Origin of the sequence: Vibrio crassostreae (genome assembly GCF_041439375.1) — a bacterium.
Lineage (GTDB): Bacteria > Pseudomonadota > Gammaproteobacteria > Enterobacterales > Vibrionaceae > Vibrio > Vibrio crassostreae_D.
Genome location: NZ_JBGONY010000001.1, coordinates 192,743 through 286,935 on the forward strand (window position 1 = coordinate 192,743; position 94,193 = coordinate 286,935).

A 94,193-nucleotide genomic window follows, 5' to 3' on the forward strand; every position below is an offset into this window, starting at 1 on the left:
CCAGATATGGACTTTGATGATACACCTCGTTGGTCTCCAGATTTCGGTGAAGACCGCCCCGAGATGGAAGAGCGTGACCTGACAGTTAAGATCATTAACGGCGAAATCCACATTATCGACGAAAACACCAGCGAGTGGGTAGGTACTGTCCAACGCAAAGATGGCGAGCTCGTATTTATTGGCAACGGAGACTTTGAAAAAACACTACTTCGTGTGGAAGGCGATGTTACTTCTGACCAATTCTCTTTAGTCAAAGGCAACGGTCAATGGGTTGCGACTGTTTCAAAAATAGATGACGGTGTACGTATTCAAACAAAGAATCACGATCATGTGTTTGATGGTTCAAACATCGACCGTAGCAAGCTTCAATCTATCGACCCAACTAAACTACAGAAAGCTAAATCCGCTATTCAACAACGTTTACGCGGCTAAAATTCAACCTGAGTTGAACCCGCTCACCCGATAATAGTGAACGCTATTATCGGGTGTTTTTACTCACTAGCTAAGGAAAGCGATTCGGAATTTGAATATGAAACGCCTTCTATTAATACTTGCTTCCACCTTCCCTTTTCATTCATCAGCAAATGACACTCTGGTTGAATCTATTGAGCGTTTTACGGATATTTTTTCCGTCAGCTTATCTCAAAACCCAGACAACGAAAAAACGGTTGCCACTCTTGATATCAACTATCAAATCAATGATAAATTGCGTGTTTTTGGAGAGGTTGATACTCAAGACTATTGGCAAGCAGGGTTGGGATATTCATTCTGGCAAGGGGACACGTACTACACTGAAAACACCGTAAAAGTCAGCGAACATGAGATCACAACAGGCATTTTTGTTGCTAAGTTGATTCATAAAAATTGGACACTGCTTGGCGATATCAACTACAACTATATGGACAGAGATTTCGATGCTTGTCTTCCAAACTTATGCATGGAATATAGAGCCTCTGACACATTCGATTATAGTGCAGGCGCTCTGTGGAGCCCGATTCAATATGCTGACTTTCTTTACAAATTCAACCAAGAAATCGGATTCAAAAAAGATACCCAAGACTTTTATATTAAAGATGATACTACTACGAGATCTAGACATATCAGAAATGAAACTAGGACCAACATTCATTATCACGAAGTAGCTGTATTCTTTAACTTGAAGTACGTAAAACCGTCCGTTACCTACACCATATACCCTGAAAACAAAAACTATGTGGAATTCGGTTTAGCCTTCGATTTCTAGCTATTTAATAACTGTTTAAGCTTCTCTCGCAACTCTTGATGTTGCCCATTAGTTTGATACTTCTTGTGATAGAAAAATTCAAACTCCACAGGACGCATTGAGAATGGAGGCTCATGAATCCGTAAGCCAATGGTTTTTGCTAATTGGATCATGCTAACCGGAACCGCAGCAATGTAGTCAGTCCCTTTTACCGCCAATATCAAGTTAGTGATGTTTCTTACTTCAATAGCAACATCACGTGTGAAGCTCTTTTCGGAAAGAAAGTCGACTATTTGAGTATCTTTGCGAAGTAACTTCAAGGTTACATGACGAGCTGCAAGAAATTCATCCATCGAAATCTGCTCACTAAATTTACTGACCTCGGGATCGCTCATCAATAACAGTCTATCGGTTGTCGCAAATTCAGAAGCTAAGCTCGTTTGTTTTGGTAAACCAGTATCGACTACTAAATCTACTCGGTTGAGTCGGATATCCTCGACAACGTTATCAACAGAGATTGGTGATTCAACCAGCTGAACACCATTGAGCATGGGCATTTTGTGGAGCAGATTCGCTGGCATATAAACAGTAAAATCACGCTTTCTTGATACTGCACCTTCCATCAGCTCTAAAGCATCAGATAATTGACCTGCCAATTTGTGAGCCATTGACGTTGGTTCTATTGAACGCCCTACTCTTACGAACAACGCATAGCCTACCACCGCTTCAAACCTCTTGATTGCAGCACTGACCGCAGGTTGAGTTAGCTCTAACGATTCAGCCGCTTTGGTTATCGATCTTTGTTGATATACAGAGAGGAATGGCTTTACTAAATTGAGATCAAACACGCTTTACTCCATCAAAACGGTGTACTCTTAGTGTAACAAAAAAGCCGAATGCTAGAAGCAATTCGGCTTTAATATTATCCAACAGTGTTATGTAGAACTGTCGCTATTAGTGCTCGCGCGTCGCTCGGAATTGAACTTCAGGGAAACGTTCAGAAGCTAGGTTCAAGTTCACCATAGTTGGTGCGATGTAAGACAGGTTATCACCGCCATCTAGCGCTAGGTTAGATTGGTTCTTACGTTTGAATTCTTCAAGTTTCTTAGCGTCATCACATTCAACCCAACGAGCTGTTGCAACGTTAACACCTTCGTAGATAGCTTCTACGTTGTATTCCGCTTTCAAGCGCGCTACAACCACGTCGAACTGAAGTACACCAACCGCACCAACGATCAGATCGTTGTTCTGCATAGGACGGAATACTTGTACTGCGCCCTCTTCTGAAAGCTGAACTAAGCCTTTTAGAAGTTGCTTCTGCTTAAGTGGATCGCGTAGGCGAATACGACGGAATAGCTCAGGTGCGAAGTTAGGAATACCAGCGAACTTAAGGCTCTCACCTTGAGTAAAGGTATCGCCAATCTGGATTGTGCCATGGTTATGCAGACCAATAATGTCACCAGCGTATGCTTTTTCAGCACGCGCACGGTCGCCCGCCATGAAGGTTACCGCATCCGAAATACTTACGTTCTTACCAGTACGAACATGGTTCATCTTCATGCCTTGGTCGTAAGTACCTGATACGATACGCATGAATGCGATACGGTCACGGTGTTTTGGATCCATGTTTGCTTGGATCTTAAACACGAAACCAGAGAATTTCTCTTCTGTCGCTTCTACATCACGCTCATTCGCTTGGCGCGTTTGAGGTGCAGGAGCCCACTTCGTTAGACCATCAAGCATGTGGTCCACACCAAAGTTACCCAATGCAGTACCGAAGTAAACCGGCGTTAGCTCACCAGCAAGGAACAGTTCGTGATCAAACTCCGGACAAGCACCAATAACAAGCTCTAGTTCTTCACGTACGCTTTCCGCAAGATCAGCACCTACCGCTTCATCTAGCTCAGGGTTGTCCAAACCTTTAATGATGCGAACTTCTTGAATCTCATGACCGTGGCCAGATTCGTACAAGATCGTTTCGTCACGGTGAATATGGTAAACACCTTTAAACTCTTTACCACAACCGATTGGCCATGAGATTGGAGCACAGGCCATACCTAGCTCGCTTTCCACTTCATCAAGCACTTCCATCGGGTCACGAACATCACGGTCAAGTTTGTTCATAAACGTTACGATTGGAGTATCACGAAGACGTGTTACTTCCATCAGCTTACGAGTACGGTCTTCGACACCTTTAGCAGCATCGATAACCATCAAACAAGAATCAACCGCTGTTAGCGTACGGTACGTATCTTCCGAGAAATCTTCGTGTCCTGGAGTATCGAGTAGGTTTACTAGGCAATCATTGTATGGGAATTGCATTACCGACGTAGTTACCGAGATACCACGTTCTTTTTCCATCTCCATCCAGTCAGATTTAGCGTGCTGGTTAGAGCCACGGCCTTTTACGGTACCCGCTTTTTGAATCGCGTTTCCGAATAAAAGAACTTTTTCAGTAATCGTGGTTTTACCCGCATCCGGGTGAGAGATAATCGCAAACGTTCTACGTTTGCTCACTTCTTGTTGGAAAGACATAGTCGCCCTTTGCTGATCTAAAGCGTAAAAAGGGCAAGTAGATAATACTTGCCCTTGAATTCTGTGTGCGGATTATACAGAAAGCGTATCACTTTCTAAAGGGTCAGTTTACACCCTATTTTTCGCGTACCCTCTGCTTAGCTAAAAGCTACAGTATGACTAGCTAAAAGACATAAAAAGATAGCTCATAATGATGGCGTCTTCGTTGCCTTGCTTAGTTGGATAATAGTTACGACGGCGATCAACTTCATTGAAGCCGGCCTTTTCATAAAGATTAAACGCATTCACATTACTTTCGCGAACTTCTAGCCAAGCGCTTTCCGCACCAGCTTGTTCGCACATATCAAGGAAATGTTCCGTTAACGCTTTTCCATACCCTTTACCCTGCAGGCTTGGGTCTACCGCGATATTAAGCAATGTGACTTCGCCAACGATGTTTTGCGCGAAGAAGTACCCAACCACTTGCCCATCGACTTCAAGCACATGATGACAAGCGCCTCGGCTATCAAGATCTCGGATCATATTTTCAGACCAAGGGTGAGAATACGCGGCCTGCTCTATCTTCCAAATGGCGTCTAGGTGTTGTTGTGAAGTCGGTAAAAATTGATTAGTCATAAGCACAAATTTGTTGCCATAAGTCGCGGCGGTGTTGGTTGTTACCGTTAATGTCAGACAGTAATGGCGATTGAAGTGTTTTAGCCTTCAGCTCTTGAGCCGACTCACAACCAGCAAACCATATCCACTCAACCGAACCTAAATCCACAGAAGATAGGTACTGAGGCTGAATGTGTAATGCCTGAAATAATTCGAGCTTGATACTTTTGAGTACTCGTTCAAACATCACGGCGAGATCTTCCTGAGGCTTTTCAGGCGAAACCAACAGTAGCTTGCAGTCATTTGAGAGTGGCATCAATTCAGATTCATAACCCGCTAAACGCTCTGGGTGGCTAAGCTCCCATTGGCTAATGCCCATCTCTTGCAGGTATTGTGCGTGTGTTTGTGACATATCTAGCGGTGTAACCTTAGGTTTATAGTGGGCGATTTATTAGAGCGAAGTTAAAAACGAGCTCATCAGAGTTGGGCTGATACTAACAAAAAATAAAGGAGCATCAAGCTCCTTTATTTAGACTAAATCAGTTTGCATCATATTGCGTGGGAAATGTGCTTATAAGTCATTGAACTCAGGACTGTAAGCAATCTCACCAGAATGCCCTGCAAGCGCACCTTCAACTAACTCGATAGCTTGAAAGGCTCCCTCTGGCACATTCCAAGTGCAGCTCAAACCAAACTCACTCGCAGCCTTGAAACCAAAGCGGCCGTAATAGGCAGGATCACCAAGCACAACACAGGCTGGGTAACCAAAATCAACCAAAGTAGAGAAAGCATCTTCAACCAGTGATTTAGCAATGCCTTGGTTGCGAAACTCTTCTTTCACAGCAAGCGGTGCAAGCCCCTGCCAATTGTGATCGTCACCTTTAAGCGTGATAGGGCTAAACATCAGGTGACCAACCACCTCGCCTTCGTCAGAACAAGCCACCAGCGATAGCGTTAAATGACTATTCTCACGCAGGCTCATAACCAAATTAGCTTCTGCATCTGTTTCAAAAACAGATTTCAATAAACGATCAATGACAAGTATATCTGCCGGTGCTTCAGTTCGAATAAGCATTCATTACCTCACTTTGTGTATCTGGGGATTGTACTCCCTTCTGCACAAAATCAGCTAATTGATTTAACAAAGTTTTCATAGGAGTCGGCAATAAGTCCAAATCTACGCTATCCATCAAGTTTTTGACTTCTAAACCAAGCTCGGTATCGCCTTCAATAGACAGTCTACGTTGGAAGAAAAGCGTATCTGGATCTTCTTTACGCCCCGCAATCAACACAAGGTCATTAAGATTCCCGCTAAAGCTTACATCTTCAGCCACCTCTTTATCAGCTACAACTAGTTGCTCATTTTTGTAACTAATACACCAACTTAACCCCATATCTTTTATTGAGACTTTAAGCCACTTATCTTCTAAGAACTCAAAGTCACCGTCCTCTAAAGCTTCCTTAAAGACATTCTTAAGCGCCTCCAACAAGGCTCTTTTTTGTACTGTTTTAGGCAATAACTGGACTGGAGATCGCAAAATTGATGCGGCATTTTGAACTAGTTGAGTGCGAATCTTGTTTATCACGTGACTTATCCGTAACTTTGTCAATAATATGGAATGCATCATAGATGATGTTAAGATCTCAGTTACTGTTATGTATCAAATTAACTTCTGTTTGATGCTCGACCTTTAATATCCTGAAAATCACAGTTATAGTAACTCAGGTAATGAGAATTACAGCGGATCGCTGCACTCACAGGTAAATATCGATAGCCACACAAAAAGTAATAAATATTTATCGATAGTGAATATTCAAGCTCTTGGAGAATTGGTAGTACTTTGATGCCTCCCCAGCAACTACAACATTGGTTTACCCAGCTAACTGCAAATAGTCCGTTCTTTTTTGCAGTACTTGATGCTCAACATAACTATTTTATGGTGAATGAGCGTTACTGCGATATTGCTGGTTTGAGTCAAACAGAGCTTGCAGGCATGAATGACCGCCAAACATTGGGCGAACAATTTTACCAACATCTTAAGCCTTACTATGAGCGTGCATTCAGTGGCGAAACGATTGAGGCCGAAGTCACCCTTAACGAAACTGACCTCGATACCAGCCTTCATTTCAGCCTATCTCCGCTTACCAATGGCAACAAAACCGACTACATCGTCTTTCACGCCTTCGACACATCAGAAAACCAAGTACTTGTCCGTTCTTTAGAAGAATCCGAAGCTAAATTCCACAAGCTATCTCAACTACTCCCAGACGGATTACTGCTCGTTGAAAGTGACTACATCTTGTCATCCAACCCAGCAGCAGCTCGCTTGCTTGGCTTTAACTCAACCACAGAGTTAATTGGCGAAGAATTGGGACGCCTATTTGTCGATGAACAAACCAAAACAGTTTTCAATAATAACCTCACTTCTATTATTTCTGAGTCTGGTTTGGTTTGCTTAACGGGTGCCCGATGCGGCTTTGAACGTAAGGTTCAGCTCAACATCGACTCCACCACTGTTCTTGGAAGTAATACTCAGTTGGTGCTTATCCAAGACGCACAAGAAACCGCAAAACAATATACACAGGCAAACAGTGAAGATGCCTACATCGACGCACTGACTAAGCTCTATAACCGAGTTGGGTTTACAAAGCGTCTTGAGCAGTTCATTCACAACGATACGCCAGTGGTGATGCTCTACTTAGACATTGATAACTTTAAGAATATCAATGATTCACTTGGTCATCACATCGGTGACAAGGTGATTAAAGAGGTCGCTTCACGCCTTAAACGCTTACTGCCCCGTAAGGCTGTGATTGGGCATTTAGGCGGGGATGAGTTTGGTATTATCCTGCCAGAACCTGAACATCAGCGAACACCTGAAATGCTCGCTGAAAAGATCATCTCCCTGATCAATCAACCCTTCGATCTTCACCACTTCAGTAAACGCTTGGCCTGCTCGATTGGTAGCGTGAACTTCCCTCAAGATGGTACTGATGCTCGTATCTTGTTGCAAAATGCAGACACAGCAATGTATGAAGCGAAAGATCGTGGTCGCAACCGCTTGATCAAGTTCAACGAACAGATGAACAAAGAAGCGCGTATGCGACTGTGGCTGGAGATTGAGCTTCAGAAAGCGCTGCAACAAAATGGACTCGAGGTTTGGTACCAACCAAAAGTAAATGCCCGTGATTTCACCATCAACGGAGCAGAAGCTCTAGTTCGTTGGAAACACCCTGTCGAAGGCTACATCAGCCCTGCTGCTTTCATCCCAGTTGCAGAACGTGCAGGTCTTATCGAGCAGCTTGGTCGTGTGGTGATGCGTGAAGTATTCGCAACAGTTAAACGCTGGAAGATGCAGGGGATCCTACCTGGCCGTGTGGCAATCAACCTTTCTCCTGAACAGTTTGGGAACCCGAAACTGATTGATTACATGGAAAAACTGCTGCGTTCGACAGAACTAGACCCAAGTGCGATTACATTTGAGCTAACGGAAAGCGCGGTGATGAGTGATAGTGAACACACACTTCAAATGCTTAACGCCATCAAGAAACTTGGCTTTGCTCTCTCCATCGATGATTTTGGTACTGGTTACTCTTCACTGTCTTACCTTGCTCGCTTCCCAATTGATGAGCTAAAGATAGACCGTGCTTTCATCTCCGATATCGATACCCTACCAAAGCAAATCACCGTAATTGAAAACATCATCAACCTGGGTAAGTCTCTCGATTTAACTGTGGTTGCTGAAGGTGTCGAAACTAGTGAGCAAGCGACTCTGCTGTCTAATCTCAACTGTAGTTCGATTCAAGGCTTCCACTTCTACCGTCCGCAACCAAAACAAGATGTCGAAGAGTTGTTTGCCCAAAACCGCCGCCATAAGAATTAAGTACCTCATATTTAAACCAAGCCAACATGTAAAACGGTCACTCGTCAGTACCTCAAACGGAGTAAAAGCAGATTTATCCATCTAAACCTGCCTTACATCAATTCCGTCATTCACAATTCTTCATAAAATGCTCGCTTCAACTCAATTCTACTGGTAGTGAGCAAATGGAACTCTTATGCCCAGCGGGTAACTTACCTGCTTTGAAAACCGCTATTGATTGTGGTGCGGATGCTGTCTATATCGGATTCAAAGACGATACCAATGCCCGACACTTTGCAGGCCTAAACTTTGCGGGTAAAAAGCTCGATCGTGCTGTGCAGTATGTGCATGACCACAACAAGAAAATTCATGTTGCCCTAAACACGTTTGCTCACCCAAATGGCTTCGACCGTTGGACCAATGCCGTAGACAACGCTGCTGCGCTAGGTGTCGATGCACTAATCATCGCAGACATCGCGGTGCTTGAGTACGCAGCAAACAAATATCCAGATCTAGAACTGCATCTATCGGTACAAGCATCAGCGACCAATGCCGCTGCTATCGACTTCTACCATAAGAACTTCAATGTTAAGCGTGTGGTACTGCCGCGTGTATTATCGATCCATCAGGTCAAACAGCTTTCTCGTAATATCACTTCTGACGTTGACCTTGAAGTATTCGCTTTCGGTAGTTTGTGCATCATGGCAGAAGGTCGTTGCTACCTCTCTTCATACATGACTGGCGAATCACCAAATACGGTTGGCGCTTGCTCTCCTGCGAAATACGTTCGCTGGCAAGAAACAGAAACAGGCCTCGAATCTCGCTTGAACGAAATCCTTATCGATAAATATGAAGCAGGTGAGAACGCAGGTTACCCAACGCTGTGTAAAGGCCGCTTTGAAGCAGAGATCAATGGTGAACGTAAGCGCTATCACGCACTTGAAGAACCAACCAGCCTAAACACGCTATCAATGCTGCCAGATCTTTTCGCTGCCAATGTTGCTTCAGTGAAAATTGAAGGTCGTCAGCGTAGCCCTGCTTATGTTGAACAAGTCACTCGCACTTGGCGCGCAGCCATCGACCGCTACTTAGCAAATCCTGAACAATACCAAGTAGAACAAGCTTGGAATGCGACACTGGCGAATGTATCGGAAGGTACACAAACCACGCTTGGCGCTTATCACCGCAAATGGCAATAGAGCCAAATGGAGAACTCAATGAAATACGCATTAGGCCCTCTTCTTTATTTTTGGCCAAAACAAGACGTTGGAAGCTTCTATGAACAAGCGAAATCAAGCTCTGCTGATATCATCTATCTAGGTGAAGCCGTGTGTTCAAAGCGTCGTGAGATGAAAGCAAAACACTGGATGGATATTGCCAAAGAGCTGTCGGCTTCAGGTAAGCAAGTCGTACTTTCCACCATGGCATTGCTAGAAGCACCAAGCGAAGTCAACATCATGAAGAAGTACATTGATAACGGTGACTTTGCGATTGAAGCCAACGACGTCTCTGCGATTCAATTAGCAAGCGAAAGCAAAGTGCCTTTTGTGGTTGGCCCGGCGGTTAACACCTACAACGCACGTACTCTGAATCTGTTCTTGAAACAAGGTATGACGCGTTGGTGTATGCCTGTTGAGCTTTCTCGCGAATGGCTAAGCAACGTAATGACACAGTGCGAAGAGCTTAATATCCGTAATAAGTTCGAAGTAGAAGTATTTAGCCACGGCTACCTACCGCTTGCTTACTCAGCACGATGCTTTACCGCTCGCGCAGAAAACAAAGCCAAAGACGATTGCGAAACCTGCTGCATCAAATACCCTACTGGCCTACAAGTCGATAGCCAAGAAGGCCAATCTGTCTTTAACCTTAACGGTATTCAAACTCAATCCGGTTACTGCTACAACCTAGTCAATGATCTACCGAGCATGCATGACTTGGTTGATGTGGTTCGTTTAAGCCCATTGGGCATCGATACCTTCTCTGAAATCAATAACTTCAGAGCGAACGAACAAGGTAAAAATCCAAAGACCATTGAAAGCCGCCAATGCAACGGTTATTGGCACCAACTTGCGGGTTTAGACGTTAAGAACATCTAGTTATTCGAATTGAACTAGCCAGCAACAGATACAAAAAAGGTCTAGCATTCGCTAGACCTTTTTTTATTTAGCTCAAGAAAAGCGACCTATGCTGTCACTGTTTCTAGCGGCGCATCGTCGAGCTTCTTTACGTCTTTATAGAGCGTAATCATAACCACTACGCTTAGCGCGATGTTAGACAGTGGATAGGCAATCCAGATCCCCGGCACACCGTACAATTTAGGCATGATGTACAAGAAAGGTAACTGGATAAGCATATTGCCTATCGTTACAAACATCGCCTTACTGCCCTTGTTTACCGCTTGGTAATAAGCGCCCGCTACCACTAAGAAACCATCAAGCGCCAATGCAAACATGTGTAGTCGAATACCTAATACTGTGTACTCAACTAACTGAGGTTCGTCCGAGTTAAAGACTGATACAAACTCACGTGGGAATGCGTTCAGAAGCAGCACGAACGCCACACCAATCAATACCGAACTCAGCATCGCAATCTTAAGTAACTTACGAATGTTCGCTTGGTTACGCGCACCATGGTTGTAGCTCACCAAAGGTTGCATGCCATTGGCGATACCTTCAGCCGTGAGATAATAAACCGTCACGATGTAGCCCAAAATCGCGTAAGCACCAATCATCAACTGGTCGCCATATTGGGAGAACAACGCATTGTGCAGCGCCACCATCATCGAACCATAAGCGTACATAAAGAAGCTTGATGTACCAATGGCGAAGATCTGTGGGATAACCGATAGCTTCAGTCGTAACTCATTCCAACGTAAGCGTAAATTTGCTCGACGTGAAAAGAAGTAAGCCAGACCTAAGCCCGTTACCACAAATTGTGCGATAGCTGTTGCTAGTGCCGCGCCCATCAACTCCCAACCATACAGAGCGATAAACAGGTAATCGAGTACGATATTAATCACAGCACCAACGATCATCAATATCGTCGCTAAATTAGGGCTGTCATCGTTACGCAGTAGAAACGGCATCGCGATCGAACCTAGCGTGAAGACACTAGCACCAATCAGAATGTGTAAGTACTGCAAGCCAAGTTCATACACTCGCCCTTCAGCGCCCTGCCAAAGCAAGAAGTTATCAGCAAACAAAAACAGCAATGCGGAGACAATAGGCGTTATCGCTAACAACAAGGTTAAGCCCGTTGCTAAGATCTGCTTAGCGCCTTGAGTATCTTTTTCACCTTGGCGAATCGAGACCAGTGCACCTGTACCCACGCCCACCAACATACCAATACCGAGAATCGAACCAATCACAGGCCACGCAACATTGATACCTGCAAGTCCATCAGCCCCCACATAGCGGCCAATGAAAATGCCATCCACCACTTGGTACAGGCCATTAACCAACATGGCTGCCACGGTAGGGATTGTGTATCGCCAAAACTGACGACTAATTGAGTTACTCATTTCTTACTCTACTTTCATTTGTGAGTCGCATATCAACAAGATATGACTCGAAAAATTAGTTAACAAGGCTAACTAAATATCTAAATTATTTACTTCAAAGCTTTATTTAATAATAGGTTTAGCTGCTGAGATTCTTGCTCAGACAAACGACTTTCCAGTATTTGTGCCATGACCTGATAGATCTTACTTTCTTCTTCTAAGCCGACTTCAGCTTTGCTGGTCAGTACAACCAACTTAGACCTCGCATCTTCGAGCGAAGCTTTACGCTCAACAAGCCCCTTTCTCTCTAGTCTCTGAACCATAGTGGTTGCTGAAGGCTTGGTCACCTGCATCTCAATCGCAAGATCAGTCAATCGGATCGGTTCAGGAGAGGATTGAATGACCTTCAAATAGTCATACTCGTTAAAGCTCAATTGGCAAATAGGATCTTCATTTACCTGAGTTCGCCATATCTTTGAAGCAAAACGCTCAATCTTTTCTAAATTCTGGTTTAGCATACTCACCCAATCAAAGAATAGCATTTAGTTAGCAAGACTAACTATTTTAGTGTTGTTTAAATAAAAAGCAATCAAAACGAGATGAAGATCATAAAAAAGGAGCATAAAAAAACCGCTGACAGGCAGCGGCTTCTCGGAGTCAAAATGTATTGCTTACTTAGCGCTGGCTTCTTCTTCAGCCTCAGCTAACTTAACTTGTGCTAAGTGCTCGGCTTTAAGCGTGGTGAAGATACGGCTTAGCTCTAAGAAAGAGTAGCGGTGCTCTACATATTCATACACGTTGAAAGAGACTGACAACTTGTACAAAGAGATCGCATTCGCGTAGTCACCATTCATATGGTAACGCTTAGCAAGGTAGAAGTACGTCTCTGTTAGACGCTGCGCTAGTAACGTGTTGTCACGAGTACCGGTTAAGATCGCCTTAAAAGCCTGCTCTTCAGTAATGTCATCAAGCATAATCGCGACTAATACCCAGCCCCACTGCTCATCGCGACTCTCGTAACGTTTTTGTAAATCAAGCTTAGCTTGCTCTGGCGTTAGCTCATGCTGAATAATATACAACCAAAGAGCGCGAAACGGATCGCTAGGATCATCGGCGTAGTGCTTCATCATCTCTTCATTGGCTAAGTCGTAACGTTCGCCATAATAAAGCGCGATAGAACGGTTTCTTTCTGCGTAAGAGTTTGCAGGATCAAGCTCTAACGTAGAATCAAAAGATTCATAAGCCGCATCAAACTCCCCTACCTGCGTAAAGTAAACACCCAAAAGATTGAAGATATCAGGTTGAGCTGGGTTCAATGAAAGAGATTGGTTGAAGTCGAGACGCGCGAGATCACGCAGGCCAACACTGTCGTAGTAGTTACCACGTTCAAACAGCATCTTAGCTCGAACTTCATCGTTCAAATCTGGGCGCTGTAATAACTGACTAAGACGTGCAATTTGAACTTCTTGCTGAACGCTTGGTTGCAGTGGCACAGCCATCGGTGGATAAACCCAACGTGAGGCGTTATCTGATGTTGTCGCACAACCTGTTAGTACAAGCAGTAAACACATACTCGCGGTTTGAAACCATTTCACAAATAATTACTCCTGTTATGACCGCAATAAAAAAGGGGAGCGATATGCTCCCCTTTATAACATGCTTTGTTGACGATAGGTTAGAAATCACTAAAAAGCGATATCACCATCGACACACTGAGAATTACTCAGCAGCAGGTGCTTCGCCTTCAGCTGGCGTTTCAACTGCTTCTTTCATGCTTAGACGTACACGGCCTTGACGGTCAATTTCAAGAACCTTAACAGGAACTTCTTGACCTTCAGTTAGGTAGTCAGACACTTTCTCAACGCGCTTGTCAGCGATTTGAGAGATGTGTACTAGACCATCTTTACCTGGAAGGATAGTAACGAATGCACCGAAGTCAGCTAGACGAGCAACTTTACCTTGGTAAATGCGGCCAACTTCAACTTCAGCTGTGATCTCTTCGATACGACGGATAGCTTCTTTAGCAGCTGCGCCTTCAGTAGCAGCAATCTTGATTGTGCCATCGTCTTCGATTTCGATTGTAGTACCAGTTTCTTCACAAAGAGCACGGATAACTGCGCCGCCTTTACCGATAACATCTTTGATCTTATCAGAGCTGATTTTCATTGTGTGGATACGTGGAGCGAATTCAGAGATATCTTCACGAGCACCAGAGATAGCTTCATCCATTACAGAAAGGATGTGCTTACGTGCACCTTGCGCTTGGTTAAGTGCAATTTGCATAATCTCTTTAGTGATACCTTCGATCTTGATGTCCATTTGAAGTGCAGTGATACCAGCGTTAGTACCTGCTACTTTAAAGTCCATGTCACCTAGGTGATCTTCGTCGCCAAGGATGTCAGAAAGAACAACGAAATCGTCGCCTTCTTTAACAAGACCCATTGCGATACCCGCAACAGAAGCTTTGATTGGAACACCAGCATCCATAAGCGCTAGAGATGTACCACATACAGAAGCCATTGAAGAAGAACCGTTAGATTCTGTGATTTCCGATACAACACGAACTGTGTATGGGAATTCTTCAACAGAAGGCATTACTGCTTGGATACCACGTTTAGCAAGCTTACCGTGACCAATTTCACGACGCTTAGGAGAACCAACGAAACCAGTTTCACCTACACAGTATGGAGGGAAGTTGTAGTGTAGAAGGAAGTTGTCTTTCTTCTCACCCATTAGGCTATCGATGATTTGAGCATCACGTTGTGTGCCAAGCGTTGCAGTAACAAGTGCTTGAGTTTCACCACGAGTGAATAGAGAAGAACCGTGTGTACGTGGAAGAACACCAGTACGTACGTCTAGCGCACGAACCATGTCTTTTTCACGGCCATCGATACGTGGGTTGCCAGCGATGATGCGGCTACGTACTACGTTTTTCTCTAGAGAACCAAGCATGCCGCGGATTTCGCGCTCATCTAGGTTTTCGTCTTGTGCGATTAGAGCTTCAACAACGTCGTTCTTGATTGCGCCAACTTGCTCGTAACGAGCCATTTTTTCAGTGATCTGGTACGCGTCAGATAGACGTGTTTCAGCAAGTTCAGCAACTTGAGCTTTAAGCTCTGTGTTAACTGCTGGTGCCTCCCAGTTCCAAGATGGAGTTGCAACTTCAGCAGCAAACTCGTTGATTGCTTTGATTACAACTTGTTGTTGGTCGTGACCGTAAACAACAGCTGAAAGCATTTCTTCTTCAGATAGGTTATCTGCTTCAGATTCAACCATAAGTACTGCGCCTTCTGTACCAGACACAACTAGGTCTAGTTTAGAGTTTTCAAGCTCAGTATTTGATGGGTTAAGAACAAGTTCGCCGTCGATGTGACCAACACGTGCAGCACCGATAGGACCATTGAATGGAGCACCAGAGATAGCAAGTGCAGCAGACGTTGCGATCATAGTGATCATGTCTGGGTTTACGTCAGGGTTGATAGAAACAACCGTAGCGATAACTTGAACTTCGTTTTTAAACGCACTTGGGAAAAGTGGACGAATTGGACGGTCAATCAGACGAGCTGTTAGTGTTTCGCCTTCAGATGGACGACCTTCACGCTTGAAGAAACCACCAGGGATTTTACCCGCAGCGTATGTACGCTCTTGGTAGTTAACTGTTAGAGGGAAGAAGTCTTGACCTGCAACAGCTTCTTTCTTAGCAACAACAGAAACGAATACTGATGTATCATCCATAGTCGCCATTACAGCAGCGGTAGCTTGACGTGCAATTACGCCCGTTTCTAGAGTAACGGTGTGGTTACCGTACTGGAACGATTTTACAACTGGTTTTTCAAACATTGTATATCCTTAGCTCTAAAGTCAAACTTTAGATTAAGTGAATAATGACTCAAGATATTACCAATCGCGACTAGTGAAAAGGGACTTAGGATGGTGACTCTTTGTATGAGTTCATACGCCGAATTAAGACCAAATCCGCCTTTGAATAGTCGCGACCTATTGGCCGACATCTGTGACTGTAATCTCTTGAGAGGTTGATTGCCAAACGCTGAAAACGCTATAGGCGGGCGTAGTATAAACTATTTTTATTAGGAGATATATTTCCTATCAGAAAAAGCCAGATGATATTCTGAGCATCCGGCCTAGCATTTTCTTACAGGCACAAAAAAAGGAGCATAAATGCTCCTTTTCTTCAAACTGTCTTTGCAGACATCGCTATTAGCGACGTAGGCCTAGACGCTTGATTAGGTCTTGGTAACGAGCAAGGTTTTTGCCTTTCAAGTAATCAAGAAGCTTACGACGGCTAGAAACCATACGTAGTAGACCACGACGGCTGTGGTGATCGTGTTTGTGCGCTTTGAAGTGACCTTGTAGGTGGTTGATAGAAGCAGTAAGTAGTGCTACTTGTACTTCTGGTGAACCTGTGTCGCCTTCAGATTGTGCGTATTCTGCAACGATTGCTGCTTTAGTTTCTGCATTCAGAGACATAATTCTCTCCTGATAAGAGTAAGTTTATATTTGTAGCAGCCAATCTCTGATTCAGCCGCTACGCGAGCCGAGGATTATAGGGAAGTTTGTCAGTTGGTGCAATAACAATCGAACCCATTAAAAACGAAAAAAGCGAACCACCTAAATTAGGTGTTCGCTTTCTGTCTTATTTGCTCGAATTTCAAGACGAACCGCTAAGATCTAACTCGATTTAAGCGTTACGCTTGTGGCTCTTCATCTCTGAAAACAACCAAACGCTTCGGTGCAACTCGGCCATCTTCAGCAATCTGAGCAACGCCGACAAACAGCTTCTCTTCGCCACTTGTCATACGAACCGTGCCTTCAGTTGGCGCACCAGCAACCTGGACGGGCATACCGTGCTGAACAAGGTCAGTCAGTTCCGCGTTCAGGTTTACTTCTGGTAAATCTTCAACGGCAGTGTCCATTGGCATCAGCAGTGGGTCAAGCAGCTCTTTCGGTGCAATTTCTTGCGCCTGTGCTTGCTCTAAGATCTCGTTTAACTGCTCCAAAGTCACCATACGCTCGTATGGGTACTTCGCGACACCTGTACGACGAAGCATGGTCACGTGAGCACCACAACCGAGCATTTCACCAAGATCGTCGGTAATTGTACGGATGTATGTGCCTTTCGAACAATGCACTTCCATTTCAACTTCATCACCTTCAAAGCGAAGCAATTCAATAGAGTACACAGTGATTTTACGAGACTCACGAGGAACCTCGATACCTGCACGCGCGTATTCGTACAAAGGCTTACCTTGATACTTCAATGCCGAAAACATTGATGGTATCTGATCGGTTTCACCCTTGAAGCTCGCAATGCAACGCTCAAGCTGTTCTTGAGTCACGTTGACATCACGTGTCTCTACCACTTCACCATCAGAGTCAGAGGTATTGGTACGCTCACCAAGCTTAGCGATAACAACGTAGCGCTTATCAGAATCTAGAAGAAACTGAGAGAACTTCGTTGCTTCACCAAGACAAATTGGCAGCATGCCAGTCGCAAGAGGATCCAGAGCACCGGTGTGCCCTGCCTTCTCTGCAAAGTAAATACGCTTTACTTTTTGCAGTGCATCATTAGACGAAATGCCAGTCGGCTTATCTAATAGAATTACCCCGTTGATAGGGCGACCTTTACGACGGCGAGCCATTACTCTTCGCCCTTAGACTGAGTTTCATCAGTGCGGCCAGCTTCTTCTTGCTTGCGCTTGTCGTCGTTCAGAACTTCACTTACTAGGTTAGACATACGCATGCCTTCGACTAGTGTGTTGTCGTAAGTAAAACGAACTTCAGGCGTTAAACGGTGGCGAATACGCTTACCAAGAGCCATACGAACTGGCACTTCATGCTCTTTAAGAGCTTTAAGACATGATTCAGGTGTTTGCTCACCAACACATAGGAAAGTCACGAACACTTTTGCGTAAGCAAGGTCACGAGACACTTCTACATCTGAGATAGTTACCATACCAATACGTGAGTCACGAACTTCACGTTGGAGGATAAGAGCAAGTTCTTTTTGAAGCTGCTGAGACACACGTTGTGTGCGGCTAAATTCTTTTGACATTTTCTTTTCTCACTTAGAAAGATGGGGGGCTTGGTAATTACCAGCCCCCCATGGTGTATTCAACAACCGATTACTTATTACCTTTATTAGTAATGTTAGTAACCTTAGTCAATATGTCGAGTCGTACAGACTGATTAGTCTAGAGTACGTTTAACCTCAACGATTTCGAAGACTTCGATCTGGTCACCAACGCGAACGTCGTTGTAGTTCTTAACGCCGACACCACATTCGTAACCGTTCTTAACTTCTTGAACGTCATCTTTAAAGCGACGAAGTGACTCTAGTTCACCTTCGTAGATAACAACGTTTTCACGAAGTACACGGATTGGGTTGCTACGCTTAATCGTACCTTCAGTAACGATACAACCAGCGATTGCACCAAGTTTAGGCGACTTAAATACGTCACGAACTTGTGCAAGACCAATGATCTCTTGACGGAATTCAGGAGCAAGCATACCGCCCATCGCCTGTTTAACTTCGTCAATCAGTTGGTAAATGATTGAGTAGTAACGTAGATCTAGGTTTTCGTTCTGAACCGTGTTACGTGCAGTTGCGTCAGCACGAACGTTGAAACCAAGGATGATAGCGTTAGAAGCTGCTGCAAGCGTTGCATCAGTTTCAGTAATACCACCAACACCAGAACCTACGATGTTCACTTTAACTTCGTCAGTTGATAGTTTCAGTAGAGAGTCAGCAATCGCTTCTACAGAACCTTGAACGTCAGCTTTAAGTACAACGTTAAGTTCAGCAACTTCACCCGCCGTCATGTTCGCGAACATGTTCTCTAGTTTCGCTTTTTGTTGGCGAGCTAGTTTAACATCACGGAATTTACCTTGACGGTAGTTAGCAACTTCACGTGCTTTACGCTCATCACGTACAACAGTCGCTTCGTCACCTGACGCAGGTACGCCAGAAAGACCTAGAATTTCTACAGGGATAGATGGACCTGCAGTTTCGATGTCTCTGCCGTTCTCATCGCGCATTGCACGAACACGGCCGTACTCTTGACCACAAAGAACGATGTCGCCTTTGTTTAGAGTACCAGACTGTACTAGTACTGTTGCAACTGGACCGCGACCTTTATCAAGACGAGATTCAACAACAACACCAGACGCCATGCCTTCTTTAACCGCTGTAAGCTCAAGAACTTCAGACTGAAGAAGGATTGCTTCTAGAAGACCATCGATGTTTGTACCCTGTTTTGCAGAGATGTGAACGAAGATGTTCTCACCGCCCCACTCTTCAGGGATAACGTCGTATTGAGCTAGCTCATTCTTAACGTTGTCTGGGTTTGCACCTTCTTTATCGATCTTGTTCACAGCAACAATCAGAGGAACGCCTGCCGCTTTCGCGTGCTGGATTGCTTCGATTGTTTGTGGCATTACGCCATCGTCTGCTGCAACTACAAGTACAACGATATCTGTCGCTTGAGCACCACGAGCACGCATAGCGGTAAACGCCGCGTGTCCAGGAGTATCAAGGAAAGTGATCATGCCGTTGTCAGTATCTACGTGGTAAGCACCAATGTGCTGCGTGATACCGCCAGCTTCGCCAGAAGCAACGTGTGCTTTACGAATGTAATCAAGTGTTGAAGTTTTACCGTGGTCAACGTGACCCATGATAGTAACAACAGGAGCACGACCTTCAGCGATAGCATCGCTATCACGGTCAGCTAGTACTGCTTCTTCAAGTTCGTTTTCTTTACGCAGGATTACCTTGTGACCCATTTCTTCAGCAACAAGTTGTGCTGTTTCTTGGTCGATCACTTGGTTGATAGTCGCCATAGCGCCCATCTTCATCATTACTTTGATAACTTCAGTTGCTTTAACTGACATTTTGCTCGCCAGTTCAGAAACAACGATAGTTTCGCCGATAGCAACGTCAGATTTAGCAACAGTCGCTGACTTATCGAAGCCTTGCTGCATTGAAGTTGGTTTAGCAAGCTTACCTTTACCGCCACGACCACGTTGGTTACGACCACCACGGTTGTTTGCAGGTTGGTTAGCAGGAGCTGCTTTCTTCTTGCGACGACGAGGTGCTTTCTCATCTTTCTTATCTGCCGCATCTTCAGCTTCACGAGCGTAAGTAGAAGTAGTCACATGGTAATCCGCAGATTTCTCTTGCTCTTTCTTCTTCTTCTCTTCTTCAGACCAACGTTCTTGGTTCTCTTCTGCTAACTTACGAGCTTCTTCAACAAGCTTAGCTGCTTCAGCTTCTGCTTTACGAGTTGCTTCTAGCTCTTGACGAGCTTTAAGTTCATCCGCTTCTTTTTTCGCTTGTGCGTTAGCGTCTGCATTTTTTGAATTCATGTCTTTTTTAGCCTTTTCAGCTTGTGCGCGTTGAGCCTTCTCTTCAGCTTCACGTTTTGCATCCGCTTCACGTGTTACTTTTTCTTCGGCTTCGCGCTGTGCTTTCTCTGCAGCATCACGTTTCGCTTGCTCTTCAGCATCGCGTTGTGCTTTCTCTTCCGCTTCACGATTAGCCGCTTCCTCAGCTTCACGTTTCGCTTCATCTTCAATAGTGCTGCGCTTCACGTAAGTACGTTTTTTACGTACCTCTACTTGAACATCCTTACTCTTACCGCCTCCAGCGGCAACACTTAGCGTGCTGCGGGTCTTGCGTTGAAGAGTTAAACGAGTCGGTTCTGTTTCACCAGAAGTATCGCCGTGCTCCTTTTTAAGGTGCGTTAGCAATGTTTGCTTCTCTGAATCAGTCACTTGATCCGACCCTGATTTCTTCATGCCTGCATCAGCAAGTTGTTCAATTAAGCGGTCAACTGGCGTACCAATCTCTTCACTCAGTGCTTTAACTGTTAATTGTGTCATACCGCTTTCTCTCCTTGCTGAATTATTCTTCGTCGCCGAACCAACAGATGTTACGCGCAGCCATAATTAGCTCGCCTGCACGCTCTGCAGTTAGGTCTTCGATGCCTTCTAGTTCATCAACGCCTTGGTCAGCTAGGTCTTCCAATGTCGCAACGCCTTTTGCTGCTAGCTTGTAAGCCATTTCACGCTCAAGACCTTCAAGTGCAAGTAAGTCTTCAGCAGGCTCAACACCATCGAAAGTTTCTTCTTTCGCTAGCGCTAGAGTAGTCAGTGCGTCTTTCGCGCGGTTACGTAGTTCTTCAACGATACCTTCATCTAGACCATCTACTTCAAGAAGCTCGTTCACAGGAACGTATGCTACTTCTTCAAGCGTAGAGAAGCCTTCTTCAACAAGCATTTGAGCGAAGTCTTCTTCAATGTCTAGGTGCTTCATGAAGTTTTCAATAGAAGCAACTGCTTCTTCTTGGTGCTTCTTCTCAAGGTCAGCAACAGTCATTACGTTCAGTTCCCAACCAGTCAGTTGAGAAGCTAGACGTACGTTTTGACCGCTACGACCGATAGCTTGTGCTAGGTTATCCGCTTCAACAGCGATATCCATAGAGTGTGCGTCTTCATCAACGATGATTGAAGCAACATCAGCAGGAGCCATTGCGTTGATTACGAATTGAGCCGGGTTATCATCCCAAAGAACGATATCAATACGCTCACCGCCAAGATCGTTAGAAACAGCTTGTACACGTGCACCACGCATACCAACACACGCACCAACTGGGTCAATACGTTTGTCGTTTGTTTTCACAGCGATTTTAGCACGAGAACCCGCGTCACGTGCAGCACCTTTAAGTTCAATTAGCTCTTCACCAATCTCAGGCACTTCAACACGGAATAGTTCAGCTAGCATTTCTGGCTTCGAACGAGTAACGAAAAGCTGGAAACCGCGAGCTTCTGGTTTAACTGCGTAAAGAAGACCACGAACACGGTCACCTGGACGGAAGTTTTCACGAGGAAGTTGGTCATCACGAAGGATTACCGCTTCAGCGTTGTTACCTAGGTCTAGGATAATAGTGTCACGGTTAACTTTCTTAACTGCACCAGTTACTAGCTCGCCTTCGTTATCAATAAACTGTTCAACGATTTGAGCGCGTTCAGCTTCACGTACTTTCTGTACGATAACTTGCTTAGCCGTTTGAGTGGTAATACGGTCAAACGTTACTGATTCGATGTCATCTTCAATGAAACCGCCAAGTTCGATCTCTGGGTCATCGTACTTTGCAGCTTCAATAGAGATTTCTTTTGTTGGGAATTCAACTTCCTCAACAGCTTCCCAACGACGGAAAGTTTCGAAATCACCCGTTTTACGGTCGATTTCAACACGAACTTCAATTTCTAGTTCGCTTTTCTTTTTTGTTGCCGTTGCAAGCGCGATTTCAAGCGCTTCAAAAATACGCTCACGAGGAACTGCTTTCTCATTAGAAACAGCTTCTACTACCGCCAAAATTTCTTTGTTCATTAATCTAGCCTCTTAAGCTCTTCTCTCTAGGAGAACTAAAATTTAGGGATCAGGTTAGCTTTCGCAATATTGCTCAGGACGAATTCTTCTTCTTGTCCTTCAACCAATACTTTCACTGTCTCGCCTTCGATAGATTGGATATCACCTTTCCATTTACGACGGTTGCCGACAGCCATTTTCAAAACGATGCTTACCTCGTGACCAATAAATTGTTGGTAATGCTCTGCTTTGAACAGTGGTCTCTCTAAACCTGGTGAAGACACTTCAAGGTTATAAGCCACTGAAATTGGATCTTCAACGTCCATTACGGCACTTACTTGGTGACTAACTTCAGCGCAATCATCTACATTGATACCGTTTGGTGAATCGATGTAAATACGTAGCGTTGAGTGCTCACCAGCACGAATAAATTCTAATCCAACTAACTCATAACCTGATGCTGCTACTGGAGCGTCAAGCATTTCAGTAAGTTGTCTTTCTAAACCAGTCATTTAACCACTCCAGAAACAAAAAAAGGGCTCAAAGCCCAATTTAAATTCCAAGCAAACATTATCTAAGCGCATTTATAAATGCTTAGATAACAAAAAACCCCGTATAAGCCGGGGTTTTTGTTGCTGGACCCTTATATGTTAAGTGCCATCACATTCGATATCACACTTAACTCACAGTGAGGTTCACACTGTGCAAACTTGCTACCAATACAAGCTATATAATAGCATTGAAATTGGTTGCGGGAGCCGGATTTGAACCGACGACCTTCGGGTTATGAGCCCGACGAGCTACCAAACTGCTCCATCCCGCGTCCGACTTGCGAGCATTATACGCCCAACAAGATGTTTTACAAGTTTGTAAACATGGTGCCGAGAGAGGGACTCGAACCCTCACACCCTAAGGCACTAGCACCTCATGCTAGCGTGTCTACCAATTTCACCATCTCGGCATCAAATCTTTACAGATTATTGTGGAATTTCGTCGCCTTGCGCCGGAACTTCACTCACTGCATCATCAGCTTGTTGAATTACCTGACCTTGAGTCGGGTCAATCCATTGTGACTCAGTTTTATGTGTAGACATATTACCAAGCACTAAGCTAAGGATAAAAAATGTAGTTGCAAAAATTGCAGTCATTCGGGTAAGGAAATTTCCTGAGCCACCAGCACCAAACACAGTGTTTGAAGCGCCAGCACCGAAAGAGGCTCCCATATCTGCGCCTTTACCTTGTTGAATCAACACTAGGCCAATTACACCAAGCGCTGCCAACAGGTAAATCACAAGTAGAACTGTAAACATTTTTCCACCTATGTTCCTAATTGTTGAGCCAGCGCCGTTCAAAAAACTATTTTTAAGAACAAGGCTAGCGACCTCCTAACTGAAGGCCGAGCAATACTAGCGAATGCGACGATGGCTGACAAGGAGAATTTGCTAAAAAATAAGCCTTTACCAAGTGAATGGTCAAAAAAAGGTCAAAAGCGACACAAAACTCATTTACGTCTCTTTTGACCGTTATATCTTGACCGTTATATAAGTCAATCACTTCTAATCACAGGCGCTATTCATTGCGCCTGTTTAGTAAAAGGTTAAATTAGCAGTTTGCTTTTACTGCATCGGCAATCTTAAGCGCGGATGCTTGAACAAGCTCAGCATCTTCGCCTTCAACCATCACACGCAATAGTGGCTCTGTACCAGACTTACGTAATAGCACACGACCTTTCTCGCCAAGTTCAGCTTCAACTTCAACAACAGCTGCTTTTACTGCTTCTGCTTCTAGTGGGTTTGAGTCTCCACTGAAACGAACGTTTTCTAGAACTTGCGGGTACAACGTCATGCCCTGAGACAGCTCGTTCAGAGTCATTTCGCTATCAACAACTGAAGCTAATACTTGCAGCGCAGCAACGATAGCATCACCCGTCGTTACTTTATCTAATAGGATAACGTGACCAGAGTTCTCTGCTCCAATCTTCCAGCCTTTAGCAAGAAGTTGCTCCATTACGTAACGGTCACCAACTGCAGCACGAACAAACGGAATACCTAACTGCTTAAGGCCATTTTCCATACCAAGGTTGGTCATTAGTGTACCAACAACACCACCTTTCAACTCACCACGACGCAGTGCATCACGAGCAATGATGTAAGCGATTTGGTCACCATCAACTTTGTTGCCTAGCTCGTCAACCATGATGATACGGTCGCCGTCACCATCAAAGCCCAGACCTAATGCCGCTTTTTCTTCAAGCACTTTAGCTTGCAGAGCACGTACATCCGTCGCGCCTACTTCGTGGTTGATGTTCGTACCATTTGGCTCAACACCAATAGCCACAACCTCAGCACCCAGCTCTTTAAATACAGCAGGCGCAATGTGGTAAGTGGCACCATGGGCACAATCGATAACGATCTTCATGCCAGCTAATGTCATTTTATGTGGGAACGTACTTTTACAGAACTCGATGTAACGGCCAGCGGCATCGTTCAAACGTACGGCTTTGCCTAGCTCCGAAGAATCAACGCATTCAATGTCTTTGTCCAGTTCAGCTTCAATCGCCAACTCGATATCGTCCGGTAGTTTTGTTCCCTCAGAAGAGAAGAACTTAATACCGTTATCGTAGTAAGGGTTGTGTGATGCTGAGATAACAATACCAGCTTCAGCGCGGAACGTTTGTGTTAGGTAAGCCACGGCTGGTGTTGGCATTGGGCCAGTAAAAGTAGCCTGAAGACCCGCAGCAGCGAGACCAGCTTCTAGAGCAGACTCCAGCATGTAGCCAGAGATACGAGTATCTTTACCAATAATGACTTTCTTAGTGCCCTGTTTCGCAAGAACACGACCCGCAGCCCAGCCAAGCTTCAGAACAAAATCAGGTGTAATCGGGTATTGGCCAACTTTGCCACGTACACCATCTGTGCCGAAGTAACGTCTCTTATCAGACATATTGATTTTCCTTAATTATGATTAGTGATTGTTATTCATCACTTCGATTATCTTCATCGCTTCCAATGTATCTTCAACATCGTGAACGCGAATAATTTGTGCACCTTTGATTGCAGCGATGGTAGCGCAAGTGACGCTAGCAACCATGCAATCTGCTGGAGCTTTGTCTAGTAGCTTAAAGATCATCGACTTTCTCGAAATCCCCGCTAAGACTGGCAACCCAAGCGTGTGAAATTTTTCAAGGTGCGCTAATAGGTGGTAATTATGCTCAATGGTTTTACCAAAACCAAAACCAGGATCCAAAATCAGCTGATCTTTTGATATGCCAACAGCCTCACACGCTTCTACCCTTTCTTTTAAGAACGCTTCAACATCCGTTAGGACATCATCGTAATTTGGGTTGGCTTGCATGGTTCTTGGCTGACCTTTCATGTGCATCAGGCAAACTGGCACATTAGCATCGGCGGCTGCCTCTAGAGCTCCGGGCTCTTGCAATGCGCGCACATCATTGATCAAATCAGCCCCTGCTTCAACGGCTTGGCGCATCACTTCAGCTTTACTGGTATCAATAGAGATCCACACATCGAACTTGGCGCGAATTGCTTTAATGGCAGGTATAACGCGAGCGAGCTCTTCTTCTAAAGATACGTCAGGTGCTCCCGGGCGAGTTGACTCACCACCAATGTCAATAATGCTAACACCTGCTTGAATCATTCGCTCTGCTTGCAGTAAAGCATTATCTAATGAATTGAATTTCCCGCCATCAGAGAAAGAGTCAGGCGTAACATTGAGGATACCCATCACATGTGGGCGGTCTAAAACGAGCGTTTTATTATGTGCTTTTAATATCATGGAAGGTGGGTCTTAAAGGTAAAAACATCTTGGGCTAGAAACAGAAAAACCCTGAGCGTACTCAGGGTTTTAATTTAAAGCTTAGCAATTAAGAATCTTTGTTTTGAGCATCATCTGTTTCAGATTTAACTTCTTCAGCTTTTGGTTCGGCTGTTGCTTCTTCTGATTTCGCTTCAGGTTTAGCTTCTTCCTTTGCAGGTTCTGCTTTCGCCTGATCACCCCAACCAGCTGGCTCACGAATGTCGTCTTTACGTTCCATCAAGTCATCAATCTGACCTGCATCAATCGTTTCAAACTTCATTAGCGCGTCTTTCATCGAGTGCATGATATCCATGTTCTCTTCAAGAATTTGCTTCGCACGAGCATAGTTACGGTCGATTAGAATACGAATTTCTTCATCGATCAGCTTAGTCGTATCGTCAGAAACATGTTTCGCTTGGCTCATGCCGCGACCTAGGAAAACTTCACCTTCTTCTTCTGCATATAGAAGAGGACCCAGTTTTTCTGAGAAGCCCCACTGCGTTACCATCTTACGAGCAATATCAGTTGCACGTTCGATATCGTTAGACGCACCAGTCGAAACTTTGTCTTTACCGTAGATAAGCTCTTCAGCAAGACGACCACCGTACAAACTAGAGATCATTGATTCTAGATGTTGGCGAGACATACTTACGCGGTCTTGCTCAGGTAGGTACATAGTTACACCAAGCGCACGACCACGTGGAATGATTGAAACCTTGTACACTGGATCGTGTTCAGGCACCAAGCGACCAACAATTGCGTGACCCGCTTCGTGGTAAGCCGTTGACTCTTTCACTTCTTCAGACATCACCATTGAACGGCGCTCTGCACCCATCATGATTTTGTCTTTAGCTAGTTCGAACTCAACCATAGATACATTGCGCTTGTTACCACGAGCAGCAAACAGCGCCGCTTCGTTCACAAGGTTCGCAAGATCTGCACCAGAGAAACCTGGAGTACCACGAGCAATCAGAGATGGTTCAACATCACCCGATAGTGGCACTTTACGCATGTGTACTTTAAGAATCTGTTCACGACCACGTACATCTGGCAGACCAACCACAACTTGACGGTCAAAACGACCAGGACGAAGTAATGCAGGGTCCAGTACGTCTGGACGGTTAGTCGCAGCAATAACGATAATACCTTCGTTACCTTCGAAGCCATCCATCTCAACCAGCATTTGGTTTAGTGTTTGTTCACGCTCATCGTGACCACCACCAACACCAGCGCCACGTTGACGACCGACAGCATCAATTTCATCGATAAAGATGATACAAGGTGCCGCTTTCTTCGCTTGTTCGAACATGTCACGCACACGAGATGCACCAACACCAACAAACATTTCAACGAAGTCAGAACCAGAGATAGTAAAGAACGGTACTTTCGCTTCACCGGCAATCGCTTTTGCAAGCAATGTTTTACCCGTACCAGGAGGACCAACCAACAAGATACCTGTCGGGATCTTACCACCTAGCTTTTGGAAGCGGCTTGGGTCACGAAGGTAATCCACAAGCTCTTTCACGTCTTCTTTTGCTTCGTCACAACCAGCAACATCAGCAAACATCGTTTTAATTTGTTCTTCGCTCATCATTCGAGCTTTACTCTTACCGAAAGACATCGCGCCTTTACCGCCGCCACCGCCTTGCATTTGACGCATGAAGAAAATCCATACACCAATCAGTAAGATCATTGGGAACCATGAGATGAAGATAGTGCCAAGCAGGCTCTGTTCTTCAGGTGGTGTACCCTGAACTTTTACGTTTTGATTAATTAAGTCATCAAGTAGCTTTTGATCATAAACAGGCATGTAAGTTACATACTTAGAACCACCACCACGACGTGTGAAAGTGATTTCGCTGTTATTGAACTGTGCGTCTTGAATCTGGCCTTGGCCAACTTCCTGTACAAACGTGGTGTAATCTACTGCTCTGCCGTTACTTTCTCCAGGGCCAAAGCTCTGGAATACCGACATCAACACTACCGCGATAACAAGCCACAGAATTAAATTTTTTGCCATGTCACTCAAGGTGTAAGCCTCTCGATAACTAATTGTAATTAAAGGTAGGGTACTACAGTTTGTAACCTGTAGCCATGTTGTTAACTCTCACTATTGGAAGAGAATCGTTAACCTTTGTAACCAGTGGCTACGATAAACACTTCACGAGATCGAGCTCGAGAAGAGTCGGGTTTTCTGACTTTTACTGTTTTAAACATCTCTCGGACGTCCTTAACGTATTGGTCAAACCCTTCGCCTTGGAATACTTTTACAACAAAACTACCATTGGTAGCTAGAACTTGTCGACACATATCCAAAGCTAATTCAACTAAATACATAGCTCTTGGCTGATCCACAGAATTGTTGCCTGCTATATTCGGTGCCATATCTGACATCACGACATCAACCATGTTTGGTTGTATACGCTCCAACAAGGCATCTAGCACTGCTTCTTCGCGGAAATCGCCTTGTAAAAAGCTAACACCAGCAATCGGGTCCATTGGTAACAAATCACACGCAATGATTTGTCCGTTGTCTCCAACAATCTTAGCAGCATATTGAGACCAACCGCCAGGCGCTGCACCCAAATCCACAATGGTCATCCCAGGAGACAGCAATTTATCTTTCGTTTGAATCTCTTCCATTTTGAAATAAGCACGTGAACGATAGCCTTTCTTTCTAGCTTCATTTGCGTACTTGTCGTCGAAGTGTTCCTTCAACCAACGGCCTGAACTGGCCGAGTGTTTCTGTTTGCTCATTGGATACCTAAATTGGAGGAAAGTACTAATTGCTGAATAAATTATAGTCTTCAGCTTTAGATGGCGTTAAAATAGGTTTTTTCAACCCTAATAGTAAAGAAAATTGGCCGCGTAATGAACCTAAGTACCAAACAAAAGCAGCATCTAAAGGGCCTAGCTCACAGTTTAAAACCTGTTGTGCTAATGGGCGCAAATGGACTTACTGAAGCTGTTCTAGCGGAAATCGAATTAGCTCTAGACCACCACGAACTGATCAAGATTAAAGTTGCATCAGAAGACCGTGAGACTAAGCAACTGATTATCGATGCAATTGTACGTGAAACTAAAGCTGAAAAAGTACAGACTATCGGTAAAGTTCTAGTACTATTCCGTCAGTCAGAAGCACGTAAAATCGAGATTCCACGTAAATAAGCGAGCTTAATATAAGCTAACTTCCACTAAGAGAAAGCCATAGCGCTTATCTTTTAGTGTAGCGTGAGAAACGAAAAAGGTCGCATTAAGCGACCTTTTTACTTATCAGAAACAAAGAAAATTCAATTAGATATATTCTACTTTGTCGATTTCGAAATCTTTATCGCCACCAGGTGTAGAGATAATAACCTCATCGCCTTCCATCTTACCAATAAGACCACGTGCAATTGGTGATTTCACAGAAATACGACCAGTTTTGATGTCAGCTTCATCTTCAGAAACGATCTGGTAACGGAATTCTTCATCCGTATCGACATCGATCAAAGTTACTGTCGTACCAAAGATAATCTTACCCGTATTATCCATCTGAGTTACATCGATGATCTGAGCTAGCGATAGCTTATATTCTATATCTCGAATTTGAGCTTCACAGATACCCTGCTCTTCACGAGCGGCGTGGTACTCTGCATTCTCTTTCAAATCACCGAGTTCACGTGCTTCACCAATAGCTGCTGAAATAATAGGACGTAGCTTAAGTAGGCGATCTAATTCGTCACGTAGCTGCTGAGCGCCACGTACTGTCATTGGAACCTTTTCCATTTTTTACCTCTATGCCAAAGCTTTCTTTGGCCAACATAAATCCACCCAACATACTTATTGGGTGGTAGAAACAAAACGATTTGGCTTAGTGTAAACAAACTTGATGGCTAAATCACCTTTATTCCACTTTGTCTTATAAAAGCTTTATCTAGCTCTAAATTACAGACATCACAAAAATGAATAATAACCTCCCCATCAATAAGCCAGCAATAAAATACCTAAAAAAAAACAAAAACAAACCAAACAAACGCAGATCACACTTCTAAAAAAAAACCATTAAAACAATAATTTAAACATAAACAAATACAATAAAACAGTGTTCAGTTTTTCAATTTATATCATTTTACTAACTAGCAAAGGAACTTTAGGGGTAAAAAGTAACTCATGGATTGCACTGGCATTTTTTAGCGTTCTGACCTAATCATGGTTATGAAGCCTGATTAATACAGGCAAGACACTAAAAGGATTCAAATCCTTAATAAATACCTTTATGGACAGTAATTAGGAATTAATAACATGAATAACAAGACTCTGATCGCTCTAGCAGTAGCAGCAACAGTATCAGCTGGCGCAAATGCAGCTAACGTATACAGCCAAGATGGCACAGAACTAAACGTTGGTGGTCGCGCGGAATTCCGTGGTGATTTCATTGGTAACGGTGGTGAAGAAATTGAAGGCACAATGGCTAACAACAGTCGTTTCCGTCTAAACGTTGGTGGTACTACAGAAATCAACGAATCACTAAGCGGTTTTGGTTTCTACGAAGCTGAACAAACAGTGAACTCTTCTAGCAGCAATGACGCGAACGACACTTTCAAACAACGTTACATGTTTGCTGGTCTTCAAGGTGACTTCGGCGCAGTATCATTCGGTCGTCAAGATACAGCAGCAGTACAAATCTCTCAAATGTCTGACGTAACGACATTTACTGGTGCTCAAAAAGAATTCATCTCTGCTGGTAACGAGCAAATCAACAACACAATCCTTTACACTGGTAACTTTGTTGATGCTCTAACAGTAAAAGCAAGTTTAGTTGCTGGTGAAGACAAAGACACAGATGCTTACGGCGTATCTGCAATCTACACTCTTCCTATGGGCCTAGGCTTTGGTCTTGGTTACTCAGCAGGTGACAATGGCGAAAACGCAGGTACTGGTAACGCTATCATCGCTGGTGTTAACTACACACTAGACTCTCTATACCTAGCTGGTACATACACTACTGGTGAAGCAGACGACAAATACAACTCTGACTTCAGCGGTATGGAATTCGCAGCTACTTACGGCTTTGGTAACGGCTTCACTCTAATGGGTGCATACCAAAAAACTGAAGAAGATAACCTACTAGGTAAATCTCAAGATAAAAGTGATTTCTTCGAAATCACTGGTGACTATGCATTCAACAATAACCTAAATGCTTATGTTGCTTACCAACTAAACAACCTTGATAGCGTATCAAACGCTCAAGGTGTTAAAATTGAAGGCGAAGATACTATGCGTCTTGGTCTAAAATACGCATTCTAATCTGTTAACAAGCACTCTGCTTGTTCTATGGAATCAAAACGCCCGCTATCTAGCGGGCGTTTTTTATATCTGTATACTAAAAATATCAACCATCCAAGAAATCTTCTATGCGCCTTCTACCCACCCAACTTCTATGTAGTTTTTCCATTAGCCTTTTCTCAATTAACGCTTTCGCATATGTCCCTCTTGATAAACTGCCCGATGGCAGTAGCACAAGCTTAATATTGGAATCACTGAATGGTAATTCAAATGAAATGAATACCGACACTGATGGCTTTTACCCACCAGCCAGTACCTTAAAATTGGTCACGGCTTTGGCAGCCAAATTAGAGTTAGGAGATGACTTTCACTACACGACCAGTATTGTTCGTTCTGGGAGTGACTCAATCATTTCATTTAGTGGCGACCCAACACTACAACGAGAACAGCTAAAAAGTCTTTTAGCTCAATACGCTAAGTCGCAATCTAAAACCATCGAAGGTAGCTTGTATCTCGATAGTTCAGCTTTTACTGGCTATCAGCGAGCCGTTGGTTGGCCTTGGGACATTCTAGGCGTTTGTTACAGCGCGCCTTCGAGTGCAATGACATTAGACAGCAATTGCGCACAAGCCTCTATTTATACAAAAGATAACGGCAGCACTCGGGTCTATATTCCGGCTCACTACCCGATAGATGTGACAACCTCTGCAGCCACGGTAACTCGCTCTGGACAGAAGGCAACACAATGCGACTTAGAGCTAATCACCACGCCAGATAACGCTTATAAGCTCTCTGGCTGCTTAGTTGAGCGTAAAAAGCCACTCCCTCTCAAGTTTGCGATTCAAAATCCAGAACTTTACACCTATCAAGTCGTTACATCGCTTCTCAAAGAACTGAAAATAGAAGTAAAAGGTGATGTGATTATTGGTAAAAAAACTAAACCTGGCAAGACCACGTTAGTCGCTAGTCACAACTCAGAGAAACTTCCTGAACTGCTCGATATCATGCTCAAGAAGTCGGATAACCTTATCGCAGATAATCTAACTAAAACTCTGGGTGCGACATTTTATGTTCAACCAGGTAGCTTCAATAACGGCACTGAAGCGATAAAGCAGATATTGCTGACCAAGGCTAATATTGACCTCAGTAAAGCGCAGCTCGTCGATGGTTCAGGGCTATCTAGAAATAACCGAATGAGGTCGCAGACGATGGCACAGGTGCTTCGTTATATCTGGGAAAACGACCAACATCTCAACCTGATTGAGGCTATGCCTACATCTGGCACTGATGGAACGCTCAAATACCGTCAAAGCATGAGAAAAGCACCGATCCAAGGCAACATTGTTGCAAAGAGCGGTTCTTTATATGGCAGTTACAACATGGCGGGATACGGATTAGATAAAACAGGGAATCCAAACTCTCTGTTTGTGCAGTTTGTCCGTGATTACTTCCCAGAAGAACAAGATCCAGACAAGCCAGTAGAAGCGCCAATCACTCAGTTTGAACGTGCTTTCTACAAAGATGTGGTCGAATTCAGTCAAACACAAAATGAATCTCAGTAGTGGTTAACGTGTGTAAACGGTTAATTACACGATAAAAAATGGCGCTGAAGATCTTCAGCGCCATTTTCATTTCTAAGATGTATTTTAGCTATTTTTAGAAGCTTTTAAGCAATTCCTAGGAATGAGTTCACGACAGTAAAGTAGATCCACATTCCTGAGATATCCACTATCGAAGCGAGTACAGGACTCACTAACACCGCAGGATCAAGCTTAAATAGCCTAGCGACTATCGGTAACCCACCGCCAAGCACGGTTGATATTGTCACTTGAATAAACAGAGCGACAGCAATCGCGTAAGCAATCATATTAATGTCGTAGCCACCCGTTGATTGGTTGTCACTGAACAGTAAGATGCGGCCTATCATCACCAAGGCAATCGCAAGCGCCAAGCAGATGGCAACTCTAAGTTCTTTCCATAAAACGTTCGCCCATTGGCGCTTCTTCAACTCGCCCGTGGCTAAAGCCCTGATGACCAAAGTCGCCGCTTGTGTGCCTGTATTACCACCCGCAGCAGCAATTACAGGCATGTAAATTGCCAAAAGTACCAACTGACTGAGAATGTCTTCATACTGAGCAATGATAAGCCCAGAGACAATCCCCAACAGCGCTAAGGCAATAATCCAACCGATACGCTGCCTAACGTGGCTAAGCACTCCAGTTGAAAGGTAACCTTGTTGAGGCTCAACCTCTGAGTAGATCAGCCCTAGTTGGTGAGCTAGATGTCGAGAGCGCTTCTCAAAGCCCTGCTCTTCTAGCTCACTAAGTAAAGTCTGAATAATACTGAGAGAGCATTGCCCAAGTACTAACACCGCATCTTCAAGTGGCATTCGATTTAAAAGGTTAATTTGTTGCTCACGCCCATACTGTTGAAAGGCATTCGATACAGCTTGGATGTCTTGCTCTGTGTACAAAGCTTCGATAGATAAAAAAGTGTTGTTCATTACCGTCATGGCGAATCTCCCGATTGGCAAAGGTAACGACCATCAAAACAAATAGCATAAGTTTATAGATTTATAGATTTATAGATTTATAGATTTATGCGCACCAAGAACTGAAAGCTACTGGTGTGTCTACTTGTTAGAATCTAGTGTGTGGAAAAGAATGAGGGGGAAAAACAAAGATACCCTACCCGAACGGCAGGACAATAGATCAATACCGAGACGGGTTATTCTTCTCCATTCAAACTAGGAGGATGGTCGGTATTGTTCATAAAAATCTCCAGAATTACTGTCAATATGACAGCGCGCATAGTGTAGCAATAGCCGTTCAAAAACTTCGTCAAATTCCTGTCAATAAATAGGGGCAATAAAAAAAGGCATCCGTAGATGCCTTTTCGTTAAATCATTGAGATTTAATATTACTTGATAGTAATACGAGCAAACTTACGCTTACCTACTTGGTAAACTGCAGTACCAGCTTCAGGTACGAATTTGCTGTCTTCAATCTTCTCGCCTTCAAGCTTAGCAGCGCCTTGCTTGATCATACGCATCGCATCAGAAGTAGAGTTTACAAGACCCGCTTCTTTTAGAACGTTCGCAATCGGTAGGCCGGCTTCGAATTCAAATTCAGGCATTTCATCAGGAACTTGGTTCTTAGCAAAACGGTTAACGAACTCTTGCTCAGCCGCTTCTGCATCCGCTTCACTGTGGAAACGAGCAATGATCTCTTTCGCTAGAAGTACTTTAACGTCACGAGGGTTTTTGCCCGCCTGAACGCCAGCTTTCAGTTCCGCAACTTCTTCAAGTGGACGGAAAGACAGTAGCTCGTAGTAGCTCCACATTAGATCGTCAGAGATAGACATGATCTTACCAAACATCTCGCTTGGTGCTTCGCTAATACCGATGTAGTTGTGCGCAGACTTAGACATCTTCTTAACGCCGTCTAGACCTACAAGTAATGGCATCATCAGTACCGCTTGTGGTTTTTGACCTGCTGCTTTTTGCAGTTCACGACCCATTAGAAGGTTAAACTTCTGGTCAGTACCGCCAAGCTCAACGTCGCTCTCTAATGCAACAGAGTCGTGACCTTGTAGAAGTGGGTACATGAATTCGTGGATAGCGATCGGTTGACCACCAGCATAACGCTTTTTAAAGTCATCACGCTCAAGCATACGAGCAACAGTTTGGTTAGAAGCAAGACGAATCATGCCTTCAGCACCAAGCTCAGATAGCCACTCAGAGTTGAAACGAATTTGCGTTTTCGCAGGGTCTAGAATCTTGAATACTTGCTCTTTGTAAGTTTCAGCATTCTTCAATACGTCTTCACGGCTTAGCGGTGGACGCGTTGAGTTCTTACCTGATGGATCACCAACCATTGCAGTGAAATCACCAATAAGGAATGTCACTTCATGACCAAGCTCTTGGAAAGCACGAAGCTTGTTAAAGATAACCGTATGGCCTAGGTGGATATCTGGAGCAGTTGGATCGGCACCCAGCTTAATGCGTAAAGGACGACCTTCTTTTAATTTAGCAATCAGTTCGTCTTCTGGAATCAGTTCTTCTACGCCACGTTTGATCTCGGCTAATGCAGCTTCAATACTCGCCATTCTTGTTCACTCCCACAGATTTGGCAAAAATATAATAATTAGACATCTTACTTGAATAGCGATGTATTTTGAAACCAGTTACACTATTCCGTCGTCGATTTTCATAATATTTACAGAACGAACCGGAACATGTTGTCTATTTTTGCACGCCTTCCTATTTTGCACCGGGCTTTTATCGCATTTTTTAGTGCCGTAATTTTCGTCGCGATTTTCTTACTCCCCGACGTCAACAGTTTGCGTGACGATTCGGGCGCTTTAGTTGTGGGAAAACATTACCCACTGACAATCAATGCCTCTGCGCTTATTAACTCAAGTGACGCTCCACCGACGGCTGTGCTCAATTGGGAGAAATACACCGTTCGCTCTGGCGAAAGCACCTCTGTTTTATTTGAACGTATTGGCCTTTCATACCGCCTGCTGATCACGCTACTCAATACCAATAATGATATTAAGAAGCAGCTGTCTAACCTAAGACCTGGCGATGTATTGCAGTTCGGCTTCGATGAAAACAACGACCTTATTCAGCTAAAACGACAACTTAGCGCGTTTGAAAGCTTCAAGATCACTAAGTCTGGCGATTCATTCTCTTCTAGCTTCGACAAAAAAGAAGTAGCCTACCAATACAATTATGCCGAAGCCAACATCACCTCTAATTTCTGGAATGCAGGTGTCAGCGCAGGTTTAACCGCAAACCAAATTATGGAACTGGCGGGCATCTTTGGTTGGGATATCGACTTTGCGTTAGATATTCGTAAGAACGACAGCTTCAAAATCTTATACCAAGAGAAAGTGGTTGAAGGTGAAGTGGTTGGTCGTGGTAAGATCATGGCAGCCGTATTCAAAAACCAAGGCGATTCATTTACCGCGGTATTAGATGATAAGAGCGGCAACTACTTCGATGAAAATGGTCGAGCCATGAAGAAGGCGTTCTTGCGCTCACCGATTGATTTTCGTCGCGTAACATCGAACTTTAACCCTACTAGGAAACACCCAGTAACCGGTAAGGTTCGCGCTCACCGAGGTACTGACTACGCAGCTCCTGTTGGCACGCCTATCTGGGCAGCCGGTGAGGGTATTGTTCAGAAGTCGGGTTACAACCAATTCAATGGTAACTACGTGTTTATCCGCCACAGCAACACCTACATCACCAAGTATCTGCACATGAAGCGACGTATGGTGAAAACAGGTCAGCGCGTAAAACAAGGCCAAACCATTGGTACTTTGGGTGGCACAGGTCGTGTAACTGGCCCGCACTTACACTATGAATTCTTGGTTAATGGCGTACATAAGAATGCGCGTACCGTGAAATTGCCTCAATCTAAGTCGTTAACGGGTAAAGCAAAAGCAACATTTATTGCGAACTCAGAGATTCGATTGAATAACCTTGAGCGATACGGTCAGTTACTCGCGACTAATTAAGTTACTAGCGAATAATTAGGTCAAGAACCATATAAACTAACGAAAAGAGCGCCCACCAAGGCGCTCTTTTTTATGTTCATAGAACCACTGCATCTACTATTTTTCAGGCTTCTTGTCTCGCCCTAGCATTAATAGACAAGGCGTCAGTACTAAGGTCAATACTGTCGCGAATGCCAAACCTCCTGCAATTGCCGTAGCGAGTTGCGACCACCACTGCGTGCTCGGTGCGCCAAATTCTATCTTTTGATTAATCAAGTCGATGTTCATCTCTAATACCATCGGCATTAAACCTAAGATAGTCGTGACCGTAGTCAGCATTACAGGTCTTAAACGTTGAACACCGGTTCTTAGAATCGCATCTCGCTTATCCAAGCCTCTTTTGATTAGCTGGTTATAGGTGTCGATCAGCACGATATTGTTGTTCACCACTATACCTGCCAGTGCAATCACTCCAATACCAGACATCACGATGCCAAACGGGCGCTGGAAGATAAGCAAACCAACAAATACACCTACCGTCGAAAACAACACCGCACTAAGAATCAAAAACGCTTGATAGAAGCTATTGAACTGGGTGATAAGAATCAAAGCCATGACCGCTAGTGCTACTAAGAATGCACTTTGCAAAAAGGCTGACGAGTTCTCCTGCTCTTCATTTTGACCACGAATACGAAAGTCAACGCTATCCGGAAGCCCTAATTCACCTAGCGCCTGCTCGATCTTTGGTAGCTCGAGAGCAAGGTTATACCCTTCTTCCATATCTGCCATGATGTTGACGACTCGCTTACCATCAAGGCGTTTGATGGTGTCTTGCTTGTGGTCTGGAACGATCTGAGCAAAATTAGTTATCGGAACTAGGCCTGCTGGCGTTTTCACCCTAAGCTGGTCGAAGCGTCCGATATCCCTTTTATCATTCGGATAACGCACCAAGATATCGACTTCTTCTGCTGAGTCATCAGGAAGATAATCACCAATCTTTAATCCATTCGTTACAAATTGAACGGTATTACCTACCAAGGTGGCATCAGCTGCAAAACGCGCGGCATCGTCACGGCGGATATCCACTTTCCAATCGATGCCATCTTTACTAGCAGTGTCGCTGATATTGGTCAGTGCTTGATTGCCATCAGCCCAGTTTCTCACAATTTTTGCGGCCTGATTAAGTTGCTCAGGTGTTTTAGCAGAAAGCTCGATGACCAAGTCATTTTCAACCGGAGGTCCTGCATCAGGGAACTTGTATTCAATCTCGACACCAGCGTATTGATCGGTTTGCACCTTTAATTCATCAATGATCGCTTTAACACTGCGGCGGTATTGCCAATCGACGGGCGTTATCGAAATCAAACCAATCTGGTCGTCACCACCGGTTCGCGTATAAACGGTATCGAACTCATCATGATTCAGCATCATCTGTTCAATATCGCGCATGATGTCATCTTTTTCTTGAATAGAAAGATCGCCATGAGAGCGAACTTTGACATTAAAGAATGGCGGATCAACTTCAGGGAAGAACTCAGCACCGAGCCCCGCTTTTGAATACGTGAAACCAACCGCAACCGCGAGCAGTATCGCACTACAAAGAATCTTAAAGGGATGCTTAATCGCAATAGAAAGTGTGTGGTAATACGCCTTGGTTAAGCCTGTCGCCTGTGAGAAATCCCCATTATGCAAAGCCACCATTCGAGCTTGGCTCTGAGACGAGACGTATTGCGGTTTGCCAATCAAACCACCTAACACGGGCACAAACAACAGCGCCATAATCAATGAGGCAGTTAACGTAGCGATCAGAGTTAATGGAAGGAACTTCATGAATTCGCCTGTTACATCAGGCCAAAACAGGAGTGGAGCAAACGCCGCCAAGGTTGTAGCCGTTGATGCGGTTATTGGCCATGCCATTCGCTTAGCCGCATCTCGATAGGCTGCTTTACGCCCTTCCCCTTCTTGCATCCGCCTATCGGCAAATTCAGTCACCACAATCGCGCCGTCGACCAACATCCCCACCGCCATAATCAAAGAGAACAGCACTACAATGTTAACGGTTAACCCAAATACTGAGAGAACCAATAATCCGGTGAGGAATGAGCCAGGAATTGAGATGCCGACTAACAAAGCAGTACGCACGCCAAGAATCGCGATGATTACGATCACCACCAGAATGATGGCGGATAAGATGTTGTTTTGCAGATCATTGAGCATGATCTTCACATCTTTCGATTCATCCCAAGTGTATTTAACCAACAGATTGTTTGGCCACTCAGCTTGCTGCTGAGCCCCAGCCATTACCGCTTTCACCAGCTCTACGGTTTCAATGATGTTCTCACCCGCTCGCTTCTTGATATCCAAGACCACCGCAGATTTCCCATCTAAACGCGCAAAGCTCTCCGGATCTCGAAACGCTCGACGAACTGTGGCTACATCACCAAAAGTAACGACCTGTTTGCCATCCACTTTGATAGGTAACTCAAGCACATCCTTTAAGGAGTTAAACACCGAAGGGACTTTGACCGAGAAACGACCGTAGCCCGTATCGACAAAACCCGCAGCAACCACTCGATTATTCAATGCAATCAAATTATAGATATCGGCTTGATCTAGGCTGTAGCTCTCCATCAATAGAGGATCAACAATAATTTCAACGATATCTTCTCTGTCACCGGCAATATCGACCTCTAATATTTGGCGATAGCTCTCTAATTTATCTCCTAGCTCTCGGGCAATTTGTACAATAGTACGTTCAGGAACGGTGCCGAATAACACCACAGACAGAACAGGTTGCTCAGAGGCGAGCGTCACCTCATTAACCGTCGGCTCATCACTGTCTTCTGGCAGTTTTGGCTTAGCAAGATCAACGGCGTCACGCACATCAGCCATCGCTTTGGTAAGATCGACGCCAACATTAAACTCCAACACAACAGAAGCGTGGCCTTCTGCAGCGGTTGCCGTCATCTCTTTTACGCCTTCAATCGACCTAAGCTCTTGTTCTATTGGGCGTACCACTAAACGCTCCGCATCGGTTGGCGAGATCCCTTGGTGCCCTACTGAAACGTAGATAATTGGAATGGTGATATCGGGGCTCGACTCCTTAGGTATCGTGATATAAGTAATAACACCTGCGACCAAGATCAGCGCCAACAGAGAAAGCATGGTGCGAGCACGAGACAAGGCTGCATCAATAATTGAATACATCAGTTATCTCCTGCTCAGCTACTGTATTTGAGAGTTCAGCACCTTGCTCAACCGCAATCACCGAATCACCATCACGTACAAACCCTTGTCCGACGGTGATGATATCGACCCGTTGACCTAAACCTGTGAGCCACACACCATCTTGCTCTGCCTTCACTAGTTGAATACCGACAAATTTCACAACTGGTGAGTCATCGACTGAAACCAACGTTTTGACCCCAAGGTTACCCGCCTCATCCAAAGCCAACATCGCAGGTGTGACTTTGATAGCATCCCTTGTTTCGAGGTTGAGCTTCACTTCAGCGCTGACACCTGCAGGCAGTAAGCCATCAGAGTTATCGATTTCAATTTCGATTGGGAAGGTATTAGTAGAAGCTGAAGAGATTCGAGACACATAACGCAATCGCCCTTCCACTTCATCTCTGCCAAGTAGACGAACCAATGCCTCTTGATTGACTAACAGATGCTGAATATGACGCTCACTGACATCCGCTTCAATCACCAGAGGGTCGAGGTCAATCACACTAGCAACGGGATCGCCAACACCAACAAAATCACCGAGCTCGACCATTAAATCTTGAACCACACCCGAGAAAGGTGAAGTAATCACAGTATTCTTTAACGCCAATTCCGCATTGCGCATCATAGCCTTCGCTTCAGTTAAAGAGGCCTCAGCGGTAGTGTAAGCAATTTCCCCTTGCAGCCCTCTTTTTTTCAGTGACTGCGCCGCTTTAAATTCTTTCTGCTTTAGGCGATACAGAGCCGATGCCCGCTCTAACTGTATTTCCAAGTCGCCTTTATCGATCTGAGCAATGGCTTGCCCTGCTTTAACGCTATCCCCCTTGGCAACATTCAGCCTGACGATCTTTCCCGCAACTTCTGCGCCTAGGCGTGCATGTCGATCTGGCGCTGTTCGACCGTATAAATCAATGGTTCTAAAGGTGGGTGATGAGATAAATGTTTGGTAGGAAACCTTGGCCAATGGAATATCGGTCGCTTTTTTCTCAGGCGACTCTTCAGCTTGTCCCACACCTAAACCAAGCCAGATAGAAAGCAGTATGACCAAAGTCAGAGAGACCAACCACGGCTGCTTAAGTTTCTGAAAAAATGGCGAATTAGAAAATAGAGTGGGCATAGCAAATCCTTTTCTGGCGCATTAGGCGCGTAAATTAGCTCAATCGCGTCGTGTGCAACTTCCTGATGCACATGAGTAACCTTAACAGACCAAAGACAAATGAAGTTGGACACTATCGACAGTTTGAAAAATATGCCGTGTACTAAAAATGAAGGAAATACTTTGAAAAATAATAGGTTAAATATCGAGGTAAGTACTGATTTCGATGAAAAAGCCAAGCGGTCGACAGTCAGGTTTAACTTACTACGGCTTTTTGAGGAGTCTATAACACAAAAACGCCGAACATAGGTTCGGCGTTTGCAGTGTTTCTAATGTAGCTTTCAACTTTTTCTGTTCAAGCTATACGCTAAATGAAGCACCACAGCCACATGTTGTTGTAGCGTTCGGGTTGTTCACAAAGAAACGTGCGCCTTCTAGGCCTTCTGTGTAATCAACCATGCCGCCCATTAGATATTGTAGGCTCATTGGATCAACAACTAGCGTTACACCGCTGTTTACAATCGTAGTGTCGCCATCATTTACTTTTTCATCAAATGTGAAGCCGTATTGGAAACCACTACAACCACCACCTGTAATGTATACACGCAGTTTTAGTTCTGGGTTTTCTTCTTCAGCGATTAGCGTTTGTACGCGGGTAGCTGCTGCATCAGAAAAAGACAATGGGATATTTACTTCGCTCACGACAACCTCTCTTACCTGTGTCAAAAACAACATGATACAAATCTAATTCGAGACCATAGTTGTTGAGTATTTTCTTATATTCTACTGATTATCTAATACCTGACTGAAACGTTCAAGTATTCACCACCGGATCGCCTCTTTTAGTGCAGTAAAGTAGTCAATATCGAGCAATTAAAACGTGTAACCACACAAAACAACCAGATTCGGGCGATTATATCAGCGAAAGCATTCCTAGTTGGATTATGGATAGGTACAATGCGTGCCAATTGGTCCGACAGTCAAAAGAGGATATATCAATGACCAAATCAGCAGAGCTGTACGAAAAAGCACAGCAAACTATTCCTGGTGGCGTAAACTCTCCAGTTCGTGCATTCAATGGCGTAGGTGGTTCTCCAATCTTCGTTGAACGCGCTGATGGCCCACTTATTTTTGATGCTGATGGTAAAGCGTATATCGATTACGTTGGCTCTTGGGGGCCAATGATCCTTGGTCACAACCACGTTGTCATCCGTGATGCTGTTATTGCAGCAGCTCAACGTGGCCTTAGCTTCGGCGCTCCAACCGAAACTGAAATCAAAATGGCTGAACTTGTCTCTGAGATGGTTCCATCAATGGAACAGCTACGTATGGTGAGCTCAGGCACAGAAGCAACAATGAGTGCAATTCGTCTAGCTCGTGGCTTCACTGGTCGTGACAAAATTCTTAAGTTTGAAGGCTGCTACCACGGTCACGCAGACAGCCTACTTGTAAAAGCAGGTTCTGGCGCACTGACTTTAGGTCAGCCAAGCTCACCAGGCGTACCGGCTGATTTTGCGAAACTAACGCTAACAGCAACCTTCAACAATCTAGATTCAGTACGTGAAATCTTCGCAGCAAATAAAGGCGAGATCGCTTGTATCATCGTTGAGCCAGTCGCGGGCAACATGAACTGTATCCCTCCTGTAGAAGGCTTCCACGAAGGTCTACGTGAAATCTGTGACCAAGAAGGTGCATTGCTAATCTTTGATGAAGTAATGACAGGTTTCCGCGTTGCTGAAGGTTGTGCGCAGGCTTACTACAACATCAAGCCAGATCTAACGTGTCTTGGTAAAGTAATCGGCGGCGGCATGCCAGTGGGTGCTTTCGGTGGTCGCAAAGAAGTGATGCAATACATCGCACCTACAGGCCCAGTTTACCAAGCGGGTACTCTTTCAGGTAACCCTGTTGCAATGGCTGCTGGCTACGCGTGTTTGAACCTTCTAAGAGAAGAAGGCAACGAAAAGCGTCTAGCTTCAAAAACTAAGCAATTAGCAAATGGCTTCAAGCAACTTGCTGACAAACACGGCATCCCAATGCTAGTTCACCAAGTTGGTGGTATGTTTGGTTTCTTCTTTACAGATCAAGAAACTGTGACGTGCTACGAAGATGTAACTAAGTGTGATGTAGAACGCTTCAAGCGCTTCTTCCACCTAATGTTAGATCACGGTGTTTACCTTGCACCTTCAGCATTCGAAGCAAGCTTTACTTCTCTTGCTCACGGTTCAAAAGAACTTGATGCAACACTAGAAGCCGCAGACCGCTCTCTTGCGATCATTGCAGCTGAAAGCAAATAATCGAAAGCACTTTATAAGTCGCTAACTGATTGAATTTAGGGCTGCATTAGGTGCGGCCCTTTTTTGTACGCCACGTTCATCAACTGTGAATATGGCAGCTTGCCTATCAGCCAACTAAGACCAAAATTGAACTAAAAACACCTAACGTTCCCAAAAAAGAAAAACCAACAGCATCAAGGTACCTAGGAACATTCTGAACCAAGGGATCTCTTTTTTTGTTTGCTGTTGTTCATCTTGGCATTTCTTATCTTTATTACAGCATCCCATTATCAAAACTCCTCATTGCTAACTCTCTGTTTTGCAGCCATTATAAACTTAGAACGCAAATATAGAGACCATTACCGTGTCAGAAAAAATTAAAATCAATTCCAGTCACTGGGTGATCATCATAGCCTTACTTGCGGCTGCTTATGCTTGTTACCTGCTTATCGAGCCGTACGTTAATTCAATTGTGATGGCTTTCATCATTTCACTGTTGATGTTCCCGATCCACGAGTGGCTTGAAAAGAAGATTCCGAATAAAGAAAACATCGTCTCGTTGCTGTCTTGTATCATCCTGACTTTCATTATTGTTATCCCTTTATTGACAGTATTCGCAGCAATTGTTCAGCAAGGTTCCCTGTTCTCTCAAAACACCTACCAATGGGTAACACACGGCGGCATTCAAACTCTGTTCGCACACCCATTGGTGGTCAAAGCGCTGTCATTCGTGAACAACTACCTGCCTTTCGACAATATCGAACCACAAGCCATCGCACAAAAAGTCGGTGAGTTTGCGACCAGCTTTGGTTCTAAGCTAGTTGGTATCAGTGCGAAAATCTTAGGTGACGCGACCAATTTCTTAATGGACTTCTTCTTGATGTTGTTTGTTCTGTTCTTCTTATTAAGAGATCACGACAAAATCATAAGTGTGGTTCGTCATATTCTTCCGCTATCTCGTAGCCAAGAAGACAAGCTTCTAACAGAGATAGAACAAGTATCGAAATCAGCAGTAATGGGCTCATTCTTAACAGCAATCGCGCAAGGTTTTGCCGGCGGTTTAGGTATGTGGATTGCAGGTTTCCCAGGCCTATTCTGGGGCACTATGATGGGCTTTGCCTCATTCATCCCTGTTGTGGGAACAGCACTAATCTGGATCCCCGCGGCGACCTACTTGTTCCTAACTGGTGATACCACATGGGCAATTTTCCTAACGGTTTACTGCGTGGCAATTGTTGGATCAATTGACAACCTTCTGCGTCCGCTTCTAATGCAAGGCAGCGCAGGCATGAACACCCTAATGATTTTCTTCTCACTGCTGGGGGGTATTCAACTGTTTGGCCTAATTGGTCTTATCTACGGCCCGCTGATTTTTGCGATTACTATCGTCCTATTCAACATCTACGATGAAGAGTTTAAGGACTTTTTAAATCAGCAAGACAAGAGTTAAAGTGCTCTTCAATCACTTACTTGCCGAACGAGTATTAAACACTTCAAGCTTTGGGCGGATTATGCGAAAATCCGCCCTCATTTTTTGCTAACGATTCAATAGAGTGTCCTATGTCAGCTTATATTGCCCCAAGCCAGATTGCTGAGCGCCAACTTGCCTACTTTGAAGGCAAACATGTTTTAGTTGCCGGTGAGGCTGAAGACTTATTCCCTGTTGAATTAGCCAAGCATTGTGAATCTGTCTCTGTGTTCACCTCTAATTACAGCTACTACCGTCAGCTTGAAGGTTATAGCAGCATCCAACGTTTTTACGGTGCTGAGTTTACCGAAGAGACCAAAGCTGACTTAGTGATGCTCTACTGGCCGAAAGCCAAAGCGGAAGCGGAATTTCTGTTGGCGATGTTATTTGCTAAGCTAGGCAAAGATACCGAAATCGTCGTGGTTGGTGAGAACCGCTCAGGCGTGAAAAGCATCGAGAAGATGTTTGCGCCTTACGGCAAAGTCGTTAAATACGATTCAGCACGTCGCTGCTCTTTCTACTGGGGTCAATGCTTCGAGCAACCACAAGCGTTCAACCTGCAAGACTGGTTTAAGACCTACACGGTTAACATTGATGAACAACCTCTGACGGTAAAAAGCCTTCCTGGCGTCTTCAGTCACGGTCAATTCGATGTCGGTAGCCAACTTCTGTTGGATACTCTGCCAAAACTAAAAGGCAAGGTACTGGATTTTGGTTGTGGTGCAGGCGTGTTAGGTGCGGTTATGGCATCTCGTAACCCAGATATTGAGCTAGAAATGTGCGACATCAGTGCATTTGCCGTAGCATCAAGCCAAGCCACACTGGAAGCGAATGGTTTAACTGGTAAAGTCTTCGCGTCAGATGTCTATTCTGATACAGCACAAGACTACCAATTCATCATCAGTAACCCACCATTCCATTCAGGTTTAGACACTAGCTATAGCGCGACTGAGACCTTACTAGCTCAGGCCCCTACGCATTTGAAGCGCTCTGGTGAGATGATTATTGTCGCAAACAGTTTCTTAAAATACATCCCAATTATTGAGCAAGCGTTTGGAAAATGCGCGACTCTAAATAAGACCACCAAATTCGCGATCTACCACGCAAGTAAGTAGCATCTCTAGCACAGCGCAGTGTCATTATCTGCGCTGTCTGTTCATATTTTTATCAAAACTCTATAAAAGTGAGCTTTTGCACACGCTTTAAATACCACTTACTTGTCAAAGTAAAAAAACTCGTTAATTTCGTTAAATTGGAAACCATTAATTCTATTCTCTGTACTTGTTTTCGCCCCTTTTAGCAGTACATCAAAGGAAAGTAGTACCCAATTTATGTTTAGATTTTATCGTAAGCAGAAGTTTAAGCGCCTTCAAAATACCCTAATGCTGGCATTTCTTGTCCTCAGTATTACCCCAGTGACACTTATCGCGATCTTTTTCCTTCAATCGCACAGTCAGGACCTTCAGGAACAAAGCACCTCACACCTTGTTTCAGTCCGTGATACTAAGCAGCAACAGATTGTCGACTACCTACAAGCTCAAGAATCCCAAGTGATGGGCTTTGTTCGCTCTGAACTAGCCAATGCCAGTGGCGGCCGATTCTATGGTTTGATCAATGCATTCCAACGTCTAGGGTTAGATATTGACGAAGCACGCAGTAATGCGCAGCAACGCTACATTCAAGGATCGGGCGATCAAATCAAAACATCGATTCTTCCTGAATCCAGTAGCTTCATTGGCAGTGAGCGTTACCGCCTACTGCACAAGCGCTACCATAACGCTTACCTAGAGTTGCTTAAACGCTCCGATTTTGACGATATTCTATTGGTTGATATTAACGGTAACGTTGCTTACTCCGTCTTTAAAAATGACGATTACGGCACTAACTTGCTGACAGGTAAATACAAAGATTCAAACCTAGGCGTTACCTTTCAACGGCTCGCTAAAGATGTCACCGATCGCCGTAAGTCTAATGAGGATTACACGCCTGTTATTGTCTCGGACTTTAAAGACGAGAACGGTAAACAGACCGCATGGCTAGGTGCACCTATCGTTCAACAGGGCTACCTACACAGTTACGCGATGTTTAGATTACCTATCAACGGCATTACTAAGCTGATTGCGGATCTCAACAAGAGTTCGAATATTCAAACGCTGCTTGTAGGTGATGATCACCTGCCGCGTAGCCTTGCTCATTCACAAGAATCTATCAACTTGAGCTTAGATGTTGTCGATAAAGCATTGGCTGGCGAAACAGCGGTTGGCACCTTCGACAACACCCTAGATCAAGCGATCATCGCAGCATATACACCAATTGAGCTGAAATACGCAACATGGGCTCTTGTCGTAGAGCTGCCAGAAAAAGAGGCGTTTGCTCGTATTCATCAGTTAGAAAAGATCTTCGTGATCGTGATGCTAACGGCGATCATTCTGGTAGTCGTTGCATCGCACTATCTGTCTAACTTCATCACATCCCCACTACTCAAACTGACGTGGGCTGCCGAGAAAGTATCTGCGGGTGATCTCGATGAAACCATGATCAATACCGAACGCAAAGATGAAATAGGCCGGCTCGCGGTGAGCTTCGAGAGAATGCAGCGCTCGATTCGTGAAAAAATGCAGCTCATCAAAAACCAAAACGATGAACTTGAAGACAACCTTAAGACAATTCAAAAGCAAAACGAAGAGTTGCAACTGGCGAACAAACTTAAAGATGAGTTCCTAGCTACTACTTCACACGAATTGAGAACACCACTGCATGGCATGGTGGGTATTGCTGAAGCGCTGATATCCGGTGCGAATGGCCCCATCCCTGCTAACCAGAAGTATCAGTTGGATATCATCATCAATAGCGGTCAGCGATTAGCAACCTTGGTTGATGATCTGCTTGATTATCACAAGATGCGCTATGGCAGCTTAGACATTAAGAAATCAGCTGTTGATTTATCTGCAGCCACCAGCTTGGTCCTAGAGTTATCTCATCATCTATTGGGCAATAAACCAATCCGCATCATTAACCAAGTCCCAAGTGATTTAGGGCTGGTTTCATCGGATCCTCAACGACTTGAGCAAGTGATGTATAACTTGGTCGGTAACGCTATCAAGTACACTTCAGAAGGTAAGATTGTTATCTCTGCCAGCGTTATCGATGACAACATTCGTGTACAAGTTGTAGATACTGGCCAAGGTATACCGGCCGAGTACCTTGAGCACATCTTTGAGCCATTGATTCAAGCTGGCCAAGATGCGAGTAACTATCGCCAAGGTGCAGGGCTTGGATTATCGATCAGTCGTCAGTTAATTGAGTTAATGGGCGGTTCACTGTACGTAAGTAGCCAACCAATGCTTGGCACTACGTTTAGCTTTACCCTGCCCCTAGCGACTCAAGATGAGCTGGACAGTTACAACGAATCCGGTCACTACTCGCACTTCCAAGCGCCGGATTTAATTGATAACAGCCAACAAGAAAACAGTGTTATCAGTGAGAACCCAGATGGCCAGTTACTGGTTATCGCCGATGATGAGCCGGTGAACCTGCGAGTATTAGACAGCTTCTTGAAATTAGAAGGTTATCGAGTACGTACTGCATGTGATGGTCCGGAAACCATTGAACTGATTGAAAAAGAGAAGCCAGAGCTGCTTCTGCTCGATATCATGATGCCAGGTATGAGCGGCTATCAGGTTTGTGAAGCTCTGAGAAAGCAATATGACCATGCTCAATTGCCAATCATCATGCTAACGGCACTCAACCAGGCAGAAGACCGTGTTCGAGGTTTCGAAGCAGGTGCCAATGACTACTTGTCTAAACCGTTCAACAAACAAGAACTGGCGGCTCGAATTACAGCGCATCTATCAGCAAGTAAAGCCGAACAGAGACGCCTTGAAAATGACCAACTGCAACTCGAGCTCAAACACAGAGCTATGGTTGAAGCTAACTTGTTAGAAACTCAAGGGCGCTTATTAGAGCAACTAGAATCGGCACCTGAAGCCATCATCTGTATTCGTGATGACCAACGTATTCGCTTTGCCAACGAAGCGGCGGCAAAACTATTCAGACGCGGACAGGAACAACTTAAGCGCTCTATGGCCGACGAGATCATTGCGCCTAAATACCTCAAGGTAGAACAAGCCCACTACTGCGGTGACATTGATATCTATATAGATGACACACGTCAGCGCATACCAAGTGACATCCTTAAGCTGCCTGAAGGTTCAGGGCTCGACACCATGTATATCTTCAATGTAGGTGGTGGTGTTAACTCCAACCGAATCAATAACCTTGAAACAGCGGTTGAGGCTCTCTCTAGTTATGCCTTTGAAGGCGACAAAGATAAGTTGCAGCAACTGAAAGAGCTTGGCGGAGAATTTACTCGTCTTGCTGACAAGGCAACCGGTGAAGGTAAAAACAAGCAAGAGTTGATGCGCGAGGTGCTGGTCGATGCGATGACGAATGCCATCATCTACTGGGAATCGGTGACTGGTGAAACCAAGTTTGCTTTCGCAGAGAAAAGTGGTTTGTGGCGGGTCTACTTAGACCGCAGTACGCTACAAACGCGAACGCTAGACAAATATCTACGCGTAGAAACGCTACCGAAAACGCCTCGCTGGCGAACGGTACTGAGCTCAATCGAATTCATACTGGAACACTGTAAAGAACAGACGCCAGAAAGGACGCATATTGAGATGCTAAGAGATAAGCTTCAGAAACTACTGACCAGTTAATCCCTGAACCAACATCACGATACTTAGAGTAATGGAGCCCACCTAGCGTGGGCTTTTTTTGTACGTACTTTTCTCACTCAAAGCACAATATCGTCAATCCAAATACACTTTTTTCACTGCTTTAAACAAGCAAAATGACACGTTACTCAAGCTTAAACAATCACCAATCCAATCGCTATTTTGAGTCCTATTCTTGGCTGAATTTCACATTCCTCCGACTCTTTGTTGCAGTTTGAGAAGCGAGTCACAACAGAACGGCAGATTTAATTTTCTAGGGAAATTTAACGTAAAACTGGTAAGTGACCGAGATCTACAATTATACCAACGCATGGTAAAGCATTATAATAAAAAGCCTTTAAAGTTAGTGACCACTTACAATCAACAATTACCACAAAACCAAATGCGAGTCACATCACCTTAACAATTACGCACAAAAAACCACCAAAGCAACCCATTTTGACGTTAATGACGTGGGATTATCTAATTTTAACGTTTTTGACGGGAAACGAGTTTGATTAATTCATCGATAAGGTGTTTTCTTACTCCTGCCAAAGGCCTACAGGCCACTCTTACCACTTCTCAGAATCAACGATGAATCTGGAGCAACGAAGAAGAGGTAGGCCTTTAACCAGAGTGTGTATCTACTAAACAATTTAGCGACAGATAACATTCAATCCATTAGTGAAATGAAAGCAAATAGTAAGGAACAGCTATGCTTGCCAATATAAAAAAAACAGCAATAGCAACAGCAATTATTGCAACTGCTACAACAGGTTTTGCATCAGTAGCAACAGCTGCAGAACGCAGTGAACTGACCGTTCACCCGAAAGAGTACACTACATTCGTACGTAACTTTAACCCGTACCTTGGTGCTACTAACCTACATACTACAACTGACTTCATGTATGAGCCGCTAGTAGTATTTAACGAAATGCACGGTAACACTCCAGTGTTCCGTCTAGCTGAAAACTTCAAGATGTCAGATGATCTGATGAGCGTTGTTTTCGACATTCGTAAGGGTGTTAAATGGTCTGACGGAGAAACTTTCTCTGCTGATGATGTTGTTTTTTCTTTCAACCTTGTAAAAGAGAAGCCAGAGCTTGACCAATCTGGTATCAACTCTTGGGTAACTTCTGTAGAAAAACTGAACGACAACCAAGTTAAGTTCACCCTAACAGAAGCAAACTCAAACGTACCTTATGAGATTGCTAAAGTACCTGTAGTACCTAAGCACATCTGGAAAGACGTTAAAGATCCATCAACGTTTACCAATGAGAATCCGGTAGGTTCTGGTCCATTTACAGAAATCGATACGTTTACAGCGCAACTATACATCCAGTGTGCAAACCCAAACTACTGGGATGCAGACAACCTAGATGTTGACTGTCTACGTGTTCCACAAATTGCGAACAACGACCAATTCCTAGGTAAAGTTGTAAACAGTGAAATGGACTGGACGTCTTCTTTCGTTCCTGATATCGACCGTACATACGCAGCAGCTAGCCCTAAACACCACTACTGGTACCCGCCAGCAGGCACACAAGCATTCATCGTTAACTTCAAGCACCCTGATGCTGCGAAGCATGAAGCATTGAGCAACGTTGATTTCCGTCGTGCTTTCTCTATGGCTCTTGATCGTCAAACTATCATCGACATCGCATTCTACGGCGGCGGTACTGTGAACGATTTCGCATCGGGTCTTGGCTACGCGTTTGAAGCTTGGTCTGATGAAAAAACTCACGATAAGTACAAAGGCTTCAACACATACAACGCTGAAGGCGCGAAGAAGCTTCTTGCTGACGCTGGCTTCAAAGATGTAAACAAAGATGGTTTTGTTGACACTCCATCAGGCAAGTCTTTTGAACTAATGATTCAATCGCCAAACGGCTGGACTGACTTCAACAACACAGTTCAACTAGCGGTAGAACAGCTGAACGAAATCGGTATTAAAGCGAAAGCTCGTACACCTGACTTCTCTGTTTACAACCAAGCAATGCTTGAAGGTACATACGACGTAGCATACACAAACTACTTCCACGGTGCGGATCCATACACGTACTGGAATAGTGCTTACAACTCATCACTACAATCTGGTGATGGTATGCCTCGTTTCGCTATGCACTTCTACAAAAACGACAAGCTAGATGGTCTTCTAAACAGCTTCTACAAAACAGCTGATAAGAACGAACAGCTAGACATTGCACACGGTATCCAGCAAATCATCGCTGCAGACCAAGTGACAATCCCTGTGATGTCTGGTGCTTACATGTACCAATACAACACAACTCGCTTCACTGGTTGGTGGAACGAAGAAAATCCAAAAGGCCGTCCAAACATTTGGGCTGGTATTCCAGAGCGTCTACTTCATGTACTGGACCTAAAACCAGTTAAATAAGTAATCGTTCAATCCTTGCGGCGTAACCTCTTACGCCGCTTATAAAAATCCCCACACTCTCAATTGAAAGTATGGCGCTAGTCGTCAGGGGATTTTTCGTTCCAAATTTCGCTAGGAGCGACCTGAATCCAGAAACAGGGAAACAATCTGGGTGAGTAAGGTGTGAGTTATGGGTTATTTTTTAAGACGTTTGTCATTTTATTTTGTCGCGCTATTAGTTGCTGCGACGTTAAACTTTATTATTCCAAGAGCAATGCCTGGTGACCCCGTTACCATGATGTTTGCGAACGCTTCTGTACAAGTTACTCCAGAGCGTATTGCTGCAATGAAAGAACTATTAGGCTTTGTTGATGGTGGCCTACTGGTTCAATACGTAGCGTACATGAAGAACATTCTTAGCTGGGAACTTGGTACATCAATTCAATTCTACCCACTTTCTGTAAACACACTGTTGGGTGGAGCATTCGGTTGGTCGCTTTTCTTAGCCGGCACCGCAGTTATTCTTTCTTTCTCGATTGGTTCGATCCTAGGTATTTTCGCAGCGTGGAAACGCGGCAGTAAATACGATGCCTTCGTAACGCCAGGGATGCTGATTCTACAAGCTGTTCCTCAAGTTGTTATCGCGATGATTGCACTATTTACCTTTGCAATTGGCTTGAAGTGGTTCCCAACCGGTTATGCCTACACCGCAGGTACCATGCCTGATTGGACAAGCTGGGCATTCATCAAAGATGTCGCTTACCACGCCTTCTTACCATTGTTCTGTGCTTCTGTTGTTCAAATTGGTGGCTTCCTAGTAAACATGCGTAACAACATGATCAACCTATTAGCCGAAGACTACATCACCATGGCGAAAGGCAAAGGCCTGAGCGAAAACCGAGTAGTATTCAACTACGCAGCTCGTAACGCGATGCTACCAAGTGTGACAGCCCTTTCAATGTCGCTAGGTATGGCAATCGGTGGTCAGTTAATTATCGAAATCATCTTTAACTATCCAGGTCTTGGCAGCGTACTTTTCAACGCAATTAACGCTCGTGACTACCAAGTACTGCAAGGTCAGCTGCTTATCATGACGCTATTCATGCTGTTCTTTAACCTAGTTGCAGACATGCTTTACGTTGTTCTTGACCCTCGTCTTCGTAAGGGTGGTAAATAATCATGAAAGACTTTCTAAAACTCATTTGGCGTAACCCGATGGCCCTAACAGGCGTCATCATCCTAAGTATTTTTATTCTTGGCGCGATTGCAGCTCCATTAATCACCAAACATGTACCAGACAAGCGTACAGGCAACCCACATGAATACCCTGGTTTCGTGGTGAAGTCTGCACAAACTAACCCTGATGGCTGGGTTGCTCAAAACCTAGCAGACGACCGCCGTACATTGATCATGTCTAAGAAGGCAGACCACGTACTAGGTACAACTCGTATGGGTCGTGACGTTTGGTCTCAAGTGGTATACGGCGCACGCGTATCTCTTGCTGTAGGTTTTGGTGCGGGTCTAACCGTATGTTTACTCGCCACTGTTATTGGTGTTTCTGCGGGCTACTTCGGAGGCCGTGTCGATGACGTTCTAACAGCCGCAATGAACATCATGCTGGTAATCCCTCAATACCCATTACTGTTCGTAGTAGCAGCCTTTATCGGTGAGGCAGGGCCACTCACCATAACCTTGGTTATCGGCTTTATGTCCTGGGCTTGGGGCGCTCGTGTTGTTCGCTCCCAGACCTTGGCACTGCGTGAAAAAGAGTTTGTAAAAGCCGCTGAAGTTTTGGGTGAATCTTCATTCCGCATCATCTTCGTAGAGATTCTGCCAAACCTTATCTCTATCGTTGGCGCAAGCTTCATCGGTTCGGTGATGTACGCAATCATGATGGAAGCAACGATCTCGTTCCTAGGTCTTGGTGACCCGAACACAATCAGCTGGGGCATCATGCTTTACAACGTTCAAACCTCTTCATCAATGCTGATTGGCGCTTGGTGGGAACTGTTGGCTCCGTGTATCGCACTGACACTACTTGTAACTGGTCTTGCTCTACTTAACTTCGCTGTCGATGAAATTGCTAACCCGCAACTGCGTTCTCACAAAGGCATGAAGCGTTGGAAGAAACTAGCAGCACAAGACAAAGAAGAACGTGAACCAGAACTACCACCACAAAATGCACTTTGGAGCGGAGATAAATAATCATGTCTGAACCACTAATTTCTATCCGCAACTTATGCGTGGATTACATCACAGAGTCTGGCGATGTTCGTGCGTGTAACAACGTAAGCTTCGACATCGCTCCAGGTGAAGTATTCGGCCTAGCTGGTGAATCTGGCTGTGGTAAATCAACGGTCGCTTTCTCTCTGATGCGTCTTCATAAGCCGCCCGCTTACATCAGTGGTGGTGAGGTTATCTTCAACGGTGAGAACATCCTTGAATACAGTGATGACCGTATGCAAGCGTTCCGTTGGAGCGAAATGTCGATGGTATTCCAGAGTGCGATGAACGCACTCAACCCAGTACTACCGATGGAAGAGCAGTTTTGTGACGTAATTATGCGTCACACCAACATGACTCGTGAGCAAGCTAAACAACGTGCTGAAGGTCTACTTGAAATTGTAGATATTCACCCGAGCCGATTGAGTGACTACCCTCACCAATTCTCTGGCGGCATGCGTCAGCGCTTGGTTATTGCTATCGCGTTAGCACTGAATCCAAAGCTGATCATTATGGATGAACCGACAACCGCACTTGATGTGGTTGTGCAACGCGAAATCCTACAAAAGATCTATGCACTGAAAGAAGAGTTTGGCTTCTCTATTCTGTTCATCACCCATGACTTGTCATTGATGGTCGAGTTCTCTGACCGCATCGGCATCATGTACTCAGGTGAGCTAATCGAAGTGGCTAACTCTCAAGATATTCTAGAAAACCCTTACCACCCTTACACCAAAGGGCTGGGAAGTTCTTTCCCTCCACTGACAGGGCCAAAGACAAAACTAGCAGGTATTCCGGGCAACCCTCTGAACCTGTTAGAGATCCCTGAAGGGTGTCGTTTCCAAGCTCGTTGTGACCGTGTACATGAAACGTGTACCAAGGTACCAACCAAGCTGCGTTCTATCGACCCGGGACATTTGTCTAACTGCCACCTGTACGGTGACCCAATAGTACAAAGGAAGCTATAGCTTGCACGCTAACTCAGCGTGAATAACGAACAAGGCGGCTCGACCACCTAAAAACAAGCAAAGCGAATAAGGATTCTGGAGACAATTATGAGCAAAGATTTCGGTCAATTATTGGTTGAAGGCAAGAATGTCGTAAAAGACTTCCCAATAAGCAGTACCACAATTCAAACCCCAATGATGCGTGCGATTAACGACGTGTCATTCAAAATGTACAAAAGCCGCGGCCTAGCAGTGGTTGGTGAGTCTGGTTCAGGCAAGTCAACAACCGCAAAAATGATCGCAAAAATGTACGCACCTTCAGGCGGCACGATCGAATACAAAGGTCGTGATATCCAAGAGATCTCAAGCAGAAAAGATCTTATGCACTACCGTGAAGGCGTGCAGATGGTATGGCAAGACCCGTTTGGTTCTTTGAACCCAACGCACAATATCTTCCACCACATTGCTCGACCGCTGTTGATCCACAAGAAAGTATCCCCGGGTAACAAGAAAGAGTTAGAAGAACGCGTTTACGATCTTTTGGAGCAAGTGGGCTTAATCCCACCAAAAGAGACGGCGCAAAAATACCCTCACCAACTCTCTGGTGGTCAGCGTCAACGTGTCAACCTAGCTCGTAACATCGCGGTAGGTGCAGAGGTCGTTCTAGCGGACGAACCAACCTCAATGTTAGATGTATCAATCCGTGCAGGTGTTTTGAACCTAATGGAAGAGATGAAGTTTGAGAAGCAAATGTCTCTGCTTTACATCACGCACGATATCGCAACCGCTCGTTATATCGCGGAAGACCTATCGGTAATGTACGTGGGACACATGGTGGAATGGGGGGATACCGATGACGTTATTGCTAACCCTCAGCACCCTTATACCCAGCTACTGGTTTCAGCGGTTCCAGATCCTAAGAAATCGATCCATGAACAACTTGCTGGCAACAAAGGTGAGATCCCTCTTTGGACGCCAGTATCAGCAGGCTGCCCATTTGCAGGTCGTTGTACTCATGCAATGGACAAATGTAAAGAGCAGCTACCAGGGGTTACGCAACTAGCTGATAACCACTTTGTACGTTGTTACCTACACGAAAGCTAAGCAATAAAATCAAGTTAGGGTCTGCGGGCCCTACCTATTTATATCCAAAACATTCAAGTACCTAGCCAATAGAAACTAGGACTGTCGGAGAATATTGATGCTGTTATTGACCAACCATATTGGCTATGAATCCACAGGCCCCAAGCAGGCAATCTTACAAACTAAGAAAGCTCGCCTATCTAGCACAACGGCTTTACTCGTCTGTGCAGACAACCATATCACTGTCGGAAGTTTTGATGTGGTAAAACAAGGCCACGTAGCAAATTGGCATCAAGGGCAATTCTTCACTATCGACTTCAGTTCAGCCACTGAATCTGGTCGCTACTATCTACGTTTTGACAACCTGCGCTCTGAAGTATTTGAGATTGCTAGCAACCTATTAATGAACCACACGTTTTCTGATGTGCTTCATTACTTTAAGTCACAACGCTGTGGCGGTATTTTCGACAAGAAAGATCGACAAGCACAAATTCTCGGTACCGACAGATACGTCGATGTCCACGGTGGATGGTATGATGCATCAGGTGATGTCAGTAAGTATTTTAGCCACCTGTCTTATGGCAACTACCTAAACCCGCAACAGATTCCAATGGTCGTTTGGAACATGCTGAAAAGCGTGCGCTTAACCAGCGACGATCCGGACTTCCCTAAATTCTCCATGACTCGTCTAACGGAAGAAGCGCTATTTGGTGCTGATTTCTTAGTGCGTATGCAAGACGCGGCTGGATACTTCTACATGACAGTATTCGATAAGTGGAGCAAAGATATCAACCAGCGCGATATCTGCGCTTATGCGACTCAAGAAGGCCATAAATCAACAGACTTACAAGCAGGCCATCGACAAGGTGCAGGTGTAGCTATCGCAGCATTGGCAGCCGCTTCTGAGCTTGAAATCTCTGGCAGCTACTCGAGCGATACTTACCTTGATACGGCTGCTAAGGGTTACTGGCACCTAAAAGAGCACAACCTCCAGTATCTAAACGATGGTGAAGAGAACATCATCGATGAGTACTGTGCCCTACTCGCAGCCAATGAACTGTATCGCGTAACAAAAGACCAGCAATACCTATCAGAAGCAAGAACTTGGGCAACTCGTTTAATTTCTCGCCAACAGTCAGATGATTCATTTGAGCACTTCTGGTCAGCGAATTCTGATGGCACTCGACCATACTTCCATGCAGCCGAAGCTGGTCTTCCTGTGATTGCGCTATGCGAATACCTCGACAACGAAACCGATGATGAATTAAAAGAACAGGCTCGCACAGTTGTTGAACAAGCTTGCCAGTTCGAAATCAACATTACCGACAAAGTCACTAACCCATTTGGCTACCCAAGACAGTACGTTAAGTCTGTCGATGGTGATAAACGTGATGCCTTCTTTGTCGCTCAGCAAAACGAAACAGGTTACTGGTGGCAAGGCGAAAACGCTCGCCTTGGTTCAATCGCAACCATGGCGTACTTAGTTCAGCCACACATTCAAGATAGCGAACTTAAAAAGCGTTTGATCCAACTTTCGCAAAACAGCCTCGACTGGATCTTGGGCCTCAACCCATACCACATGTGCATGCTCGATGGTCACGGTCACAACAACCCTGATTACCTACCACAGCTTGGTTTCTTCAATGCGAAGGGCGGTATCTGCAACGGCATCACAGCTGGTTTCGAAGATGAACAAGACATCGCGTTTAATCCACCAGCACAAAAAGACGACATGCTTCAAAATTGGCGCTGGGGTGAACAATGGATCCCTCATGGCGCTTGGTTCCTATTAGCAACCGCTGCACAGTTCAACTTCTTAGCACAAAGTAAGGAGCAATAATCATGACTCTTTACTTCATAGGTATTGATGGCGGCGGTACATCTTGTCGAGCTCGAATCCGAGATGCCCAAGGCACACTCATTGGTGAAGCGAAAAGTGGCAGTGCTAACATCCTTTTAGGTGTCGATGTTGCAATGAGCTCAATTATTGATGCCATTACAAAAGCGGCACAACAAGGGCAACTAAACTCAAACCATTTTTCAAATATGCATGTTGGCCTAGCTCTGGCTGGTGCTGAGCAAAAATCAGCATGGCTCGACTTCATGGCACAAGCACACCCTTTCGCAAGCATGACATTAAATACCGACGCTTATGGTGCCTGCATTGGGGCTCACAATGGCCAAGAAGGAGCAATCATGATTGGCGGAACTGGCTCATGCGGTATCTACTTAAAGGGTGGTGAACAGCATGTGGTTGGCGGTCGTGAATTCCCAATTTCAGATCAAGGCGGCGGCGCGGTTATGGGTCTTCGCTTGATTCAACAAGTCCTACTTGCAGAAGACGGTATTCGCAATAAAACACTGCTCACTCAGTATGTTATGGACCACTTTAACAATGATGTCGATGCCATCGTCGAATGGTCAAAAGGGGCTATTCCAAAAGACTACGGTCAATTCTCGCCAGTGATTTTTCAACTCGCTAACGAAGGCGATGAGCTAGCTATCGAGATGCTCAAGCAAACCGCAGCTGACATCGAAATGTTTGTGCTAGCACTTCATCGCAAAGGTGCGGACAAGGTATGCCTGATGGGCAGTATCGCTGAGCGCATTCTCAAGTGGCTATCACCACCAGTACAACAATGGATCGTTGAACCTCAATTTGACGCTATCGAAGGCGCATTGATGTTTGCAGGTAAACCACAACACAACTTGTATCAACAGGCTTAGCAGGGAAGTTATATGAATTATCGCATCGACTTAGCTGTTCTTTCTGAACAAAAAAATAACTGCCGATTTGGCCTTACGGTACATAACTTAAGTGACCTTGACGTAACAGATTGGTCACTGCATTTTGCGTTTGACCGATTCATCCTTCAGGAGAGTCTGTCGCAAGGCGAACTGACTCAAGTTGGAAGCTTTTGTTCGTTCAAACCAAGTTCGTCAGTATTAAAGGCCAACAACCATTACTACCTTGAATTCAGTATTCAAAGTGCACCATTCCGCTTCTATTCTGATGGCCTTAACGATGCCTTTATCCAATCACATCATGATGGAGAAACATCGGTACTGCCTGTCGCAATATCACCAATAGTATTGGCTTCACCATATCGTGAACGCAGCCAAATCCCAGAAGTAGATGCGGCAGCGATAGCACTGATCCCCCAACCGAATCAATTCGAGCTGAAACAAGGCAGCTTCGCACTGAACAAAGAGTGCAAAGTTGAAGTTCAGTCTCACCTGGCCGAGAAAGCCAGTGCTTGGCTACAACAAGAATTACTGACTACGTTTGAGCTAGCGGTTTCAACAGAACTATCACCAGAGGCTAGCGGAGACATTCTATTTCGCAGTAACCCGACTTTAGATGAAGCCGAGTACAAGCTAACGATCACAGCAGAGCAAGTGGTCGTAGAATCAGGCAGTCAATCAGGCTTCACCCATGCCGTCGCTAGCTTAATCCAATTGGTTCAACAACAAGATGCTGAGCACTTCTCTGTGCCGTGTTGCAAAATCGCCGATCAACCTCGCTTCAAATACCGCGGAATGATGTTGGACTGTGCACGTCACTTCCACTCTGTGGAGCAAGTTAAGCGTTTAATCAACCAACTGGCGCACTACAAATTCAACGTTTTTCATTGGCACCTAACCGATGATGAAGGTTGGAGAATCGAGATCAAGCGACTACCTCAGCTAACAGAAATTGGGGCTTGGCGTGGTCCTGACCATGCATTAGAACCGCAATATACCCACATTGCAGAGAATTATGGCGGCTTCTACACACAACAGCAGATTCGCGAAGTCATTGAATACGCAGAGCAGCGTAGCATCACGGTTATCCCTGAGATCGATATCCCAGGACACTGTCGCGCTGCGATTAAGTCACTGCCTGACATGCTAGTAGAGCAAGCAGACACCACACAATACAAGAGTATTCAGCACTACAACGACAACGTGCTAAATCCAGGTTTGCCAGGTACTTATCAGTTCCTAGATGCTGTGATTGAAGAAGTCGCAGAACTTTTCCCGAGCGAATTGATCCACATGGGCGCAGATGAAGTACCACCGGGCGTTTGGACCAACAGCCCTGCAGCTCAAGCACTGATGAAAGAGCACCAGTACCAAGACAGCAAAGACTTGCAAGGTCACCTGTTCCGCTATGCCGAAAATAAACTCAAGCAGCTAGGCAAACGCATGGTGGGCTGGGAAGAAGCACAGCACGGCGACAAGGTAAGCAAAGAGACCATCATCTACTCGTGGCTCAGCGAAGAAGCCGCTGTCAATTGTGCTCGCCAAGGCTTTGATGTGGTACTGCAACCGGCACAATTTACTTATCTCGACATGACCCAAGATTATGCACCGGAAGAGCCGGGCGTAGATTGGGCTGCCGTTATCCCATTAGAACAAGCTTATACCTACGAAGCGCTTGCTGAGATATCCGACACCGACCCAATTCGTAAGCGGATTCGCGGAATTCAGTGTGCTCTATGGTGTGAGATCGTCACCAACCAAAAGCGTATGGATTACATGGTATTCCCAAGAATTAGCGCTTTAGCTGAAGGATGTTGGACACATAAAAACAACCGAAACTGGCTAGATTACCTATCTCGCCTAAAGGGGCATCTGCCATTACTCGACAGACTCAATGTTGATTATCGCAACCCTTGGAAAGCTCAATAAAACAAACCAAAGCGACACTCACATCGAGTGATTGCTGACTCAAATTAAGGTGCTCAGTCAGATACGACTCAGCATCACTATTTAAAAATTAGCTGCATAGATGCAGTTTGTTAAAAAGGAAATGACAATGAAATACGGCTATTTCGATAACGACAATCGCGAATACGTCATCACTCGCCCTGATGTACCAGCACCTTGGACCAACTACCTAGGTACTGAAAAGTTTTGTACCGTGATTTCACACAATGCAGGCGGTTACTCGTTCTACAATTCTCCGGAATACAACCGTGTTACTAAGTTCCGTCCAAACGGCACATTTGACCGTCCAGGACACTATGTTTACCTACGTGATGATGAGACAGGTGATTACTGGTCTATCTCTTGGCAGCCAGTGGCAAAGAGCCTCGATGAAGCGAACTACGAAGTTCGTCACGGCCTGTCATACTCAAAATTCAAATGTGAATACAGCGGCATTACCGCAACCAAGACGCTATTCGTACCTAAGGGTGAAGATGCAGAAGTTTGGGACGTTGTATTAAAGAACAACACTGACAAGCCACGTACTATCAGCACTTTCTCGTTTGTTGAGTTCTCTTTCAGCCATATTCAATCAGACAATCAAAACCATCAGATGTCTTTGTACTCTGCGGGCACGTCTTACCAAGAAGGTGTTCTGGAATACGACCTGTACTACAACACTAACGACTTTGAAGGCTTCTACTACCTAGCTTCAACTTTCTCACCAGACAGCTACGATGGCCAACGTGACAACTTCCTTGGTATGTACCGTGATGAAGCAAATCCAATTGCGGTTGAAAACGGTAAGTGTTCTAACAGCGCTCAAACTTGTTACAACCATTGTGGTTCTCTGCACAAGCAATTTACGATTCAACCCGGTGAAGAAGTTCGCTTTGCGTATGTACTCGGTATCGGTAAAGGCAACGGTGAACGCCTACGTGAGAAGTACCAAGACACAGCAAACGTAGACGCCGCTTTCCAAGGTATCAAAGATCACTGGGACGAGCGTTGCAACAAATTCCAAGTTAAGTCTCCGAACGAAGGCTTAGACACCATGATCAACACGTGGACGCTATACCAAGCCGAAACCTGTGTGGTTTGGTCGCGCTTTGCATCATTCATCGAAGTTGGTGGCCGTACAGGCCTTGGTTACCGTGATACTGCGCAAGATGCTATCTCAGTACCTCATGCCAACCCACAAATGACCAAGAAGCGTATTATCGACCTGCTTCGCGGCCAAGTGAAAGCGGGCTACGGTCTTCACTTGTTCGATCCTGACTGGTTCGATCCAGAGAAAGCCGACGTTGAGCCATCAAAATCACCAACGGTTGTTCCAACACCGTCAGATGACGACAAGATCCACGGCATTGAAGACACCTGTTCTGATGATCACCTATGGATCGTACCAACCATCATCAAATACGTAATGGAAACTGGCGAGCACGACTTCTTTGACGAAGTGATTCCTTACGCAGACGGTGGTGAAGCAACGGTTTACGAACACATGAAAGCCGCACTGAACTTCTCTGCAGAATACGTTGGTCAAACGGGGATCTGTAAGGGTCTTCGCGCAGACTGGAATGACTGTTTGAACCTTGGTGGTGGTGAGTCATCAATGGTTTCGTTCCTTCACTTCTGGGCGCTACAAGAATTCTTAGACCTTGCTAAGTTCCGCAATAACGATGCTGATGTTGCTAAATACACAGAAATGGCAGCGAACGTACGTGAAGCGTGTGAAACACACCTTTGGGATGACGAAGGCGGTTGGTACATCCGTGGTCTAACCAAAAATGGTGACAAGATCGGTACTGCTCAACAAGCTGAAGGTCGTGTACACCTTGAGTCAAACACACTAGCAGTTCTGTCTGGTGCGGTTTCTCAAGAGCGTGGTGAAAAAGCGATGGATGCAGTGGATGAGAACCTATTCTCTGAATACGGCCTACACCTAAACTCTCCATCATTCGCAACACCAAACGATGACATCGGCTTCGTAACTCGCGTTTACCAAGGCGTAAAAGAGAACGGCGCAATCTTCTCTCACCCTAACCCATGGGCTTGGGTAGCAGAAGCGAAGCTAGGCCGTGGTGACCGTGCGATGAAATTCTACGACGCACTAAACCCGTACAACCAAAACGACATGATTGAAACGCGCTACGCAGAACCATACTCGTACGTGCAGTTCATCATGGGTAAAGATCACCAAGACCATGGGCGTGCAAACCACCCTTGGTTAACGGGTACTTCTGGTTGGGCTTACTTCGCGGTAACTAACTTCATTCTTGGTGTTCGTACCGGCTTTGAAGGCCTAACGGTTGATCCATGTATCCCGACTGATTGGCCAGAGTTCGAGGTTACTCGCCAATGGCGTGGCGCAACTTACAACATCACGGTGCAAAACCCGAATGCAGTAAGCAAAGGCGTTGCTTCTATCACTATCAATGGTGAGTCAGTTGAAGGTGCAATCCCAGTACAAGCAGAAGGCAGCGTGAACGACGTTGTCGTTGTTCTAGGCTAGTCACTCAATTTAACGAACAGCTCTTGTCTCAAGTCTTTACAGGCTTGAGACAATGAGACTAAAAGGATTTTCTAATGATTAAATTTGGTACAGGTGGCTGGCGCGCTTTCATTGGTGAAGAGTTCACCAGAGAGAACGTTCGCTTAGTAGCGCAAGCGCTCGCTAACATCATTAACAACGAAGATGCAGCCAAGAATGGTTTTGTGATCGGTTATGACCGTCGTTTCCTTTCAGATAAAGCGGCATGCTGGTTTGCAGAAGTACTTGCAGCGAATAACATCAAAGTAAGCTTCATTGATAAATTCGTTCCAACACCTATCGTGATGTTCCAAGCAAAAGAGATGGGGTGTACCTACTCAGCGTGTATTACCGCTTCTCACAACCCAGCAGACTACAACGGTATCAAGGTGTTCATTGAAGGTGGTCGTGATGCTGACGAGATCATCACCGAGAAGATCGAACAGCAAATCGCAACCCTAACTAACGAAGACGTTATCCGTGTCGATTTCGAACAAGCGTTAAATGACAAAGAGATCGAGATCATCAATCCGATGAACGACTTTGTGGATTCGATCATCAACTTTATTGATATCGATTCGATCAAGAAAGCCAACCTACGCGTACTGATTGATCCTATGTTTGGTGTAGCAAAAAATGCTCTACAAACGGTTCTGATCAACGGTCGCTGTGATGTCGACGTAATCAACGATGGTAAAAACCCAGATTTTGGTGGCTTGATGCCATCGCCAAATGCCGCAACGCTGTATCGCTTGAAGCACTTAGTAGCCGCTGAAGGTTATGACATCGGTATCGGTACCGATGGCGATGCCGACCGCTTAGGCATTATCGATGAGAAAGGTCACTTCATTCATCCTAACGAAGTGTTATTGCTGCTTTACTACTACTTACTGGAATACAAAGGTTGGAAGGGCTCTGTCGTGCGTAACATCGCAACCACACACCTGCTAGATAAAGTGGCGGCTGATCACGGCGAGAAGAGCTTTGAGGTTCCGGTAGGCTTTAAACATATCAGCTCGCAAATGGAAGCCGATGACTCACTGATTGGTGGAGAAAGCTCAGGTGGTTTAACCATTCGTGGTCACATCAAAGGTAAAGACGGCGTATTTGCTTCTAGCTTGCTGGTTGAAATGATCAGCGTGACGGGCAAAAAGCTGTCTGAACTGCTTGATGAGATCTATTCCAAATACGGCTATGCCTACACCGCTGAAGGCGACTGCAAGTTTAAGCCTTCAGAGAAAGAAGCACTCTACACCAAGATCTATGTAGAGAAGCAACTGCCTGAATTTGAATACGAAATTGAAAAAGTCAGCTATGAAGATGGTGCCAAGGTGTACTTCAAGAATGGCGGCTGGGTAATTGCTCGCTTCTCAGGAACAGAGCCGTTACTACGAATCTTCGCAGAAATGGAAGATAAAGACACTGCAGAACGTGTTCTTCAAAAAGTGAAAGACTTCCTCTCTCTATAGGCTTATAGAGTGCAGCAGTTTTGTATGGGATTTAACAAATCACTGCCTTGTTAAAGCCTATAGGTGAAGAACTCTTGCCCAGTACTTTAATTAAAGTACTGGGCTTTTTTATCGTGATTCTTGTCACGATTAGTATCGTGTTGTATCCCTTTAAAAAGCCAACACGCCTTTGGTATCGACTTTTACGTTTACTGGCATACCCACTTCAAGCGCTTCTGATGAGGTTGCCAACAACTTCTGACCATGAGCTTCAATAACATAGCGACAGTGGTCGCCCATAAATTGCTGTTCTAGCACTGAAATAGCGCTATCTTGCTCATAACTTGCTTGGATCTGCTGTGGTCTTAGTAACAACGAACATTCCGATCCCACTTCAATCTGAGTTTGTGCTTTAGCTTCTATCAGGCCTAAGCTTGTTTTAAATTCATTTCCTGAAATACGCTGTGCATTCAGATAACTGCCACCACCCAGGAAATCAGCAACGAACTTACTCGAAGGGTGGAAATACAACTCAGATGCCGAACCATACTGTTCAATCACACCATGGTTCATTACAGCCATCTTATCTGCGAAAGCAAATGCCTCTTCGCGACTATGAGTCACAAAAATAGCGGTAACACCCTGCTTCTTAAAGATCTTACGAATTTGAGAAATCAGCTCATGACGAACTTGAGTATCGATGTTCGAGAATGGTTCATCTAACAACAGTAAGTCAGGTTTGTATGCCAAAGATCGGGCAATCGCAACACGCTGTTGTTGACCACCAGAAAGTTGATGTGGGTATCGGTCACCGAACTCATCTAAATGAACCAGTTCCAACATCTCTTGAACTTTCTCTTTCTTTTGTTGCTCAGAGAGCTCTTTAAGGCCAAAGCCAACATTCTGTTTTACCGTCAAGTGCGGAAACAGGGCGTAATCTTGGAAAATCATACCTATGTTTCGTTGCTCAGGTGGTAACCAATTCGCAGCGTCATCAATAACTTGGCAATTCAGGCTCATGACACCACTGCTCAATGGAAGCAGGCCGGCAATCGCTTTAAGCAGCGTCGTCTTACCACAACCACTGGCACCAAGCAGACAAACAATTTCACCATGCTCAACTTCTAAAGAAAGAGATTCCAAAATAGTTTGGGACTCATACTTACAAGTCAGATCTTTAATTGATAATGCACAACTCATTAGTGTTTCTGCTCCAAGGAACGGTTTACGATGATCAGCGGAATTAACCCCACCAAGACTAACAACACAGCAGGCATGGCTGCTAATTCAAGGTGCTCATCTGACGCATAGTTATAAACGTAAGTCGCCAATGTTTCGAAATTGAAAGGACGTAGCAGCAATGCCGCATTCAACTCTTTCATTGATTCGATAAACACCAGTAAACCTGCGATCAACGCACCGCGTTTAATCAAAGGTAAATGAACACGACGTAACATCTGGTTGGCATTGCAACCCATAGTTTTAGAAGCCATATCCAATGAAGGAGAGATTTTACTTAAGCTACTTTCAATACTGCCAATCGCCACGGCAGAAAAACGCACGACCATCGCAAAAATAAGCGCAAACATAGAGCCAGAGAAAATCAGCCCCGGGCGCCCCCACTCCATCACTTTCGCAATATCATTGACTAAGTGATCCATGAACAGCACAGGCACCATCACACCAATAGCCAACACGGTGCCTGGAACGGCATAGCCCATCGAAGCGAGACGCATATAAGCCTGATTTTTCTTACTCGGGCTAACACGTTGATTGAAGTTAACAATCATCGCTACAATTACACCAATAATTGCCGCTACCACCGACACATAAAGGCTGTTAACCGCATACTCTCTGAATTCAGGCGTCCAACTTTGTGCAAAGTATTTGTAGGCATAGATCATCAACTGGCCTAGAGGGAATAAGAATGCAACGCACACTAATCCCCAGCACCAAAATAGTGCCAACCACTTCTTCCAACCGGACAGGTCGTAACGAAAGTCTTCACGACTGCTGAATTGATTCTGGAACAGTTTCTGTTTACGACGACTGTAGCGCTCTGAACTCAACAGTAGGATCACGATAACCAGCATAATTGCCGATATTTTCGCAGCAGCCGTTAAACTTGAGTAACCTAACCAGGTATCGTAAACCGCTGTCGTTAAGGTGTTGACTGCAAAGTAACTCACGGTACCAAAGTCACCAATGGTTTCCATTGCAACAAGTGATAGACCTACGGCCATTGATGGGCGAACAAGTGGCAACGAGATACGACGAAAACTTTCCCAAGGTGAGCATTTTAGCAAACGAGCGGATTGCAGTAAGGAGACGTTTTGCTCCATAAATGCCGCTCGGCACAGCAAGTAAACATAAGGATAGAGAACGAGAGACAGAACAATAATAGCACCAGATAAGGTTCTAATATCCGGGAACCAATACTCACCAGGTCCCCAACCAGTAAGATTTCGCAGTAGAACTTGAACAGGGCCAGCAAAGTCGAACCAATCGGTAAAAATATACCCGACAATATAGCCTGGCATTGCTAATGGCAGTACCAGCGCCCATTGCAAAACCCGCTCGCCCGGTACACGGCACATTGCCATAATCCAAGCAGACGGAATACCAAAAACCAAAGACAGGAACATGGTTCCTATGACTAAAACCACCGTATTGTAAGCATAGGTGGGCATCACTGTGGACATCAGATGAGAAAATAGCTCATCTGTTTCTCCAACAGCCGTCGTAAAAATCGCTAAGATCGGTAAAACCAGCAAGACAGCAATGACGCCGCTACTGGTGTTCCATAAATAATTCTTTTCTTTCATCGCCTAACTACAACGAGGCTTAATGAAACACAAATGCATTTGCAAATACATCTCATATCCTTTTAATGGTGGGGTTATTTATACCCATATACTGTAACGACTTCAAGGTGAGATGCTCATAACTCAAGGGATCAACAGCTAGCTTTGTATCAAAAAGTGATTTTCCAAAAACAAACAACCTCAAGTGACCGAAAATGGTGACTTGAGGTTGTCATTTTACTTGGGCCGAAGCCTACAGTAATAAATTAAAGATCAAACTTAACTTCGTCTAATAGTTTGATTGCTGCTGCGTGATGGTCAGCAATTTGGTCTAGAGAAATTGTATCTGCTTTGAATTCACCCCATGAAGCAACAAGCTCAGAAGGTTTAACATCAGCTTTCACTGGGTATTCATAGTTCACTTCTGCGTACATGCTTTGTGCTGTGTTACCCGATAGGAATTCCATTAGCTTAACGGCATTCTCTTCGTTTGGAGAGTATTTAGCCATTGCCATACCAGAGATATTCACGTGAGTACCCGTTGTCTCTTGGTTAGGGAAGTTAATGTAAACAGCGTCAGCCCAAGCTTTTTGCTCTTGATCGTTAACCATCTTGCCTAGGTAGTAGCTGTTACCAAGAGCAACATCACATAGGCCTTCTTTAATCGCTTTAACTTGTGCGCGATCGTTGCCTTGAGGCTTGCGTGCTAGGTTAGCTTTTACGCCTTCTAGCCACTCTTTCGTTTCAGCTTCACCTTTGTGAGCTATCATCGAAGATACTAGAGAAACATTGTATGGGTGCTTACCGCTACGCGTACAGATCTTGCCTTTAAATTCAGGCTTAGTTAGATCTTCGTAAGTAAACTCCTCACCTAGACGACCAACACGGTCACGAGAAGAGTAAACGCTACGTGTACGTGTTGTTAGAGCGAACCACTCATTGTTTGTATCTTGGTATTGAGCAGGAATATTCTTTTCAAGAACTTCGCTTTCAACAGACTGAACTAAACCTTGTTTAGTTAGCTCAGATAGACGACTGATGTCTACAGTTAACACTACGTCTGCAGGGCTGTATTCGCCTTCTTGAGCTAACTTTTCTGCTAAACCTTTTTTAGCAAACTTAACGTTTACTTTAATGCCAGTCTCTTTTGTGAATTCCTTGAACATTGGTTCAACTAGGAAAGGTTGACGGTAAGAGTATACGTTCACTTCTTCCGCAGCCATTGCAGCAGGGGCAATGACACTACACGCTAGAGCTGAAAGTGTTAGCAGTTTTTTCATGGTAAAATCCTTTATATCGAAATGATAATCTATATCAGTTGCGTTATTATATTCATCAGTAACACAATTACAATGATGTCCGACAAAAAAATTGTTCGCTCTGCGTCATCAGCCTCGCACTTTTGTAACAATTCATTTCAAAGTGACCGCTTATTCTTGCGAAGAGTTGCCGGCTAGCTCGGTTTATCTACATCAATCAAAACTACTCGACCATTAATAACAAAACCCCACAACCAATGGCTATGGGGTTTGCTTTGCCCTGCCTAACCCGTTCAGATTAGACAAATACTATTGATTATTTTACTGATACAAATTCTGGGTAAGCGCCGACACCACAATCGTGCATGTCCATACCTTCTAGCTCTTCATCTTCACTAACACGAATACCGATTGTTGCTTTAAGCACTGCCCATACCGCTAGGCTCGCACCGAATACCCATGCGAAGATTACGGCAGCACCCAATAGTTGAGCACTAAACGTTGCGTCAGTATTACTCAGTGGCACTGCCATTAGACCGAAGAAACCACACACACCGTGCACTGAGATAGCACCAACTGGATCATCAATCTTAGCTTTATCTAAAGCGATGATGCTGAACACAACTAGCGCACCAGACACTGAACCAATAGCCACAGCGAACAGAGGAGATGGAGATAGAGGGTCTGCAGTGATTGCTACTAGGCCAGCTAACGCACCGTTAAGAATCATTGTTAGGTCTGCTTTGCCCCAAGTCGTTTTACATACTAGTAGTGCTGCGATTGCGCCTGCTGCTGCAGCTGCGTTGGTGTTAAGGAAGATTTGACCCACTGCTGTCGCGTTCTCGAAATCTGAAACCATCAGTTGAGAACCGCCGTTGAAACCGAACCAACCAAACCAAAGAATAAATGTACCTAGTGTTGCAAGCGGCATGTTTGAACCAGGAATCGGGTAGATTTCACCGTTCTTACCGTATTTACCTTTACGAGCACCAAGTAGTAGAACACCTGCTAATGCAGCTGCTGCACCGGCCATATGTACAATACCCGAACCTGCAAAGTCACTGAAACCCGCTTCTGATAGGAAACCACCGCCCCAAGTCCAGTAACCTTCAACTGGGTAAATGAATGCTGTTAGTACTACCGAGAAGATAAGGAACGACCAAAGTTTCATACGCTCAGCAACTGCACCAGATACCACAGACATGGCAGTTGCAACGAATACTACCTGGAAGAAGAAGTCTGATTCTAGAGAGTGGTCTGCGCCTTCACCTTGAGTACCAATCAGAGTACCGAATGATGGCAACCAACCGCCTTCGCCGTTGTCGACATACATAATGTTGTAACCAACCACTAAGAACGCTGTACAAGCAATCGCGTACAAGCAGATGTTCTTAGTTAAAATTTCTGTGGTGTTCTTTGAACGAACTAGGCCAGCTTCAAGCATCGCGAAGCCTGCTGCCATCCACATTACCAACGCACCTGAAATGAGGAAGAAAAAAGTGTCTAGTGCGTAACGTAGTTCCGTTACTGTTGTTGTAAGTTCCATATTAAAGTCTCCAGTCCTTGTAATTCTTTAAAGTGCTTCAGCATCCATTTCACCAGTACGGATTCGTACGGCTTGGCTTAGGTCATACACAAAAATCTTACCGTCACCGATTTTACCTGTGTGTGCCGCTTGACTGATTGCTTCAACAACTCGGTCAACGTTTTCAGCTTGAGTAGCAATCTCTAGCTTCACTTTTGGTAGGAAGTCGACTTGGTACTCTGCACCACGGTACAATTCTGTGTGTCCTTTCTGACGACCAAAGCCCTTCACTTCAGAGACCGTCATACCTTCAATACCCACATCAGAGAGCGCTTCGCGTACATCGTCTAATTTGAATGGCTTAACAATGGCATTTATTAATTTCATATTCGTTCCTTAAATTCTTACTTAATCCGTTAATTCTCTTATAACAATCCAAGTAGCGTGCCAAAAAGTTAAGTGTTTGATTTTCAATCAAATATACATAATAGGACTATAAAAACAAAAAAGGCCGCACCAATATGGTGCGGCCTTTTCACTATCTTAATGCGTATTGCTCTTATTGCTCCAGATTTGGGCAACGGAGCCTTCAAAGCTCTGAATGACTAACAAATAGGTGTTAGAAACTAGTAACCTAAAAAATCCATCCAGCGTTCGATGAGTAGTTCAAAATCATCGATTCCACAGCTTGCTTGGCTTTCACAGTTATAGAAGTCGAACTCACTGCCCTCTTCCATTTCTTGCTCATGCGCTAACACGTTTTCTTGAATCGTGACTTCATCTTCATTGATGGCAAGGCTAATCTCTTTGCCAAGTAGCGTCACTTCATTGCTCAGGTCTTGTCGAGATTGCTCAATAAGCGCCATCACATGATCTAGTTTCTGCTTATCTTTGCCGATCTCTTCTTGTAACCAGCGGCCAACGATCTCGTGCCCCATACTGCACTTTACATAGTACTCGCCCATTAAAGTGTTTCTTGTAAATTCAAATTCCATAAAGGCTCCGCGCACTAATGACAGATAGGGTTAAAAATGAGGCGAGAGTATATAGCGAAGTCATCAAGAGATCGAGTCGCTCGTCTTCTAACATTCAGACATAAAAAAACGCCTACCGAAGTAGACGCTCTATCATTTGGGTTCCTCTAAATAGTTGGAGTGGCAGCTAGGCGACAAGTACGTTCATCCCTATGAGCATAGAAGCTCTATGTGATTAGGGTGAACGTACGCAGTCAACAACGCTGCCGCTACAAATATGACGAGGAACTAGGCTGGTTCTTGGAAAATAACCGTGTCCGCTTTTTCCGTGTACTGACCCATTTTATGGAAGTTCAGGTAACGGTATGTATCAGCAGCCGTTGCATTGATCTTATCAGCGTACTCTAGGTACTCTTCTTTCGTTGGAATACGACCTAGAATCGCACCAACCGCAGAAAGTTCAGCTGACGCTAGGTAAACATTCGCGCCTGTACCCAAACGGTTCGGGAAGTTACGAGTAGAGGTAGACATTACCGTCGCAGCATCAGCAACACGAGCTTGGTTACCCATACACAGTGAACAACCCGGAGTTTCAATACGAACCCCAGCACGACCGAAGATGCCGTAGTAGCCTTCTTCTGTCAGCTGATCTTTATCCATCTTGGTTGGCGGAGCCACCCATAGGCGAGTATTTAGCGAGCCGTTAAACTCTTCTAACATCTTACCAGCAGCACGGAAGTGACCGATGTTCGTCATACAAGAACCGATAAACACTTCTTGAATCTCAGTACCTTGAACGTCAGAAAGAAGACGAGCATCATCTGGATCGTTTGGTGCACAAAGGATTGGTTGATCGATGTCAGCAAGATCAATCTCGATAACGTGCGCGTATTCCGCATCTGAATCAGCAGATAGCAACTCAGGGTTCGCTAACCACTCTTCCATTGCAGTGATACGACGCTCAATCGTACGAACATCACCGTAACCTTCCGCGATCATCCACTTAAGCATAACGATATTCGAGTTCAGGTACTCATCGATCGACTCTTGAGATAGCTTAACCGTACAACCTGCAGCAGAACGCTCAGCAGATGCATCAGAAAGCTCAAATGCTTGCTCAACAGATAGGTGCTCAACACCTTCAATTTCTAGTACACGACCAGAGAATTCGTTGATCTTACCTGCTTTCTCTACGGTTAGTAGGCCTTGCTTGATACCATAAAGAGGAATGGCATGTACTAGGTCACGTAGCGTGATACCCGGTTGCATTTCGCCTTTAAAGCGAACCAAGATAGATTCAGGCATATCAAGAGGCATAACGCCGGTTGCGGCAGCAAATGCTACCAAGCCAGAACCCGCAGGGAATGAAATACCTAGAGGGAAACGAGTATGCGAGTCACCACCTGTACCTACAGTATCAGGAAGAAGCATACGGTTTAGCCATGAGTGGATAACTCCATCACCCGGACGAAGTGAAACACCCGCACGGTTCATGATGAAATCAGGTAGCGTATGGTGAGTGTTTACATCAACAGGTTTCGGGTATGCAGATGTGTGACAGAAAGACTGCATTACAAGGTCTGCTGAGAAACCAAGACACGCCAGATCTTTAAGCTCATCACGAGTCATAGGACCGGTCGTATCTTGAGAACCGACTGTCGTCATTTTAGGTTCACAGTACTGACCAGCACGCACACCTTCAACACCACATGCTTTACCTACCATCTTCTGAGCTAGCGTGTAGCCTTTATCAGATGCAGATGGATCGATTGGTTTAGCAAACAGATCCGTTTCAGCTAGACCTAGAGCGTCACGAGCACGACCTGTTAGGCCACGACCAATGATCAGTGGAATACGGCCACCAGCACGCACTTCATCGAGAAGAACTTTGCTTAGCTCAAAGTTTGAAATTACAGAACCGTTCTTGTGAACAACACCTTCGTACGGGTAGATATCAATGATATCGCCCATGTTCATGTCTTGTACGTTCAGTTCAATTGGTAGTGCGCCTGAATCTTCCATTGTGTTGTAGAAGATTGGTGCAATTTTACCACCAAGACAAACACCGCCAGTACGCTTGTTTGGTACGAATGGGATATCTTCACCCATGAACCAAAGTACTGAGTTGGTTGCCGATTTACGTGAAGAACCTGTACCAACAACATCACCAACGTAAGCCAGTGGAATGCCATCTTTTTGCATTTCTTCAATTTGATTGATTGGACCAACACTACCCTGCTCATCAGGAGTAATGCCATCACGTTCCATCTTCAGCATCGCTTTCGCGTGCACTGGGATATCAGGACGTGACCATGCATCAGGCGCTGGAGATAAGTCATCAGTGTTAGTTTCACCGGTAACTTTAAATACTTTAACGGTGATCTTTTCCGCTACTTTGTTTTTCGCTGTAAACCATTCAGCATCAGCCCAAGATTGAAGTACTTGTTGTGCAGATGCATTGCCAGCTTTCGCTTTCTCTTCTACGTCATAGAACGCATCGAACATCAGTAGAGTATGAGATAGCGCTTTAACAGCGATTGGAGCAAGCTCAGCATCGTCTAGTAGAGATACTAGAGATTCGATGTTGTAGCCGCCTTGCATAGTACCAAGCAGTTCTGCAGCTTTTGCTTTGCTTACTAGTGGAGAAGCTACTTCACCTTTAGTGATAGCCGTAAGAAAGCCAGCTTTTACATAAGCAGCTTCATCTACACCCGGTGGAATGCGGTTTTCTAGTAGGTCAAGAATGATTTCTTCTTCACCTTGAGGTGGATTCTTCAGAAGTTCAACTAGGCCAGCTACCTGCTCAGCATCTAGTGGTTTTGGAACAACTCCTTCGGCAGCACGTTCTTCGACGTGTTTACGGTAGGCTTCAAGCACGACTTTTTTCCTCTCATTGCGGTTCACTTCTTCCCTTCATAATTGTTAGTAAAATAAAGAAGTGAACATCCTTGGAAACTTGGCTCTCCATTGCCATTTTTGTCATTCAATTTGTATTGATGAGCGGCGTCATAGAGGCCAAACTGTGGGCGGTAGAATAGCAAATTTAACGTTAAATTAAAATCTTATCATTTTGACCAACATAGCAAGTTAAGACGAAAGTCCCACTATTTTTGCCTAATTACGCACTTAAATGGCGACTCTACGCATGATTATTTGTAGGAAGTACCTACAATCAGATACACCGAATCGAAGTTATCTTCGGTTCGGCCATAAGCTAAAATGATCGGCCCGATGGGTGAATCGACACCTGCGAAAACAGAACCCGCGGTGTACATTGGCGCTTCATCAATACTCAAATCATTGTTCGACCAAACACCACCATGTTCAATGGATGCCCCCACATAGAATGGTGATTTAAAGAGACCGAAGTCATTTTCAAACCACTTATAGCGATAAATCAAACTGGTGTATGCTAAGTTTTGACCGATCAAGCTATTCCTTGGAATACCGGATAGATTGAGGAACCCTCCTAGCTCTTTCGGATCAATTGGAAAGACTGAATTTTTACTTTCTACAATGCCGTAATCGAGCTTTGCGACTAAAGTATGCTTCTCAATACTTTGTGCAGCCATGAAATTGGCTGAAAACTCATAAACCGTATCGCTCTCAGACGTTAAATCCGATTCACCAACAGAGCTGTCATTATCAAAATCATCATGGGAGACAAGGTACTCCAAATCGACAAAGAAGCCCTTAGTCGGCAAGCTGAAGTTATCCAAAGTATCCAGTCGATAGCCCATAAAGCCACCAATACGTTTATAGCCACCACTGCCCAATGAAGGTAAAGAAGCCACCTCAACATCCCCATCAGTATAGCGAAGGCCGAATTTCAGCTCTTGCCACAAGGTAGGTTGATAGCCTAATGCTAACTCTCCGACATACTCGCTATAAGTCATTGGAAAGTAGTCGTTCGTTACGTCTAGTGTTGGCTCTTCAATTTCGTCAATATCGACCGGGAGGTTTCTGTTCTGCTTACTGTAAACAATCGATGCTGAAGTGAACAATTTTTGGCTCGAAAAGAATGGCGAGTAGAGTTCGGCCTCAATTCGTTTATCCGTACCCATCTCGATATTGGTTCTTAACTCTGCACCGTGCGAGTTGATATCGGTAAAGTTGGCTGAAACACCGATCGAGTACTGGCTGGTAGTAGAGAAAGCATCTTCAAGAAAGAAACGAAAGTTGAGGTAGTTTGGCCCCCAAGACTTTTCATCCACATTCACCGTAAGTTGCTCTTCACCGTCAACATTATCAAACTCATAAGTGACTAACTCAAATCTATCCAGTGCATAGAGGTCTTGCACTTTAGATTCAATTTCACTGGTCTTTAAGATCTTACCGGAATCTAGGTTTAAACGGTTTTCGATCAGCTTATCGGAATAGTGAGTATTGTTATTGATAACAACTCGGTCAACGACGGTCTTATCACCGTGCTTCAGCTGTCTGCGTGCTTTTTGTTTGTCCTCGATATAATGCTGATAGTCTGCGTTAGAGAGTGACAGCTTAGAAAGCTCGGAGCTATTCTGAATCGCTGCGTCATAACCGGCTTGGTAGGCACCCGGCATTTTATCGAATTCTGTCGTCTCCATTTGCCCAACATCAGGGCGTAGGAAAACATCATCATCGGTCAGTGTTTCAGCTTGCTCCTGAGTGCTGCGTTGAACCAGATAATTAGAAAGTTGGTCAGCTGCCGCTAGAAAATTCGTGAAGTCTTCTTTGCCTTTGTAATTGGTACTGATATCCACCGCAATGACAATGTCCGCTCCCATCGCTCTGGCAACGTCGACTGGCATATTATTGGTGACACCACCATCAACCAGCATTCGACCATCTAGCGAATAAGGGGGAAGCGCACCGGGTACCGACATACTGGCCATCATGGCATCGACAAGGTGACCATGATCGATGACCACTTCTTCAAGTTCGATAATGTCAGTTGCGACTGAACGGTAGGGAATAGCAAGATGGTCAAAAGAGTCGAGTGGAGAGAGGTTACCTGTGGTCTCACGTAGAATACGCAACATATTCTGACCTTGAACCACTCCTTTCCTTGCTTTGATTTCGCCCCAACCTAAACCAAGGTCAGTGTTCAGTTGGTAACGGTCTTCATACTCTTTGTCACGCACTCGGCGATCACTACGGTTAACGCGATCACGATAACCACGATTCCAATCAACCGTATAAATAAAGCTCTCGATCTCGTCTGCGCTCATCCCTGTCGCATAAAGACCACCAACGTATGAGCCCATACTGGTACCGGTAATATAATCCACCGGGATTTGCATCTCTTCTAAGGCTTTAAGTACACCAATGTGAGCTGCACCTTTGGCACCACCACCAGCAAGAACGACAGCAACGGTTGGCCTTTTATGAGCTTGTTCAGCTTGCTGAGATTGATCAACCTGTGTCGCGGTAGATGCAAACAGCTGAAAACTGATTACAGTACCCACAATGCCTAAGCCGCTCACTATCCAACGAGAAATCATTCTTTAAACTATCCTTGTCATTCTTTTCTATTGTGACTTTACCACTGAAAAAGCTTCTTTAGCCACTGTTTTGGCTGACTTTCACAGCCCTTTTTAATGTTTCCATTCTCATCCCAAACAGGCAGTTTCACCGCACCATCACAGTCAAACTCTAAAGCCCCTTCAGAAGTTCGAGTAAAACTGGCCGTCGTAATCCCATTCGGCCAAGGCAGTAATAATTGCTCCGGAGTTCTATGTTTAAGATAATCGGCATAGACACGTAACGCACCACTTGAGCCCGTTAATTTAGTCGGCTTATTATCATCGCGCCCTAGCCAGATGGTGGTGACTTCACGGCCATCAACCCCAACAAACCAACTGTCTCGACTGTCATTACTGGTGCCCGTTTTACCGGCTAACCCTGCCCAAGCAAACTGACCTTGTAGGAAACGACCCGTACCTTCCGATACACCACGCTTCATCGCATAAGTTGTTAACCAAGCAGCTTGCTGATCAACACTTTGCGATACGCGAGGGATTGATTGATATAAAACCTCGCCATCATTATCAACCACAGAACGAAGAGCAGACAAAGGTGCGATACGACCAGAGTTGGTAATGGTTTGGTACACCTGCGCTACTTGGAACGGAGTCAGTGAGAACGAACCCAAAAACATCGACGGCACTGGGCGTATCTCATTTTTATCGACACCCAGCTTTTCAATCGTATCCGAGACGCTATCAATGCCTAACTGCATGCCCAAACGAACGGTAGGTACGTTGTAAGACTTAGAAAGCGCCACATACAAGGGCACATCTCCGCGGAACTTACGATCGAAGTTTCTTGGGCTCCATACGCTGCCTTTACTGCCTTTCAAGCTCAGTGGCGTGTCCTTCAGTGTTGTCGCCAACGTGTACTTTTGGGGTTGTTCTAAGGCGGTTAAGTAGATTGCAGGCTTAACCAAAGAACCAATAGGACGACTCGCATTCAAGGCACGGTTAAAACCATCGTAGCCAGTACGTTTACCACCGACCATAGCTCGGATTTCACCGGTATTTCTGTCCACGGCAATAGCTGCAGCTTCCAGTTTGTTACCTGCGGTTTTCGATAAATCAGGCACCTTACGTGCAATCGACTTCTCTAACTTGTCTTGGGAAACCGGATCCAAAGAGGTAAAAACTCGAATGCCTTTTTTCGCTTCAAATCGATCGCCGACATACTTCTTAAGCTCAATATTGACTTGCTGGAAGTAAGCGGGCTGACGGCTAGCAATACGTGGGTTGTCTTGAATATCCAAATCACGACTCGCCGCTTCTTCGTATTGTCGCGGAGTTAATATGTCTTGCTGCATCAACAAGCGAAGCACCAGATCGCGTCGAGTCTTAGCACGCTCAGGATAACGAACCGGATTGTAATACGAAGGTCCCTTTACCATACCGACAAGCAGTGCTAGCTGATCAATACGGAGCTCTTGAATAGGTTGACCGAAGTACAAGCGAGACGCCAAACCGAAACCATGAATCGCTTGCCCGCCATTTTGCCCAAGGTAAACCTCGTTTAAGTAAGCCTCTAGAATACGATCTTTGCTGTAACGATGGTCTAAGATAAGCGCAATGTAGGCTTCACGAACCTTACGCCACAATGTACGTTCACTGGACAAGAACAGGTTCTTCGCCAACTGCTGAGTCAGCGTACTACCACCTTGTACCGTGCGCCCGGCTTTAACATTCACCACCATCGCACGAGCGATCGCCAATGGCGAAACCCCATCATGTTGATAGAAATTTCTGTCTTCGGTCGCCAGTAGCGCATCAACCATCACTTCTGGGAATTGGTTACGTTTTAAGAACAGTCGCTGTTCATCGTTACTTTTCTCAAGCATGCCAAGCATTTTCGGCTCAACACGCAAATACCCCATGTCGCCTTTCTTCTCTAGCGACTGAATTCGAGTTAACTCGTTACCGTTGAAATGCAGCATCACATGACGATCCGCTTCGGGTCCATCGACAAACTCGAACGGACGACGAATCATTTCAATCTTGGTTGAAGAAGAGGAGTATTCGCCCGGGTGACGAGGCGCGTTCACCTTACGATAATTAAGCACATCGAGCTCATTCTTAACCTGCACCAAACTCACTGGAGTTCCAGGAGACAGGTCTAGTACTCGCGCATAAACCACAGTTGGCAAATCAAACAGCTGACCTTCAAAACGCTGCTTGACCACAGAATCAAGATAAATACCGACAAACAACAGCAATGCCGCGAGCGCTATGCCCGCTTTCCAAGAAATACCCCACAGGATCTTCAACCAACCTCTTTGACCTGACTTCTTAGCCTTAAGTTTGGTCTTTTTTGCAGCCGCTCTTGGTTTTCTTGGCTTGGCTTTGGTCGCGGGTGACTTCTTTGTTGGCGCTTTTTTAGGTGGTGCCTTTTTTGGCGTTAACATTTTGGTCATCATCGATTCAACTGTCGTTTGGTTTTAGTGGTTGCTACATGGTTAGCAGGGTCATCCGGCCAAGGATGTTTTGGGTAACGGCCTTTCATCTCTTTTTGTACTTCTTTGTACGCGCCAGCCCAAAAGCCAGCTAAATCTTGAGTAATTTGCAGTGGTCGCTGTGCTGGAGAAAGTAGCTCAAGCACGACTTTTTTACGCCCTTGCGCAATCAATGGCGAATCTTGTTCACCAAAGACTTCCTGCATTCGCACTGAGATCACGGGTTCAGACTGACATTGATAACGAATGATCTTCTTGCTGCCTGTCGGCATAACATAGTGCGTTGGTAACCATTGGTCTATCTCTTGATTCAAAGGCCAGCCAAGATAAGCAGACAACGCCTGCTCAATCGAAACACTAGTCAGCCCTTTTGCCGACTTAATGCCATTCAAATATGGTGATAGCCACTCATCAATATGTTCAACCAAACTCGCGTCATCCATCGCTGGCCAATCATGTTCAGGCATCCAAAGCTGAGCGCAGCGTACACGCTCAACCAGCTGTTTAGCCGAAGGTGTCCAATGTAATCGATCCAGCCCGCATCGAGCGACATAGTTGAGCAGCGCTTGGCTCGCCTGATTCGAATCGGGATCGGGTAAAGCTTTGGTGCTGATAATCAGTTTGCCCAGGGACACTCGCTGCTCGGCAACTAAACGGCCACGCTTCTCATCCCAATCGGCGTAATCGGAACGCACAAACAGTTTGGGAAATTGAGCTTCTAGCTGCGCAATATCAACCGCGGTGGCCAAGAAAATCTGACTGGCTCGCCCTGTGCTGCGCATCAAATCAATCACTACGATATAGTCATTGTTCGCCAATGGATCATCGTCACGAACCTCGGCGCCGTGGCCATTAGCAAGACGGAAAGCACTGCTGGTCGCGCTTCTCACTTGTGCAATCCGGTCCGGGAAGGCAAAACAAAGCACTAATGGTAGCAATGATTCGTCAGCTTGTGACAAATCTAAGTGATGATTGAGTTTGCTGGCGAGACTTTTCGCTCGCTGCATCACCACGTTATTTTTCGAATGTTTTCTTTGCTTAAGTCGGTGCAACGAATGCTGAATATCTGTGACGTTGCGTTCAGGCTCTTCAAGTAAAGCGGCGGCGACAATCGCAGCATTCAGCAATGCTTGGCCGTTCTGTTGCGCTTTTATCAGCATGCTGGCGATACGTGGTTCAAGGCCTAAACGTTGAGCCAGTTTACCTAGCGCCGTAAATTGACCATTGCTGTCTAATATATCAAGGCTTTGCAGCAGTTGCTTGGCTTGCTCCACTGCAGCTTGGGGCGGAATGTCTAACCATTGCAACTCGTCTGCATTCGCAGCGCCCCATTGCGTAAATTCAGACACCAGCGAAGACAAATCAGAATGAAGAATCTCAGGCTCTGGTACAGCAGGTTGCTGCATTAGTTGCGTTTCGCTGTACAAACGAACGCACAAGCCCTCTTCAATTCGTCCTGCACGACCCGCTCGTTGTTCAGCAGAAGATTGTGAGATTTTCACTTGCTCGAGCTTGGTGATACCAGTTTTCAAATCAAACTTAGCGACTCTTTCAAGCCCGGAGTCCACCACTAATCGAATACCTTCGATAGTCAAAGAGGTTTCCGCGATATTGGTGGCCAATACCACCTTTCGACGCCCTTTCTCTGATGACTCGATCGCTTTCTGTTGTTGAGGAAAGCTAAGTTGCCCGTAAAGAGGACACACATCGATATCACCAGCAAGCTGTTCAAGTTGAGATTCCACCTGCTTAATCGCAGAAACGCCTGGTAAAAAAGCTAGAAGTGAGCCTGACTCTTTCTCCATCAGAGAGCGAATCACGCTAGCCATTTTAGGGGCTAGATATTCATTTGCGCTAAGAGGCTGATAACGGAAATCGACCGGAAAGGTGCGACCTTGTGATTCTACGTATTTGGCATTAGGCAATAAAGACTGCAGCGCGTGTTGATCTAAGGTTGCCGACATCACAACCACCTTTAGATCGTCACGCAATGCCTCTTGGATCTCTAAGCTAAACGCCAATGCGGTATCGGCGTGAATGCTGCGCTCATGAAATTCATCAAAGATCACCATATCAACCCCAGTCAATTCAGGGTCGGTTTGGATCATTCTTGTCATGATCCCTTCAGTGACGATTTCCAAGCGAGTTGAACTGCTGGTTTTAGATTCACCACGAACTCTAAAGCCAATGCTCTCTCCCACCTCTTCTCCCAATTGGCTCGCTAAGTAAGTGGCAATATTCCTTGCCGCCAAGCGCCTCGGTTCAAGCATGATGATTTTGCCTTGAACGGCGTTGGTCTTAACTAACTGTAAAGGGAAGAATGTTGACTTACCCGCACCGGGAGCGGCCTTTAGAATAAGTTGAGTGTGTGTTTCTACGCCAGCGAGCAGATCTGGCATCACAGCTTCTATGGGCAGTTGTGGCAATGGGAGAACCTTGTGGTGTAATGTTGGCAACATTGTACATAAAAACCTACCTGTCTAAATAAGTAATATGCACTTCAATCCCCCATTAGAGCCAGCGACTCTTATTAAACGCTATAAACGCTTTCTCACTGACATCAAACTTCCCGACGGCAGCGAGCGTACTATCCACTGTGCTAACACTGGAGCGATGACAGGATGTGCGACTCCTGGCAATACGGTGTGGTACTCAACCTCCGATAATGCAAAAAGAAAGTACCCAAACAGCTGGGAGATCTCAGAAACAGACAAAGGTCACCGGATTTGTGTAAATACTGCGCGAGCAAACCAGTTGGCAGTGGAAGCAATTGAAAATAATACTATAGTTGAACTCTTAGGCTATAACGCGTTACGAACCGAAGTGAAATATGGCAGTGAGAATAGTCGCATTGATATTCTGCTTGAAGATAACGAAAAGCCGCCTTGTTATATCGAAGTAAAAAGCGTCACTTTGCTCGACGAGCAAGAAACGTCAACTAAAGGGCAAGGCTTTTTCCCTGATGCGGTCACCACCAGAGGCCAAAAACATCTGCGTGAACTCACAGAAATGGTCGAATCTGGAAATAGAGCCGTACTTTTATTCACTGTTTTACATTCAGGTATTGAAAAAGTGTCTGCGGCACACCATATAGACGCCAAATATTCGTTATTACTAAAACAAGCACAAGACGCTGGAGTTGAAGTGCTTTGCTATAAAGCAGAGCTCAGCAATACTCAAATACAACTAAAACAAGCTGTTGAATTTATCAATAGCTAAGCAAAAATGCTGAACTAATCACATTGATTGCAAGTTTGAATAAGAGTATTTGCCACCATTCGTTCTTTCTGCTATAGATACCCGCCTTAAAATTAGCTGCTTTGCAGTTGACTAGGTGTAAATAGGAGATGCTGTATGCCAGAATCTAAGAAAAAAGCGCTAGGCATCCTAGCCATCGCAGGTGTTGAACCGTACCAAGAAAAGCCAGGTGAAGAGTACATGTCACCTGAGCAAACGGAACATTTTACAAAAATTTTAGCAGCTTGGCGCAACCAGCTCAGGGAAGAAGTTGATCGTACTGTGCACCACATGCAGGACGAAGCAGCGAATTTCCCAGACCCAGTTGACCGTGCTTCTCAAGAAGAAGAATTCAGCCTAGAGTTACGTAACCGTGACCGTGAGCGTCGTCTTATCAAAAAAATTGAGAAGACATTAGACAAGATCGAAGAAGACGATTTCGGCTTCTGTGATTCTTGCGGTATCGAGATTGGCATTCGTCGCCTTGAAGCTCGTCCAACTGCTGACCTTTGTATTGACTGTAAAACACTTGCAGAAATCAAAGAGAAACAGATGCAAGGTTAATTCTTGCAGATGTAAAGAAAGGGAGCCTTGGCTCCCTTTTTTGTTGGTGAACTCAGCGTTAAAGCGCGAGTTAGAAACAATAATACGACAGTTAAACGTCTTAAGAATCGGCTACTGCGGTACCATCCAGATTAGGTTGTTCACACATGAATTATATCGGGCGCTTTGCACCATCACCGTCAGGTCCTCTTCATTTTGGCTCACTTGTTGCTGCTCTTGGTAGTTACTTCCAAGCAAAATCTAACCAAGGAAAATGGTTGGTTCGTATGGAAGACTTAGATCCACCAAGAGAAATGGCCGGCGCTGCAGACCTGATTCTTAAGACGCTTGAGGCTTACCATCTATTTTGGGATGGTGAAGTCGTTTATCAAAGCCAGCGTCACGACATGTATCAAGCTCAAATTGATCAATGGGTCGCTGATAAACAAGCCTACTACTGCCAATGTACTCGTAAGCAGATAAAGGCTTTGGGTGGCTTTTACAATGGTCACTGTCGAGATGCAGGCTTAATCGATTCAGGTGAACAAGCGGTGCGCTTACGCATGGATTTTCCTGTAGAGTCCTTTGATGATGTGCGCCACGGCACGATTCAAATCCCTAAAGCATTAGCTGAAGAAGATTTTATTATTAAACGCAGAGATGGATTGTTTGCCTATAACTTGGCCGTTGTCCTTGATGACATCGAACAAGGAGTAACGGAAGTCGTAAGAGGCGCAGACCTGATAGAACCAACAGGTCGACAAATCAGTTTGTACAAGACGCTCAAGCAAAAAACAGTGAGCTACTTGCACTTACCATTGGCAACCGATGACTTGGGGAATAAACTGTCAAAACAGAACCATGCCACCGCAATCAATCTCGACAATCCAAAACCAACGTTACTCAACGCGATGCGATTCTTAGGTTTTGATATCCCGACAGCCCTTTGTGAGGCTTCAATGGATGAGATTTTATTGTGGGGCTGCCAACAATGGAACGTCAGTCAGTTACCTGATAGTTTACAAAAAGAGCACTGTAATTAGCTCGAAACTCACGGCAAATAGCAAAAACGACACATAAAAATGCCATAACCAACCACTGTGGTTAAGCAGACGATGTTCTCAAATGGCTCGCGCTAAGCTATTATTAGCCGCAATTAAACTCTGCACTACCACTTTGGACTAAGAGAAAAACAAAGTTGGCGATACCTACTTTGTTCTAAACTAATGAATACAAACGACAATACCCCAAGCGAACAACGCGGATTCCACGAATTAGCTCTGAATATTTATACTCGTCAAGAGCACAATATTTCACGCAAGCAGATCAGCGACAACGCACTAAAAGTGCTATATCGTCTGAATGGTGCGGGTTTTGACGCATTTCTAGTCGGTGGTGGTGTACGCGATATCTTATTAGGCTCTCAGCCAAAAGATTTTGATATTGCGACCAACGCAACGCCAGAGCAAATCAAACACCTCTTCAGAAACTGTCGCCTTATCGGTCGCCGTTTCCGCTTGGCACATATCATGTTTGGTCGTGACATCATTGAAGTGGCAACTTTCCGTGGCCACCACCAAGAACCATCGAAAAACGTGTCTGCACAATCGAAAGAAGGCATGCTATTGCGCGATAACGTGTATGGCAGTGTTGATGAAGATGCAGAGCGTCGTGATTTCACAATCAATGCGATGTACTACAACATTGCAGACTACAGCATCCACGACTACGCGGGTGGTGTAGAAGATTTAGAAGATAAACTGATCCGCCTGATTGGCGATCCAGAAACGCGTTACCGTGAAGACCCAGTACGTATGCTACGTGCAATGCGCTTCGCCGCTAAACTGGATTTCGATATTGAAGAAGACACAGCTGACCCGATTGAAGAGTTAGCGCACCTTCTAAGAGATATCCCAGCAGCGCGTCTTTACGAAGAGTCTCTGAAATTGCTGCAATCAGGTCACGGTTTAGAAACCTACCACCTAATGCGCGAGTACAACCTCTTTCAGCAGATGTTCCCAGCTGTAGCGGAATACTTCACAGAAGATTACGACTCTCACACAGAGCAGATGCTTGATTTGGTTCTCGATTCAACCGATCTTCGCATCGAAGATGGTAAGCGAGTAAACCCAGCATTCATGTTCGCAGCGATGCTTTGGTACCCAATGAACAAGCTGGCAGACAAACTTGTCGCTGAACAGGGTATGGCGCACTACGACGCGATCATGGAAGCGAGTAACATCATTCTTGATCAGCAAGTAAAGTCTATTGCGATTCCTCGTCGTCACACCGCAACCATTCGCGAAGTTTGGCAACTGCAACTTCGACTGCCTCGTCGCAACGGTAAACGCGCTGTTCGTCTTATGGAGCTCAACAAGTTCCGTGCAGGCTACGATTTCCTAGAAATGCGTGGTGAGATTGAGGGTGGCGAAACTAAAGATCTTGCGAAATGGTGGGAGCGTTATCAAACAGCCGGTCGCAACATGCGTCAAGCGATGGCTAACGACGTTGCAGCACCATCAAAGTCAGGCCATCGTCGCCGTAAGACTTACCGAAACAAAAAGAGTAAGCAATCAGAATGATAACGGCTTACATTGCGGTCGGCAGCAACCTTGCCGACCCAGTTAGCCAAGCAAATTTGGCTATCGAAACGCTAAAAAGCCTACCGCGATCAACGTTTATTGCGACCTCTCAGCTATATAGTAGCACTCCAATGGGGCCGCAAAATCAACCGGACTACATCAACGCGGTAGTCGCTATCCAAACCGAATTAACGCCAATTGAACTGCTTGATTGCACTCAAAAGATCGAGTTAGAGCAAGGGCGCGTCCGTAAAGACGAGCGTTGGGGGCCAAGAACCTTGGACCTCGACATTGTGTTATACGGCAATGAGGTGATCGATTCAGAGCGCTTAATTGTTCCTCATTACGGAATGAAAGAACGAGAGTTTGTACTCTACCCGCTTGCTGAAATCGCACCAAGTTTACAACTCCCTGATGGGACTGAGCTGACAGAACTACTGAAAATAGTAGATAAGAACGGGCTCAATGTTTGGCAACAATAGCCAAGCGCATTAAGGAAAACCAATGAAAAAAGTAACCATTAACGACCTGATCAAATGCAAACGTGAAGGCCGTAAATTCGCGACGTCGACAGCTTATGATGCGAGCTTTGCTCAATTATTCGAAAGCCAAGAGATGCCTGTACTGCTTGTCGGTGATTCACTGGGTATGGTTCTACAAGGCCATAACGATACATTACCAGTAACCGTTGAAGACATTGCTTATCATACTCGCTCAGTGCGTGCTGGTAGCCCAAACTGTCTTCTTATGGCTGACATGCCTTTCATGAGCTACGCAACACCAGAGCAAGCTTGTGAGAGCGCAGCTACCTTGATGCGTGCTGGCGCGAACATGGTAAAAATCGAAGGCGGAAGCTGGTTGGTTGATACTGTGAAGATGCTAACAGAACGTGCAGTGCCAGTATGTGCACACTTAGGCTTAACGCCTCAATCTGTGAACATCTTTGGTGGTTACAAGGTTCAAGGTCGCGACGACGATCAAGCAGATAAAATGGTTGCTGACGCACTAGCGCTACAAAACGCAGGTGCTCAAATCGTTCTACTTGAATGTGTACCCGCTTCATTGGCAAAACGAATTACAGAAGCTTGTCACGTGCCTGTAATCGGTATCGGCGCAGGTAATATTACCGATGGTCAGATCTTGGTTATGCATGACATGTTCGGTATTTCTGCGAACTACATGCCGAAGTTCTCTAAGAATTTCCTAGCAGAAACAGGTGATATGCGTAAAGCAGTAGCTCTATACAAAGAAGAAGTAGAGAGCGCGCGCTTCCCTGATGAAGCTCATACAATCGCTTAGGAGTAAGTATGCAAACTTTTGCTGAGATAGCGGCTCTTCGTGAGCAGATTAAACAGTTTAAGCGTGATGGACGTACGGTTGCTTTTGTACCGACAATGGGAAACCTGCATGAAGGTCACCTGACTCTTGTAAAGAAAGCTCGTGAACTGGCAGACATTGTTGTGGTAAGTATCTTTGTAAACCCAATGCAGTTTGACCGTGCCGACGACCTAAACAACTACCCTCGAACGTTAGAAGCAGATTTAAGCAGACTGACAGGCGAAGGCGTTGAGCTAGTATTTACACCCACGCCAGATGTGATGTACCCAGAGGGATTAGACAAACAAACGTTTGTTGAGGTCCCAGGCATATCTCACATGCTTGAAGGTGCGTCTCGTCCAGGTCACTTCCGTGGCGTAGCGACGATTGTCACCAAGCTGTTTAACATTGTTCAGCCAGATTTTGCATGCTTCGGTAAAAAAGACTTCCAGCAGCTTGCTGTTATTCGCCAGATGACCACTGACTTAGCGTTAGACATTAAAGTTGTGGGCGTTGCGACTGTTCGTGAAATGGATGGCTTAGCAATGAGCTCTCGCAATAGTAACCTAACGATTGACGAGCGCCAACGAGCGCCAGTTCTAGCGCGTACTATGCGCTGGATCAGCAGTGCTATTCGTGGTGGTCGCGATGACTACGCATCAGTGATTGAAGATGCAACCGACCAGCTACGCGCTGCCGATCTTGAACCAGATGAGATATTCATTTGTGATGCGAAAACGCTGCAAGCGATTACTCCAGAATCAACTCAAGCTGTGATTCTAATGTCGGCTTTCCTAGGTAAGACTCGCCTTATCGACAACCAAGTTTTAGATTTGGTCACGGAAACCAAAGAAGAAGTGAAAGAAGAAGTGAAAGAAGAAGTAACTGAATAATCAGTTTCTACTCCTAACGCAAAACATAAAAAAGGTCGATTATATATCGACCTTTTTCTTTGCCTGCGATTCAGGAGCATTAATAAATCCTGGATAATTACGTATTAGCTACGTAAGCCGATACCCTTAGTCACTAGGTAGTGTGCAATACCATACAACGCTACGATAAACACACCCAATACACCAAACGACGTCACAATACCCACATCAGACACACCCAAGAAGCCATATCTGAACGCGTTAACCATGTACACGATAGGGTTCAACTTCGATACACCTTGCCAGAACTCAGGCAACAGGCTAATTGAGTAGAACACACCACCAAGATAGGTCAGCGGCGTCAGGATGAAGGTCGGAATGATCGAGATATCATCAAACGTGCGTGCGAACACCGCGTTAATCAAACCACCCAGAGCGAACACAACTGAAGTTAAAAAGACCGTCGCAATGATCACGCCCCAATGGTCAACTTGTAGGTCGACAAAGAACAAAGATACAAACGTTACTATGGTACCCACTAACAATCCACGAACCACACCCCCCATTACGAAGCCAGCGATAATCACGTAATTAGGAACAGGTGCCACAAGCAACTCTTCAATGTTCTTTTGGAACTTAGCACTAAAGAATGAAGAAGCAACGTTGGAATACGAGTTAGTGATCACCGACATCATGATCAGGCCAGGAACAATGTATTCCATATAACTGAAGCCGTTCATTTCACCAATACGAGCACCAATCAGGTTACCGAAGATGATGAAATAAAGCGTCATGGTAATCGCTGGCGGCACCAGAGTTTGCACCCAGATACGCGTGAAGCGATTGATCTCTTTAGTCAACAAACTGCAGAAAGCTGTCCAATATAGGCTGTACATATTATTTACTCCCCTCACGGACAATACTCACGAATAGCTCTTCTAAACGGTTTGCTTTGTTACGCATAGAGAGGACTTTCACCTGTTGCTCGCTCAACTGAGCGAAGATGGTATTCAAACCTAGGTTTTTATCGATTTCGATTTCTAGCGAGCCATTGAGCATGACTTGGCTATTCACACCTTCAAGCTTAGGTTCTGTCGTGCCTTCTTCCAGATCCAGAATAAAGGTCTCAGCACTCAACTTGCCCAACAGCGCTTTCATGGTTGTGTTCTCAATCAACTCACCGCGATTGATGATGCCAATGTTACGACACAGCATTTCTGCTTCTTCTAGGTAGTGCGTGGTCAAGATAATGGTAATGCCCTGCTTCTCATTGATCTCTTTTAGGAATTCCCACATTGAACGACGCAGTTCAATATCAACACCCGCCGTTGGTTCATCAAGGATCAACAAATGAGGTTCATGCATCAATGCACGCGCGATCATCAAACGACGCTTCATACCACCAGACAAGTTACGCGCACGTTCGCCACATTTTTCCCACAAATCGAGTTGAGATAGGTACTTTTTCGCTCGCTCTTTCGCCAATGCTTTTGGCACGCCGTAATAGCCCGCCTGTTGCAACACGATCTGTTCAACGGTTTCGAACGGGTTAAAGTTGAACTCTTGGGGCACTAGACCTAAGTTCTGCTTCGCCAACTCCAGATCAGTATCAATGTCGTAACCGAACACTTTAACCTTGCCTGAAGTTTTGTTTACCAGTGAAGAGATAACACCAATGGTGGTTGATTTACCCGCACCATTTGGACCAAGTAGTGCGTAAAAGTCGCCTTTTTCTACTTGTAAACTAACGCCCTTAAGAGCCTCGAAGCCCCCAGCATAAGTTTTTCTTAATTGCTCAATTTCTAATGCATACATAGAGATAGACTGCCATTTGCTATAGATAAGATGTAGACGACCGAGCTTGAGGAAGAGAGTAATGCTTAAAACGAGCTAGCAGAAAACTAACCCAAACTTGTTTACTCGGCCATTTTGCAAACAAGTTTATCGTTGATTAACGATGAATACAAATATCGTGTGAGAGTTTCTTTCGAAAAAAATAAGCGTCTTGGCTACGTGAAGACTAAATCAATGTTCAGTAAATATAAAAATGCCGCTAAGTGATTCACTTAACGGCATTAATGATCAGCCTTGAAGTGAGCGTCTATAGCTTATTCATATTAGATTATTCATATCAGCTCATTCATGTTCGCTTATTACTGAAAATTAAACTGACTCAAATTGATGCTCATCTCTGTCGACATAGCTTGTTGCTGCCGTCAGGGCTTCATATCTGAATCGATAAGTATTGGATTCAGGTACTAGGTCAATCACGTGGAACTTCTCTAGTTGCTGACGAGTATTCTCATTAGGACACAGCAGGTACACCTCACACTGCGCATCCAATGCATCCTTAATCGCATTCTCTAGCGCAAGGCCAACAGTGACATCAATCATAGGAACATCTGTCAGGTCTAGAATCATCGCTTCATAGTCAGAGATACTTGAGTGCTGGCGTGAAATCGCCTTTGAAACGCTGAATATCATCGGCCCTGAAAGATAGAAGAAAAGAACCTTACCATTGGCACTATCGAGTAACTGACGTTCGCTATCGGTCAATGGGATATCGTCTTCATCATCACCATCACTGATCGCCTTAACTTGTCTGGCTTGTTCTCGGCTCAATCTTTCAATAATCAGAATATTCGAGATAAACACGCCCAATCCGACAGCAATAATCAAGTCGACAAACACAGTCAGGAGCATCACGCCGTACATCACGCCCATGCCGGCATAGCTAACCTTGTGTGCGCGTTGGATAAAACTCCAATCTAGGATATTGAAACCAACATACATCGCGATACCAGCCAGCACTGCCATAGGAATCGGTTCTGTTAAGCCACCCGCAACCAATACCACTAGCGCAAGTACTAAAGCTCGAATAACACCTGAAAGCGGAGAACGCGCGCCAACCTGAATATTGGTTACAGTACCCATAGTCGCACCCGCACCAGGTAGTGCACCAAACAGTCCAGAGATCATATTCGCAATGCCTTGGCCGCGAAGTTCTTTGTCTGAGTCATGCTCTTTACGAGTCAGTGAATCTCCGATAACCGCGGTCAGAAGCGTATCAATGCAGCCAAGTGTACCCAGTACCAAGGCATCAATAACCATGGTAGTGAACTGTTCAGCGCTGATTGTAGGGATAACGAGAGAAGGCAAACCGGCTGGGATTTCACCAATGCGGCGAATAGAATCGGTATCAAAAATAATGACAGACAAGAGCGTCACAGCAACCAAAGCGACCAGTTGAGCGGGTACATACTTACGATACTTAGCAGGGAAGCCAAAAAGAATACCGAGCGTCAAAGCACCTAAAAACAGCTCACTGATTTTAAGATTAGCCAATGTATCTGGAAGTGCGGAAAGCGTGCCCATCACCCCTCCAGAGGGGGCAGCGTGTCCTAATAAAGGGGACAACTGCAGAATAATTAGAATAACGCCGATACCCGACATAAATCCGGAGATCACGCTATATGGCATCAAAGTAACGTATTTTCCGAGCTTTAACGTACCGAGTAGTATCTGAAATGCACCTGCCATTATTACCACGGTGAAGGTCATTGCCATTCCGGTTTCAGGATATTTAGCCACCATGCTGGTCATTACCGCCGTCATGATCACTGTCATCGGGCCGGTTGGCTCAGATATCAGGCTGCTTGAACCGCCGAACAAAGCTGCAAATAGGCCAACCATGATGGCTCCCCAAAGGCCAGCTTCCGCGCCCGCACCAGAAGCAACACCAAATGCCAATGCTAAAGGCAATGAGATGATGGCTGTAGTGACACCACCAAACATATCCCCTTTGAGATTGATATCCGTAAAACGACTTCCAAACAAAACACACCTTCCTGATGATGAAATGACAAACCTTATCACTTTAACAAATGTATCAAGTGTTCAGAAAGTGTTAATTCAATCACATTATTCATGTCTTATAACCGGATCGTAGCTTCTACGCTAAGTTAATGATTTTAACGACGAGTACACGTCAGATGAGTACTATTTGACACAGTTTTTACGAGATTGAATTTGTAACATTGTGTATAGTTGAGATTCTTAATTAAGGGATGTAAGACGCAAAATGCCAGAGATTAAACAGCTTTTTGAAAACAACTCTAAATGGTCAGAAGAAATTCGCTCTCAACGACCTGAGTATTTTACAACGCTTGAAGAGGGTCAAAGCCCTGGTTTTCTATGGATTGGCTGCTCAGATAGCCGTGTTCCGGCCGAGCGTCTCACTGGTTTATATTCTGGCGAACTGTTTGTTCACCGAAATGTGGCGAACCAAGTGGTTCATACCGACTTAAACTGCCTCTCAGTTGTGCAGTACGCCGTCGATGTACTCAAAGTTAAACACATCATTGTCTGCGGTCACTACGGTTGTGGCGGTGTTAATGCGGCGATTGATAACCCTAAACTTGGCCTTATCAACAACTGGTTACTTCATATCCGTGATAACTACCTAAAATACCGTAAGCAAATCGAAGGGCTACCTCGTGAGCAATGGGGTGACAAGTTGTGCGAAATTAACGTCGCAGAACAGGTTTATAACCTAGGCAACTCAACCATTATGCAGAATGCGTGGGAGCGTGGCCAAGAAGTTGAAATCCACGGTGTGGTTTATGGTATTGGCGATGGCAAGCTGCAAGACCTTGGCGTACGTTGCTCAAGTAACGATACCCTAGAGAACAGTCACTTAGATGCATTAAACAAGATCTTAACGACGCCTCTTCTTAGTCAACAAAGCTAACCCCCTTCTGTAATAAATACAAAAAGCCCGCATCAAGCGGGCTTTTTAATGACTTCTAAACCACAAGCGCAATGATTACTCTTGAGGTACTACCTTACCGATGTACGGTAGGTGACGGTATTTTTGTGCGTAGTCGATACCAACACCAACAACGAACTCATCTGGGATTTCAAAACCAATCCACTTTGTATCTACAGTCACTTCACGGCGAGAAGGCTTGTCTAGTAGCGTGCAAATTTCGATAGACTTAGGACCACGTAGGCTTAGAATCTCTTTCACTTTAGTCAGCGTGTTACCCGTATCGATAATATCTTCTACAAGTAGAACATCTTTACCTTGGATATCATCATCAAGGTCTTTCAAAATACGAACATCACGTGAGCTTTCCATGCCGTTGCCGTAGCTAGACGCGGTCATGAAATCAACTTGGTGAGTTAAATCGATAGCACGAGCAAGATCCGCCATAAAGACAAAAGATCCACGCAATAAGCCAACTAAAACTAGATCTTCACTACCCTTGTAGTGTTCCGTGATCTGTTTGCCTAGTTCGTTCACTCGATCCTGAACTTCTTGCTCAGAGATCATGACTTCAACTGTATGCTTCATACTGCTCTCATTTTATTTGGTGATTGCGACGAATGTTGACAGTTTCGTCAGTTGTGTCGCTCAATTTTGTGCGTAAGTCTAGCACTGCTCAAATACCCACACCACCTTATGGTTCGAATTTACTGTCAGATTCTCAATGAAATGTGCGCTGGTGCCTTATCCAATACTCGTCTCCTTTCACATCAATGCTGATCACGCTTTATGTATCAAGTTTGATGTAACTGTCTATAAAACAAGCTGAAAGGATTGACCATTCGCATATGCACCATTACACTCATCTTGGCTTAAATAATAATAAAATCATTAATATAAAAATTTCGTTGGCAAGGAAAACAAAATGGACTCAATATCTAAGAGACCTAGAACTAGGCTTTCACCTTTAAAAAGAAAACTTCAATTGATGGAAATCGCTCTTGAGGTATTCTCTCGCCGCGGTATCGGTCGTGGTGGACACGCTGATATTGCAGACATCGCTCAGGTGTCTGTAGCAACCGTATTTAACTACTTCCCTACCCGTGAAGATCTGGTTGATGAAGTGCTAAATCACGTTGTACGCCAATTCTCTAACTTCCTTTCAGACAATATCGATCTGGATATTCACGCAAAACAAAACCTACATAATATTGCGACTGAAATGGTGACGTTAGTGGCTCAAGATAGCCATTGGTTGAACGTATGGTTTGAATGGAGCGCTTCGACTCGTGATGAAGTGTGGCCTCTATTCGTAACCACAAACCGCACTAACCAAATGTTAGTACAAAACATGTTTAGCAAAGCGATTGAACGCGGCGAAGTTTGCGACGATCACGACCCTAAACATCTTGCGAACCTATTCCACGGCATCTGCTACTCGCTGTTCATTCAAGCGAAACGTGTGGAAACGCCTGAAGAGCTTTCAAGCTTAACCGATAGCTACCTAAACATGCTGTGCATCTATAAGTAGATTCGAGATTCGAGATTCGAGATTCGAGATTCGAGATTCGAGATTCGAGATT

The 94,193-nt window shown here is 44.9% G+C and carries 73 protein-coding genes and 2 tRNA genes; 32 read left to right on the forward strand and 43 right to left on the reverse strand.

Annotated elements, in window-relative coordinates:
* Both ACED45_RS00895 and ACED45_RS00900 read left to right on the forward strand, forming a co-directional pair.
* On the forward strand, nucleotides 1-432 hold a 432-nt coding region (locus ACED45_RS00895), incomplete at its 5' end, for a hypothetical protein (RefSeq protein WP_371713140.1).
* A gap of 97 nt (nucleotides 433-529) precedes the next feature.
* Nucleotides 530-1,243: a hypothetical protein gene (locus ACED45_RS00900; RefSeq protein WP_371713141.1), complete on the forward strand. Its 714-nt coding sequence runs from the start codon at nucleotides 530-532 to the stop codon at nucleotides 1,241-1,243.
* On the opposite strand, the gene ACED45_RS00905 is transcribed toward ACED45_RS00900, so the two are convergent.
* The 6 genes from ACED45_RS00905 to ubiT all read right to left on the reverse strand — a co-directional run bounded on the left by ACED45_RS00905 (nucleotide 1,240) and on the right by ubiT (nucleotide 5,937).
* A complete protein-coding gene (locus ACED45_RS00905; RefSeq protein ID WP_371713142.1) occupies nucleotides 1,240-2,070 on the reverse strand; it encodes a LysR family transcriptional regulator in 831 nt (276 codons plus the stop codon). The genes ACED45_RS00900 and ACED45_RS00905 overlap by 4 nt on opposite strands.
* 106 nt (nucleotides 2,071-2,176) lie before the next feature.
* Nucleotides 2,177-3,757: a peptide chain release factor 3 gene (gene prfC, locus ACED45_RS00910; protein ID WP_017063282.1), complete on the reverse strand. Its 1,581-nt coding sequence runs from the start codon at nucleotides 3,755-3,757 to the stop codon at nucleotides 2,177-2,179.
* A 159-nt stretch (nucleotides 3,758-3,916) separates the two neighbouring features.
* Nucleotides 3,917-4,372, reverse strand: coding sequence for a ribosomal protein S18-alanine N-acetyltransferase (gene rimI / locus ACED45_RS00915; protein WP_371713143.1), 456 nt, complete (start codon nucleotides 4,370-4,372; stop codon nucleotides 3,917-3,919).
* Nucleotides 4,365-4,763: a DNA polymerase III subunit psi gene (locus ACED45_RS00920; protein ID WP_371713144.1), complete on the reverse strand. Its 399-nt coding sequence runs from the start codon at nucleotides 4,761-4,763 to the stop codon at nucleotides 4,365-4,367. Before ACED45_RS00920 ends, rimI begins: the two co-directional genes overlap by 8 nt.
* 159 nt (nucleotides 4,764-4,922) lie before the next feature.
* Nucleotides 4,923-5,426 (reverse strand): GNAT family N-acetyltransferase, encoded by a 504-nt coding sequence (locus ACED45_RS00925; RefSeq protein ID WP_102433383.1) that lies wholly within the window; start codon nucleotides 5,424-5,426, stop codon nucleotides 4,923-4,925.
* The gene (gene ubiT / locus ACED45_RS00930; RefSeq protein WP_032545250.1) at nucleotides 5,410-5,937 is read right to left on the reverse strand and encodes a ubiquinone anaerobic biosynthesis accessory factor UbiT; all 528 of its coding nucleotides are present in this window, start codon (nucleotides 5,935-5,937) and stop codon (nucleotides 5,410-5,412) included. Before ubiT ends, ACED45_RS00925 begins: the two co-directional genes overlap by 17 nt.
* 258 nt (nucleotides 5,938-6,195) lie before the next feature.
* On the opposite strand from ubiT, the gene ACED45_RS00935 reads away from it, so the two are divergent.
* The 3 genes from ACED45_RS00935 to ACED45_RS00945 all read left to right on the forward strand — a co-directional run bounded on the left by ACED45_RS00935 (nucleotide 6,196) and on the right by ACED45_RS00945 (nucleotide 10,310).
* A complete protein-coding gene (locus tag ACED45_RS00935) occupies nucleotides 6,196-8,235 on the forward strand; it encodes an EAL domain-containing protein (protein WP_371713145.1) in 2,040 nt (679 codons plus the stop codon).
* Between the two features lie 164 nt (nucleotides 8,236-8,399).
* Nucleotides 8,400-9,413, forward strand: coding sequence for a ubiquinone anaerobic biosynthesis protein UbiU (gene ubiU, locus ACED45_RS00940; RefSeq protein WP_371713146.1), 1,014 nt, complete (start codon nucleotides 8,400-8,402; stop codon nucleotides 9,411-9,413).
* A gap of 18 nt (nucleotides 9,414-9,431) precedes the next feature.
* The gene (locus ACED45_RS00945; protein WP_371713147.1) at nucleotides 9,432-10,310 is read left to right on the forward strand and encodes a U32 family peptidase; all 879 of its coding nucleotides are present in this window, start codon (nucleotides 9,432-9,434) and stop codon (nucleotides 10,308-10,310) included.
* Nucleotides 10,311-10,396: 86 nt separating this feature from the next.
* Here the strand turns inward: ACED45_RS00945 and ACED45_RS00950 are convergent, their stop codons facing one another.
* The 17 genes from ACED45_RS00950 to rlmE all read right to left on the reverse strand — a co-directional run bounded on the left by ACED45_RS00950 (nucleotide 10,397) and on the right by rlmE (nucleotide 28,673).
* Complete coding sequence (locus ACED45_RS00950; protein WP_371713148.1) at nucleotides 10,397-11,734, reverse strand: MATE family efflux transporter; 1,338 nt, start codon at nucleotides 11,732-11,734, stop codon at nucleotides 10,397-10,399.
* 89 nt (nucleotides 11,735-11,823) lie between these two features.
* Nucleotides 11,824-12,231: a MarR family winged helix-turn-helix transcriptional regulator gene (locus ACED45_RS00955; RefSeq protein ID WP_009847536.1), complete on the reverse strand. Its 408-nt coding sequence runs from the start codon at nucleotides 12,229-12,231 to the stop codon at nucleotides 11,824-11,826.
* A gap of 153 nt (nucleotides 12,232-12,384) precedes the next feature.
* The gene (gene nlpI, locus ACED45_RS00960; protein ID WP_048658156.1) at nucleotides 12,385-13,308 is read right to left on the reverse strand and encodes a lipoprotein NlpI; all 924 of its coding nucleotides are present in this window, start codon (nucleotides 13,306-13,308) and stop codon (nucleotides 12,385-12,387) included.
* Between the two features lie 124 nt (nucleotides 13,309-13,432).
* The gene (pnp, locus tag ACED45_RS00965) at nucleotides 13,433-15,553 is read right to left on the reverse strand and encodes a polyribonucleotide nucleotidyltransferase (protein WP_019819855.1); all 2,121 of its coding nucleotides are present in this window, start codon (nucleotides 15,551-15,553) and stop codon (nucleotides 13,433-13,435) included.
* A 378-nt stretch (nucleotides 15,554-15,931) separates the two neighbouring features.
* Nucleotides 15,932-16,201, reverse strand: coding sequence for a 30S ribosomal protein S15 (gene rpsO, locus ACED45_RS00970; protein WP_010436144.1), 270 nt, complete (start codon nucleotides 16,199-16,201; stop codon nucleotides 15,932-15,934).
* A 218-nt stretch (nucleotides 16,202-16,419) separates the two neighbouring features.
* The gene (truB, locus tag ACED45_RS00975; RefSeq protein WP_017059233.1) at nucleotides 16,420-17,373 is read right to left on the reverse strand and encodes a tRNA pseudouridine(55) synthase TruB; all 954 of its coding nucleotides are present in this window, start codon (nucleotides 17,371-17,373) and stop codon (nucleotides 16,420-16,422) included.
* A complete protein-coding gene (rbfA, locus tag ACED45_RS00980; protein ID WP_017065964.1) occupies nucleotides 17,373-17,786 on the reverse strand; it encodes a 30S ribosome-binding factor RbfA in 414 nt (137 codons plus the stop codon). Before rbfA ends, truB begins: the two co-directional genes overlap by 1 nt.
* A 134-nt stretch (nucleotides 17,787-17,920) precedes the next feature.
* Entirely contained in the window at nucleotides 17,921-20,611 is a 2,691-nt protein-coding gene (gene infB, locus ACED45_RS00985; RefSeq protein WP_055319587.1) for a translation initiation factor IF-2, read from the reverse strand.
* A 22-nt stretch (nucleotides 20,612-20,633) separates the two neighbouring features.
* Nucleotides 20,634-22,121 (reverse strand): transcription termination factor NusA, encoded by a 1,488-nt coding sequence (nusA, locus tag ACED45_RS00990; protein ID WP_017059230.1) that lies wholly within the window; start codon nucleotides 22,119-22,121, stop codon nucleotides 20,634-20,636.
* Between the two features lie 35 nt (nucleotides 22,122-22,156).
* The gene (gene rimP / locus ACED45_RS00995) at nucleotides 22,157-22,612 is read right to left on the reverse strand and encodes a ribosome maturation factor RimP (protein WP_004738265.1); all 456 of its coding nucleotides are present in this window, start codon (nucleotides 22,610-22,612) and stop codon (nucleotides 22,157-22,159) included.
* Between the two features lie 234 nt (nucleotides 22,613-22,846).
* Nucleotides 22,847-22,923: transfer RNA gene (locus tag ACED45_RS01000), tRNA-Met, on the reverse strand.
* A 53-nt stretch (nucleotides 22,924-22,976) separates the two neighbouring features.
* Nucleotides 22,977-23,061, reverse strand: a tRNA-Leu gene (locus ACED45_RS01005).
* A gap of 16 nt (nucleotides 23,062-23,077) precedes the next feature.
* On the reverse strand, nucleotides 23,078-23,410 hold the full coding sequence (secG, locus tag ACED45_RS01010) for a preprotein translocase subunit SecG (RefSeq protein WP_017059392.1): 333 nt from the start codon (nucleotides 23,408-23,410) through the stop codon (nucleotides 23,078-23,080).
* Between the two features lie 292 nt (nucleotides 23,411-23,702).
* Nucleotides 23,703-25,043, reverse strand: a complete 1,341-nt coding sequence (gene glmM, locus ACED45_RS01015; protein WP_017059393.1) for a phosphoglucosamine mutase — start codon at nucleotides 25,041-25,043, stop codon at nucleotides 23,703-23,705.
* 21 nt (nucleotides 25,044-25,064) lie between these two features.
* On the reverse strand, nucleotides 25,065-25,895 hold the full coding sequence (gene folP, locus ACED45_RS01020; RefSeq protein WP_371713149.1) for a dihydropteroate synthase: 831 nt from the start codon (nucleotides 25,893-25,895) through the stop codon (nucleotides 25,065-25,067).
* A gap of 88 nt (nucleotides 25,896-25,983) precedes the next feature.
* A complete protein-coding gene (ftsH, locus tag ACED45_RS01025) occupies nucleotides 25,984-27,936 on the reverse strand; it encodes an ATP-dependent zinc metalloprotease FtsH (protein ID WP_371713150.1) in 1,953 nt (650 codons plus the stop codon).
* 107 nt (nucleotides 27,937-28,043) lie between these two features.
* Nucleotides 28,044-28,673 (reverse strand): 23S rRNA (uridine(2552)-2'-O)-methyltransferase RlmE, encoded by a 630-nt coding sequence (gene rlmE, locus ACED45_RS01030; RefSeq protein WP_017059396.1) that lies wholly within the window; start codon nucleotides 28,671-28,673, stop codon nucleotides 28,044-28,046.
* Between the two features lie 114 nt (nucleotides 28,674-28,787).
* On the opposite strand from rlmE, the gene yhbY reads away from it, so the two are divergent.
* The gene (gene yhbY, locus ACED45_RS01035) at nucleotides 28,788-29,084 is read left to right on the forward strand and encodes a ribosome assembly RNA-binding protein YhbY (RefSeq protein ID WP_004738252.1); all 297 of its coding nucleotides are present in this window, start codon (nucleotides 28,788-28,790) and stop codon (nucleotides 29,082-29,084) included.
* 126 nt (nucleotides 29,085-29,210) lie between these two features.
* Here yhbY and greA read toward each other — a convergent pair whose 3' ends face one another.
* On the reverse strand, nucleotides 29,211-29,684 hold the full coding sequence (gene greA, locus ACED45_RS01040; protein ID WP_061018733.1) for a transcription elongation factor GreA: 474 nt from the start codon (nucleotides 29,682-29,684) through the stop codon (nucleotides 29,211-29,213).
* Nucleotides 29,685-30,200: 516 nt separating this feature from the next.
* Here greA and ACED45_RS01045 point away from each other — a divergent pair.
* Both ACED45_RS01045 and dacB read left to right on the forward strand, forming a co-directional pair.
* Nucleotides 30,201-31,205 (forward strand): porin, encoded by a 1,005-nt coding sequence (locus ACED45_RS01045; RefSeq protein WP_371713151.1) that lies wholly within the window; start codon nucleotides 30,201-30,203, stop codon nucleotides 31,203-31,205.
* 107 nt (nucleotides 31,206-31,312) lie between these two features.
* Nucleotides 31,313-32,746 carry a serine-type D-Ala-D-Ala carboxypeptidase gene (gene dacB, locus ACED45_RS01050; RefSeq protein ID WP_371713152.1) on the forward strand — a complete coding sequence of 478 codons (1,434 nt, stop codon included), beginning with the start codon at nucleotides 31,313-31,315 and terminating at the stop codon, nucleotides 32,744-32,746.
* A 104-nt stretch (nucleotides 32,747-32,850) separates the two neighbouring features.
* On the opposite strand, the gene ACED45_RS01055 is transcribed toward dacB, so the two are convergent.
* Nucleotides 32,851-33,696: a magnesium transporter gene (locus ACED45_RS01055; RefSeq protein ID WP_371713153.1), complete on the reverse strand. Its 846-nt coding sequence runs from the start codon at nucleotides 33,694-33,696 to the stop codon at nucleotides 32,851-32,853.
* A gap of 407 nt (nucleotides 33,697-34,103) precedes the next feature.
* Nucleotides 34,104-35,291, reverse strand: coding sequence for a tyrosine--tRNA ligase (tyrS, locus tag ACED45_RS01060; protein WP_102504340.1), 1,188 nt, complete (start codon nucleotides 35,289-35,291; stop codon nucleotides 34,104-34,106).
* Between the two features lie 129 nt (nucleotides 35,292-35,420).
* Between tyrS and ACED45_RS01065 the strand changes: the two genes are divergently transcribed.
* Nucleotides 35,421-36,710, forward strand: a complete 1,290-nt coding sequence (locus ACED45_RS01065; RefSeq protein WP_371713154.1) for a peptidoglycan DD-metalloendopeptidase family protein — start codon at nucleotides 35,421-35,423, stop codon at nucleotides 36,708-36,710.
* A 96-nt stretch (nucleotides 36,711-36,806) separates the two neighbouring features.
* Here the strand turns inward: ACED45_RS01065 and ACED45_RS01070 are convergent, their stop codons facing one another.
* From ACED45_RS01070 to erpA, 3 genes are all read right to left on the reverse strand, one after another.
* Nucleotides 36,807-39,896, reverse strand: a complete 3,090-nt coding sequence (locus ACED45_RS01070; RefSeq protein WP_371713155.1) for an efflux RND transporter permease subunit — start codon at nucleotides 39,894-39,896, stop codon at nucleotides 36,807-36,809.
* On the reverse strand, nucleotides 39,880-41,031 hold the full coding sequence (locus tag ACED45_RS01075; RefSeq protein ID WP_371713156.1) for an efflux RND transporter periplasmic adaptor subunit: 1,152 nt from the start codon (nucleotides 41,029-41,031) through the stop codon (nucleotides 39,880-39,882). The genes ACED45_RS01070 and ACED45_RS01075 overlap by 17 nt, the downstream gene beginning before the upstream one ends.
* A gap of 339 nt (nucleotides 41,032-41,370) precedes the next feature.
* A complete protein-coding gene (gene erpA, locus ACED45_RS01080; protein WP_004734539.1) occupies nucleotides 41,371-41,712 on the reverse strand; it encodes an iron-sulfur cluster insertion protein ErpA in 342 nt (113 codons plus the stop codon).
* A gap of 296 nt (nucleotides 41,713-42,008) precedes the next feature.
* On the opposite strand from erpA, the gene hemL reads away from it, so the two are divergent.
* From hemL to ACED45_RS01150, 14 genes are all read left to right on the forward strand, one after another.
* Nucleotides 42,009-43,304, forward strand: coding sequence for a glutamate-1-semialdehyde 2,1-aminomutase (gene hemL / locus ACED45_RS01085; protein ID WP_146490649.1), 1,296 nt, complete (start codon nucleotides 42,009-42,011; stop codon nucleotides 43,302-43,304).
* Nucleotides 43,305-43,647: 343 nt separating this feature from the next.
* Nucleotides 43,648-44,733, forward strand: a complete 1,086-nt coding sequence (locus ACED45_RS01090; protein ID WP_371713157.1) for an AI-2E family transporter — start codon at nucleotides 43,648-43,650, stop codon at nucleotides 44,731-44,733.
* Between the two features lie 110 nt (nucleotides 44,734-44,843).
* On the forward strand, nucleotides 44,844-45,866 hold the full coding sequence (rsmC, locus tag ACED45_RS01095; protein ID WP_102433056.1) for a 16S rRNA (guanine(1207)-N(2))-methyltransferase RsmC: 1,023 nt from the start codon (nucleotides 44,844-44,846) through the stop codon (nucleotides 45,864-45,866).
* 216 nt (nucleotides 45,867-46,082) lie between these two features.
* Complete coding sequence (locus ACED45_RS01100; RefSeq protein ID WP_371713158.1) at nucleotides 46,083-49,472, forward strand: response regulator; 3,390 nt, start codon at nucleotides 46,083-46,085, stop codon at nucleotides 49,470-49,472.
* A 712-nt stretch (nucleotides 49,473-50,184) separates the two neighbouring features.
* Nucleotides 50,185-51,867, forward strand: a complete 1,683-nt coding sequence (locus ACED45_RS01105; protein ID WP_017056650.1) for an ABC transporter substrate-binding protein — start codon at nucleotides 50,185-50,187, stop codon at nucleotides 51,865-51,867.
* Between the two features lie 169 nt (nucleotides 51,868-52,036).
* A complete protein-coding gene (locus ACED45_RS01110) occupies nucleotides 52,037-53,023 on the forward strand; it encodes an ABC transporter permease (RefSeq protein ID WP_017633262.1) in 987 nt (328 codons plus the stop codon).
* A gap of 2 nt (nucleotides 53,024-53,025) precedes the next feature.
* Nucleotides 53,026-54,051, forward strand: a complete 1,026-nt coding sequence (locus tag ACED45_RS01115; RefSeq protein WP_017056648.1) for an ABC transporter permease — start codon at nucleotides 53,026-53,028, stop codon at nucleotides 54,049-54,051.
* Nucleotides 54,052-54,053: 2 nt separating this feature from the next.
* The gene (locus ACED45_RS01120; RefSeq protein ID WP_048658172.1) at nucleotides 54,054-55,037 is read left to right on the forward strand and encodes an ABC transporter ATP-binding protein; all 984 of its coding nucleotides are present in this window, start codon (nucleotides 54,054-54,056) and stop codon (nucleotides 55,035-55,037) included.
* Between the two features lie 87 nt (nucleotides 55,038-55,124).
* Nucleotides 55,125-56,120 (forward strand): ABC transporter ATP-binding protein, encoded by a 996-nt coding sequence (locus ACED45_RS01125; RefSeq protein WP_060982642.1) that lies wholly within the window; start codon nucleotides 55,125-55,127, stop codon nucleotides 56,118-56,120.
* Between the two features lie 97 nt (nucleotides 56,121-56,217).
* A complete protein-coding gene (locus tag ACED45_RS01130) occupies nucleotides 56,218-57,939 on the forward strand; it encodes a glycoside hydrolase family 9 protein (protein ID WP_371713159.1) in 1,722 nt (573 codons plus the stop codon).
* Between the two features lie 2 nt (nucleotides 57,940-57,941).
* Nucleotides 57,942-58,826, forward strand: a complete 885-nt coding sequence (locus tag ACED45_RS01135; RefSeq protein WP_371713160.1) for a BadF/BadG/BcrA/BcrD ATPase family protein — start codon at nucleotides 57,942-57,944, stop codon at nucleotides 58,824-58,826.
* Nucleotides 58,827-58,838: 12 nt separating this feature from the next.
* Entirely contained in the window at nucleotides 58,839-60,773 is a 1,935-nt protein-coding gene (locus ACED45_RS01140; RefSeq protein ID WP_371713161.1) for a beta-N-acetylhexosaminidase, read from the forward strand.
* A 127-nt stretch (nucleotides 60,774-60,900) separates the two neighbouring features.
* The gene (locus tag ACED45_RS01145; protein WP_017066806.1) at nucleotides 60,901-63,306 is read left to right on the forward strand and encodes a GH36-type glycosyl hydrolase domain-containing protein; all 2,406 of its coding nucleotides are present in this window, start codon (nucleotides 60,901-60,903) and stop codon (nucleotides 63,304-63,306) included.
* A gap of 74 nt (nucleotides 63,307-63,380) precedes the next feature.
* The gene (locus tag ACED45_RS01150; protein ID WP_050620018.1) at nucleotides 63,381-64,793 is read left to right on the forward strand and encodes a phosphoglucomutase/phosphomannomutase family protein; all 1,413 of its coding nucleotides are present in this window, start codon (nucleotides 63,381-63,383) and stop codon (nucleotides 64,791-64,793) included.
* 150 nt (nucleotides 64,794-64,943) lie between these two features.
* Here the strand turns inward: ACED45_RS01150 and ACED45_RS01155 are convergent, their stop codons facing one another.
* The 10 genes from ACED45_RS01155 to hrpB form a co-directional block, all read right to left on the reverse strand.
* Nucleotides 64,944-65,972, reverse strand: a complete 1,029-nt coding sequence (locus ACED45_RS01155; RefSeq protein ID WP_371713162.1) for an ABC transporter ATP-binding protein — start codon at nucleotides 65,970-65,972, stop codon at nucleotides 64,944-64,946.
* Nucleotides 65,972-67,597, reverse strand: coding sequence for an ABC transporter permease (locus tag ACED45_RS01160; RefSeq protein ID WP_371713163.1), 1,626 nt, complete (start codon nucleotides 67,595-67,597; stop codon nucleotides 65,972-65,974). Before ACED45_RS01160 ends, ACED45_RS01155 begins: the two co-directional genes overlap by 1 nt.
* 245 nt (nucleotides 67,598-67,842) lie before the next feature.
* Complete coding sequence (locus ACED45_RS01165; protein WP_371713164.1) at nucleotides 67,843-68,856, reverse strand: Fe(3+) ABC transporter substrate-binding protein; 1,014 nt, start codon at nucleotides 68,854-68,856, stop codon at nucleotides 67,843-67,845.
* A 295-nt stretch (nucleotides 68,857-69,151) separates the two neighbouring features.
* Nucleotides 69,152-70,381: an ammonium transporter gene (locus ACED45_RS01170; protein ID WP_146490638.1), complete on the reverse strand. Its 1,230-nt coding sequence runs from the start codon at nucleotides 70,379-70,381 to the stop codon at nucleotides 69,152-69,154.
* A 27-nt stretch (nucleotides 70,382-70,408) separates the two neighbouring features.
* Complete coding sequence (gene glnK / locus ACED45_RS01175; protein WP_004738200.1) at nucleotides 70,409-70,747, reverse strand: P-II family nitrogen regulator; 339 nt, start codon at nucleotides 70,745-70,747, stop codon at nucleotides 70,409-70,411.
* Nucleotides 70,748-70,986: 239 nt separating this feature from the next.
* On the reverse strand, nucleotides 70,987-71,355 hold the full coding sequence (locus tag ACED45_RS01180) for a YacL family protein (protein ID WP_019824378.1): 369 nt from the start codon (nucleotides 71,353-71,355) through the stop codon (nucleotides 70,987-70,989).
* 267 nt (nucleotides 71,356-71,622) lie between these two features.
* On the reverse strand, nucleotides 71,623-74,211 hold the full coding sequence (gene acnB, locus ACED45_RS01185) for a bifunctional aconitate hydratase 2/2-methylisocitrate dehydratase (protein ID WP_057622291.1): 2,589 nt from the start codon (nucleotides 74,209-74,211) through the stop codon (nucleotides 71,623-71,625).
* 272 nt (nucleotides 74,212-74,483) lie between these two features.
* Nucleotides 74,484-76,817, reverse strand: coding sequence for a patatin-like phospholipase family protein (locus tag ACED45_RS01190; protein WP_371713165.1), 2,334 nt, complete (start codon nucleotides 76,815-76,817; stop codon nucleotides 74,484-74,486).
* 38 nt (nucleotides 76,818-76,855) lie between these two features.
* Nucleotides 76,856-79,255, reverse strand: a complete 2,400-nt coding sequence (gene mrcB, locus ACED45_RS01195) for a penicillin-binding protein 1B (protein WP_371713166.1) — start codon at nucleotides 79,253-79,255, stop codon at nucleotides 76,856-76,858.
* On the reverse strand, nucleotides 79,252-81,750 hold the full coding sequence (hrpB, locus tag ACED45_RS01200) for an ATP-dependent helicase HrpB (RefSeq protein WP_371713167.1): 2,499 nt from the start codon (nucleotides 81,748-81,750) through the stop codon (nucleotides 79,252-79,254). The genes mrcB and hrpB overlap by 4 nt, the downstream gene beginning before the upstream one ends.
* A gap of 34 nt (nucleotides 81,751-81,784) precedes the next feature.
* Here hrpB and sfsA point away from each other — a divergent pair, with 34 nt between their 5' ends.
* The 7 genes from sfsA (at nucleotide 81,785) to panC (ending at nucleotide 87,863) form a co-directional block, all read left to right on the forward strand.
* On the forward strand, nucleotides 81,785-82,510 hold the full coding sequence (gene sfsA / locus ACED45_RS01205; protein ID WP_136984196.1) for a DNA/RNA nuclease SfsA: 726 nt from the start codon (nucleotides 81,785-81,787) through the stop codon (nucleotides 82,508-82,510).
* Nucleotides 82,511-82,645: 135 nt separating this feature from the next.
* Nucleotides 82,646-83,092 (forward strand): RNA polymerase-binding protein DksA, encoded by a 447-nt coding sequence (gene dksA / locus ACED45_RS01210; RefSeq protein WP_004738189.1) that lies wholly within the window; start codon nucleotides 82,646-82,648, stop codon nucleotides 83,090-83,092.
* Between the two features lie 146 nt (nucleotides 83,093-83,238).
* The gene (gluQRS, locus tag ACED45_RS01215) at nucleotides 83,239-84,114 is read left to right on the forward strand and encodes a tRNA glutamyl-Q(34) synthetase GluQRS (protein WP_048658186.1); all 876 of its coding nucleotides are present in this window, start codon (nucleotides 83,239-83,241) and stop codon (nucleotides 84,112-84,114) included.
* 183 nt (nucleotides 84,115-84,297) lie between these two features.
* Nucleotides 84,298-85,653 carry a polynucleotide adenylyltransferase PcnB gene (gene pcnB / locus ACED45_RS01220; RefSeq protein WP_019819797.1) on the forward strand — a complete coding sequence of 452 codons (1,356 nt, stop codon included), beginning with the start codon at nucleotides 84,298-84,300 and terminating at the stop codon, nucleotides 85,651-85,653.
* Nucleotides 85,650-86,135 carry a 2-amino-4-hydroxy-6-hydroxymethyldihydropteridine diphosphokinase gene (gene folK / locus ACED45_RS01225; protein WP_004735459.1) on the forward strand — a complete coding sequence of 162 codons (486 nt, stop codon included), beginning with the start codon at nucleotides 85,650-85,652 and terminating at the stop codon, nucleotides 86,133-86,135. Before pcnB ends, folK begins: the two co-directional genes overlap by 4 nt.
* 22 nt (nucleotides 86,136-86,157) lie before the next feature.
* Nucleotides 86,158-86,952, forward strand: coding sequence for a 3-methyl-2-oxobutanoate hydroxymethyltransferase (gene panB / locus ACED45_RS01230; protein WP_371713168.1), 795 nt, complete (start codon nucleotides 86,158-86,160; stop codon nucleotides 86,950-86,952).
* An 8-nt stretch (nucleotides 86,953-86,960) separates the two neighbouring features.
* On the forward strand, nucleotides 86,961-87,863 hold the full coding sequence (gene panC / locus ACED45_RS01235) for a pantoate--beta-alanine ligase (RefSeq protein WP_371713169.1): 903 nt from the start codon (nucleotides 86,961-86,963) through the stop codon (nucleotides 87,861-87,863).
* A gap of 104 nt (nucleotides 87,864-87,967) precedes the next feature.
* Here the strand turns inward: panC and ACED45_RS01240 are convergent, their stop codons facing one another.
* From ACED45_RS01240 to ACED45_RS01250, 3 genes are all read right to left on the reverse strand, one after another.
* A complete protein-coding gene (locus ACED45_RS01240) occupies nucleotides 87,968-88,738 on the reverse strand; it encodes an ABC transporter permease (protein ID WP_239833496.1) in 771 nt (256 codons plus the stop codon).
* A gap of 1 nt (nucleotide 88,739) precedes the next feature.
* Nucleotides 88,740-89,657 (reverse strand): ABC transporter ATP-binding protein, encoded by a 918-nt coding sequence (locus ACED45_RS01245; RefSeq protein ID WP_371713170.1) that lies wholly within the window; start codon nucleotides 89,655-89,657, stop codon nucleotides 88,740-88,742.
* Nucleotides 89,658-90,005: 348 nt separating this feature from the next.
* On the reverse strand, nucleotides 90,006-91,637 hold the full coding sequence (locus ACED45_RS01250) for a SulP family inorganic anion transporter (RefSeq protein WP_371713172.1): 1,632 nt from the start codon (nucleotides 91,635-91,637) through the stop codon (nucleotides 90,006-90,008).
* 286 nt (nucleotides 91,638-91,923) lie between these two features.
* On the opposite strand from ACED45_RS01250, the gene can reads away from it, so the two are divergent.
* On the forward strand, nucleotides 91,924-92,592 hold the full coding sequence (gene can / locus ACED45_RS01255; RefSeq protein ID WP_048658190.1) for a carbonate dehydratase: 669 nt from the start codon (nucleotides 91,924-91,926) through the stop codon (nucleotides 92,590-92,592).
* A gap of 75 nt (nucleotides 92,593-92,667) precedes the next feature.
* On the opposite strand, the gene hpt is transcribed toward can, so the two are convergent.
* On the reverse strand, nucleotides 92,668-93,198 hold the full coding sequence (gene hpt / locus ACED45_RS01260; RefSeq protein WP_017633235.1) for a hypoxanthine phosphoribosyltransferase: 531 nt from the start codon (nucleotides 93,196-93,198) through the stop codon (nucleotides 92,668-92,670).
* A 337-nt stretch (nucleotides 93,199-93,535) separates the two neighbouring features.
* On the opposite strand from hpt, the gene ACED45_RS01265 reads away from it, so the two are divergent.
* Nucleotides 93,536-94,141, forward strand: a complete 606-nt coding sequence (locus ACED45_RS01265; RefSeq protein ID WP_019824386.1) for a LuxR/HapR/OpaR family quorum-sensing transcriptional regulator — start codon at nucleotides 93,536-93,538, stop codon at nucleotides 94,139-94,141.
* Nucleotides 94,142-94,193 lie beyond the last annotated feature (52 nt).

What these genes read in the sequence shown, in the direction of transcription:
- nusA (WP_017059230.1), bottom strand. Translation starts at nt 22,121, where the DNA reads ATGAACAAAGAAATTTTGGCGGTAGTAGAAGCTGTTTCTAATGAGAAA.
- ACED45_RS01150 (WP_050620018.1), top strand. Translation starts at nt 63,381, where the DNA reads ATGATTAAATTTGGTACAGGTGGCTGGCGCGCTTTCATTGGTGAAGAG.
- ACED45_RS01240 (WP_239833496.1), bottom strand. Translation starts at nt 88,738, where the DNA reads ATGTACAGCCTATATTGGACAGCTTTCTGCAGTTTGTTGACTAAAGAG.
- ftsH (WP_371713150.1), bottom strand. Translation starts at nt 27,936, where the DNA reads ATGGCAAAAAATTTAATTCTGTGGCTTGTTATCGCGGTAGTGTTGATG.
- panC (WP_371713169.1), top strand. Translation starts at nt 86,961, where the DNA reads ATGCAAACTTTTGCTGAGATAGCGGCTCTTCGTGAGCAGATTAAACAG.
- hpt (WP_017633235.1), bottom strand. Translation starts at nt 93,198, where the DNA reads ATGAAGCATACAGTTGAAGTCATGATCTCTGAGCAAGAAGTTCAGGAT.
- can (WP_048658190.1), top strand. Translation starts at nt 91,924, where the DNA reads ATGCCAGAGATTAAACAGCTTTTTGAAAACAACTCTAAATGGTCAGAA.
- ACED45_RS01135 (WP_371713160.1), top strand. Translation starts at nt 57,942, where the DNA reads ATGACTCTTTACTTCATAGGTATTGATGGCGGCGGTACATCTTGTCGA.
- ACED45_RS01055 (WP_371713153.1), bottom strand. Translation starts at nt 33,696, where the DNA reads ATGACGGTAATGAACAACACTTTTTTATCTATCGAAGCTTTGTACACA.
- rbfA (WP_017065964.1), bottom strand. Translation starts at nt 17,786, where the DNA reads ATGTCAAAAGAATTTAGCCGCACACAACGTGTGTCTCAGCAGCTTCAA.
- ubiU (WP_371713146.1), top strand. Translation starts at nt 8,400, where the DNA reads ATGGAACTCTTATGCCCAGCGGGTAACTTACCTGCTTTGAAAACCGCT.
- ACED45_RS01070 (WP_371713155.1), bottom strand. Translation starts at nt 39,896, where the DNA reads ATGTATTCAATTATTGATGCAGCCTTGTCTCGTGCTCGCACCATGCTT.
- folK (WP_004735459.1), top strand. Translation starts at nt 85,650, where the DNA reads ATGATAACGGCTTACATTGCGGTCGGCAGCAACCTTGCCGACCCAGTT.
- dksA (WP_004738189.1), top strand. Translation starts at nt 82,646, where the DNA reads ATGCCAGAATCTAAGAAAAAAGCGCTAGGCATCCTAGCCATCGCAGGT.
- ACED45_RS00920 (WP_371713144.1), bottom strand. Translation starts at nt 4,763, where the DNA reads ATGTCACAAACACACGCACAATACCTGCAAGAGATGGGCATTAGCCAA.
- yhbY (WP_004738252.1), top strand. Translation starts at nt 28,788, where the DNA reads ATGAACCTAAGTACCAAACAAAAGCAGCATCTAAAGGGCCTAGCTCAC.
- ACED45_RS01265 (WP_019824386.1), top strand. Translation starts at nt 93,536, where the DNA reads ATGGACTCAATATCTAAGAGACCTAGAACTAGGCTTTCACCTTTAAAA.
- ACED45_RS01160 (WP_371713163.1), bottom strand. Translation starts at nt 67,597, where the DNA reads ATGAAAGAAAAGAATTATTTATGGAACACCAGTAGCGGCGTCATTGCT.
- sfsA (WP_136984196.1), top strand. Translation starts at nt 81,785, where the DNA reads ATGCACTTCAATCCCCCATTAGAGCCAGCGACTCTTATTAAACGCTAT.
- prfC (WP_017063282.1), bottom strand. Translation starts at nt 3,757, where the DNA reads ATGTCTTTCCAACAAGAAGTGAGCAAACGTAGAACGTTTGCGATTATC.
- ACED45_RS00935 (WP_371713145.1), top strand. Translation starts at nt 6,196, where the DNA reads ATGCCTCCCCAGCAACTACAACATTGGTTTACCCAGCTAACTGCAAAT.
- pnp (WP_019819855.1), bottom strand. Translation starts at nt 15,553, where the DNA reads ATGTTTGAAAAACCAGTTGTAAAATCGTTCCAGTACGGTAACCACACC.
- hemL (WP_146490649.1), top strand. Translation starts at nt 42,009, where the DNA reads ATGACCAAATCAGCAGAGCTGTACGAAAAAGCACAGCAAACTATTCCT.
- ACED45_RS01155 (WP_371713162.1), bottom strand. Translation starts at nt 65,972, where the DNA reads ATGAGTTGTGCATTATCAATTAAAGATCTGACTTGTAAGTATGAGTCC.
- ACED45_RS01250 (WP_371713172.1), bottom strand. Translation starts at nt 91,637, where the DNA reads ATGTTTGGTGGTGTCACTACAGCCATCATCTCATTGCCTTTAGCATTG.
- hrpB (WP_371713167.1), bottom strand. Translation starts at nt 81,750, where the DNA reads ATGTTGCCAACATTACACCACAAGGTTCTCCCATTGCCACAACTGCCC.
- ACED45_RS01140 (WP_371713161.1), top strand. Translation starts at nt 58,839, where the DNA reads ATGAATTATCGCATCGACTTAGCTGTTCTTTCTGAACAAAAAAATAAC.
- pcnB (WP_019819797.1), top strand. Translation starts at nt 84,298, where the DNA reads ATGAATACAAACGACAATACCCCAAGCGAACAACGCGGATTCCACGAA.
- ACED45_RS00950 (WP_371713148.1), bottom strand. Translation starts at nt 11,734, where the DNA reads ATGAGTAACTCAATTAGTCGTCAGTTTTGGCGATACACAATCCCTACC.
- ACED45_RS01245 (WP_371713170.1), bottom strand. Translation starts at nt 89,657, where the DNA reads ATGTATGCATTAGAAATTGAGCAATTAAGAAAAACTTATGCTGGGGGC.
- ACED45_RS01180 (WP_019824378.1), bottom strand. Translation starts at nt 71,355, where the DNA reads ATGGAATTTGAATTTACAAGAAACACTTTAATGGGCGAGTACTATGTA.
- gluQRS (WP_048658186.1), top strand. Translation starts at nt 83,239, where the DNA reads ATGAATTATATCGGGCGCTTTGCACCATCACCGTCAGGTCCTCTTCAT.
- infB (WP_055319587.1), bottom strand. Translation starts at nt 20,611, where the DNA reads ATGACACAATTAACAGTTAAAGCACTGAGTGAAGAGATTGGTACGCCA.
- greA (WP_061018733.1), bottom strand. Translation starts at nt 29,684, where the DNA reads ATGGAAAAGGTTCCAATGACAGTACGTGGCGCTCAGCAGCTACGTGAC.
- ACED45_RS00955 (WP_009847536.1), bottom strand. Translation starts at nt 12,231, where the DNA reads ATGCTAAACCAGAATTTAGAAAAGATTGAGCGTTTTGCTTCAAAGATA.
- ACED45_RS01120 (WP_048658172.1), top strand. Translation starts at nt 54,054, where the DNA reads ATGTCTGAACCACTAATTTCTATCCGCAACTTATGCGTGGATTACATC.
- rpsO (WP_010436144.1), bottom strand. Translation starts at nt 16,201, where the DNA reads ATGTCTCTGAATGCAGAAACTAAAGCAGCAATCGTTGCAGAATACGCA.
- ACED45_RS01165 (WP_371713164.1), bottom strand. Translation starts at nt 68,856, where the DNA reads ATGAAAAAACTGCTAACACTTTCAGCTCTAGCGTGTAGTGTCATTGCC.
- ACED45_RS00900 (WP_371713141.1), top strand. Translation starts at nt 530, where the DNA reads ATGAAACGCCTTCTATTAATACTTGCTTCCACCTTCCCTTTTCATTCA.
- glnK (WP_004738200.1), bottom strand. Translation starts at nt 70,747, where the DNA reads ATGAAATTAATAAATGCCATTGTTAAGCCATTCAAATTAGACGATGTA.
- ACED45_RS01170 (WP_146490638.1), bottom strand. Translation starts at nt 70,381, where the DNA reads ATGGAACTTACAACAACAGTAACGGAACTACGTTACGCACTAGACACT.
- ACED45_RS01125 (WP_060982642.1), top strand. Translation starts at nt 55,125, where the DNA reads ATGAGCAAAGATTTCGGTCAATTATTGGTTGAAGGCAAGAATGTCGTA.
- tyrS (WP_102504340.1), bottom strand. Translation starts at nt 35,291, where the DNA reads ATGGCGAGTATTGAAGCTGCATTAGCCGAGATCAAACGTGGCGTAGAA.
- dacB (WP_371713152.1), top strand. Translation starts at nt 31,313, where the DNA reads ATGCGCCTTCTACCCACCCAACTTCTATGTAGTTTTTCCATTAGCCTT.
- ACED45_RS01190 (WP_371713165.1), bottom strand. Translation starts at nt 76,817, where the DNA reads ATGATTTCTCGTTGGATAGTGAGCGGCTTAGGCATTGTGGGTACTGTA.
- rlmE (WP_017059396.1), bottom strand. Translation starts at nt 28,673, where the DNA reads ATGAGCAAACAGAAACACTCGGCCAGTTCAGGCCGTTGGTTGAAGGAA.
- ACED45_RS01065 (WP_371713154.1), top strand. Translation starts at nt 35,421, where the DNA reads ATGTTGTCTATTTTTGCACGCCTTCCTATTTTGCACCGGGCTTTTATC.
- mrcB (WP_371713166.1), bottom strand. Translation starts at nt 79,255, where the DNA reads ATGATGACCAAAATGTTAACGCCAAAAAAGGCACCACCTAAAAAAGCG.
- rimP (WP_004738265.1), bottom strand. Translation starts at nt 22,612, where the DNA reads ATGACTGGTTTAGAAAGACAACTTACTGAAATGCTTGACGCTCCAGTA.
- secG (WP_017059392.1), bottom strand. Translation starts at nt 23,410, where the DNA reads ATGTTTACAGTTCTACTTGTGATTTACCTGTTGGCAGCGCTTGGTGTA.
- ACED45_RS01130 (WP_371713159.1), top strand. Translation starts at nt 56,218, where the DNA reads ATGCTGTTATTGACCAACCATATTGGCTATGAATCCACAGGCCCCAAG.
- ACED45_RS01100 (WP_371713158.1), top strand. Translation starts at nt 46,083, where the DNA reads ATGTTTAGATTTTATCGTAAGCAGAAGTTTAAGCGCCTTCAAAATACC.
- truB (WP_017059233.1), bottom strand. Translation starts at nt 17,373, where the DNA reads ATGGCTCGCCGTCGTAAAGGTCGCCCTATCAACGGGGTAATTCTATTA.
- rimI (WP_371713143.1), bottom strand. Translation starts at nt 4,372, where the DNA reads ATGACTAATCAATTTTTACCGACTTCACAACAACACCTAGACGCCATT.
- ACED45_RS01105 (WP_017056650.1), top strand. Translation starts at nt 50,185, where the DNA reads ATGCTTGCCAATATAAAAAAAACAGCAATAGCAACAGCAATTATTGCA.
- glmM (WP_017059393.1), bottom strand. Translation starts at nt 25,043, where the DNA reads ATGTCTGATAAGAGACGTTACTTCGGCACAGATGGTGTACGTGGCAAA.
- panB (WP_371713168.1), top strand. Translation starts at nt 86,158, where the DNA reads ATGAAAAAAGTAACCATTAACGACCTGATCAAATGCAAACGTGAAGGC.
- ACED45_RS01075 (WP_371713156.1), bottom strand. Translation starts at nt 41,031, where the DNA reads ATGCCCACTCTATTTTCTAATTCGCCATTTTTTCAGAAACTTAAGCAG.
- ACED45_RS00945 (WP_371713147.1), top strand. Translation starts at nt 9,432, where the DNA reads ATGAAATACGCATTAGGCCCTCTTCTTTATTTTTGGCCAAAACAAGAC.
- ACED45_RS00925 (WP_102433383.1), bottom strand. Translation starts at nt 5,426, where the DNA reads ATGCTTATTCGAACTGAAGCACCGGCAGATATACTTGTCATTGATCGT.
- ACED45_RS01110 (WP_017633262.1), top strand. Translation starts at nt 52,037, where the DNA reads ATGGGTTATTTTTTAAGACGTTTGTCATTTTATTTTGTCGCGCTATTA.
- ACED45_RS01045 (WP_371713151.1), top strand. Translation starts at nt 30,201, where the DNA reads ATGAATAACAAGACTCTGATCGCTCTAGCAGTAGCAGCAACAGTATCA.
- folP (WP_371713149.1), bottom strand. Translation starts at nt 25,895, where the DNA reads ATGATATTAAAAGCACATAATAAAACGCTCGTTTTAGACCGCCCACAT.
- ACED45_RS01115 (WP_017056648.1), top strand. Translation starts at nt 53,026, where the DNA reads ATGAAAGACTTTCTAAAACTCATTTGGCGTAACCCGATGGCCCTAACA.
- rsmC (WP_102433056.1), top strand. Translation starts at nt 44,844, where the DNA reads ATGTCAGCTTATATTGCCCCAAGCCAGATTGCTGAGCGCCAACTTGCC.
- ACED45_RS01145 (WP_017066806.1), top strand. Translation starts at nt 60,901, where the DNA reads ATGAAATACGGCTATTTCGATAACGACAATCGCGAATACGTCATCACT.